This is a genomic window from Micromonospora sp. RL09-050-HVF-A (genome assembly GCF_019374995.1).
Lineage (GTDB): Bacteria > Actinomycetota > Actinomycetes > Mycobacteriales > Micromonosporaceae > Micromonospora > Micromonospora antibiotica.
In genome coordinates, this window is the sequence record NZ_JAGKQP010000002.1 from 5884664 (window position 1) to 6000006 (window position 115343).

Consider the following 115343-nt stretch of genomic DNA (forward strand, 5'->3'; position numbering starts at 1 on the left):
CGCGCCGACCTGGGCTACCAGGGTGTCCTCGACCATTTCCACGGGCAGTTGGGCAGCGAGGCAAAGACCATCGCGCGGACCCTGATCGCGATCCGCGATCGAGGCGGAGAAGTGTGATGTGGACGGTTCCGCGCCCGTCGTTCGACGCCAGGCACGTCTTCATCATGTGTGCCACATCCATCCGCGATCCGGAGATCCGCAGGCGGCTGTCCGTACTGGACACCCACGTCGATCACGCCGCCTGGACTTTCGCCAACGCCGCTTCCCGGGCCGAGCTGCACACTCTCGGCCTCTTCAAGAAGTGGCCGAAAGACGAGGACGACCAGGCCGCGCTCAAGATGGCCTATGCCACCGGGATGGTGCGGAACAAGTCTGGCCGCTACTTCTACGACCATCTGATGGATGCGGCGGTACACCAGCGCTGCCCGCTGTGCGGGCATGGCCGCGTCTCGACGCTCGACCATCAGCTGCCGAAATCGTCCTATCCACTCCTTGCGGTCGTACCCGACAATCTCATCCCCGCCTGCTCCGATTGCAATCACCGCAAGAACAGCGCCTCCCCGGTCAGCAGCGAGACGCAGACGCTGCACCCCTACTTCGACGACGCCAATCAGGCACGGTGGCTTTTCGCCCAGGTGGAACACGGGGAGGAGACCACCGTGCGGTTCTACGCCGACCCGGTCGCCGCGTTCGGCCCGACGATGCAGGCCCGCATCAGGTACCACTTCGAGCAGTTCCAGCTGGCGACGTTGTATGGCGTTCTGGCGGCCCAGGAACTCGCCGGCATACGCTCGCAGATCTCCAGACTGCGGGAGGCGGCTGGCCCGGAAGCCGTCGCCGACGAGGTGCGCGACCGGGCGGAGAGCCGGGCCGAGTATTCATTGAACTGCTGGCAGAGCGCTATGTATGAGGCACTGGCCGCCGACCCGGGATATCTCGCGAACGGCTGACCGGTCCAGCCCTTGAAACGGGGCATCGGTTCCGCGTGGTCGTCGCCGCGGCCAGATGCATTCATGTGTTCCCGGCTGCGGCGGGCATCCGTGGGGGACACGATTTCATCGAGCGGGCCACGGCATTCGGGTGTGCGCCGATGATCTAGTAGTGCTTTGCACCCTGTCAGGTCACTTGCTCGTAGAGGACCCCGTGCTTGCTCCGCATGAGGGCTTCGATCGATGCGGCGAGGTTGGTGTCGTGCACCAGCAGCCCCAGTTCGATATTGGTGTTCTCGGCGCTGTACGAGAAGTTCGCACTGGTGAGCAGTGTGATCGCGCGGTCGACGATGATGAACTTGGCGTGGCTGACCAGCGGACGGTGGCCTCTGGGTGGGGTCAGTGTCCGGAGTACGGTCGCCTTCGGCAGGTGGGCCGCGACGGCTGCCGGGGAGCCGGCACGGGCATCGAGGTACACCGTGACGCTCAGGCCGGGGCGCACTGCGGCGTTCCTGAGGGCGGTCCACATGCCCGAGTGTGGCGTGAAGTTGAAGCTGGAGCAGACGATCGACATGCGTGCGTCGTCGATGATGCGCTGAGCTTCGCTGGTGAGATGGCCGGTCGTGGCTTCGACGCCGGGCATGGTCCAGACGGGGGAGATGGCGGTCCGGACGGATCGTGCGCCGGCGATGGCCCGGAGTATGGCGACCGAGTCGTCCCGGTGCTCCGGGCCGAGTTCGGCTGCGAGGAGTAGGCGTTTCGCCTCGCTGCGGCGGGCGGCGTGTACTTCTTTCAGCGCTTGGCTGGTGGTGCCGCCGGCTTGTAGGACGGTGGCGAGTCGCTGTGCCTCGTAGGCGGTCAGGAAGGCACCGAGCGCCGTGTAGGGGTCAGTAGACATCGATGGTGCCGAAGAAGCCGGGGACCCGTTCGTCGTCGATGGTGGGAAGGGTGAGTAGGAATCTGCGGTCGAGGAATCGGTTGGCGCGTTCGCAGGAGGTTTCCGAGGCGAAGCTGCAGCAGTGGCAGGCCGCGCCGTGTAGGAAGTCCTCGCCGTGCCGTGGTGTGCGTTGCCCGCAGACGGGGTCGGAGGAGCAGCGGGCTGCTCGGCGCAGTGCGTCGAGCAGGAGCCCGTGTAGCCGTTCCGGCTGGCTGAGCGCGACGAGGCCGCCGAGGGTTCCCTCGCTGTCGGAGGCCGTGGTGCAGATGAGCAGTCCAGCGGCGGCGGGCCGGTCGGGGATGGCTGGCCAGGCGTAGAGGCGTTCGCTGAGGCTGGCGGCTCCGTAGCCGCAGGACATCGCCATCTCGCGGATGAGGATGTGGGCCAGGCTGTGGATCAGCCAGTAGCGCGGGGCGGGGAAGCGGGTGTTGGGGTCGATCTGGGCGGCGGTGGCGGAGAAGCGTCGGGAGAAGTTGTGCTTGTGGGCTTCGCGGTGGGCCCGCCACAGCGGGGTGGGCAGGATTTGCGTCTCCCAGGCGGCGACGGCGTTTTCGTCCAGTTGTATGAAGATGCCTTCGCCGCGGTCCTCGGTGGCCGGCACCCAGGTGGGTCGGCCGTCCCGGGTGAGCTTGACGAGCCGGCTTGCGAGGTCGTTGACCCGGTCCATCTCGTCGATCCGGGTGAAGCCGATCACCGCGTTGACCTTCTTCATCCGGTTTACGGCGATGACCCGGTGTACCTGCTTCGGGAGGGCCGCGGCGGTAGGCATCTCGGTGACCATCAGCCCGCTGGCGTCCTGTTGCTGCGTGAATAGGCTCGGCTTCTGCAGGTAGTCCCACTCGGGCACGAGCAGCTCGACCGGATCCCAATCGCGTAGCCTCTCCCGGCGCTCTTCCTCCGACGGTGGTGGGGCGAGCGCCTCGGCCGCCGCTGCGATCAGCTGCTCGTCGATGACTCCGGCAATATCGCAGTTGCTCCTGACGAGCAGCGAACGGAGCACCTTCGGCAGGGCCGCAAAGTCGGCCAGTTCCTCCGGGGTCAGGTACGTGCGGAGTTTCGTGGCGAGCGCGGCTTGCTTCTGCTCCTCGCTGCGGGGCATGACGATGATCGACTGGGTCGAGGCGAACCAGAGGTTGGACGCGCCCATCATCATCAGCGAGGTGTCCAGCCCGCACTTGGGGTCGAAGGCGTTCAGGTGCGGATGCCGCCCCCGGCAGGTCGGCAGTTTCCGTTTGCCGGCCTCGCCCTGAGCCTCGCCCATGCCGCGCCGCTGTTGGCAGCGTTCGCAGGTGATGACCGCGCCGGCTCCCTGACCGATGTTGCTGTCGCGCAGTTTCAGGTTCGGGTGTGGGGCGGCGGCGGGGCAGGTTCTGCCGCGGTGCACCCACAGCGCGTACGGGAACTCGTCGAGGTGGCCGTTGGCGCAGGCGAGCAGGTAACGGGCGGGCACCGCCGGACTGCGCCTGGCCTTTCCCTTCGTGGGAGCCTTGACCTTTCCCTTCGCCGCGCCCGTGAACGTACGGCCGGGGCAACTTGCGTGTTCGAAGGTCGCCAGGTCGGGCCGGAACGGGTGGGTGTTCGTGTAGCTGAACCGCGACAGCGGCCCGAGGTAGTCGCAGCCGGTGCACCGCAGCCACTGCGGGAACACCCGGGCCGGGATGCCGAGATCGGAGCCCTCCTGTGACATCGCGCGGGCCTTGGGCTGCCACGGGAAGGGCCGCAGTTGCTGCACGCGGGACCCGAGGTGAAGCTGAACCACCTTGAGTAGCCGTGGTTCCTCGATCGTCGGTACGGTGGGCCGCCGCCGCCAGATGGGCTCCCAGTCGTCGAGGCCAGCCGGCATGATCGAGAACTGCGGCAGGTCCATGATCGAGCCGACACCGTAGGTGTAGAGCAGCGACGACGGGCGGGCTGAGCCCACCTTGGCCCGGTTCTTGACGTTCGACTGCTCACTATCGGCAAGTGGGTCCAACGGCTGCGCCGACTCGAAGATCATCTGCTCGTCGTCGGTCACTCGTCATCTCCTTCGGGCAGCTCCCACGACGGCGCGTCGTCGGGTTCGACAACGAAAAGCCGCTCGGCTATCGGGCTGACCAGCAAATTGATCTCCGGCTGGACCTCCCGCATCGAGTGCGCGACGACGAAAGGCGCGCGGTCCGGCTGACCCTGGTGGGCCTTCGCGTTCTCCGGGCTGATCAACAACGGCAGGTAGCTGTCGTTGTCGCCGGTCCGCTCGTAGACCAGGGTCTTGCTGAGCTTCCCGGCGTACCTGGCCCGGGCGTTCCACTGGTCCATGCGGTTGACCAGCCGCTGGTGTGCCTGCGCCATCAGATCGTCCAGCTGGGCCGCCCTTTGAATTCGAGCCTGCAGCCGATCGACCAGGGCGGCGAGGGCCTCCTGCTCGTCCCGGACCCGCCATGCGGTCCGCTCCGGAGACAGCCCGTCGGTGCGGTGCGCCTGCAGCACCCGGGCCGCACTGACCAGCACCCCGTCGATGCCGCGATCCAGAGCCGTCGGCGAGAACGGGGTGACCGAAAGCGCCTCCACCTGCGCGTAAAACGTCTCGTGATAGTGCCGGAACTGCTCGTAGTGAGCCAGGTCGCGGGGCCGCGCCCAGTTCCCGAGCGCCACGACCAGGCCGGGCCGACCGCTGTCCTCACCAGGGCGGCCGACGTCGCGGCCTACCCGCGACGACGCCTGGATGTACTCGGCGGTGTTCTTGGGTTGTCCCACTACCAGCATCAGACCGAGCCGCTGCACGTCAACGCCGACCTGCAGCATCGAGGTCGCCAGCACCACGTCGAACGGGTCGGCCTTCGGCCGCTCCACCCGCCCACCGGCCGCCTGCTTTTCGAGCCGCTTCCGCATCGCCGCCGTCGTGGCAAGGTCGGGGTCGAACTCCAACGCCAGGTTGTCCAGGGTGCGGCCGATGTCGACTGAGGCGATCCGGGAGGTCAATTCACCGGTGACCAGTTGCCCGTACGAGCCGAGCCGTCGCGGGAAACCCGAGCCGGGGCGAGGCTGGCGCACCCGGTTCTGCACGTCGTCGGCGACGTAGCGGGCCATACCGGCCAGTTCCCGCGTCGCGTTGAAATAGCCCACCAACGTCATGTACGGATCGGCGGCCGACCCACTGCGGTCGAAGAGCAACTGCCCGGCAAGCAGCAACACCTCGGCGACCCGGATCTCGGCGCTCGACAGCCGAACTCCCTGCGCGCTCACGCCGATGTAGCGCCGGCCCGGCGTGGTCGGGCCGATCGGCAACTCCTGGGAGAAGTACGTGTCCGCCACGTCCAACACCTGCGGCGGGAAGATCTGGACGCCGCGCCCGTAGAGCCCTCGCACCTGGTCGTCGGCGCGGCGCACGGTGGCCGTCGATGCCACAATCATCGGCCGGACCGGCTTGCCCTCGGGGGTCTCCCAAGAGGCGAGGGTCTCGACGACCACCTCGAAAAGCCCCACTGCGGTGCCCAGCGCCCCGGTGATCAGGTGCAGCTCGTCCTGGATGATCAAATCCGGCGGCCGGAGCCGCCCGACCGGTCGTACGGTCGCGGCGGGCAGGTCAAGCTCGGCCCTGTGCCCGGTAGTGATGCTGCAGCCGGCGTAGTCCGGGTGCACGTAGTCGTGCCGACCGCAGTACCGGCCGACGTAGCCGAACAACGACGCCGCCTCACCCTCACGCGCCAGCCGGGCGAACTTGTCCACCGTCGCAATCACGAACGCCGGTGGCATCCGGTAGATCTCTTCGTCCACCGTCAGCATCGGCAGGCCTTCAGCCACCTGACCGCCCTTGGCGAACGGGCACCTTGCCATATCGTCGCCGCAGCGGACCAGCACACGCCGAGTTTCCTGTTTTGGCTCCACGTTCTCGGCACCGATCGGGCTGCCGCACCACGGGCACCGCTGCACCTGCAACACCGTCAACCGGTGCCCGCCGTACGCGTTGGCCTTGTTCAGCTGTAAGGCCGCCTCGTCCCACCGCTTCGGGCTCACGTCGGTGCCGACCCACAGGCCGATCCGGAACGGCTTGCTACCCCAGGTTGCCTCGTCCCGGCGGCGAACCAGCTCCGCCGCGCACACCAGCGTCGTGGCCCGCTGGAACTGCTGGGCGGTCAGCAGCCGCAACGTGTACCGCATCAATACGGCCACCCCGTCACGCCCGTCGAGAGGTCCGTCGGACGACGCCACCACCTGCTGCCGCCGTCGGATCGCGAACGTGTACGCCGCCAGACCCAGGTACGCCTCGGTCTTGCCACCACCGGTCGGGAAGAACAGCAATTCCACCCGCGACAACTCACCACTGCGCGTAGGTGCGGTGGGATCGGTCAACGCTGGCAGCTGCATGAGGATGAACGCCAGTTGGAACGGCCGCCACGCCGACGGCTTCTCCCGCTCGTCGGCCTCGATCTGATGCCGGGCGTCGTCGAACGACAGGCTCGGGTCGGAGCTACGCAACGCCCCGATCCGGGAGTGAACCCGCTGGTCCCGCATGACCTCGTTCATGAACCGGAAGCACCTGAACGCCTCCGGATCAGCCACCACGTGCGCCAGACCGTCCGCCAGCCGTCGCTGCGCGGCACGCGCCTCCTCCACGACCTCCTCCGCCAACTCCCGCAGATGCCCAGGAAGCTGCGCAGCCTTCGCGGCCTCACCATCGAGCCAGGTCCGGTACCCGTCCACCAGCGGCGCGAGCCCAACACGAACCTGCTCAGAGCTGGCCGTGGCCAGCGCATCCATGCCCAGCATTGCGTCAGTCACCGACCGCGCCTGCGTCTGCGGCGTCTCGCCGACGGGCAGCCACGTCGTCCACACCGCCGTTGCCCGCCGTGCCCCCGGCTCCGTCTGCCAGTCCACCGAGCAGGTCCGCCCGACCGCGAACTCCAGCCGGTTGCGGTACTGCAAGTGCAGCCGACGCATTTCGTCGTCGTGCTCCGGCCACTCCTGCTCCAAGACGTCGCGGACCGGCAGGAACACCGCCCCACTCTCCGCCTCGACGTGCAGCTTCGTCTGGAACAGCCACTCGTTTACCGGAATCGTCGGCGGCGTTTCCCGGTCGTTGACCAGCGCAATCTCGATCAACCGTCGACCGAAACGAGCGTCGTCGTAGGCGTCGATCCGCAGACAGACCTGCCCGGTCAACGCCCGCGTGTACGTCTGCCCCGGCGTCAGCCTGGCCACCGTGATGTCTTTGGCGATGCTGACCGGCGTCCGCCGGTACTGCCGCACCGGCTGGCCACGCTTGTCCTCCTCACCGGTCTTCACACTTTCGTAGGTGCCCCACGACGCGGTCACCGTGAACTTGGCCAGGTCGTTCGGCACCTGGAACCGCAGCCCCATCGACGACGGGATCATCAGCCCCCGCCTCGGAGCCTTGTCCTCGGCGTCGTCCTCCTCGCCCTCGACGTCGGTGCCGTCGGCCGACTCGGCTGGAATCCCGCGCTGAGCCTGAGAACCCGCCGCACCGGATGGAATGCCAGCCAAGCTGAAGACGTCTTCGGAACCGGCCGGATCAGCATCGGTCGCGGCCAGCTTCACCGGCGCGATATGCCCCACCAGGTAAAGCTGCCGTGGACTCACCGCCAACAGCTCCTCCGGGCCACCAATTGGGCCGAGCAGCTCACGCTCAAGGATGTCGCCCAGGTTCTCCCGAACGGTGTACGAGGTCCCATCCGGCTCGTGCGCGAGCTTGATGCCTGCTGCCGAGTCAGTCACAGCAGCGTCTCCTGGTCCCCATGGACCGCTGGCTTACGCTGGCGGCCAGTCGCCTTCTTCGCCGCCTTCGGCTGCTGCGCCGCCGCGCGGCGCAGATTCTCCGCGAGCAACCGGTCCAGGATCTCCACCCGCGCCGCCGGGCTCACCGTCCACCGCTCCATCTGGCGGTACGTGTGGAAGCCGTGATCCAGCGGCACATCCGACCACCCGTACGCCGCCATCACTACCTCATCGAGCTCGACGTGAATCTGCCGTAACCGGGCCACCTCCGCGTCGTCCCCGTCGGCGACCCTTGACTCGTTGACCAGGTTGTAGAGCCTCGTCAGCCCGAGCCCGCGTCGCAGCATGATCTCCCGCCGCTCGACGTCCAGCGTGCGGCCTACCTCGTCCAGTCGAGCTGTCGGCTCAATCCGCGGAAACGTCATGAACACATCCGAAGGCGAATAGTTTACGTCCGCTCGCATCGTTGAGCCGTACTTGATGGCCCACATCTGATGCAGGCTCGACGAAAGCACCGCCTGATCTGCGAAGGAGTTGGTCGCGAAAACTCCGAGCTTGTGGCTGAAGACCTGCCCGGTCGGCACCCGCGCCGGCATCACAGATTTGCTAACCAACGCGATCACCAGTACTTCGTCCAGCCCGGCGATCGCTCGTCGAAGTCCGGGGGCGATCTCTGCGAACTGCCACCACCGGTCTCGCCGCGCCGCACGGGTGTTGCGCATCCGCTCGGGTTTAACTAACTGCTCGATTCGGTCGAATGGCTGGCGGAGTCGGGCAGCGCAGGTGACGCAGTAGCCGGTGAAGTCGATTACCCAGCGTGAGGCGGAGCCGTCCGGTCGGGAGTTAAGGTCCTCGCCGTTGAGGTAAGGGAAGACGACGTCGGCGTTGCGCTTGTTCTCAGTGATCCACGCCTGGGCTTCCTCGGGTTCCAGGACGAAGCCCATGCCGAGCACAATGCAGCCCTGGAAGGCGATGTCCTCGTTCTCAGTCAGTTTGGCCGGGGTGCCGTCGACCTGGCCAGCCGGTTCGAGCAGCGTGGAGATGCGCGGCACGACCACCCCGTCCGCGACCCGGTGGGCGGCCTTGGTAACGGGGCCGATGCCGCCCCAGACCGCTGCGTACTCCAGGTTGGCGCTCGCCGACGGCCAAGGGGCGCTCTGCACAGCTCGGGTGATGGTGAAGCCGTTGGCGGCGATGCGCTCGAGGCCGACCTGGCGGGTGTCGCCCTGGGCGATGGTGTTGGTGGCGATCAGACCGAGCGTCCCGGACGGGCGGAGCAATTCGACCGCCCGCAGCAGGAAATAGGCGACCAGATCGGCGCTGCCCCGGGTGCCGTCGGCGATCTGGTGGACGAACCAGTCCCGGACGTTGGTGCCCATCGCGCCGGTGAGCTTCTGGCCACCCAGGAAGGGCGGGTTGCCGATGATGGCGTCAAAGCCGCCATGATCGATCACCACGTCCGGTACTTCGAGCACCCAGTGCAGCGGCTGCCAGCGTTCGTAGTCCGTCGCGACGGTCGGGGTCAGCCCGACCTTGATGATCATGTCGAGCATGACTGTTTCAGGTGCGTTTTCCTCTCCTGGGATCGCGGCAGCAACCGCCGCTGCCAGGTTTTGGTATGCGTTATCCAGAGTCACGCCGGGCCTACCACCAAGGCGCAGTCCACTGGCGATCACACCGTCGGCAGCGGTGCGTAACTGCGCTGTGAGCTCTCGTAGTCGGTTGAGCTGGCGACGTTTGGCGGTGGCGCTGCGCTGAGGGTCGAATTCGCGGACCTCGCTGGCCAGTTCCCGACGGATCTCCGTGGCTCGCCGAACGGTGCCGCCTATGTCCAGGCTGGCAGGTAAGGCCCGACCGTGCTCTGCCGGTTCGATGTGTAGCGTGCGCACCTGGCGGATGTCGGTGAGGCCGAGCAGGGAATTGCCGTGCAGGATCTTGTCGTCGACGAAGGAGAACGGCAGGTCGCGGTCGAGGGAGACCAGCCAGAGGGACAGCTTGCACATCTCGACGGCCATCGCGTTGATGTCCGCGCCGTACAGGCATCGGGCGACGACCTCGCGGATCGCGTGTTGCCCGAGGTCGTGCCGCCCGGCGTTGGCGGGGTCCTCGGCGAGCCACGCCTCGACCAGTCGGGCGGCGAGATAGCGCGCCGCCGCGACCAGGAACGCGCCGGAGCCAGCGGCGATGTCGGCGACTTTGAGGTTGAGGATCTCGTCCGAGCCACGCAGTCTCCACGTGTCCCGGTCCGCAGTCTGGTGTGGGCCGGGGGAGTAGCAGAGCGGTTCGAGGGCGTGTTGGACGACCTCTTCGGCGAGGGATTTCGGGGTGTAGTGGGCGCCGGCGTTGCGCCGCGAGGGGGTCTCGGTGACCACCAGGCCGCCATCCAGGATGACGGTCGGGCGGTCGCGCAGGTCGGGCCGGGTGATGGTGGCCCAGGGCAGCAGGCGCGCGCGCAGGTCTTCGTCATCAGTTACGGCGCGCAGCATGCGGTCGGCGTCGTTGCCGGGGGTGGCCGCGAGCCGCTTCGCCAACGCGTTCGCGCTCGGCGGGCTCGCAGCGGGCTGGTTCTCCTTGAGCCAGGCGATGATTGCGGCGGCAAGTGTGGCCGGAGCCGCCTTGGCGTCGGCAAGCTGCTCCAGCACGGTCAGCGGGATCTTCGGCTCGGTGCCGGTGGCACCGAAGAGGCCGACCTGAGTGTCGCCGAGGACCCGGATGCAGGAGTAGCCGAGCAGCCCTTCATAGATGTAGCCGATCTGTTCCACGCCGACGTCACGGAACGAGATCCGGCGGGCGTCACCGCCCTTGAGTTGGGCGACCTGCACCGAGCGTAGGACGTGCAACATGACCCGGTCGGAGACGGGTAGGGCGAGGGTGCCGTTGTCGCTCGACGCGGTCAGGAACGGGTACCACTTCGGGTCGAACAGCGATCCGCCGTACGCGGGCATTCGCATGTTCTCGAACGACGCGCCCCGGTAGAGGGCCTGGCTGGTGGCGAGCAAACGGTGCCAGGTCAGGTAGGTGCTGTCCAGCGATTCCTCACCCTCGCGTAGCCGGCGCTGGTCGAGGTCGTCGAGTTCACCGCTGATGCCGTACCCCTGTAGGAAGAGCTCGCTCTGCGGCAGCAGGCCGCGCTCCTCGGCGAAGAGCAGGAAGACGACGCGCATCATGACCGTGACGGCCGCGGAGTAGGTGTCGTGCGGGTCGTCCGGAAGCGGATCGCGTAGGCCGCGCCTGTGGTGGTCGGCGGCGGTCTCGGCGAACGCCTGGATCAGCAGCTCGACGGCGCGGCGGACCTGGGCGCCGAGAGCTTCGGTGATCTCCTCGGCTGCCGCGACGGACTCCTCGAACAGCTTGGGGAGCCGCTCGTTAGGGTCACCACCGATGATGTACTGCCGGGCGACGACGGTGAGGAAGGCGTTGCGGGTCAACGGTTCCTCGACCCAGGTCTGGGCGTCGACGATGCCGGAGGCGACCATCGCGTCTGGCCGGGCGCAGACCAGCGCCCACCAGCGGCCGTCGGTGACGATGCCGATCGCGACGCCGGCGCCGCGCAGCATCGCTTCCATCCGGTCGATGGCGGTGGCGGCCCAGCCGTCGGTGCCGGTGGTGTGCAAGCTGTCGCATTTGTCGACCACGCCGACCAGCGCGCCGATGCCGTCCGGCCCGAGTAGCGCGGCCTGCGGGGTGACGGTGATTCGCCGGTCGGGCGAGTGCGCCCTCACCCCTGGTGCGCAGTCGGGACCCCAGGCCAGGGAGGTATGCCAGCCGACGACGTCCCGCAGGACGGTCTGCACCCAGACGTCGCGGACCTCGGCGTACTTGGCCTGAACGGTCTCGTCGACCGGGTCGATGTCGAGGGCCTCCCAGGCGTGGTCGAACGCTGGCCTGGCCTCGCGGAGGACGTCGAGGCGTTCGGGGCCCAGGGCGGGTATGCCCTGCGGCCACACCCGCTTTAGCGGCGGGATGGCCAGGAAGGGGCCGTCTGTCTCGACCAGTTCCAGCCACGTCCGGTGCAGCTCGGTGGCCGTCTTCGGACGGAAGGTACGGGTGGTCCGCATCAGCGTGAACCTCCTCGTCGAGCGTCGGCCGGGGTGAGTGCGAACACCACCGCTGCGGCGGTTGTGTGTGGCTTGACGTCGCGGTACCGCTCGATGATCGTCGCGATCTCCCGCTGCTCCTCGTCGCCGAGCTCGTCCAGCCGGCGGCGCATCGTGTCGATGTCGCGGCGGCGCTGCCGCTGCTGATCATCGGGGAAGAGAGCCAGTTGGTCCTGCATCTCGGCGCTGGTGAGCTGGTCCAGCGACTCGTTCAGGTTGAGGCGGAACGCGGCGAAGATCTCCCGCGCCCGGGTGACGTCGGCCTCCTCGCGTTTGGCGAGCTGGTCGCTGATCCGTTGATGGCGGGACTCGGCGCGGCGCGTCATCGAGTCGAGCAGCCGGGACCGCAGCGGGGACTCCGGCTCGTTCCACTCCCTGGTCAGGTCGGCGCGGACGTCCGCAGCGGCCAGCGTCAGCCTGCCGGCGTCGAGGGCCTGGTCGAGCAGTTGCTCGGCGCGTTCCTCAGCGATGGCACGGCGGCCCCGCAGGCGTACACCGGCGAGGAAGATCTCCTCGTGCAGGCGTAGCCCGCCACGGCCGACCAGCACCATCCGGGTAACGGCCGCGACGAAGGACTCCTCCAGCCCATCCACCACGACCGCCGTGACCCGGTGCAGCGGCGCGTCCGCGCTCCACAGCGAACGCCGCAGCAACCGTTGGGCCTTCTTCACCAGCGGATGACCCAGATGGACGTAGACCAAGTCCTTCCGTCCTGCTGCGGCCTTGTCGTCGAACGTGATCGGCCGCAACACGCCCTGCTCGGAGCGGGTGTCCAGGCCCTTCAACGTCGACTGCCAAGCCGGACCGAGCGGCGGCACGGTGAACACGGCTGCGTCGGTCCGGTCGTCGCCGGCCACCACCAGGGGCGGCTGGTGGCTGATCCGCAGCGCGGTGTCGACCACCCGCCGCAGATTCTCCGGCTCCAGGTGCAGCTCCGCCCGACTGTCGGTGTAGCCCTTCTCCAACTGGGTCAACCGGCTGTTCAGGTCCAACCCGCCGGCCAACGCCTTGTTGATCACGGCGTTGCCGTCGAGCGCGGCCTTCTTTCGCCGTCCGGCGGAGGAGCGGGTGAAGTGGTCCTGGATCTCGTCGGCGATGACCTGGTTGACCGACCCGAGGTCACGCGCGACCGTCACCACCTTGCGGGCGATCCGGCCCATGAACTCCATGTCGGCGGCGTACAGGGTCGCCGAGCGGTCCGGGGAGAACTGGAACACCAGCGGGGTCTGCTGCTGCCCGTACCGGTCAATCCGGCCAATGCGCTGCTCCAACCGTGACGGGTTGAACGGGATGTCCAGGTTGATCAGTCGGTAACAATGGTCCTGCAGGTCGATTCCTTCACCGGCTGCGTCGGTGGCCAGCAGCACCCGCACGGGATTCTTCGGCGACGGCTCGGTGGTGAAGTGCTCGCGGATCAGCTCGCGCTCATCAGTCGGCGTCTGCCCCTGGATGATCTCCAGTACGTCTCCGTAGCCCTGCTGCACCAGCACCCGGTGTACCCACTCCAGCGTGTGGGCGTACTCGGTGAACACCACGACGCGCTCGTTGAGCCAGAACCCGCCCGGTCGGCAGATCGCATCCAATGCCGTGATCAGCTCATCAAGGCGGGAATCGGGCCGGTTCGCGAAGCCCAGCCCCCACTCGGCCAGCCGCTGCAACTCGCCTGGCACGGCGGCGATCAACGGATCGGTGGACTTGCTGTGCCGCAGGGCCGTCGCCTCGTCTTGCTCCCACAGGCCTTCCTCCTCGTCGGCCTGCCCCTCGCCGAGGATGTCGTCGTAGTCCCAGTCGGTCGGCGCTTGGCCCACCGACCGCGCGGTGAGGTACGACTGCAAGGTCATGCCGAACGCCCACGGGCTCGACAAGAACCGCTTCTTGAACAGCATCGCGGTGATATCACCGGACTCGCCGGTCCCGTTCGCCTTCGCACTCTCGGTGAGAATCCGATCCAGCAGAGCGAACATCTCCTGCTCGTCGGCGCGTGGTGTGAACGGAACGATCCGCAGCTCCCGAGGGCGGAAGCCCTTCTCCGGCAAGTCCGACTTCAACCGCCGAACCGTCACCTCCCGCAACGCCCGCTCGTCCAGCAGCGCACCACGGCTGAACCGGCGCGAATCGATCATCTCCAACAGCGCCGTGAAAGACTCCGGATGCCCGTTGTGCGGGGTCGCGCTGAGGAACAGGCGATGCTCACACTTGTCCGCCAGATCCCGGACCGCGATCGTGCGCTGCGTGTCTACGGCGTAGCCGCGCCCACCCCCGATCGCCGACGGGCTGGCCGGCGCCACATGGTGCGCTTCGTCCACGATCAGGATGTCGAACGCGTACCGGCGAGCGGTCTTCGTGCTCGCCGCCTGCGCGTACACGTCACGCAGCATCCTTTGGGCTCGCACCTGCGGCAGCCACGCCATGCTGACGATCACCCGGGGATAGAGCTGGAACGGGTTCGCGTGCAGGCCGTATCGGCGCCGCACCTCCCGCATCATCTCGCTGTTGATAATCGTGAAATCCAGACCGAACTTGTCCCGCATTTCGTCTTGCCACTTCAGGGACAGGCTCGGCGGGCACACCACGATCGCGGTACGCGCCCGGTGCCGCAGCAGCAGTTCCTGCACGACCAGGCCGGCCTCAATGGTCTTGCCCAAGCCGACATCGTCGGCCAGCAGGAGGTTCGTCCGGGGTGAGGACAGCGCCCGTCGCAGCGGCTCCAGTTGGTAAGCCTCCACCGTTACACCACTGTGGAACGGCGCCTGCACGCTACGGTCGTCCGCCGAGGTCACCGCGCCCCAGCGCATCGCGTCGACGAATCCGGCGAGGGTGTTCGGGTCATCGAAGGCATCCGGGTTGACCTGCGTCGGTAGTCCCTGGGCAGGTGTGACGGTGTGGCCGACCTCCAGCTCCCAGACGACCGTCAGCTCCTCACCCAGCCGGTCTTCGTCGAGCGCCTGAAGGGTGACCGCGTGGTTCAGCGCGGCCACAGCTTCGTCCGCCGGGCTGCGCGGCAGTCCTTGCGGCTTGACCTGCGCCACCGCCCAGGTCGACCCGCGAACCTCGACCACTTGTCCCGGCCCAGGAACCAGACGAATGTCAGACGCTGGCGAGAGAGCCGCATTGGCGATCGAGGGAGCCATGCGCAGACCATAGTGGACACGAGGCTGACACACATTTTTGTACCTGTCGCATATTGGATTGCGTCATGGCGTGTCACCAGCCAGTCGGGCCGCGTGACTGAACCGCCTCAGGGGTTCAGTGACCTCCGCGGGTGGCTTCGCGGCGGTGCTTGTTGACGAACGTGAAGCGGTTGGGGTCGAGGCTACGGTTGGCGAGTTCGGCGGCTTGGACGGCTTCCTCGTACAGCTCCATCTGCCTGTCGGAAGCGTGTGCTCCGGCGGGAAGCCGGCGGATGAAACCGTGCACCTGGTGGGCGCTACGTGGGGCGGGTGCTCCCATCTTGGCGAGGCTCTGCGGCTTCAGCACCTCGACGGTCGGCTGGTAGCGGATCAGGTCGACCAGGCTGTCGCCGCTGCGTGCTGGGTACCAGAGGCCGCCGTAGCTGTCCCGGCCGCCGCGGACCTTCCGGATCCGGCCAGCCTTGATCAGGTTGGTGGTGGCATCGTTTACCTGGCCGGTCATCCGGTCGGGCATGCCGAGGCTCTGGCAATTGCGGACGAGAGCGTCCTCGGCGAGTGTCGCGGTGCCCTGTGGGCAGAGATGGCCGAGGATTCGCAGCGTGCGCAGGACCCATCGTTCGACCGAGACTGGTCCGGTGGCGTGCCGGGGATCTCCGTCGGGTTCCAGTTCCCGGGTGACGACCTGCCTGTCGAACTCGTGCCGGAACTCGGTGCCGTCGATGCGCTCGGGCCGGCGCAACGGTTTCGTGACGGCGGTCATGGTGGTGCTGTCGGTACGCCAGGTGAAGTCGACGAGTAGTCCCGGTTGCAGGGACGCGGGCCAACGCACCCCCTCGAGCTGCCATCGGCCGCCGACCTGACGGAGCGTGACGTTCTGCGGCCGGGTCGCGGCGCTGAGGTGTTCGAAGTAGAGGCGCAGCCGTCTGGTTTCGTGCGACGGCAGGATGGTCCCATCGGGGATGGGACAGCGCCGCCGGTTCACGTCGTCGCGGGTGACGGCTACCTGCCAGGCGGCTCTGACCGTGCCGGTACGGATCCGGTCGCCGGTCGGCAGCCAGCGGGCGGACGCGGATTGGCCGGGGCCGGCCAGGCGCGGCACCACCGGCCTGGCCGTCGGCTTTGCGGGGGTACCGGTGGCATTCGTGCCGGGCTTCAGTTGTCCGGATATGGGAGCTCGCGGAGCGGGTGCGATCAGTATCGCGTTCAACCGGCTGATCAGCTCCGGTACGCAGGCGGCACACGAGTCCCCCCGGGCGGCTGCCACGCAGGTGGCGGTGTGCACCAGGCAGACGTCGGCGACCGGCCGGGCCAGGCGTGGTTCGTTACGGGCCACCCGGTTCGCGGCTTCGATCAGCCGGGAGATACGTGCGGCTCGCTTCTCTGACTGCTGAAGCCGCAGGTAGACTTGGCTTCGAAGATCCTCCCGGAGTCGGCTGGCGATGACCTCCATGGCGCAGCCCATGGCGTACGCGTCGTCGGCTTCAGCCAGATCCGCAACCGCCTTGTGCTGTTGGTCCGCGACCTGCTTCTCGAGGCGCCGGCGGTCCTTCCTCAAGCCGTCGGTGACACGCTTCGCCCGGTGCGCCCAGCGCTCCAGGACAGCGGGGTGCGACAGCGCTCCCAGATTCGGGTCCGCGCGCCGGGCTAGTGCCGTGACCACGAACGTTCAGGGTGTTGGGGTCAGGCTGCGTGGGTGGTGGGTTGGCCCCATCGTCGTTGTCGTTCGCTGCGGATTCGGGCGCGTTCGCGGCGTTGGGCGGCGAGAACGTCGGGGTGGCGGGCGTTGGCGTTGCGCCACCGCAGGTAGGTCTGTAGCCGACGCGCCAGGACGGTGTGGTTGGGGTGGTTCGAGCCGGCGATGACGAAGGTGCGTAGCGGCCCGAACTGGGCTTCGATCGGGTTGGCCCAGGAGGCGTAGGTCGGGGTGAAGCAGAGTTCGACCTTGCTCCGGGCGGCCCACCTGCGGATCTTGAGTCCTTTGTGCGCGGACAGGTTGTCCAGGATCACGTAGATCGGTGCCCCGTCGGGTCGAGAGGCCCGGATCGACTTGAGCGCCGCCAGGGTGTTGCCGGCGCTCTTTCGCCGCCGGACGACACCCCAGAGCTGGTCGTCACCGACTGAGTAGCAGCCGTGGAACTGCCGGACGCCGTGCAGCTTGTGGTAGTTCGCGGGCAACCGGTGCGGGTGCCCCGCCGGTGCCCAACCTGCGCCGGCCTGCGGACGGATCACCAGGGGCCCGAACTCGTCGAACGCGAACACCCGCTGCGGGAAACAGGTACTCACGTACTCGATCCGGGCCAGTTTGGCGTCCCGGTGCGGATCGGTGGACTCCTTCCACGTCTTGGTCCGTTGGAAGGTGATCCGGTGTCGGTGCAGGATCTGCCGCAGCCGTTCCCGCTCGATCCGGACCCGTCGAGCGGAGTGGACGCGCAGGTGATCGGCGAGCTTGCGGATGCTCCAACGGGTGAACGGTCGCCCCAGCTTCTCGGGGCGGGTGTTGGCCGTCTCGACGATGAACTGCTCTTCGTCAGGACTGATCTGGCGGGGACGGCCACCCGCCCACTGAGGGTCCAGGCTGGCCATCCCCATCTCGTTGAACCGGTGGACGACCTGCCGGATCGTGTCCTCATCGGCTTGCACGAGACGGGCGATCGCCGGCACCGTGTTCCCACCAGCGGACGCGAGCACGACCATCGCTCGCCGCAGTCGGATCGGTGAACCGGTGCCCCGGCGGGTGATTCTGAGCAGCTGCTGACCCTCCAGGTCACTCAGCCGCCGCACGCGTACAGGATCTGCCACCGCCACAGCCTGACCCCCACGACGCCGCCCGACCAGCAGGCCGGACGGCGTGTCAACCAACACCGTGAACGTTCGTGGTCAAGGCACTAGCTCGGCGAGGTGCTCGACGAACGACGTCTCGCTCAAGCCGCGGAGTTCCTGTGTGTCAGCCGGTATGCGATGCGCGCTGGGCGGGTCCAGCACGACCATCCAGTCCCAGAGCGTCTCGGCCGGCATGTCCCGTCGTGTTCGAGTGAGGCCTTCCTCCTCCTCCATCACCTCAGTCAGCTTCGCCACGAACGCCGACCGGCGGAACCTCGACAACAGCAGAGCCGGGAGCGGATCCTGAACGGGTAGGGCGTTACCCGTACCCCGTACGAGGCGGTCCTTCGTCTGTTGCGCCCGACGTTGGTTCGCGATCGCCTGCTGCTCCCGGTGGAGTGACCGGCGAATGCCGGCACGAGCGTCGTCGGCCAGGCTGATGCCCTCCCAGCCCCTTCGTTCCAGGAGTGCGTCGGCGAAGGCTAGTGCGGCCGGATAGGCGTCCGCCGCCGCCAGTTCGGTGAAAGCCTGATTCTGTTCAGAAGTGAGAGTGCCTGCCGCGCGAGCGATCACGACCGTGGCGAGCTGACGAAACCCCGGCTTGGGTTGCTGAAGATCGATACGTTGCGGCGGTTCCATCGACGTGGCCGCGACGGCCGACGACTTCGACGGCAGTGCCGGGCACTCCTTGGCGACAGCAAGCTGGTAACAGTCGGAGCAGGTCGGCGCTGACCAATCGCCATCGGCCACCGCGACGAAGCGCGTGGTCTTGACGATGTCACAACCCGCACAGGTATACGCGTCCGCGGCTTTGAGCCGGAACTGTTGCCACTGGCCACGGGCGGGCAGCATCATCGCGATCTGCCAACCCGTCGCCACGTTCTTAGCCGTCACCACTACAAGTTACCGACCGAACACGAGCTCGGGCGTTGTGGCAAATCGCACTCCGTATCGCCCCAGGCAATGATCGACGTCGCCCGGGAACCGGGCGCCGTCGCGGTTGCCGGCGAGATCTTTTGGCAACTGAGCCTCAGCCCGCCCTCGACCTCCTGCGGAAAGTTCGCCGGCGGTCCAAGCAGGGTCGGATGCCAGCTGCCGCGCGACCGCTCAGTCGGCTCATCAGCCTCGGCCAGCCGGGATACCAGCCGTCGGTCCGGTGCCGTGTCATCCTCACCGCTGCGAATGCCGTACTCCTGGAGAGCAATGGCGTAGATGTTCGAGGGCAGGGTGCGGACCCCGACTCCGGCGCGCCTGCCGATCATGCCCTCCGTGTCTTCTCCGCGCAGCAGCGCGGCGATCACTTTCCGCTCGTTGCGGTTGACCCGCGCGGCGAGGCGGTCACCGCGTAGCCCACGTTTCTGCGCCTCCTGGTAGCACCAGGGCACGATCAACAGGTAACGTGCCCGGTTCTGCAGGACCGACGTGCCGGGGAACAGCAGGTCGCTGAACGCGTCGCGGACCTGGCCGACGCCCAGTTCGTCCCGGCTCTCCGTGTCGCTGAAGAGCTTGAGCAACTCGCGCATGCGTTGTTGATCCTCGCGCGAGGTGTCCAGCCAACTCAGCCCCGAGGTCATGAGCGCCTCCCGCCTGCTCCGGTGACGTCGACAAGGTCGCTGAGCGGCCCCGTGGGCAGGGCGATCCAGCCCTCGGCCCCTGCGACCTGCCGCTGCTCGTCGTCGGGTCGGGTCGCCCTGCCTGTCGCGGCGGCACGTGCGTTGAGGGCCGCGACGACCGCGTCGAAGGCGTCGTGGCTGCGGCGACACAGCGCCTCAAAGGCGCCCAGTTCCAGCCAGGGTGCGGCCGCGCAGAGCGCGGTCACGAGGTCGGCATGCTGCGTCTTCTGGCCCCGTCCCTTGTAACCGCGGTACGTCAGTCCCCAGCGGCACAGGGCCGCGGCCGGGTAGACCTCGACGAGTTTGCCGTCGCCGCAACGGTCGACGTCCTGGCCGGCGGCGGCCAGCATCGCCAACAGCCCGGCACCCCGGAAAGCGGCATGAGCGATACGGTCCGCAGCGACGCTGAGCGGAATGATGCCGGTCGTCTCGCGTACCACCTCGTCGGTCAACCGGTAGGCCAGACGACGCCGCCACCGTGCGGCATCGCCGGCGACGGTGACGTGGCCGGACCGGTGGGCCGTGACGAGTGCGACGAAGGGTTCCGGCCAGCCGAGTGGGCAGTCCAGCCCGACCTTGTCCGCGTCCTGGCTGGCCTTCACGATCTGGGCGTCGCCCACGTCGAGGACCAGGTTTCGCACCACTACGCGGTCCGACAGCCATTCGATGGTCGCCATCGCCGTACGCTTGTCCGCCGCTGCGAAGTCGACGCCGAGGGTCAGCACCGCAATACTCTAGGTGCCGCTCATGTGCCGAGAAATGGATCGACCGACTGTCGTTGTAGGACGTTCAGGTACGCATGACCCCCCGGATCGGCGAGTGAGAGTGGCCCGGTCCGTGTGAGTGATTCTGCGCGAGCATGGCCAGGGCCTACCGTGAGTCCGTGGCCAGCTGGCTGTTGATGATCCATGTGGTGTCTCCGTGGGTGCTCGCGCGCTATGGGACGAGGCCGGCGCGCGATGGGCTGGGCCGGACGCCGTCCCGTGAAGCTGGGGCCTGACCGTGAACAGGAGGACTCACGTCACCCCGTTGGACCAGACGACTCAACCAAGATCAACCTCGTCCGCACCACCCGACCCCGGAGGACACCGTGACCTACGACAGCCGCCCCGACACCCTTATCCACAGCCTCCGCGTCGGCACCCTCATGGGCGCCCCGATCAAGGAACTGATCGCCCGGTCCACCCAGCACGACCTGTCCAAGCTTGAGCCGCCCGAGGTGGAGACGTACGACGAGTACGTGCCGAAGCTCCAGGCGGCCGAGTACGGCAGCGACAAGTACCGAGCCTGTCTTGCGGCGATGGGCGACGGCCTCGCTCACCACTACGCGCACAACGCGCATCACCCGGAACACCACGGCCGTGGCATTAACGGGATGACCCTCGTGGACCTGATCGAGATGCTGGCCGACTGGCGAGCCGCGGCCGAACGGCGTGGCAGCGACCTCGCCGACAGCATGCCGAAGAGCTTCGAGCGGTTCGGCATCGACGCGCAACTCGCCGAGATCCTGACCAACACGGCCCGGCATTTCGGCTGGATCGCCGGCGAAACCACCCGCACCGACCGATAGGACCGCCGCGACCCACCCGCTGCATCTGCAGGCCACCCGCACCGCCTGGGCCCTCCACACCGGCCCGCCAAGCGCTCGACGCCCACGTCGGCCGGGAGGCCCACACCGCCGTCCGTAGCGGCGTCGCGGTCGCTGACAACTTCCGCTGCGTTTCGGACCTCGTGGCGGCCGGATGCCTGGTGGGACGCCCCGCTGTGACGAAGCCCTGCGTAGCGGGCCGATGCCCGGAATTGGCAGGCCCGGCCTTGGAACCTCGTCAGTGTGACGCGACCATTCCCGTCGATCAACGCCGCGCATCAGTGGGTGCTCACCGGGTGCTCCGGTGCCGGGGACAGGCTCGCAACGGACGGACTGAGTGGGACACCGTCTTGAGGAAGCAGGGCCACGAACACGAAAAGATGGAGTTCAGCGACCGGCATGGATTAAATGATTCAACCAATACCAATCTCTTAATCCGCGGGTTCGGGGTTCGAGTCCCTGGCGGCGCACCACAAAAAGGCCCTGACCAGCATGTAGCTGGACAGGGCCTTGATGTTTGTCTATGTAGTTTTGAACCGCCCCCCGTAAACCCCTCAGTAACGCCGTGGGGCGATCACATTCGACGGGGCGGGTGGTGCTGCCGGCCGCTGCCCGTCTATGCGGTCGGCTGCGGGCCAGGGCCGGGGTTCTCCGGATCGTCTGACGTTGGCCTTCCGCCGAGCTGTTCGAGGATGGCGGAGCTGTCCGGGGCGAGGGCGGCCTTGACGATGTAGTGCTTCTTGGTGATCTCGTTGCTTCCGTGTCCGAGTTGGGCGGCGGCGCTGTCGGTGTTGGCCTCCCTGTCGATCAGGGTGGCGACGGTCTTGCGGAAGGTGTGCGGGGTGACCCATTCGAGGCCGGTGTCGGCGCGGGCTGCACGCCACTGCCGGCGGACGTTCGGTGGGGAGAGCCAGGTGCCGCGTCGGGAGGCGAAGATCGCGTCGTGGGGGTTGTCGGCGGCGTCGAGCTTGCGGGCCATCAGCATTCCGACCGCGAAGCGGGGCAGGACTACTGACCGGAATCCCGCGTCGGTCTTCGTCCACTCCTGGCGGAAGAAGCCCTGGCCTTTGACGTAGATGATGGTGCCGCAGATCGTCAGGACGGGGTGTTCGACGGCGAGATCCAGGTCTTCCCACCGCAGCGCCAGGATCTCGCCGATGCGGGCGCCGGTGGCGAGCATGAGGTCAACGATGTCGGCCAAGTCGCTGGTGGGGCGAGGGCCTGACTTGCCGGGGGTCGGCCGTTGCCACCTCCGGATCGCTGAGCGGACATCGTCGAGTTGTTCCCGTTCAAGGGCGACTACGGTCTTGCGTGGCTTGCGTAGGCGGCTGGTGTCGCGAATGGGGTTGGTCGTGAGCGCGCCGCGACGTACGGCCAGGGCCAACATCTGGCCGAGGACGACCTTCGCGCTCTTGGCGGCCGACGGGCGGTCCTCGGCGATCTTGCGCAGGAACTTGTCGATGCGGCCCGCGCTGGCCTCTCGGATCCGTAGGTCACCCAGGGCGGGCACGATGGAGACCCGAACGCTGATCTCATATCTGCTGATGCTCTGCGGCGAGACGCGTTCCTCTGCGGTGATCTCTTCCAGCCACAGAGCAGCGAGCGTGCTGACGTGCGTCTCCCGGGTGATCTCGTCGTCGTTGGGGGCCACGCGGTCGCGCAGTTTGATCTTCAGCGCTCGGATGGCGGCGGGGCCGGTGGTGTCGGTGGCCTCGACGTCGCGGGTCCGGCCGTCATGATCGCGGTATCGGGTTCGGGCGCAGTACCGGTTGGGGCCGAGCTTCTCGGTGCGGATGTTGCCCCAGGTTCCGATGGGTAGTGGGGGTCGGGCCATGGCTCAGCGCTCCGGGTCGGTGTGGGCGTCGAGCCAGCGTTCGATCTCGCTGCGTCGGTAGCGCAGGGTGTTGCCGACGCGGATGGCGCGTGGTCCCTTGCCTCGGCTGTGCCAGGCGTAGAGGGTGTTCTTCGGCTTGCCCAGCCAGGCCGCGACGTCGTCGATGGTCAGGAGGGGGTCGGGTCGCCACTCGGCGGCCGGGGTGTTCACTGCGGGCCCGTCGTGGTGGGTGAGCCGGGCTGGGGGTGTGGCCTGGGGGGATCGTCGGACCACCGGCGGTCGATGGGGGCGCGTCGTACGTCCCCTGGCGTGGGGTGCAGATGGGGCGGGCACGGATCGGGTGTCCTTTCATCGTCCCGGTCCGGGCGGGACCGGGGATCGATGGCGCTGCCGCCGGGACTGGCGTTTCCGGCGGGCACCGCCTGTGCACGTCGATCCACGCGTTGCTGGGTGAAGTCATCAAGCTGGTTAGCGTGCGCCGTGTTGCGCACAAACCAGCTCGCGGCATCGTGTGGGGCGGAGTTCAGCGGCGCGCGAAGGACTGCCACGTCTTCGTGTTGCAGGAGCCATTGCGGGTCGCCGGTGGCGATGGCGTCGCGGATGTTCTTCTGCTGGAAGAACGAGGCGCGGGGGATGATCCGGCCGTCGCGGACGCCGCAGATGAGGGCGATGCACTCCTCGACGAGTTCGAGTCCGGCGTTGGTGCCGGCGGCGGCGACCATGCCGGGGATGTCGATGAGTTCGCCGTGGCGGCGGTAGGGGCGGGCGGTGACGATGACGTGTCCGCCGGGACGCAGGAGTTGGTGGCAGCCGGTGAGGATCGCGGTGAACCCGTCGGCGAGTTGGCCGGGGGTGCGGTAGGCGAGGTTGTCGCTGCTGCCGTACCGGTGGTTGATCTTGCGGACTTGTCCGCGTCTCGGGCCTGGTGTGCGGACGTGGCCGTGGGTGGACGGCCCGTAGGGCGGTGAGGTGATCACCAGGGAGACTTGTCCGTGCAGGCTGGCCGGCAGCAGGGCCGGTAGGGCGGTGGAGTCTCCGTGGTAGATCTCGCCCCGACCTCGCGCACCAGCTTTGAGGGCGTGATGGATGTTGTCGGCTGCTTTGGCGACCCATTCGGCTTCGTACTCGACGCCGACGCCGTGGCGGCCGAGGTGCATGGCTTCGATGACGGTGGTGCCGATGCCGGCCATGGGGTCGAGGACCACGTCGCCGGGGTTGGTGTAGGTGCGGATGGCGTACCGGGCGATGGTGGGCAGCATTTTGCCGGGGTGGGTCAGTGACTCGGGGGTGTACCGGCCGCGTCGTAGGTCGCGGGACGGGTGTTGGCCGGTGAGCCAGACCGTGCCGAGGTAGCCCTCGGCGAGCAGGGCCACCAGATCGGGCCCGTCAGGGTACGGCGGTTCGGAGTTGTGCAGGCCGGTGGCCCGTTGCGACGGACGAGGCTCAGGCATGGGCGTTCTCCTCACCGGTGGCGGTAGTCCCGAACACGACCAGGTCCCGGAACGTCGGAAGGTGCCGGCCAGCGAGCAGCCGCCGTCGGTCGTCGCCTTCGTCGGGGCGCTGCGGGGTGGTGCGCGGTTCGTGCTCGGGGAGCGGGACGAGGAGGGCGGGTATGTGCTGGTGGTAGAAGAGGCCGGCGGCGCGGGCTGCGGCGATGACCGTCGCGCGGTAGCTGAACCTGCCGGGCGGGGGTGGTGTGGTGGTGAGTCCGGCGATCAGGAACCCACCGGGGCGCAGCAGTAGCCGCCAGGTGCTCATCGCGGTCGTCGGGTCATCGGGGGAGTCCCCCTCGGTCGTCCGGGGTAGCACCGCCAGGATCAGGTCGACACCCCGATCGGCCGGGTGAGGAACGCCAGAGTTCGGACCTGCGGAAGGTGAAGGCCACAAGCGCAGACCGTGGGGGTCGGTGAGTAGTTGGGCTGGTATCCGGTGCAGGTAGGTGGTCGCGGCCAGGGCGGCGGGGTGCGCGTCGAGGTCGAGGACTACATCTCCGGCGTCGGTATACCGGCGGATGAGGTAGGCGAGATGGTTCGGGGATAGTCCGTGCCAGTCCGGCACTTCCGGGCTGTGCGTTCGCCCTGTGCGGGTGTGGGGGAGGAGCAACCCGACCGGGACCGGCTGAGGCTGGTCGTCGGGAGTGGTGGAGCTGGGTTTCGGCATGGCGTGTGGGCCACATCCGCCGACGAGCGCTGACACCAAGGGATTACAAATCCGGACCTCGGATTGGAAGTCAGACCCCACGCTGACGAGGAGGCGTTAGCCGATGTTGGCCTGAACCTCGTCCGATGCACGACCAAGGGTCTGCTGGACCGATAGGTGACAGTTTCAGTCACGCGGGCCTGACTGGCGGGTCCGCTGACAGCGATCTGACCACGGGCGTCGCACCGTCGGAGGACACGAACCGTACGACAACCGAGGCACCGATGCGGCCTGCAGCCTCGACTTCAGCTCGATTCTCCACAACGACGCGGGGGAAGCGGACCTCGACAGGACCGAGGTCTAGCTGCATGCCGGCGCCGCCGACGACGAGACTAGGCTGTGTCAGCACGAGCTCGCCGGGCTCGGCAGACCAGAGCGGGTGTTCCATGAAGGCGATGACGCCGTCGGCGGTCACAGTTCGTTCGAGGACCGCATTCGGCCAGCTTCCTTGACCTGTCGACAGAACCGACCAGGCCATCGCGAGCGTCAGAGCATCTACTTCTGTCAGATCATCTGGTATCGGCTCTGTCAGCCCTAAGTGCTCCTGGAGGTCGTCGAGCAGCAGGACGAGGTCAGCAACATTGGCCAAGTCGGCCATCATCGGAGTTGGTAGATGAACCAACCGCTGCCTGCCGGACCAGACGTGCAGCGATGCCCCGTCAACAACGCATGCCTTGACTATCTCGGCCATCGGGCGCAGCGTCGACGGTAATTGTCCGGCCGGACTCGCCCATCCAAGCTTCAACTGCCCAACCAGAGCCTGCCAGCCATCGTCTACCCTCTCGGCTGGTGGCATCTGGTAGCTCATCTGCAGGTGAGCGGTCACCGTGCGGGACACGTCGGTGCCGACGATTGTCGCGCCCATGGAGCCGGCGAGGTGAGTGGTAAAGCTGATTGGAAGGCGACTCACCTGGTTGCCGTTGCTGTCCTCGGCGACCAGGTGGAGCAGTACTGGGGTCGCCAGCTCGGCCTGCGGCGAGCTGAACTGAACCGTTCCCGGCCCGGAGTCGGGAGGAAATAAGGCCTGCAGGTCCTCCGGGAGCACCACCGTCACGTCTTCGACGAAACGCTCCTCAACGGTCACCGAGCCTCCGAATGCAACCGCGTCCAGCCAGCTTTGCTGGACGGCGGCAGCTGCGGTGTCGTCGGCTGTGAACGCGAACTTGCCGCGCACGGTGAAGGTTGCGTCGTTGCCGGGTCGGGGCGTGACCTCGACCCGTTCGTAGTTCTCACCAACTGAGATCTTCCAATCCCACCGTCGAGGTGCCAGCTCGGAGGCCCGCGTGTGAAGGATTCGCTGTCGGCGGAACAAGTCAGGTATGCCGTTGACCATCCCAGCCTGCTCCATACTGAGCTCAGCGAGACGCTGGCTGACTTGGTACTCCTCGCCTTCGAGGAAGCGGCGCAGGCCCTCGTCCTGGTTGAACTGATCGTCGAGCCAGTCGATGCACCGCCGGTCCAGTCTGACGTCCGGGTATTGGGCTTCCAGACTCTCCCACCAGACAATCTCCGCTGGCGAGAACTCAAGTGGGACGATGAGGACCCACTCCGATGGCGAGTGCCTCCTGACGGCATTGGCTAGCGACTTCTTGGTCTGCGACCGCCGTGACCCGGTCATTCGGCCCGTGAAGGACTTCACCTCGTAGACCCGCATGCCATCCCCGGAGAGATAGCGTGTGTGGGTGTAGCTGTCGCGGCCACCGTCGCCCCCGGTGCCATCGACGCCTTGCGCTTGAGGGTCGACCTTCTTGATGAGCATCTTCATCGCGCGCTCGAACCGTGCCGGGTCGCGCGTAGCCGACGGCCAGTGGATCATGAAAGCCCCTCATACCTCAGTCGGCGAATCATCGTAGCCCAGCGCTGATGTGCAGCCGCAACGACACTTGCCCCTGCGACGTAACAGCCATGGAAGCGAGCGTGGATGGCATCGGAGCGCGGCGATCAATAGCGGTAGCCACCCGGAAAGCCTGACGGATTCCGTTTGGCAACTTCGCCCCGTCCGGCCGCGATCGGTCGACGGTGAGACGTCACGTGGTGGAAGACCACTGGGAGGATCGGGGCTGTCGTCCTGGTCCTGGTCGTCTCCGGGACTCGTCGCCGGTTCCCTTCATGGAACCAGGGGATGACGCGCGGGGCGGGCGTGGGCTTCGGGCTGGCTGTCCGCGGTGAGGTAGGCGACCCTACGTGAGGCCAGGATTCTTCGGCGTTTTCGGGCCCCTGCTCAGTCCGGTCGGTGACGGGGATCGCTCAGGCTGCGAGGACATCACGAAAGTCCTTCAGCAAGTTCTCCAACTCGTCTACCTTGGCGGCGAGCTCGTCGAGCTTGGTCTCGTTCTTCCGGTCAACCTGGATGGTGTCCGAAGTGTTGACCTTCCGCAGCGCCCGTTCGGCCGCCTCGCTGCTAGACCCGTTTCGCACCGCATTGATGATCGCAGCTGCCTCGCTCGTCGCCCTATACACGACGACGTACTCGTTCTGATTGCGTGGCAGGTCAATGGGCAGGTGTGCAAGCCCCACATCGGTGAGCGCCTCACTGATGCGAGCCACGACGTGGACCTTGAGTCGGGTCAAGCCGGTTATCTCACGAAGGCTCCACATGCTCACGCGCAGCACGCCGCCATTGGCGTCCACGTCATCCCGAAGCTCCTGCCAGGAGCTGTAAGTCGTTTCGTATTCCTCGTACTCGTCATCCGCGACAGCCACTTGACCTCCCCGCCACTCGAACTCTCTACTAACCATGTTAGTTTAAAAACCTAGTCTTTGCAAGCTAAATTTTTAAACCTGGGGGCGCCTGGGTAGTGACTCGCTGCCTGGCCGAATAGCGTCGATGCGGCGGTCCAAGAGGACGCCCAGGTCGCGGTCGTGGGGCACCGCGATCCGCAGGCCGACCTCGGTCAACACCGTCTTGCCCCGCACCCCGTTGCGGGAGTTCCCACCGTTGTTCCCGGCCGGGTCGCCCTTGCCGTAGCAGGTGGTCGGTGATCTCACCGGTGAGAGCAGCTCCAGGACCCGCTTGGTCAGCTGCTACAGCAGCCCGCCCTTCGTCAGTGAGCTGCAGACCCGCCACCAGGGCAAGCCATCTCAGATGCCACCTATCGGTGCAGCAGGCCCGAGCGCGGATTGCCACCACTCGGCCGAAGACAAGGCGCGCCTGCGCGGCGTCTGCGTCGGCCTTCTCCTCTCGGCGAGTCCGAACCTCGTGTAGGTAGAGCAGAGCAGTGAACCACAGCGCCGGAACGGACACCACTAGCCTCGGTCTTTCATCTGGGCGGCATTTCATAGCTGTTGGTCGATGACCTTGGTTCGGGGCTGGTCGGCCGGTTCGGTGGCATGGTGATGGCCCGGCGCTGGGCCGGGTTCCTCCGTGCTGCGGGTCGGGGCGTGAGGCTTCCGGGTCAGCCGGCGGGTCGTGGCAGTGCGGCGAGGTGGTTGAATGCGCTGGTCAGAGCGTCGGTCCACGGCCAGTCGGCGGTGATGGCGAGGCGGGTCCGGCGGGCGGTGCGGGTGAGGCGGGCCGCGACGTGCAGGAGCCGGTAGCGCAGTTTCTTGGGTTCTGCGCGGGCGAGGTCACCGTGCAGGAGCAGGGTTTGGGTCCAGGCGATCAGGTCGATGCCGGTCAGCGCGAGGTGCAGCCAGGCCTGGTTGATCGCGAAGACCCGGGACGGGAATCGGCCGAAGCCGGTGTCCTTGCCGCAGCGGATGCGGTCCTCGACGCGGGCGTGAGCGCGGTGCCGGGCCTCGAGGTGCTGGATGCTGCCGTTGCCGGGTGGGGTGTCGGTGGCGATGACCTGGTGTCGCCATCCCTCGGCGGTGTCGAACAAGGTCAGTTGGGCACCGGGGTGCGGGCGTTCGCGACGGACCAGGAATCGGGTGTCCTCGGGCCAGCCGGCGGCGTCGAACAGGCCGGTGATCTCGCAGACCTCGGCCTGTTGGCGCAGGTCACCGTCGGTGTCGACGGCGGGGACCCAGCCGGTGGCGGCCTGGATCGAGGCCCGGACCGACTCGGTGATCGCGGCGCCGACGGAGAACCGGATGTCCAGGTGCTGCTCGCGTAGGGACCGGATGTGGGCGAGGAAGCCGTGACTGGAGCCGGCCGAATCGCTACGGAGCAGGATCGGGGTGCCGTGCCGAACGGCGTCGGGGATCTGTGCGAGGGCCTGGTCCAGGACGGTGATGTGGTCGACGGTGGTGTTCGACCCGGCTCGGCCTTCCCGCAGCAGGCCGGCGAGGGCTTCGCCGGTGTTGTCCAGGAAGCACAGCAGCGGGTGGTAGCCGAAGGTCTTCTTCCAGGTGCGGGTCGCTGCTTCCTTCTCGGAATGGCAGATCACGATCGTCGCGTCGATGTCCAGGATCAGACCTTCGACCTGCTGGCCGGCCACCATCGGCTGCGGCAGGTCACCGCGGACCTCGGCATGTTGGGCCCAGGCGACCTCGCGGGCTCGGGCCCGGGCGGCACGCAGCCCGGCCAGCATCGGCTCGTCCAACTGCGACAACAACCGCCACGCAGTCGGGTCAGAGGCGACCGGCCCGAACAAGCCGGGCTGGTCCCGCAGCACCGCCAGATCAGCGATGGCCTCGCAGCCGTCGGCGAGCATCACCGCTAGATCCACGGCGATCCGGCCAGGGGCGTGTCCGCCCTGCCTCTTCCGCAGCCCCGCCAATGCCTCACTGAACACGCCGGTCAGCCCGGTGGCGTCGGCCAGATCAGCGAGCAGACGGGCACCGACGTGCCCCACCACGCCTCGCCCGCCCCCGGTCACCATGATCTTCGGACGTGTTGCGGTAGCCTTCACCCAGCAAGTGCCTTCCGTGACAGGAACATGGGACTCTCGACAAGCCCTATTTTCCCAGATCAGAAGGCACTTCTTCGTTCTCAGCCCAGTCCGTGGACAGCCCTAACCGAAGGGCCGAGGCTAGGACCGCCACGCTTCCGAGGCCCTGCATCCAATCGGTGACCTTCGGCACTTCCTCAGCCAGCACCCCAACAGATTACTGTCGTCCGGTCATCGCCGCGACTCGCTGAGTCTATTCGAATCGATCCGCCGGGTGCGCCTCGCTTCTCTCCTTCAGCCGCCTACCCGTTGTGCTGCCCTGACCCGAGGCCCTCGTCCATGCCGAGCGGCTCCTCCACGCGTCGGCGTAGGTGCAGTTCGAGGTGCCGCTTGTGGCTGCTCTTGCCCTCGCGCCTTGTGGACCGTCCGAACGTCCCAACAGCGGTCACCAGTGCCCTCGTTTACCCCCCGAAAACCCACATCGGCCGGTGGCAAGCAGTGGCAGGAAGCGATCATTGCGTGGGCATGTCTGGGCAGCTCAGTGCTAATTCTCGACAGGCGGCGACAATGTTGGGATCGCTACTTTCGGTAACCGTTCAGTCGCGCGTGTGGTTGACGATGTATGCCGCGACCTGGGGCGGGCTGTCCGGGCGATCCTTGAGCTTCGACGCCCGCCCTCCGGGCTGACGGTGGTCGTGCACCAGAAAGGCCTCGGCGATGGCGAGCCGTACGCCTAACGTCGTGGTGTTCTCGCCGTACAGTCGCTCCATCCAGTCCAGCGCCTGCGCGTCGCGACCCTGGATTCCGACGAGCATCGAGGCGACGCTGCGGACGGTTCTGTTCGCAGCGTCCGCGGGGTCGAATCCGGCTAACAGGGTGCCGATGTGCTCACGTACTTCGTCCGCTGGCAGGCGCCTCGCCATCAGGGTGCCGCACAGCTTTGCGATGTTGTTGACCACCGCGGGCACGTTTTCGGCGCCAGCCGCTGCCAGCTCCACCTTAACCCGGTCGGCGAGCTGCGCGTACAAGTGGCGAACCAGTTCGGGTGCGACTGGACTTAGCTGGTCAGCTCGGATCAAGCAGTCGAGCAATGCCCGGACGAACTGCGGGGGGTCGCGGCGTATGACAGTTTCGTCGATGCGGCCGGCCACAGCGGGTACGACTTGCGGAGCAATCGCCGCGTACGTCGTGTTGTCGACCAAGCCTCGGTCTCCAATCAGGTTCAACACGCGCATGGCAGCGTCGATGTGCGGGGTAGCGATCAGGCCGGTGAGCCATCCGGCCAACTCACCGTCGACCGGGTGGCCCAGGGTTTTGACTGTGTCGGAGACCGTCTTGACGGCGGTCCCGGCGACACGTGAGCTGGCATGGTTCACCACGTGCGTGTTGATCCAGCCGCGGGCCTGTGGATCGGAGAGAACGAGACGACCTTCCAGGCGCGCCCGGTTCTGCAGGGTGTCAGGGTCAGCGGCTGCGAGCAGCAGCCGCAGGTCATCACGGAGCTCATCGATGACCTGCGGTGCGGACCGGAAGAGCCAGGCGTCGATTGCGCTGTCGAGCACTGGCTGCGATTCGCCAGCGGCGACGAGCTCATCGAAGATCTGACGATGGATGTTGACCGAGCGGCCTGCCAATACGATTTCGGCCGGCCAGACCTGCCGCGGATCGATAAGCCGTCGAGCGGACACCCATCGCATCAGCTCCAGCGCGGTCGACTGCGGAAGCGCCCGCACTAGAGCGTCCGCCACGCTGGTGACGGCGCCCAGCGAACGCGGTCGCGTGGGGGCGGGGCGGGATAGCAGGATCCTGGTTAACCAGGCGGGACTCCGGTCGGCGATCTGCTCGAAAGTGTTGATATGCGCAATCTCGCCGGTAAGCCGATCATCCAGTAGGTCCTGCACGATCTCCAAGCGTACCTCTTCGTTGGTGTCGGCCAGCTCGACCATGAATTTCACCTTGGCGTTATGCCAGCCGACGGCAGGGAGGTCTGCGGCCATCAGGTCCCGCCAGTCGTCCCAGGCTCGTTCCGTACGGACACTATCGGCGCTCCAGAAGAGACGTAGCAGCGAGGCGCTCTCCTCGTCGGATAGCGGCGGGCACTTAGACAGCAGAGCTTTTCCGGCGAACGCGGAGATCTGCTCCTCCGTCAGCTGCGATGCGACCCCGAGGTACACACGGGCGACGGCTTGCCGGCCGAGCGCGCCGAGCTCAACGTAGGAACTCGACAGCACAGCTAGCGTCGCAGGCGTGACGGACTGGCCGAGCTGAGTCCGCACTAGCTTCGCGACATGCTGGTCCAGCTCGGAGTTCTTGATCAGGGTCCGGACCTCGCTCAGCGCCCGGAGCGCCGAGGCCAGCGCCTGTGCGGTGTTGCCGTGATTGCGTGACAGCCAGGTGGCCAGCGCCACAGTTACTGGACCGACCAGAACGACTGGGCTCTGCCGCAGCGCGGCGATCATCGTCTCGGGAACCGTGTCGGCGTGTCGAGGGGCGCTGCCCAGCTCGGGCAGCACGGCCTTCCACAGGTGGGCGTTCCCAGCGATCTTCTCGACGACGTGCTTTAACGCCTCAGACGTGGACTGTCGCAGGGCAGCGACTGCGTGCCACTTCGCGCCCTCAGGACCGCGCAGGTCCAGCCGCTCGGCTAGATCAACGTAGTCGGAATATCGGTCCGCCTGCAGTAGCACCGAGCCAGCGACCGGCCAAAGATTGGTGTGACCGGCTCGCAGGTGCTCGGCAAGCTGGGACACCGGCGGACCGTCAGTGCCGAAGGTCAGCATCCAGCGGGCGACCGTGTACTCCGCGAAGGTCTGGTGGAAGAACTCCCATCCCGAGGCTAGCTCGGTAAGCACTCCCTCACTTGCGAGTAGACCCAGCCCTCGGACCGAGCTGGCCTCGAGTCTCGCGGTGGGCACCCGCAGACGCAACTGGCCGGTCTCGGTGACCGCCTCGGCGGCCACAGCCAGCGCGGCGTGCTCTTTCGCGTCACCCAACGGCGACCGCTGTCCGGCGTGCCGGGCGACCCGCGCCTGCCAGTACTGGTTGTACAAAGTGGTCACGGTGAGGTCCTCGGGCAGATCGCCCTCCTCCGCGAACACTTCGCAGACCAGAGCTAGGCGCACCGGGACGCTGCACACCTCCCAGATCGAACCCCGCCGCGAGACACCGGCCGCTAGCTTGCCCAGGAACGCGGAGTCCTCAGGGCGGCTCACCCGCCCACTCGCGCCGAGGTAACCGTTCGCCCATTGAAGAATCTCGTCCGGGTCGAGGGCTGGGACCATCGCAGTGACGATTCGGGCTGCCAGGCGCGGTGCGCTCTGGTCTGGCTGCCCCAGGTAGGCGCCGAACTCCTGCTTCCGGCAGGTGATCAGCACGTCGCCGATGTCCAGGGCGTCGGCGACGACGTCTGCCAACGCGGGCAGCGTCTCCGAGCCCAGCAGCAGATCCAGCGTGTCCACCAGAAGGGTTACCCGGCCGTGCTCGGCCTTCAAATTTGACAGGGTCGCCAGTAGCCCAGCGAACTTTCGTCCGAGCGCGCCAACGGCTCGGCCGATCGCCTGGTCCACGTCGTCACGGCCGGGCTTGCCATCGGGCAGAATCACCCCCGCGCAGGACACCAGGACGACGGCCCCGTCAAAGAACGGGTCGGGTCGATCGTCGAACGCAGTCAGCAGCTGACCAAGCAGGACGCTCTTTCCAACACCGCCATCCCCGATGACGACGATCGCCTGACGTGCCCCAGCATTCGCCTCACGCTGCGCCTTCTTCTTGAAGGCCGCGTCCAACAGCCTCAGCCGGGGCACCGGCGGGAGGGTGTGAGGACGCATTGCCTGACGGGCATCCGCGACCACACGGGCAAGCATGTCCGTCACTCTGCCGGCCCCCTCGTCAAGATCGCCCGTAGCTCGGCCGATCGGGCTGTCAGCTCGGCCCGGATCCGGTCGACGCCGGCGCTGCTAGGTGGCGCGCCAGCCGATACCAGCTCGTCCAGCGCGGGTGACGTGACGCCGGAGATGACCATCGATCGACGGACGAACGCACGAGCACGCTCGACGGCCGCCGGATCACGCGATAGGTCCACTCGGAGAGCTTCGATCAACCCGAACACATCGTCATGCAGCGCGGCGATGGCGTTGAGCTCCACACGTGCGTTGTCGAGCTGGCGCTGTTCCCGAGTCTCCCTCAACGCAACAACGCTGGCCTGGGCCGACTTTCGCGAGTTGACCGCGCTCACCGCTGCGATTGTCGCGGAGACCGCAGCGATCACCGCGGATGTCGATCCTGCGATCGCGCTCAGCGTGCTTGCCTCCACGGCTCCTCCACCCAGCTTTCGTCGAGCACTCCATCATGACGTACGGACGACGTGGCAGAGCAGCGGCCGGACACACGTTGTATTTCGTCCGTGTCGTCTTCAGCGCGGTTTGGCTACTGATATCGACGCCGCCTGGTGGGATGACATCCCGCCAGCCACCGACCCAGGTAGAGCCGAGCAGGTCAGGGCCAGGGTGACCCGATGCGATCCACGGCACGCACTAATTGGCCCAAGTCGGGTCAGGGCCCGACATGGATCGTCGCCGCCCAGGCCAGGGGTCGGTCGGGATGGCGGTCGCGCATCGCTCGGAGCGCGAGGTGCAGCGCACGGGCGGGGCTGTTAGGTCCACTGGTTAGGGCCGTGTAGAAGGCGTCGGCGATCTGCGGTGCGGTGTTGTCCAGGATCGGCCAGAGGCTGCCCAGCACGTTGCGGTAGCCGGCGATGAGGAAGGCTGCGGCGAGGTTTACCGATTCATCGGGCAGCGCTTCGCCGACCGCGGTCTTGCAGGCCGAGAGGAAGACGAACTGACCGGACACGTGCAGATCGACGAGGTCCCGGATGGTGAGCATGCGATCGCTTAGCAGCAGACCGCTTGTGGATGGCTCAGCGGTGTCGACCTGTCCGTGGCAGGCGAAGTGCAGCCAGTCGCTGACGGGCAGCGCCTTTAGGACGGCATCTGCGGTCGCCTGCGAGTCCGTCAGTACCGTGCTGTTGTCAGGAAAACGCTGTGCCAAGTTCCGAGCCTCGCTGGTGGCCTCGGGTAGCCGTGGAGCGCCCACCACCTCGGTGAGGCCGACTGCCAGCACCCGAGAATCGGCGAGTGGCCGAGGGCTTCGGCGGCGTGCGTCAATGAGCGCGCGGACCGTCGGGGTGTATGAGGACACCACCCGGTCGAGTACGGTCTGCTGCCGGTCGTGGTAGCCGGCCATGTGTAACGGCAGGAACGCCAACGGGCCGGACGGGCACCACCACAGACGCGGCCACTCCTGGTCGGCGCGGGGGCGGGTGTGAAGCCCGAGGCCTTCCAACACCGGCCCGGCGATCGTGTCCCAGAGCCAGCTGAGATGGTCTCCGGCCTCCCAGTCGGCATGCCGACTGACGGCGTGGTTGAGGGCGTAATGGCGCATGCGCACGTTGTCTGGATCGATTCCCGGTAGAGGGATGATCTTGATGTCGTTGGCGGTAAGGGCGATCGCGTCCGATCGGTACGCGCTAACGTTCACTAGGACGATCGGGCCCTCTGCGGCCGCTGCCGTCAGCTCGCGGGCCGATACGGGGCGCAGGAAATTCTCGAAGCCCGGAAGCATACGAATCTGGGCGACGAGCTCGGTCCACTCCTGGTAACGCGCGCTCAAGCGGGCTTCGGCATTCGGTTGGCGTAGTTCCGCGAGCCGTTGGGCCAGGGCCGGAGCGGCGGCGGCGAGAGCTGCCTCCACCTCGCTCCGCTGGTCGAGGGCATGCCGGATCAAGACGCCATGGCCGTACTCCCACAGCTCGGCAGCACGCTGAGGATCGCCGGCCTGGAGCGCGCTTGCAGTCGCGTCCGAGGCCAAGCCCGCAAATCGGGCCAGATGGAATTCGCTGTCGCTGCGGTGGCCGTGGCGGACGATCAGGTCAATCGCGCTGATTGCAGTTTCGAAGGAGTTGGACGCTAGATGCCAGTCGCGCCGGATTGCGGCTGCCCGGCCAAGGTGAGTGGCGGCCAGTGCGCGCAGCGTGGGAATGACCGCGGCGTGTCGCACGGCCTCCTGCAGCACCTCGACGGCTTCGATTAGCCGCAGGTCGTCTGCCCGGCTTTTGGCAGCGGCGAGCAGCGAGCCGCCGAGGTTGAGCATCACTCCGGCGCGGTCCGGATGCTCGTCCGGCAGGAGGACCACGGCCGCCCGGCCGGAGCGGATCGCCTCGTCCAGATCCTCGGGGGCCCCCTGGGATTCGTAGCGCTCCCGCAGAGCCACACCCAGGTTGGTGAGATAGCGGTACGAGTCAGGATCACCGGGTGGCGAGGACTCGATCGCTTGGCGCGTAACGGCGACTGCCTCACTGAGATCGGTAGGTTCTCCTCTGTGCTCGAACCGGAGGCGTAACGCGAGGCCGAGATTGGAGAGGTAGCGACTGCGCTCGGGGTCCGTCGCCGGTGTCAGTGCGACCGCCCGGCGGTGGACCGCGATGGACTCGTCCAGGTCGGCGGCCCGACCGGTGCGCTCGAAACGCGCCCGCAGCGCCAGACCGAGGTTGGAGAGCCGGCCCGTTAGGTTGACGCTCGTCCCGCCGCGTGACACCTTCCGGCCGTGGGCGATGACGATGTCCAGATCGGCAAGTCGGCCATGGATCTGGTACCGGACGAGGAGCAGGCCGGTGAGCACATCGACCGCGGCGGAACGCAACACGTCGCTCGTCTCCGGGTTCGACACGACCACGGATACCAGGGCGATGGACTCGTCCACGGCTTCCGGCTGCCCAGAGCCTATATACCGCGCGAAGCGAGTGACGACGTCACCCAACAGAGTCACCGAGGGCTCGGCCATACCCGCGGGCTCCAGTACCCGCAGTACCGCAGCTATCTGCTCCAGCCGCTGCGGATCGTCGGCCAACGATGGCTCCCGGTCCACCCGCAGTTCGTCCTCGATGGGATCATCTAGGGTTGGGCCCTCGCCGTCCGGATGTTCATCGGAGCCCATGAAGCCGAGGACCTCTGGCGGCACCAGGTCGGGTCGGGACGACGCCAGCTTGGTGAAGACCGCGAGCGCGGCCCGCAGGTCGTCGCGGTCGTCCGGCTCGGGCAGCAGCAGAGATCGCTGCCAGTGCACTGTGCCGAGGGCAGCCGCTGCTCCGGGGTCTTCAAGGAAACGGTCTTGCAGTGCGGCGCTGAGGGCGAGAAGGTCAGCGAGCGCGGCTGGATGCAGCAGGACGTCCGGGTCACGGTCCGTCGCATACCGCTCCAACCGCGCTCGCAGCGCGTTGAGCTCGTCGTTAGCCGGCAACCGGGTTCACCCGGAAGTTGTTGCCACGGTCGATGGGCTGCCGCCGGTCCAGCTCGGCCAGCACCTCATCACCAAGGGCGTCGATGTCATCAATGCCGGCCGGGTTGACCTTCTCGTGGAGCAGCGCGTCGAGCTTCAGCTCGGTGAGCCGTCGCTTCGCGGCGAGGATCCGCTCGACAACCGGGTCGTAGCACTCCGCCATCACGAATCCTCCTGTCCCGGCTCGAGGTACGGTCGAATTAGGTCGAGCGACTTCCTGATCTCGTAGTTGATCGTGCGTTTCGACAGGTTCATCCTCTCGGCAATCGACTGCAGCGGTTGGTCCTCCAGGTACCGATAGATGATGATCCGCCGCTGGCGGTCCGTGAGCACCCGGGTCAGCAGGTCGTTTAGGGCAGTGTCGAAGCCCGGCCACGGGTTTCCGGAGACACCAGCCGCCATCGTGCGGATCAGGTTCTCCTCTGCCTGCCGTCGCCTGAAGTACTTCGTCGCCGTGTTCCTAGCCACGGCATGCAGCCACGCCTCGTGGTTGGCCACCTCGGACAGCCGGTCACGCCGGCGGTAGGCGATGAGGAACGTCTGCTGCGTGATGTCCTCCGCCAGATCCCGGTCGTACCGGCAGCACCGGATCATCGCGCGGAGTAGACCCGGCCAGTGCCGCATGTAGAAGGAGTCGAAGTCGGCAGCGTCCGGTGCGGTACCCGGAGGCACCTGCCCAATCGTCGCGCCCTCAGCGTTCCACGTCGCCCGCAACGGCGCGGAAGCCGGTGGACTGAGGGTGATCTGCTCGACGACCCCCAAGTCGCGCAGCACGCCGCGCGTCTCAGCATCGGCGCCTGCCGGTGGCCCGATCTTGTCCGAGTCGTCGTGTTCCCTGTCGGTCACCGCGTCACCTCACGGATCGGGTCGGGGTCGGATCCGCAAGCCGCTGACCCCGTCTTGGCGGATGCCTGCCATAGTTGCAGGTCCTCGTCTGTACTCGGTCCTCTCAACTGTTCGAGGGCTGGAGGGGGGAGAATGCGCAACGGGTGCCCGACCTAGTTTGGCCGGGCATCCAGTCGCGGTTACCCGGTGGTCCGGCCCGGCAAGCCGGGCCTTGTTTCACGCGTTGCGGCTCCGGCTCGCCAGATAGAGACCACAGACGGCGACTTCGAGCGTCAGGCACGTGCCGAGGGTCGCGCCGGCCGCCGTGAAGACCTGCATCGCGTCGCCGCGCAGCACCACCGCGATCAAGGCTGCGAGTCCGGCGAGTAGCGCGGCTACGGCTATGCCACAGAGCACCGCGATGAGCCACCACACCAGCACCCGGACCTGCTCCGGCTGTTCCTCCCGTCGATGCGCAGTGGAGGTGTCCGTCATCGTGTCCCCTTCCCGAACCCGCGTGACCCGCGCTGTCATCCAGAGAGAGGTCGCAGGGAAGGGGGAAAGCGAAATCAGCGGGCAGACAGGGCAACGTGACGGCCACGGTGTCAGCGGATGCCTGCTTCGGTGAAGCTTGCGGGCGCGGGGGTGGTGGGGGCGCCGATGTCCCGGCGTCCCCCCGTTTACCCCAAAAACCCTGCTAAGGGTTGACTATCAGTGACGAGAGTCGACAGGCACATGGTTGCTTCTATGCAGCTCAGTGACGGGTTCTGATGGTTAACGACAAGCCCATGACCGTGACTTTCGGTAAGCGTAGGTTGACGGCTCGATTCCGTCAGGCGGCTCAGGGGGAGGCCCTGGCCAGCAGGTTGGCTGGTCAGGGCCTCATTTCATCGATGCGGTTTTGAATCGCCCCGACAACCTCTCGCATGGGAGCAGGGCGGGGCGGGGTCGCTGGGCTCGATGTGGAGTTCGCACTGGGCGCGGTGATCTCGACGGTCATCTCGTCCGGGGTCGGCTTGATCCCGCCGCACGCACGGGGGATCCGGTGCCGGCATGGCCGCAGCACTGCCTGTGTCGTTGCCGGCAACCCTGGCTGGCTGGCGAGCGTCCTCCGTCGATCAGCGCGGGTGCCAGGCAGGCCGCTCCCGTGATTCGGTTCTTGGCGCGCTCCGCGCTGTTGGTCGGCGCTGTGGCGGCGGCGCGGCGGCTTGCTCGGTCGCTGTAGGTATCTACAGTGCGGTTGTCGCCGATGTTCGTCTCATCCCCAGTGCTCCTCCTGGTACTTGATGAGGTCGTCGCCGTGGAGTTGCTTGGTCGCGTTGCCGACACGGACCCAGAAATCCGATGCGCCGGGGCCGCCCTTTGCCGTTTTGGCGAAGATTGGCCGTCCGGCTGCCGCGACGCTGACATGGCAGATCGTCTTGCCCGCGACGTCCGGGAACCGGATGCGGACGGTCTGCGCGGTCGAAGCTGACAGGTTGTCGTCGAGTAGCTGCCGGAGGAACAACTCGTAACCGTCGGTGTTCTGCTTCGTGCCGAGGGTGGTGAAGTCGTCCTCGATGCCTAGGACCTGGCCGTCGTCCTCGACGCCGATGAGTAGTATCCCGCCCTCCGCGTTGAGGAAGCCGCACACGGTCTTGACAAGGATCTGCCCAAGTTTCGGATCGTACTGGCTGGTGTGGGGGTTCCATCGGCCGCTGGACTTGAACTCCGTGGTCTGCGATTCACCCGCGGTGATTAGGTCCTCGGCGGTCGCCGGCACGTATCTCTTGCGCTCGCCGGCGAGGGTGTTGAAGGCGTCCCGGACCACCTGGGCGATGAGCTGGCGGCGTCGCTCGAGGAAGGTGGGGTAGTCCAGTTGCTCCCACCCGACTGGGAGTGCGTGCCAGCGGGACTGTCGGGTCAGGGTATCCGGATCGATCACCTCCGCGATGCGGGGTAGGTAGTCGCGCGGGGCGTCAGAGTTGTTGCGTTCAGCTGGCGGCCATTCGACGTAGGCCATGTTCGCGATCGCGTTGATCTGCCGCGTCCCCGAGATGCCCAGTGACTCAAGGTGCTTGCGGTGGAACAGGCGGTCGCGCTCGATGGAGCGGGGCGCCGCGCCTGAGGGATCTAGTAGATCTTTGACGCGTAGGTCACTGAAGAGCACTTCGGCGTCGAGGATGTTCAGCGCGGCGAGATAGGCGAAGAGAACCGGAGAGCGGGACGACGAGGTGTCCAGCCGGTTCGGAAGTGAAATGTCCCAGTAGTCCCCGGTAAAGTTCGCGGCGACGATGCGGTCCAGTTCTGCGACAAAGGCGGCGCCTTCGCTGGTTGAGAGGCCAGCGATTCGTCCCAGGTCGGATTCGAGCTGCGACTCCGGTGAGCTGGTGTAGCGGCCGGTGGTGTGCGCCATGAAGAACCACCGTGCGATGACCGGACGCAGGGCCGACACATCGAGGCCAAAGTCATGTCGGCCGATCAGCCAGAGCGTGTAGCTGAACAGAAGGGCGTTGTCCGACGTGATCATCTTGCGGCTGCGGAAGCCAGCATTAGCCATGCACTTGAGGAACTCGTGCCAGCTGGCCAGGTCGAGCGCCTTCTCCTGCGCTGCGGCCAGACGCTCGAACTGCTGCTGACGGCGTTCAGGGCTGACGCGGCCGGTCTCAAGATCTTTGCCCCGCAGGATGTTGTAGACGTGCTGTAGCCGGGCGCGGCGGAACGCGACCGCGACCGCAACCCGCAACAGCTGGTCTGGACTGGGGTCGAGGAACGGGTTGCGCGGGCTGGGGCCGCTCACGGTGGGATCGACGGCAGCCCGGCTGAAGTCCTCAAGCTGGCGGCGGCCCTTCTCCCAGTGCACTGACATCAAAGTAAGGATGAAGTCGGACTGGTTGAGCTTGACGCCCTCGGAGTTGATCCTGACAAAGATCTCAGCGACCTGCTCCTCGTCGGCCGACGCGCCCAGCTCGACAACCTGGAACCGGAACTCGCGCAGGTCACGCACGCGGTCGATGCGTTCCTCAAGATCGTCCTTGAACGCGTCTGACAGATCCTGGTCCGTCGCTTGGTCCAGCCGGTCGAAGAACTGACGCACGGTGGTCTTGTAACCGCTCGACCAGAGCGTCGTGATGTCCGGGATGAAGTGAGCGTCGCGCTCGATGGCCGCATCGGTCACCTCGAAGGTTTGATCTTCAGGGCGGAAGGCGATGCGGATGCGGCGCTGCTCGAACGACTTGGTGAGCACAGGGCGGCCGGTCAGCACGGCAAAGAGCGAGGTCAGCCGCTGCTGACCGTCAACGATGAGTAGCTGGGGCGCCCGATCGGCGGACTCCAGGCCGATCTGGCGGGTGCCGACCTCCGCACCGGTCTCCCAAAACATGAGCGTGCCAATGGGGTAGCCGCGGTACATCGAGTCAAACAGATCCCGCGTCTTGGCGGCCGACCAGACGAAGGGGCGCTGAATGTCGGGCAGGCCGATTCGTCCGACTTTGATGTCTTCGATCAGGTGGTTCAACGAGTAACCGGTGTCGCGGTACAGGGTGGGCGGCACAGCCGGTGCTCCTCGGGAAGACGGGCGGCGTGGACGAGCGGCGCTAGGCGTAGGTCACTACTTCTACCACGCTGTGCCGCTCTCGAAGCACCTCGAACTGTCAACACCGCAGGAGTCCTCGTAGGCGTGCTTACCATGCTCGTGAACGTGCCGATGGTGCCCGACCCTGAGCGGGGTCGGTGGATCATGGAAACGCGCTGTCGGCACCCCTCGTTTACCCCCCGAAAACCCACATCGGCGGGTGACAAGCAGTGACAGGAGGCGATCATTGCGCGGGCATGTCTGGGCAGCTCAGCGCCAATTTTCGACAGGCGGCGACAGTGTTGGGATCGCTACTATCGGTAACCGCGGGTTCGGGGTTCGAGTCCCTGGCGGCGCACCACCAAAAAGGCTCTGACCTGGGGTTTAATCCTGGGTCGGAGCTTTTTGGCGTTTCTGTTCATGGCACGGTGTCTCGGTGGGTGCTCGGGAGCCGTTGGACCGTTCCGTGCCCGCGTGGACCGGGGCCTACGTCGGTGCACCTGGCGTTCCGGCCGGGCGGGCGTTTTCGATTGCTGGCTTCGCACCAGGTGGGGCGGTCACCGGGGATGCTCGGCCAGCCGGTCGCGGAGCCGGGGGTGCCGGAACTGGTACGTGGCACCGACCCGCCGCAGCACGCCCCGGTCGACCGCGTCGTCGAGGAAGGCCATGGTCCGCCACGGCAGGTGCCCCCGGGTCGCGAGGACGGCCCGGGCGACCGTGTATCTGGCCCAGGCGCCAGCGCCGATCCAACCGATGATGAACGCGGTCGCGGCCAGCATCGGGCGGACGGTGCCGAGCAGGATCGCCGGCGTCGCGCCGAGCAGGATCGCCGGCGGCACGACCATCAGCCCCGCCGCCCGGTCGCCGCGCAACGTCGAGGTCGGACTGACGGCGCGGGACGGGTCGGCAGGTACCACGAGTTCCCGGGTCAGGTCGCGTTCTCTGCGCCGCCGGGTCTGCCGGACGAGTAGGGCGGCTGCCGTCAGCAGCAGGAGCACGCCCGCCGTGATGACCAGCGGACCGGCCCCCGGCACGGTCAGCAGGACCAGCCCCGCCAGCAGCGGCACGGCCAGCTTCGTGGTGGAGACGAGGACGTACCAGAGGGTGGCCCGGAGCCGGCGGAAGCTCATCTTCGTGCGGTACGGGGTCTCGCTGGCGACCCAGCCCAGCCTGGTGCGGGCCCGCCGGCTCGCCCCGATCAGGCCCAGGAGCGTCCCCATCGCCAGGCCGGCGGTCAGGCTGTGTCCGAGCCCGAAGAACAGTCCGTAGAGCGCGATGAGCAGCGGGGTCCACAGGGTTCGTTGGTGCTGGATCGCCCGGTCGAGTCGCCACCAGGCGATCTCGTGGGTGCCGTTCTGGCGCAGATGCCGGGCCAGGAAGACCAGCGCCCGTTCCACCTCCTGACGGTGCCACCGTTCGTCGGAGTCCCGGCGGCTGGTCGGGGTCGGCTCGGCCGGATAGACCGCCGGCAGCAGACCGTCGATGAGATGGTCGGCGATGGTGTCCCGGCCCGGAAAACGGGCCCGGTCGCCCAGCTCGTGCGGATCGGCGACGGTGGTGGCCGGGTCGGCGGTGACGGTCGTGGGTGTCGCTGTCGGGTAGCTGGTGCGGGCCAGCCAGGCCATCAGCGGCGTCCGCAGGGCCTGGGCGAGCGGGGCGTCCGGTTCGTTGGCCAACTCGGCGAAGGCCCGGTGCCACCGCCCGGTTCCGCCTGCGGGGGCGAGGTAGTCCCGGACCTCGGTCAGCCTGAGGGGCAGCACCTCCACCACCGCAGCCCCGGACAACCCGCAGCCGGCGATCCGGACCGCGCCCTCGTACGGCTCGATGCGGCTGGTCACCACCAGCGGTTCTCCCGTGCCGAGGCTGTTCAGCTCGCTGAGCGCTGTGCCGAGCAGCCCGTCGCCGATCATGTCCAACCCGTCAAGGACCGGCAGCACCAGCCGACTCTCGATCAGGTGGGTGGCCATCGTCCGACGGGTGCGCGAGCGGCCCGGGGCCGGTGTCCCCAGGTGGGGATGGTCCTGGGTCAGCCGCTGCGCCATCCACTCCCGCAGGTGCTGCTCGCCCGGGTGCCAGGTGTCGGCGGGCAGCAGCACCGGGACCGGCTGGCCGGCCAGGCGTTCCCGGAGCAGACCGCGCACGAGCCGGGTGGCCAGCACGGTCTTGCCCGCCCCGGCCGTACCCAGGATCACCAGCCGGCGGTGCGGTAGCCGCCGGGCGAGAAGACCGGCGAGGTCGTCCAACCCGCCAGCCGGGAGCTGGTCGTCGGTGACCCCGATGGACGACCAGTCGACGTCGGCCATCGCCGAGCCGGCGGCGGCGGTCACCGCCCAGCGGACGGGCAGCGGGCGTCGCAGCACCTGGCTGCGCTCCTCGTCCCGCCGTCGCTCGGTCTCCACCTGTCCCGCCAGGGCCTCCAGGGCCTTCGACACCAGCACGTCGTCGGCGTGCGTGGGCGGGGCGCTCCGGTAGCTGACCTGGTTGACGATGTTGTGGTCACCGAAGGCGGCCGGCCCGTGGGTGGTGATCCCGGAGTAGCTGGCCTGGTGGATGCCGGTGCCCGGCCCGGGTGACGGTGCCACCTGGTCGGTGCGGGGACGGTCCTGCGCCATCACCAGGGCCGGTGCGGGGTCGCGCTGCCGGTGGAACCGTACGTGGTGATCACGTTGCCGTTGCCGAACGCCGTCGGCCCGTGCGCCGTGATGTGCTGGAAGGTCTGACCGCCGGCGGAGGGCTGGACCGGGGTGGTGGCGGGGGAGGGCTGTTCTGCGGCGGCGTTCTCGCCAGGCAGGTGGATCCAGGCGACGGCGCCGAAGCTCTTTTCCGGCAGGCTGGCGGTCACCCGCAGGAAGTGCTCTGGCCGCAGGTCACCGTAGTGCCGGACGACATCCTGGTAGAGCCGGTCCGACACGATCAGTGCGACCTGCGCCTCGGGAAACCGTCGCAGGGTGGCCTTGAGCTGTGGAGAGTCGACCAGTCGGCAGGCCGTGACGACGGCCTCGCCGGGAAAGCCGTTGTCGCCGTCGAGGTGGACCAGGCCCTCGTGGACGCCGATCCGTAGTCGGATGCGGGCCTCGGGGGCCAGTCCATGGTTGTGCTCGCGGAGCAGCCGGTCCACGGTCGGTGCCAGTCGGGTCACGATCGTCCGCTCACTGGTGCCCTGCGGCAGGATCGCGAGCTGCCCGTCGCCGCTCGGCTGGACCAGCCAGCCATCCGGGCGTAGGCCCAGCTCCTCCCGGGCCCGCTGCATGATCCTCGGCAGGGCCTGCTGGACACGCCACTGGAGCACGTTGTCCCGCCCGCTGTACCGCTCCACGTCCACGGTGAGGACGAGATGCCGGCTCGGGTCCGCGATGTCAGACACCCATTCACCCTCCGCTGGCACACCGGTCGGTCGGTTCGTTTCTACCATCCCGAGGCGAAAGCGAATCCCCCAACAACGAGGCTTTCATCGTGCCGGGCCCGGTCACGATGGGCGCGGAGGAAAACTGGTGTCCACACAGGACTCGGGACTTGACGACAAGGACGGAGTCGACCGAGATCCGGTGCCCCCGTACGAGCCTCATCGGGTGCCCGTCGGCGTTCTGCGAACGATACGATCCTCCGCCCGGGCACGATCTGATCGACGATCGGAGTGGTGTTGCGACGGAGCGCGCAGGCCGCACAGGCAGAGGTTGTCAGGTTCTGGCGAACCGTGGAGATGTTCAGTCCGCAGAGCGTCGAGCGGGTCAGCCGGGACCGGTTGGTCTTCGCGGTCCAGCCGGGACAGCCGTTGCCGTGGGAGGCGGGTCACGAGCTCTCGCGGTGGAAGCTGCGCCCGAACCAGACGTGGCGACACGTCGTGTATCTGGGCATCCACCGTCTCGACGAACTGTTCGGGGTGCTGTCCCGGATATTCGAACCGGACCCGGACAGCTACGACGAAAGGCCGGCGGGGGAGAGCGCCGTCGTCGCTCTGACGGTCGACGAGCAGGGGCACGTGTTGCTCGACTCGCTGGTGCTGTCGAGCTGCGCCTGGGCGACCGGCCGGTTGGTGCGGGACAGGCGTGCCAGAGGCGACTGGCTCGCGCGGTTCGAGTCCGCCACCGCGGATCTCCACGAGTCGCTTCAGGAGTTGGTGACCGTGACCACCGACGGTACGGAGGACTGTGCGCCGCAGATGGTCCCGCGGGTGGTGGACCACGGCCTGCTCGCCGACTGCCTGCGTCTGGCCCTGGGGGTGGCCGGGATCGGCGCAGCCCTACCCTGTACCGACATCCGGATCAAGAGCCAGATCGTGGCCCGTCGCAACCCGGACAGCGCCGCGGGCCACGCGTTTCTCAACAGCTTCATCATGTACGACCTGGAGCGGGTCGCAGGAAAGATCGCCAAGGGTGAGGTCGGCGTCGCACTGCGCGACTATCTGCAGCCCGAGGCCGATCTCGCCACCGCCGGCCGGGTGGACGTGTGCGACCGTGTCGACGCCGTGTTGGCGGCGACGGCACCAGCGGTGGTGCCGGCGGGGCGGTGGCCCAGCCATCCCGAGCACGCGCTCGCGCTCAACCAGCAGGTGGCCGTCTGCACCGCGCTGGGCATGACCGCCGGGATTCTCGGCGTCAACGGCCCGCCGGGCACCGGCAAGACCACGATGCTGCGCGACCTCGTCGCGGCGCTCGTCGTCGAGCGGGCCCGGCGGCTGGCCGCGCTGACCGATCCGGCCCGGGCGTTCACCGGACGGCAGCTCCGCTGGAGCACAGGACAACGTACGCGGGTCGTCGACGTGTGGCAGCCCGACCTCACGGGCTTCGAGATGGTTGTCGCCTCGGCCAACAACGGTGCCGTGCAGAACGTCACCGACGAGATTCCCGCCGCTGACGCGATCGATGACTCGTGGCGGGAACGGGCGGCGGCGGCCGACTATTTTCCCGACATCGCCACGGCACTGTTGGCCGGTCAGCCGGATGCCGAGCAACCGCAGGTCGGCGAGCGGGCATGGGCCCTGGTCGCGGCGCGGCTGGGGAACAAGGCCAACCGGAGCCGGTTCGTCAACACGTTCTGGTACCACACCCCGGACGAGCCCCGGAAGGGCGCCAGCGACGAGGGCCACATCTGGTCCGGCCTGCTGTCGGTGCTGAAAGGGTACGAGCAGACGGGCCCGGAGGTCCCGTGGTCGACTGCGGTGTCGCGGTTCCGTGCCGCGCAGGCACGGGTCGAGGCGGTGCGTACGAAGCGGGCCGAGGTGTACCGCGACGTCGAGCGCCGGGAGCATCCCGAGCTCCACCTTGCCGAGCTGCGGCACGCCGTGAAGGTGGCGGCGGGTTCGGTCGAGTCGGCACGGCGTCGCCACGGGGTGGCGTTGGACACCGAGCGCGAGCGGGTGGCCGAGGCCGACCGGATCGCGTCGGCCCTCCAGGCCGAGGCCGAACGGGACGCCCGCCGTCGCGCGGCGGCTGCCGACCAGACCCTCGCGACGGCCGAGCGTCAGGTCGAGCACCTGAGCACCGGCCGCAGGGCCACCGCCGAGCGGGCCCTGTGGTCGAGTGAGGCGGAGCTGAGCCGGTGGTTGACCGCGCAGGCGGCGCACCAACGGGTGCGGCCCGGCCCGTGGGAGTGGTTGCGTACCCTCGGCGAGGCACGACGGCGCTGGTCGTACCACGACGGTCAGCTCCTGGCCGGGGTCCGGCAGGCCCAGGTCGCGCTGGACGCGGCCCGGGCGGAGCGGGCTGCCGTGCAGGTGGAGATCGACGTGGTGCAGCGGGCGGTGGACACCGCCCGGCGGCAGGCGGACGAGATCCGACGCATGCTGGCGGCGGGCATACCCAAGCCACGGGTCGATCACGCGCCGCTGACCGCGGCCAGGCGGACGGTGGCGTCGGCGGAACAGGAACTCTCCACGGCCGTCCAGGCCCACCGCGCGGCCGAGGACGCGATCCGGGCGGCCGAGGCCGACCTCTCCACCCTCCAGGCGCGGCTGAGGCGGGCTGCGGGCGCGCTCGGCCGGCACTTTCCCGACCCCGAATGGCACGCCGACCGCCAGCGCCGGGAGTTGGCGGCGCTCTGGACCGACCGGGAGTGGAACGAGGCGCGTAGCGACCTGTTCCTGGCGGCCCTGGCGCTGCACAAAGCGTTCCTGCGACACAACGCCACCCGGCTGCGACGCAACCTGCAGGCCGCGATGGATCTCGTAGGCGGCGACGCCCCCACCGATCTGGCCCCCGATGCGGCGCTGGCGGCCTGGCAGAGCCTCTTCTTCGTGGTGCCGGTGGTGTCCACCACCTTCGCCTCGTACGCCCGGGTGTTCGGTCACCTCGGCAGGGAAGCGCTCGGTTGGTTGCTCATCGACGAGGCCGGGCAGGCGACACCACAGAACGCGGTCGGGGCGCTCTGGCGCACCAGGCGTGCGGTGGTCGTCGGCGACCCGTTGCAACTGGAGCCGATCACCACCCTGCCGTTCCGCACCGAACAGGCGATCCGGACCGAGCAGGCGGTGGACGAGCAGTGGCTGACCAGCCGTACCTCCGTCCAGCGTCTCGCCGACCGGCTCACGCCGTTGGGCACCTGGCTGGACGGTGACGACGACCCGACCTGGGTGGGTGTGCCGCTGACCGTGCACCGGCGCTGCGACCAGCCGATGTTCAACATCGTCAACCAGGTCGCCTACGGCGGTCTGATGATCGATGGCACCGGCACCGGGGCAGCGGACCGCTTCCAGCTCGTCTACCCGACGCTGCCCCCGTCGAAGTGGATCGACGTCGCGGGTACCGGCGCGCAGGGCCACTGGATTCCCGACCAGGGCCGGCAGCTCGACCGTATCCTCGCCACCCTCGCCGAGCTGGACTTCGACATGTCCGAGGTCATGGTGATCGGGCCGTTCCGGGACGTCGCCCGCGAGGTCGGCAGGCGGGCCCGGCGCTATCCCGGTCTGGTCGCCGGCACCGTCCACACGGCACAGGGCAAGCAGGCCGACATCGTCGTGTTGGTGCTCGGCGGTGCGCCGGACCGGGTGGGTGCCCGCCGGTGGGCGTCGAGCAGGCCCAACCTGCTCAACGTCGCGGTGAGCCGGGCCAAGCGCCGGCTCTATGTCATCGGCGACCGGCAGGCATGGTCGCCGTTGCGCTACTTCAAGGTCCTGTCAGCCGAGCTGCCGCGCCAGGACCCGGTTCGGCCCTAGCTGCCCACAGCCGGCACCCGGACGGCCGAAATGCCGTTGCCCGGTGACCGGGGACGGAGCCGGGCACGGTAGCCGTCGGCCTTTTCCGCCTCCCTGATTGCCGTCCGCATGGCGATGGCGGCAGCAATTAAGATCGTCGCATGTCAATTGAATGAATCGATTGACTTGATCTGGACGACACGTAATGTGGGTGACGGTTCGGCCACTCTGGGCCGATCGGCGGCAGGAGACTCTGATGGGTGTGCGACGACGGCGCAGGCCACGACCGGCCACGGTGATCGGGGTGGCCGGCTCTCTCGTGGTGGGGTTGTTGACCACCCAGGCGGGCGTCGGCCCGGCGGCCGCCGCCGCTGATCTCACCCTGACCGTGGACGTGTCCGCCGCCCGGCACCGGATCAGCCCCGACATCTACGGCATGAACGGCGGAGACCCCGCCCTCGTCGCCGAGCTCGACACGCCGGTGGCCCGCTGGGGCGGTAACGCGAGCAGCCGCTACAACTTCAAGAACCACACCTACAACACGGGTAGCGACTGGTACTTCGAGAACATCGTCGCCGGGCCCGACAACACGGTCGAGGCGTTCGTCCAGCGCAACCGGGACCACGGGACGAAACAGGTGGTCGCCGTGCCGTTGATCGGCTGGGTGGCGAAGGACTCGCCCTCGTCGCACCCGTTCGCCTGCGGCTTCCCTGCCACCCGCTTCCCGGAGCAGGACTCGTTCGACCAGTGGGACCCCAACTGCGGCAACGGTCGGCGTGCCGACGCGAACCTGACCGGCGCGGTTCCCACGGACACCTCCATCCCGGCCGGCGCGTCGTTCGCCGGGGAGATGGTGTCCCATCTCGTGAGCCAGTTCGGCCCGGCGGCACGCGGGGGCGTGAAGATCTACGAACTCGACAACGAGCCGGTCCTGTGGAATTCCACCCACCGTGACGTGCATCCCGAGCCGGTGAGCTACGACGAGTTGGGTGGCAAGGGCACCGCGACCGCCGCTGCCATCAAGGCCGCCGACCCGCATGCGGCGGTGCTCGGCCCGTCCGGCTGGGGATACTGCGAGTGGGTGGCGTCCGGTGTGGACGGCTGCGCGCCGGGTGCGGACGCGGCGGCGCACGGCGGGCTCAACCTCTCCCAGTGGTACCTGAAGAACATGAAGGACTTCAGCGACGCCCATGGCGGGAAGCGCTTCCTCGACTACTTCGACCAGCACTACTACCCGCAGATCAGCGGCGGTAAGGACCCGGATGCCAACGCGCTGCGGCTGCGGTCCACCCGGTCGCTGTGGGACCCGACGTACGTCGACGAGTCGTGGATCGGGCCGGGCGGGGTCAACGCGCCGCCGTTGCAGTTCATCCGGCAGATGAAGGCGTGGGTCGCCCAGCACTACCCGGGCACGAAGGTCGCCATCACCGAATACAACTGGGGTGCGCTGGACGACATCAACGGCGCGCTCGCCCAGGCCGACGTCCTCGGCATCTTCGGCCGCGAGGGGCTGGACCTGGCCACGATCTGGGGCGAGCCGAAACCGACCGACCCCGGCGCGTACGCCTTCCGGATGTACCGGAACTACGACGGCGTCGGCAGCAGGTTCGGCGACGTGAGTGTCTCGGCGGTCAGCAGCGACCAGGGGCAGCTCGCGGTCTATGCCGCGCAGCGCTCGTCCGACCGGGCACTGACCGTGATGGTGGTCAACAAGACGGGCGGTGACCTGACGTCCCGGTTGGCGCTCCCCGGCCTCCGCGGCGGGGACCGGGCGCAGCGGTTCACCTACGGCCCGGCCGACCTCACCTCGATCGTCCGGGGTGCGGATCTCCGGGTGACCCGGGGCGGCGTCAGCGCGACATACCCGGCGAACTCCGTGACGCTGCTCGTCCTGCCGCAGCGCCGGCACTGAGCGCCCGCCGCCCTGCGCGGGCCGGCGGCTGACCGCCAGCACAGGACCACCGGGCCAGGCATGCCTATGATCAAGGCCGCAGGCATGTCTGCCCTGGTCCACCGCCCGGTGGAGCTGTCACCCGCGAACGAAGGACGCGCATGGCCCGCCCTTACGAGCCCGGACCGAAGCGGTTCGTCTTCACCGCCGGGGACGGCAGTGACGAACACGTCTCGGTGGGTGACCCGCAGGAGGCGTACCTGGCGTTCTCGGCATTCTTCCGGGGGCGGGACTGCGACACCTACACCATCGAGGACGAGGCGGCGGGGCAGCGCGTGGTGCTCATGCCCCGGGCGGGGGTGATCTCCCGGATCAGGCGCGGGGACCAGCCCCGGTCGGAACACCTTCGGACCGACCGGGCCAACCGCTACCTGCCGGGCGCGATGCTGTTCTTCGAGAACGGGTACGGCGGCCTCGACCGCTTCGGCCAGTGGTTCCCCGACCGCGCCGACCTCGACGCGTCACCGGAGGCCCGGGGCGTGGCCCGCGCCGCCACGTTCGCGACGGAAGCGGCGGCGATCGTGGAGGTCGCCCGGATCTGGGCGGACTCGGGCTGCGTCGACCCGAGCGGCGAGTACCACGTCTTCTTCGAATCGCACGGTGTCGACGACGACCGGGCCGAGCGGGCCGAACTGCTCCAGCTGATCGGGTTCCTCGGTCTCGAACGGGTCGACGCCCCGGCCGGGGCCGCCGGGGGCGAGGTCTGGGTGCGGACCGAACCACGCCTCGACGCCGAGTGCGCCAGGTGGTCGTGAGCACCGGGTGCCGGGTGGGTCGCCAGACGCTGGGGACCTCACCCGGTCGGGTCCAGCCGGTACGGTTCCGAGGGGGTGCGAGCGGTGCGTGAGGTCGTCTTCGCGCGCCGTGGCAGCGGCTGGCTTCCGCAGGTGATCCGTGCGAACGGTGCGCTGGAGCTGACGCTCGCCGCCGGGGCCGACGCCAACCACGAGCCGCGGACGTTCACGGTCCCGATCGGCGAGGCCCATCTCGCGGTGATCCGGGAGGACCTGGCCAGACACCTGCTGCTGTGGAGTGCGCTCCTTCCGCTGTGCGACGCCGCCGGAATCGGGGGCGGGCTCGACGAGGAGGCTGCCGTCGCGCTGCTCGACCCGGTCCTGCTGTCCGCGCCCACGGACGTCGACGCGCTCTTCCGGCGCATCCGGTGGGACCGGAGCCGACTCGTCGCCCATGGTGCCGACATCGACCTCCTGGAGCGCGGTCAGGTCTGCGCGGCGATGCGCGGGGCGTCGGAGCAGCCGGACGAGAGACGCGCCCAGGAGCATCAGGCGGCCCGCCGTCGCGCCGAGCGGGCGGTGGTCCTCGGGCCTCTCGATGCGGGGATCCTGCGGTTCACCGGCCAGTACCTGCACGGCGCGACGTTGCCCCGGCGGCTGCCAGATGCCGTCGACCCCGCCCTGCTGCCCCAGGTCATGGGCGTGATCGCCACTGCGGAGCAGGCGTGCGCCGGGATGCGGATCGGCCTCGATCCGCGTCGGGGGAACCGGGCGACGGACAAGCGCGACTGGGAGCGGATGACGGCGACGGTCGACGCGGCCGTACGCCGGGCGTACCCCGAACTCGTCGCTGACGCGGTGCGGTCGGTGAGTTTCCTGATGTGCTCGGAGGCTGCGGACCGCTCCCGGACCGCGCCGGCTGCCGACGACGAGGCTGCCGACGACCACCCCGGGGGCGACGACAGCGCGCGGAAGACCGCCCTGTCGTTCACCGACGACAAGGGCGGCGAGCAGACGTGGCTGCGGGGCGGCCCCGCACCGCCTCCGCCGCGTTCTGGGACTTCGTCGCCGATCGGTCCGCCGGGGACAACGAGGTGTTCACCATCGAGGACGAGGAGCGGGGCGAGGGGATCCAGCTGCTCTTCTATGCGGACTCCATCGCCCGGATCACGACGGTGCGGCCCGGGGAGGCGGGGTCGGCGCCGCAGTACCGGGTCGAGTACCGCCTGGTCGACGGGATCGGCGGGTACCGGACCCTGGTGGGTGCCTTCGTCCGTGGCGGCTGCGCCGCACTCGACCAGCACGGCCCGTGGACGTCGGATGTCGCCGAGTTCGAACGGTCGCGTCGTGGGCGCGACGACCGGTAGTTCCCGGGGACGTCCACTCCCGCGTCGACAGGGCCGCGACGCCTGGCCCGGCCAGCGGACCTGACGCGGTCGCGACCCGGCTGCCAGGTGGGCCACCGCTGGCGGGCCGACCCGCCGCCCGGTCTCTCGGCTGATCATTGCGGTCACGATTACGCATAGGTGGTTGACAATTGATGGTTGCGGCCTATGGGTCGGACGCATACGCTTCAGGGCAGAATTCCGTGACCACGGGCAAGAGCGGTCGGGTGGTCGGCGGGAGTTCCCTGTGGCGGGGGACTGTCGCCGGTTGATGCCGGTCGCTCACACGTGCACCTTGCCACTGCCGGTCACGGTGTCTCCCAGTAACCCGCCAACGGCCGAGCCCGCCCGGAGCGCCCCCGTCTCCCGGCGCGGCGGCCCATGTTCGCATGGCGGGTTCACTGTCGCACCCCCAGGACGACTGTCCAGCGGACATGTCTGTCGGTGGCCTGCGAAAGGAACGGTACGTGAAACCAGCCCTCTCCACCGCCCGAAGGTCGCTGCTGGCGGGCGTGTTGCTCGTCGCCGCCGCGTTCCCGGCCGTGATCGCGAATCAACTGCCGGCGTCGGCGGCAGTCCAGGAGACCTACTACGTCGCGCCGGACGGCAGCGATGCCAATCCCGGCACGATGCAGTCGCCGTTCCGGACGATGCAACGCGCCCGGGACGTCGTGCGGACAGTGAACGCGAACATGACCGGCGACATCCAGGTCTACCTGCGGGGTGGCCGGTATCCGGTGACCAGCACCATCGAGTTCGGCGCGGCCGACTCCGGCAGCAACGGCTACCGGGTCAGCTATTCCGCCTACCCCGGCGAGACCCCGGTGCTCGACGGCGGTGTGCCGGTGACCGGGTGGACCCAGCACAGCGGGAACATCTGGAAGGCCCCGCTGGACCGGGCCAACAAGCTGCGCGCGCTCTACGTCAACGACAAGCGGGCGTTCATGGCGTCGAAGACGGTCGGCTCGGCGGGCTGCTACGGGACTTACAACATCACGGCCGGGCAGGCGGCGTGGGCCTGGGAGTCGGGCTCGCAGTGCGACGGCGCGAAGTACAACCTCAACGACTTTCCGGCCGTCGCCCGCAACGCCGACGACATCGAGATCGAGACGGCGACCACCTGGACCACCGCCATCGTCGGGGTACGCCAGGTCACCTCCGACGGGGCGAACCGGGTGGCGCTGTTCCAGCAGCCGGGTGCCGCCATCGCCCAGGGCGCGTTCAACGGCAACGCCCAGGCCGGCGGCAGCCACAAACTGATGAACGCCTACGAGTTCCTGGACGCGCCGGGTGAGTTCTTCTTCGACAAGGGCAGCAGGACCCTCTACTACTACAAGAGCAGCGCCGAGAACATGACGACCGCGTCGGTGTTCGCGCCGAACAATGTGACCACCCTGCTGCGGGTCGCCGGCACGTCGACGAGCAACCACGCCCGCAACCTCACGTTCGCCGGGCTCACCGTGCAGCACTCCGACTGGAACCTGTTCACCGTCGCCGGCTCGTCGTACAAGCAGGCGCAGCAGGGCAACCTCGGCGCGCAGGCGTACGCGAAGCGGAACTTCCACGACTACTACTACCGCAACGTCGACGTCACCCCGGGCATGATCCAGGTGGAGAACGCCGACGGCATCCTGCTCAACCGTAACCGCATCCAGCACAGCGGCGCGGACGGCGTCAACATGGTCAACGACGTGCAGGGCACCCAGTTGACCGGGAACTTCACCAACGACATCGCGGGTTCCGCGATCACCGTCGGACATCCCCAGCACGTCTACATCGGCGACGGGACGTCGACCAACCGGGAGAAGTGGCTGCCGCAGGTCGAGGGGCTGCCGAAGAACATCGACATCAAGAACAACTACCTGTACGACAGCGCGGTGCTGTTCAACGGGCACAGCCCCATCTCGGCGTACTTCGTGGACACCCTGACGATCCAGCGCAACCGGATCGAGAAGTCGCCGTGGTCGGGTATCACGCTCGGCTGGGGCTGGTGGAACTTCGACGGGTCATCGGGCTCGATCGCGCCGAACCGGCCCACCACGACGGCCCGGAACAACACCATCAGCTACAACCACATCATCGACACGGTGCAGCGGCTCAGCGACACCGCACCCATCTACACGTTGGGCGCGCAGCCGGGGACGACGATCACCAACAACTATCTCCAGGGTGTGCCGTCCGGGCACAAGTACGGCCTGCACCCGGACGAGGGTTCGGCGTACATCACCTTCCGCGACAACGTGCTGAGCGTGGACAAGAACATCACCTGGATGATCAACTCAGACGACTTCGGGCGCAAGCACGACCTGAGCATCACCCAGATCTACGGCCCGATCAACAAGGTGTCCAACAAGAACCTGCCCAACAGCACGGTCAGCGACATCCTGGTCTCCTCCGACTATGTCTGGCCGGCGCAGGCGTACGGCATCGCCGCCGCCTCGGGGCTGGAGGACGCGTACCGTGACATCGTCCCGGCGGGCAACCTCTCCCTGCCGAACCACGTCCTGCCGGCCAGCACCTTCGTCACCAGCTCGACGGCGTCGATCCCGATCCGCAGCACCGGTGACGCCGCCAGGACGGTCTGGCTCGCCCCTGCCGGCACGACCACCTTCACCGCCGGTCCGACGATGACCCGGGCGACGGGCACCGCCACGTCCATCGCGGTGCCCGCCAACCAGGGTGAGTACCGGCTGTTCGTGGTGGACGCGCAGGGCAACCGGTCGGCCGAGTCCAGCTCGCTGGTCCGGCAGCAGGGCACCGGCAGTGGCCAGCAGGGTGGGCGTCTGGTGGGCGGCCAGTCCGGCCGCTGCGTGGACGTACCCAACGCCAGCACCACCAACGGCACGCAGGTGCAGTTGTGGGACTGCGCGGGTGGCGTCGGCCAGCAGTGGACCTACTCCGCCGGCAGGCAGCTGACCGTGTACGGCAACAAGTGCCTGGACGCGAGCGGTGCGGGCACGTCCAACGGCACCGCCGTCATCATCTGGGACTGCCACGGCGGGGCCAACCAGCAGTGGAACCTCAACGCCAACGGCACCCTGACCAACGGCCAGTCGGGGTTGTGCCTCGACGCGAACGGCGCGGCCACCGCCAACGGCACGAAGATCATCCTCTGGTCGTGCAACGGCGGCACCAACCAGCAGTGGAGCCTGCGCAACTGACCGGGCGTTCCCCGGGGCCGGGTGACGCCGGCCCCGGGGGCACCGGACCCGTCGTGGGCGTCGGGGAACTGTGCGTGTGGCCTGCGGTTCGTCGCCGTCGGGTGGACGTTCCCGGGTGGCAACCCGCTCGACACAGCATTGACATATTTCACTTTCCGACCTAGGGTCTTGCCGAATCGATTCGACGTCGAGCCCGGTGCTCCGGCACCGGCGGTCGACCGGGTGGCGTCCGGGCGGGCGCGATGTGGCCACCGATCGGTTCGACGACCAGTCGGTCCTGCCTGGGCAGCGGAACCAGCGGCTGGCAGCCGCGGCGATGAGCCAGCCGGCGCGGTGAGCGCATCGAGTGTCTTCCGGTGTTCCGTCCTTGGCGGGTGCGGTCAGCGGGATCGGTCGGGCGCGACACGTCGGGATCGCCGTCGACTACATACCTGAAGCAGTGCAGGCTGAGTGGCAGGAGCCCCATCATGACCAGGCGCAGACCCATCCTTGGTTCCCTAGCGGCGGCGGCGGCCCTCGTCGTGACCGTCGGCGCGACGGCACTCGCCGGTGGCCTCACCACCACGGCCGCCGCCGCCGACGTCTCGGCGGCGGCGGCGACCGCCGGGTGCGGCAAGGCCCCCACCCTGACCAGCGGCCAACGGTCGATCCAGAGCAGCGGCCAGAACCGCAGCTTCATCCTCCGGATCCCCGACAACTACGACCGCAACCACCAGTACCGGTTGATCTTCGGCTTCCACTGGAACGGCGGCACCGCCAACGACGTCGACGGGGGCGGGTCGGACGGGGCCGCCTGGTCCTACTACGGGCTGCGCCAGCAGGCGAACAACAGCACCATCTTCGTGGCCCCCCAGGGCAACGGCAACGGCTGGGCCAACCCCGGCGGCCAGGACGTCACCTTCGTCGACGACATGGTCCGGCTGATCGAGAACGACCTGTGCGTCGACACGACGCAGTTGTTCGCGCTGGGCTTCAGCTACGGCGGCGGGATGAGCTACTCGCTGGCCTGCTCCCGGGCGAACGTCTTCCGGGCCGTCGCGGTCTACTCCGGCGGGCAGCTCAGCGGGTGCAGCGGCGGCGGCCAGCCGATCGCCTACATGGGCATCCACGGCATCGGGGACCCGGTGCTCAACGTCTCGGCCGGCCGGTCCCTGCGGGACACCTTCGTGCGCAACAACGGGTGTACGGCGCAGAGCCCGCCCGAGCCGCGCGCCGGGAGCCTGACCCACATCACCACCACCTACTCGGGCTGCCGCTCCGGCTACCCGGTGGTGTGGGCGGCGTTCGACGGCGGGCACACCCCCGGCCCGGTCGACGGTGGCGGCGACAGCGGTGCCCGGACCTGGACCAAGGGTGAGGTGTGGCGGTTCTTCACCCAGTTCGACAGCACCACCCCGACGCCGACCCCGACGGTGACGCCGACCGGCAACCCGACCACCCCGCCGCCGTCCGGCACGGGCGCGGTGCGCAACTCGTCCTCCGGGCGCTGCCTGGACGTCAACGGTGGTACGCAGACCAACGGCGCGGCGGCGATCATCTGGGACTGCCACGGGCAGGCCAACCAGAGCTGGACCTCGACGGCCGCCCAGGAGCTGCGGGTCTTCGGCGGCAAGTGCCTGGACGTCAACGGCGCGGCCACCGCCAACGGCAGCTCGGTGATCATCTGGGACTGCAACGGCCAGGCCAACCAGCGCTGGCGGTTCAACGCCGACGGCACGATCACCGCCGTCGGCTCGGGCCGCTGCCTGGACGTGGTCGGCAACGGTACGGCCAACGGCACGCGTACCCAGATCTGGGACTGCAACGGCGCCGCCGGCCAGCGGTGGAGCCGGAGCTGAGCCCGGCGGACGTCGACGGAGGGCGGCGGTAGACCGAGCGTAACCCCGGTGGGATCTCGCATTGATCGCATTCAATGCATAGGGTCACTGCTGTACGCGGTGGGCCGATGGAGGCCCGCCGGGGCGACGCTGCCCTCATCGTGCACGAATCGACGTTTTTCTGGGGAGAACAGAGCATGGAGCAACGACAGAACAGTCGTCTGTGGGCCCGATGGCGGCGAGCGGCCCGCAGCACGGTCACCGCGGCGGCGGTGTCCCTCGGGGTGGCCGCGCTCGCGGTGGGATTCTCGGCGGGTGCCGCCGTCGCGGGCGTCGGGGGGTCGCGACGAACGCGGCGTTCGCCGCCGCGCCGGTCGCCCAGGTCACTGCGGGTGACCTGCACACCTGTGCGATCCGTACCGACGGGACGCTCTGGTGCTGGGGTGACAACTACGGTGGCAAGCTCGGTGACGGGACCACCACCAACCGGACCGGCCCGGTGCAGGTCGGCACCGCCACCACCTGGTCGCGGGTCGACGCGGGCACCAGCCACAACTGCGCGATCCGCACCGACGGCACGCTGTGGTGCTGGGGCGGCAACTACAGCGGGCAGCTCGGTGACGGGACCACCACGAGCCGGAGCACCCCGGTGCAGGTCGGCACCGCCACCACCTGGGCCGGCGTCAGCGCCGGTGCCAACCACACCTGTGCCGTCCAGACCACCGGCACCCTGTGGTGCTGGGGCCTGAACCGCAACGCGCAGCTGGGCGTCGGCACCTCCCCGTCGCGGGCCACCAGCCCGGTGCAGGTGGGTACGGGGACCACCTGGGCCAGCGTCACCACCGGCTACGCGCACAGCTGTGCCGTGCAGACCGGCGGCACGCTGTGGTGCTGGGGTGACAGCACGGACGGGCAGCTCGGTGTCGGCATCCTGGGTTACCGGGCGACCCCGGCGCAGGTGGGCACCGCGAGCACGTGGACCGGCGTGACGGCCGGCCACGCGCACACCTGCGCGGTGCAGTCCGGTGGCACGCTGTGGTGCTGGGGCGAGAACGGGTACGGCCAGGTGGGTGGCGGCACCGGTGTCCAGACCAGTCCGATCCAGGTCGGCACCGCCACCACCTGGACCGGGGTCGTGGCGAGCGTCGACTCGTCGTGCGCGCTGCGTACCGACGGTGGCCTGTGGTGCTGGGGCAACAACGGGTTCGGGCAGTTGGGTGACGGCACCACCACCCACCGGTCCGCCCCGGTCCGGGTCGGCACCGCGACCACCTGGACGCAGAACCTGGGCGTCAGCTACCACAGCTGCGGCGTCCGCACCGACGGTGGCCTGTGGTGCTGGGGCAACAACATGTCCGGGCAGTTGGGTGACGGCACCACCACCCACCGGTCGACCCCGGCGCAGCTGGTCCTGTAGGACCGGCTGAACCGGAAGCGCCGATGCCGCGCCGCCGACCCGTACCGCCGTCGATCCGGTGGCGTCCGGGTCGGCGGCGTGTCCCGTTTTCCCACCCGTCACAGCAGAGTCCATACATCTGATCTATTCGGGATTCCCAGGTGGGTGCGGTGCGGGTGAGTATGGACTATTTCCCTCCGAACAGGACGTTGACCGGTAAGCGCTGCGGTGCCTAACATACGACGTCTTTATCATTGATGTTCGCCGATTTCCGTGCTGCGCGGGGTGCGACAGTTCGACGTGTGCCGTACCGCTTCGAGGTCGGAGACCGGCTGGGGAGGCGAGTCACATGTTCAGTGCACGCAGCCGTCGACACGACGGCGAGCCACGCCGCAGACCGGGGCGCAGCGCGTGGCGTCCGCGTCGGTTGACCGCATCGGTGCTGGGAGTGGTGGTGACGGCGGCGGCGGTGCTGACCGGCTTCGCCGCACCCGCACAGGCGGCGACCGCCATCACGATCAACGGCGGGTCCGGCGGGCGGGCGCTGGACGGCATCGGCGCGGTCAGCGGCGGCGGTGGCAACAGCCGGCTGCTGGTCGACTACCCCGAGCCGCAGCGCAGCGACATCCTGGACTACCTGTTCAAGCCGGGCTACGGCGCGGCGATGCAGCTGATGAAGGTGGAGATCGGCGGCGACACCAACTCCACCTCCGGCGCCGAGCCCAGCCACGAGCACACCCGGGGCAGCATCAACTGCAACCGGGGCTACGAGTGGTGGCTGATGGAGCAGGCTCGTACCCGTAACCCCAACATCGCCCTGGTCGGCCTGGCCTGGGGTGCGCCGGGCTGGATCGGCAACGGCAACTTCTGGTCCACCGACTCCATCGACTACCTGGTGGCCTGGCTGGACTGCGCGGGCACCCACGGGCTGACCATCAACTACCTGGGCGGGTGGAACGAGAAGGGCTACAACACCACCTGGTACAAGAACCTGCGCTCCACCCTCAACGCCCGTGGCTACAGCAGCGTCAAGATCGTCGCCTCGGACGACTTCGGCTGGGGCGCGGCCGACGACTCGCTGCGCGACCCGGCCTTCGGCAACGCCGTGCAGGTCTTCGGCAGCCACTACGTCTGCGGCTACCGCAGCGCCCAGACCAACTGCCCCAGCTCCAACAACGCCGTGTCCACCGGCAAGTCCCTGTGGGCCAGCGAGAACGGCTCCGACGACTACAACGCGGGTGCGCAGGCGCTCGCCCGCGGCATCAACCGGGGCTACCTCGACGGCAAGATGACCGGCTACATCAACTGGCCGGTCATCGCCGCCATCACCCCCAACATCCCGTGGGCGACCACGGGCGTGGCGGTGGCCCAGCAGCCCTGGTCCGGCGCCTACTCGATCGGCAAGAACGCCTGGGTGATGGCGCAGACCACCCAGTTCACCGCACCGGGCTGGCGCTACCTCGACGCGTCGAGCGGGTACATCGGCGGCAACCGCAACAACGGCAGCTACGTCTCGCTGAAGTCCACCAACAACAGCGACTACAGCACCATCGTCGAGACGATGGACGCCGGTGGCGCGCAGACCCTCGACTTCACCGTCGCCGGCGGCCTGTCCACCGGCACGGTACGGGTCTGGTCGACGAACGTGCGCTCCAACAACACCGCCGACCACTTCGTGCGGGGCAGCGACATCACCCCGAACGGCGGGCGCTTCTCGCTCACCGTCCAGCCCGGCTACGTCTACAGCATCACCACCACCAACGGGCAGGGCAAGGGCACCGCGACCAGCCCGGCGCAGGGCAACCTGAAGCTGCCGTACGCCGACACCTTCGACTCGTACGCCACCGGCCGCGAGGCGCGGTACCTGATGGACCAGCAGGGCTCGTTCGAGGTCGTCGGGTGTGCCGCCGGCCGCACCGGGCAGTGCGTGCGCCAGATGTCCGAGCAGGCCCCGATCTACTGGACCTCCGGGCAGGCCGAGCCGTACACCCTGCTGGGCGACCTGACCTGGCGCAACTACACGGTCTCCTCCGACGTGCTGCTGGAGAAGTCCGGCTACGCGCAGCTCATCGGGCGCGGCAACACCTACAACCACCAGGGCCCGCAGAACATGAACGGGTACTACTTCCGGGTCACCGACGGCGGGGCCTGGTCGATCCGCAGCAACAACACCAGCGGCAACTGGCGCACCCTGGCCAGCGGAAACACCTCGGCGCTGGGCACCGGGCGGTGGCACAACCTGTCGTTCACGCTCAACGGCAGCACCCTGACCGCCGCCATCGACGGCACCACCGTCGGCACGGCCACCGACTCCACCTGGGTCGCCGGCCAGATCGGGTACGGCACCGGCCAGGGCGTCACCGCCCAGTTCGACAACCTCTCGGTGACCGCCGTCGGCAGCCCCGGAACCCCGACGGGTGAGATCCGGGGCGCGGGTTCGAACCGGTGCCTGGACGTCAACGGGGCCAGCCAGACCGACGGCGCGGTGGTGCAGATCTGGGACTGCAACGGCGGCGCCAACCAGCGCTGGTCGCTCAGCTCCACCAACCAGCTCACCATCTACGGCAACAAGTGCCTCGACGTGCCGAGCGCCGCATCCGGGACCCGGGCCCGGATCTGGAGCTGCACCGGTGGCACCAACCAGCAGTGGCGGCTCAACGCCGACGGCACCATCGTCGGGGTCGCCTCGGGGCTGTGCCTGGACATCAACGGCGGGGCCACCGCCAACGGCTCCGCCGTCCAGCTCTGGACCTGCAACGGCGGCACCAACCAGCAGTGGATACGCGGCTGACCAGCCACACCTGACGCACCAGGCGGGCGGCCCCGGTGGCACCGGGGCCGCCCGCCGTCGCGTGCGCTCAGGAACTGGTCGGGGTCAGGCCGTTCGACAGCTGACCGTGGGCCAGGTCCAGTTGCCGTTCGCCATGATGGTGATGCCGAAGTTGTTGCCGTTGCCGTTCGGCCTGGCGGTGACGGTGCCGGTGGTGCCGCTGACCGAGGCGTTCCAACTGTTCTGGATGCTCTGGCCGCCGTTCAGCCCGAGGCTGACCACCCAGTTGCTGGTGCCGCTGACCGCGACGTTGAGGTTGAACCGGTCACCCCACTGCTCGGCGGCCGAGAGCACCGCGGTGCAGTTGCCGCCGGCGGGCGGGGTGGTCGGGTTGCCGGTCGGCCCGCTGGTGGGGGTGGGGTTGCTGCCGCCACCCTCGCGGACGGTGATGTCGGAGCTGCCCTGGCTCTGGTAACCCTCGGTCGCCATGATCTGGTAGCTGTGGTTGGTGCCGAGGTTCAGGCCGGCGCGGGCCCAGGCGTCGAAGTGGTTGGCGGTGGTGATGGTGCCGCTGCTGCGCTTCTGCTGCCGGACGCTCCAGTACTGGTAGAACGTCTGGTTGCCGTCGATCGACGGGGCGTTGACCCGCAGGCTGCGCAGGATGTCGTAGGTGCCGCCGTCGGTGGTCACCGTGCCCATCCGGGTGGCGCCGCTGCTCGGGTTGTAGCTGCCGAAGTTCTCCACCACGTAGTACTCGATGAGCGGGTTGCGGGTCCAGCCGTACAGGGCCAGGTAGGTGTTGTTGTTGCCCGGGTTGTAGCTGCCCGAGTAGCTGACCGTCCGCCGGGTGCCGGTGGCCCAGCCCTTACCGCCGACCCAGTTGTTGGTGCTGCGGTCCCAACTGCTGCTGTAGCGGCCGTCGGCGCGCAGCGTCATGCTGGCGTTGCCGCTGTCCTTCCAGAACGAGAAGAAGTAGCCGTTGTGCGTGCCGGTGAGGTTGGAGGTGAGGGTCCGGTCGTTCTCCGCGTACGCGTTGGGCGAGGCGATGAACGTGCCGGTGACGGCGAGCGCCGCGGCGCACGCGGCGCTGAGCAGCAGCCGCAGGCGACCGCTCCTTCGCGGTCGGGTCGAGGTGTCGCTCATGTACGTGTTCCTCCTCGTGACAGCTGGCGGACGCCAGCGACGCGGTACGACCCGGTGGACTGTCCGTGGCCAGGTACGGCAGCCGGCCATGCGGTGGGTGTCACCACGCGGTGGTGGGCCGGTCGTCCAGCAGAACCGGGGGGACGGGTCGCGGTGGGTGGTGTCGACAGCATCGAGTGCCGTCGATGGCGACGGTAGGGTGTCGATGCTCCACCTGTCAACAAGTTTCGGAAATCTTCCCGAAACATCGTCCCGAGCGGCGGCCGGACGCGGGGCGGATTTCGACGGGTTGACGTCGGCTGTCACCGAGATGGGCCCGCGGAGGGCAGGTATTAATTCGACCTCAACGGGGCCACCTCCCCTGTATACCCGAAACTTTCGGGAACCACCAGCCGGGGCGAACGCGAGACCGCCCGCCCACCCGGCCCGGGGTCGCGGGCGGGTGGACGGGCGGTCGGTGACGCGGCCGGCGCCGGGCGGTCAGATCACCATCGACGGCAGGGGCCAGCGGCGCAGCCGGTGCGGCAGCCACACCAGCAGCTCGCCGATCTTCGTGACCAGGCCCTCCCCGCCGAAGTCCCGGGCGATGGAGAGGTCGACCCCGGTGACGGCGGCACCGTCCAGCAACTGGTCGAGCACCGTCAGGTAGGCCGGATCGTCGATGGTCAGCAGGTTCAACCGACCGGAGCGGCGGTCCCGCACCTGGACGAACCCCGGGCCCCGACGGTAGGTGCACTTGTCGAAGTAGAAACCCTTTACCCAGGCGTCGAGCTGTGCGACCGGGTCGCCCTCGCCCCCCGGCGCGGGGAGCAGCTCGACCGGCGCCCGCAGGTGGCTGTACGGGAGCCACTCGTCGGCCTCGACGCCGGGCAGCCGCAGCCGCCAGTCCACGGCGATACCGTGGCTGGTCAGCTCCCGGACCAGCACCAGCCGGCGGACCGTGTCGACGGCCGTCGCGTCGTCCCCGGTGACCGTCAGGTCCACCGCGTCGGGAAGGTCGACCCGACGGACCCCCGCAGAACGCCAGCGGGCGACCGCGTCGGCGGCCGGCTCACGCAGCTCGGCCGGACCGATGGTCATGCCGGGGATGGACAGGACGGCCGGGTCGTGGTCCCGGGCGAGACCGACCAGGATGGGCCGCAGACCGGCGTCGGTGGTGGACACGTTCCCTCCCCTCAGACCGCGCTGAGCGCGGCCGGCTCGCCCGCCTCGGCGGCGGCCCTGGTCTCGGCGGCTTCGCGTTCCAGGTGCAGGTGGTCGATGCGCAGCAGATCCTGGTTCATGGCCTGCGGGGCGATCTGGATGAACTGCCCGGCGTCCTCGTAGACCAGGCCGAGACCGCGCCAGCGCCACAGCAACGCCGAAAGGACCGGCTCGTCGACCGACAGCCGCCGGGCCAGCGCGCTGACGCTGTGCGGCTGGTCGAGCTGCCGGAACACGGCCACCTCCACCGGGTCGGTCAGCCGCAGGACGTGCCAGTCGAAGTGCCTGCGTCGGCTGACCAGCACGATCTCGTCGCCGAGGTCGTGGTGGGTGAGCCGGCTGCGGGCGTACTCGTGCTGCCACTGCGTGACCGCCCGGTCCAGCCGGTCGGCCGTCTCGCCGCCGATGCCCTGCGGCGGTACGTCGAACAGGTACGCCAGGTCCATCAGCTCCGACTCGGGCAGGTCGTAGATCAGCCGGTACTGCGCCGCCGGCCGCAGGTCGGTGAAGCCGAGTTCGGGGCGGACGAAGAAGGGGCTGAACCGCTCGATGGCGATGCGGGTGCTCCCGTCGGCCGGGCACAGGTGGTGCAGCGCCGGCATCTGCGCGATCACCGGCAGGTAGTCGTCCTCGGTCTCGCCGGGGAACCCGTACAGGTAGTTCCAGGCGATGGTGATCCCGCTGGTCTCGGCGTCACGCAGCATCCGGATGTTGAGGCAGCCGCTGACCCCCTTGTCCATCAGCTTGAGCACCCGGCTGTTGAGGCTCTCGATGCCGGGCTGCACGCTGACCAGACCGGCGTCGGCCAGCGCCTGCACCTGCGGGCCCTTCATGTTCGACTTGATCTCGTACTGCAACCGCAGGTCGTAGTCGGATTCGGTGAGCCGGGGCAGCAGCGAGGTCACGTAACTCATGTCGAGGATGTTGTCCACGACGAACATGTCCAGGACCTGGTGCCGCTCGACCAGTTCGATGATCTCGTCGTAGAACCTGCCCGGGTGCTTGCTGCGGAACTGCATGAACGATCCGTTGAGGCCGCAGAACGTGCAGTGGTGCTTCTCGCCCCACCAGCAGCCCCGGGCGCCCTCGACGACCAGCCGGGGCTCGACCCAGTGCTGCGCCCGGGACGCGGCCAACCGCTCGAAGTAGCCCGCGTAGTCCGGGGCGACGATCTCGGCCGGGGGCAGGGGTGTGGTGCTCATCGGATTCGCCACGGACCGGCCGTCCGGGCCGCCCCAGCACAGCCCTTCGATGTCGGCGAGCCCGCCCGCCGGCTCCGCCCCGCCGGCCGCCGGCCGGGCCGGGTCGAGCGCGGCGAGCAGCCGGGGGAACGCGGTCTCGCCCTCACCCCGGACCACGAAGTCGACGAACGAGAAGTTGCGGTGGATCGCGGCACCCTGCTCACCGTCGCAGTTCGCGCCGCCCATGACCGTACGGATGCCGGGTGACCGCTTCTTGATCGCCCGGGCGGTGGCGAGGGCGGCGGCGTTCTGCTGGAACGTGGAGGTGAAGCCGACGACGTCCGGTGCCTGGGCGACGATCCGGTCGGCCAGTTCCGCGACGAACTCCGGGGCCAGCCGGTGCAGCTCCAGGTTGAGCGCGAGTTCCCGCTCGGTCATCTGGGTCCGGACCCGGTCGGTGAACTCCTGCACCCGCCATTGGGGATCGTCGTACAGGGCCGAGGAGAAGACCCAGTCACCACAGCCCGCGAAATAGGTGAACAGCGAATAGTAGTAGTAGTCGCTCAATCCGAACTCGGTCCGGTCGACCACCCAGTCGACGAAGTCGAGATTCGCGTGGACGGCCTCCACTTCGGCGTCCGGCATTTTCTGCCGGACGCTGTTGGTGAGGATTCCAATCGCCAACGAAGGGACGTCGATGGAAGTCCATGGCATATTGACCAGCATGACCCGCACGTAACCTCTCCTCTCTCGTGAGCTGTTCGGACCGGATGACGGATACGGGGTGGGGCCACCTGCCCGGGCGGGTGGCCCCACCCCGTACGGCCGCTAGAAGCTGACCTTGACCGTGACCGTGACCGTGACGTTCGAGGCCCGGAGCTGGTCGCGGTTGCCGTTGATCGGGTCGTTCTCGACAACGTTCTTGCGCATGTCGTTCACCTCCTTTCCGTTATCGAGGGGATCGGGTCACGTGCCGGGGTCAGCCCGCCGGTCGCGCCATCGCGAGCGCCACCGGTGTGCCTTCGTCCCGCACGCCGTCGAAGTGCCGCTGCATGAACAGCAGCACGGTCTGCATCAGAGCCAGGTGGCTCTGCGCGTCGAAGTCCTCGTGACCGGCCCGCCGCCGGACCACCTGGTGGGGAATGCGGCGCTCGGCCAACAGCCGCGCGTAGCGCTCCACCGGTGCCGGCGGGCAGCGCACGTCACCCGTGGAGACGGCCAGCAGCACCGGGGCCCGGACTTGGTCGACGTAGGTGATCGGGGAGGACCGGGCGTACCGCTGCGGCACCTCGTCGGGGGTGCCGCCGAACAGCAGCACGTCCAGCGCCCGTACCGCCGGAGTGGCCGCCTCGAAGGCGGCGACGTAGTCGGCGACGGGGCTGATCGCGATCCCGAGCCGCCACAGCTCCGGTTGCCGGCCGAGCGCGAGCAGGGTCAGGTAGCCGCCCCACGACGTTCCCCACAGGGCGGTGCGCCGGTCCTCGACGACACCCTCGGCGACCAGGTGGGCCCGGACCGCGGCGAGATCCGCCAACTGGGTGAGGCCGACCCCGGCGGAGAAGTCGTTGCGCCAGGCCGCGCCGTACCCGCTGGAGCCCCGGTAGTTGACCCGGACCACCGCGCAGCCGGTGCTGACCAGGATCTCGACCAGCGGGTCGTAGGCGTCGCGGGCGTGCTGGAAGGGCCCGCCGTGGACCAGGAAGACGGCCGGTCTCGGTCCCTCCCGGTCGGCCGGCAGGGCGACCAGCGCGGGGATCGGCCCACCGGGGCCCGGCACCCGGATCTCCTCGCGGCGGTGCTCCACCGGCGTCGCGACGGGGTCCGGCCCGCCCACGTCGGGCTGACCGCCGGGGTGCTCCGGCAGCTGCACCCCACGCACGGAACGCAGCTGGGGTGGGGTCACCGAGTCGGTCCACACGTAGGCGACGTCCCCGTCGGGCCACACCGCGGCGTCCAGGATGCTGCCGGTGGGGGTGTCGACGACCGACCGGGTCCGCCCGGCGAGGTCCACCTCGTGCAGCAGGCTGCGGGCGTGCCGGTCCTGCCGGACGAGCAGCCGCCGCCCGTCCGGGAACCAGCCGGCGGTGACCTCGGTGTCGAAGCGGCACCAGTCGTGCCGGACCAGACCTTCCTCCTCGGTCCAGGTCGCCGGGAGGTAGCCGCCCTCGTCCTCGATCACCAGCAGCAGCCGGGCCGGGCCGGAGCCGGGGGCGAAACCGAGGGCCCACACCCGCCCGTCGGCGCAACCGGCGATGCCGGCCACCCGGACGCCGTCGGTGGTGACCACCGTGACCGCCGCGTCGGTGGCGGCATCGGCGCCGATCACGGCGAGCCGCCCGGCCGGATCGAGATCGACCAGGTAGGCGTAGCCGGTGACGTGGGTCCGTTCGCTCACCCGGCCGTCGCCGGTGCGCAGGAACAGGGTCATCCCGCCGTCGTCGGACAGGCCGATCGCGGTGGTGCCGTCGGTGGCCATGGCGATGCCGGCGTGGCGGGCCGGCGGCACCGACGGCAGCGCCGCGACGGACCGGTCGGGCTGGTCGAAGTCGCACGTCCGCCAGGTGCCGACGCCGCCGAGATCGTCGTCGAACCACCAGATGGTGGACCCGGTCGGGTCGAGCGCCGCCCGGATCGTGCCGGCCGCCCGGTCGGTCACCTGCCGGGCGGTGCCGGCGAGCCGGTCCCAGGCGAGGATCTCGCAGCGCCCCCCGGCGTCACCGACGTAGACCGCCCGGTGCGGTGCGTGCTCGGCGACGACCGGCAGCGCCGGATAGAACAGCCGGTGACCACGACTCATCGACGGGCCTCCTCGGGGTCGGGGGCGGCCCCGGCACCGACGGCCGGGCCGGGGTCGGTGTCGTCGGTCGGGCCGGGGTCGGTGCCGGCCGTCGCACCGGCGCCGGCGCGGAGCTGGCGCAGGCTGACGGTGGTGTACGTGGCCAGCAGCGCCAGCGCGGCGGCGAAGACCAGGGCGACGGTGCCCGGGCTGTACCAGGCCACCAGCACCCCGGCGAGCAGCGGCGCGGGCGTCTGGAGCGCCTCGCCGACGGTGCCCATCACGGTCGCCACCCGACCCTGGAGCTCGTCGGGCGTCAACGCGATCACCCGGGACTGGAAGATGACCCCGAGCAGCGGGCTGAGCAGGAAGACCAACCCGAACAACAGCCCGTAGCTCCAGGTCTGCCGGGCCTGGGACATCGCGACGACGAGGCCGACCATGGCCCACGAGGCGAACACGATGACGGTCGTCGGCCGTACCCGGCTGAAGATCATCGGAGCGGCCAGTGCGCCGCTCAGGCCACCGACGCTGGCGATGGTGAGGATCAGGCCGATCGACGCCGCGGGGGCACCCTGCCGACCGGCGGTCAGGATGGCGTAGTAGACGAGGGCGCCGAAGGTGAAGTTGATGCCGGCCGCCCAGATCGTGACGAACCGCAGGAACGGCTGCCGCCACACGAAGCGCAGCCCGACGCGCAGGTCGGTGCGGAACGAGGTGCGCTCGGCGCGTTCGGGTGTCAGGTCGGTCCGGATGGTGGCGACGAGAGCTGCCGCGAGCAGGTAGGACAGCGTGTCCGCCAGGAACGGCAGCCAGCGGGCGAGCTGGTAGAGCACCCCGCCCAACAACGGGCCGGTGAGCCGGGCGGCGTGGTTGCGGGCCTCCAACCGCGACAGTGCCTTCTGGTCGTCGGCCGGCAGCAGGCGGCGGATGGCACCGGAGCCGGCCGCCTCGTAGCCGCTCTGCGCGATCCCCTCGACGAACGCGGCGGCGGCCAGCAGGCCGAGGGTCGCCACGTCGGCCACCAGTACGACGAAGATCGTCGACATCGCGGCGGCGGCGACCAGCAGCGAGCTGACCATCATGCGTTTACGCGGCAGCCGGTCGGCCAGCACCCCCGCCACCGGAGCGGCGACGAGCCGCCCGGCGAGGGCGAGGGCGCCGACCAGTCCGGCCGCCGCCGGTGAGCCGGTCACGGCCAGGGTGACCAGTGGAAGAACGATCCCGGACGCCTGCGACCCGAGTTGGTCGATTGCGCCGGCGATCCAGTAGAGGCGGAAATCGCGGCCCCGGTGGGGGCTATTTGCGGGTTTTGTTTCCTGGCTGGGGGCAGCCGTCATTGCCCTGGCCGCATTGTGCTCATGATTTTCCCAAATATCGGTGCGAGGTCTGTTCGGTACGAGTTCGCGCGATCCGGGGCTGAATTCCTTTACCCCAATGTGGAGTGGGGTGCGTATGAGGCTAACAATGCCGTGTGCCGAACGCAAGGATTCAAATACGTCTAGTTGTTCGGTGGTTATTGTGTTGTGGGGATGATGAGAGACTTGTACGTCTCTGTTCGGATAATCCGCGCTACGCGCCGAACCTCCGAACAGTGCCCGGAGTCGATCGTTTCATTGACGACAATCTCCGCTGAATTCGTGATTTTCGACGGCGTCGCCGCAGTGGCGTCGACCGCCCGCGGTCCGGCCCCCGACGCCCGAACGCCTGACGCGCCACCGCGCCCGCCTGCCGGGTGGACGACGAGCGGCCGGGCCGGTGGACGACGAGCGGCCGGGCCGGTGGACGACGAACGGCGGGCCCGATGGACGACGAACGGCCGGGCCGGCGTGCTGGACGCACGCCGACCCGGCCGCCGGGTCGATCGACGGTTGCGGAGCCTGCCCCGCCGACCGACCCTCCTCCGCCAGCCCTCGTCGACCGAGGAGCAGGTCCGTCAGCCGAGGATCACACCCGAGGCGCCGACGCCCGCCATCCCGGAGATGATGTCCTCGTAGTACATCCGCCAGGCGCACTTGCGGTTGGCGGGAACGTAGCCGGTGCACGGCGTCAGCGTGTTGAGGTCGTCGATGGCGGTGTTGGTGCCGGTGGCCCAGACCTGGAGGGTGTTCGCCCCGTTGACGATCTGCACCGGGCCGCCGCTGTCGCCCTGGCCGACCGCGTTGGTACGGGTGGTGCTCTCCGCCTGCACCTGGCCGCAGACCGTGGCGAAGTCACGCACGTTGATGCACAGGTCCCGGGCCTTGACCTGGATCGAGCAGCGGGTCCCGGAGTACGCCCCGGAGGTGCAGACGAAGTTGCCGACCTGGCTGGCCAGCGCGCCGATCACCTGGTTGTTGAACTCGCTGACCACCGCGCCGTTGGCGTCGGTGCTGTTGTTGAAGACCCGGCCGCCCGCGCTGGCGGTCAACAGCAGGGTGTCGGTGCCGGTGTTGCGGATGCCGACCGCGCCGATGGTCTGACCGGTCGGGTCGGCCGCGACGACGTTGATGTTGGCGCAGTGCGCCGCGGTGAGCACCCGCGCGTTGCCGGTGCGGAACACGCCGAAGCCGGTCGAGCAGCCGCCACCGGTGGCGGTGTTGCGCCACGCGGCACCACCCCACCACGGCGCGGTGTCGTCCCACCGGGTGGCGGGCGCGGCGGAGACCCCGGTCTGCACGGTCACCGGGACGCCGGCCATGCTGGCCGCGCCGAGCAGGCCGCTCTGCGTACCGACGAGGAGGCCGGCGCCGTCGGCGCGCGGCCCGACCGTGGTGATCTTGTTGCCGGCCGAGCGGCGCAGCTTGGCCGCCGCGACGTCCAGCTCCCGTCGGGTGTACGCGGCGGGCAGCACCTCGGTCGGCACGGTGGCCCGGCTGGTCGCCACCAGGCTGGCCGGTGCCTCGCCCTTCCAGAAGACCTGCAGCTTGCGGGCGGTGGGGTCGGCGATCACACCGGCGAAACCGGACTTGGCGTCACGCTGTGCGATCTTCGTGATCCGGGCGGCAGCGGTGTTCATCCGCTGCTGCAACGTGAGCAGCTCCTTCCAGGAGGCGAAGCCCCCGGGCACCGGCGTGCTGTCGACGAACGATCCGGTGGTGGCCGCCTTGCCGCCCGGCGCGGCGGGAGCGGGTGCGGCGGTGGCCGGCGCGGTGGCCACCCCCGCGACGAGCATCGTGACGCCGAATGCGGCGACGGCGACGCGACGCAGCATCCCTGCCGACCGCAGCACGGTCGGGTGTGGACGAGTCATGAAGTGTTCCTTCCCCAGAGTGGTGCGGGCGCCAGCCCGCCCTGGGGACATTGGCAGGTATCGAGGGTGTCCGGCGGTCCATCCTGGACACCGTCGGACACCCCCGGACAGCGTCGGACGGGAAGCCGCCCGGACCGGTCGCACGCCGATGGTCGGCGGGGCACATCCCATCAGGCGAAACCAGCGCGACATGGAACTGTCATACATCGGCGGTGACCTACCGGCATCGGGTGACCGGTTCTACCCTGCCGGTGTCGGCATTCCGGGGCGACGGGATGACGGGGGTGGAGGGCGCATGTCCGACCAACGGGTACCTTCGGGCGCGCGACAGGGGGGCACCGGGACGAACCGTCCCGCAGCGGCGGTGACCCACCTGGACGCGGGGGCGCAGACCGTGCAGGAGCTGGCCGGGCTGCTGCGCCAGCTGCGCCGCCGGGAGGCCCGGCAGCAGGGTGAGACCCCACTGACCTACCGCCAACTGGCGGCGAAGACCGGCTGGTCGAGGGGAGTGATCGGGGAGTACTTCGCCGGCAACATCCTGCCCCCACCGGAGCGCTTCGACACGCTGATCCGGTTGCTCGGGGCCAGCCCCGCCGAGCAGGGGGCGCTGGCCACCGCACGGGACCGAGTCGAGGAACGCCGGCGGAACACCAACCCGGAACACCCACCCGCCGGCCGGGCCGGCCGCGCGACCGTCCGGGCCAGAGCCGGCGGCACCCGGGTCGGCACACCGGCGGCGCGGCTTCCGGTGCCCCGGCAACTGCCCCCGGCGCTGCCCGGTTTCGTCGGGCGGGCCGCGCAGCTCGCCCAGCTCGACGCCGGTTGCGCCGGCCACGGCACGCCCGGCTGCGCCGAGTCGACCACCACGATGACCCTGTCGGGCACGGCCGGGGTCGGCAAGACGACGTTGGCGCTGCACTGGGCCCACCGGGTCGCCGACCGCTTCCCGGACGGCCAGCTCTACGTCGACCTGCGTGGCTTCGACGCCACCGGGGCGGTGGTGACGGCCGCCGAGGCGGTCCGGGGATTCCTGGAAGCCCTCGAGGTGCCGCCCGAGCGCATCCCCACCCACCTGCCCGCGCAGGTGGGCCTCTACCGCAGTCTGCTCGCCGGCCGGCGGATGCTGGTGCTGCTGGACAACGCCCGCGACGTCGAGCAGGTCCGGCCGCTGCTGGCCGGCGGCCCGAGCTGCCTGTTCCTGGTCACCAGTCGCAACCGGCTGGCCGGGCTGATCGCCACCGAGGGGGCCCGGCAGATCGCCGTCGACCTGCTCAGCACCGCCGAGGCCTGGCAACTGCTGGCCCGCCGGCTCGGCGCGGCCCGGTTGACGGGCGAACCGCAGGCGGTGGAGGAAATGATCGAGCGGTGCGTACGGCTGCCGTTGGCGCTGGCCGTGCTCGCCGCGCGCGGGGCGGCGCACCCCACGTTCCCCCTGTCCACCATCGTCGCCGAGCTGCGGGAGGCGCCCCGCCTGCTGGACTCCTTCGACGGCGGGGACACCGGCACCGACGTGCAGTCGGTCTTCTCCTGGTCCTACCGGAACCTGACCCCACCGGCGGCGCGACTGTTCCGGCTGCTCGGCTCGCACCCGGGGCCGGACGTCGGGATCGCCGCGGCGGCCAGCCTGGCCGGACTGCCCCGCAGCCAGGTGTCCCGGCTGCTGGCCGAACTGGCCCACGCCCACCTGGTCACCGAACACGCGCCCAGCCGGTTCACCGCGCACGACCTGCTGCGGGCGTACGCGGGCGAGTTGGCCGAGAGCCTCGACCCCGCCGAGGAGCGGCAGGCCGCGGTCCGGCGAGGACTGGACCACTACCTGCACACCGCGCACACGGCGGCGCTGCTGCTGCAACCCGGTCGGGACCCGGTGGTGCTGGCGACCGCCCTGCCCGGGGTGACGCCCGAGGAGTTGACCGACCACGCTGCGGCCCTGGCCTGGTTCACCACCGAGTACCCGGTGCTGTTGGCGGCGGTCTCGCACGCGAGGCGTACCGGGTTCGACGGCCATGCCTGGCAACTGGCCTGGACCCTGGTGGATTTCCTCCAGCGCCGGGGGAACTGGCTGGACCTGGCCGCCGCCCAGCAGGCCGCCCTGGCCGGGGCGCAACGGGTGGGGGACCGGGCGGGGCAGGCGAACGCCCACCGTGACCTGGCCCGGGTGCTCTGCCGGTTGGGTCGGCTGGACGAGGCGGTCGCGCACTACCGGGAGGCGCTGATCCTGTTCGCCGCGTTGGGCGACCACACCGGGCAGGCGCGCACCCACCGGGCGTTCGGCGCGATGTTCGACGGGCTCGGCCGGTACGCCGAGGCGTTGGAGCACGGGCAGCGGGCGCTGGCGCTCTACCGGGCCGCCGGGCACCTGGCCGGGGAGGCCAGCGCCCGCAACGGGGTCGGCTGGGCGCACGCCCAACTCGGCCAGTACGGGCCGGCGCTGGAGCACTGTTCCCAGGCGTTGGCCCTGCTGCGCCCGACCGGCGACCGGCACGGCGAGGCGAACACCTGGGACAGCCTGGGCTTCATCCACGACCGGCTGGGCCAGCACCGGCGGGCGATCCGTTGCTACGGCCTGGCGCTGGCGCTCTACCGACGCATCGGTGACCGGTACGACGAGGCCGACACCCTGACCCGGCTCGGTGCGACCCGGCAGGCGGCGGGGGACGTACCCGGTGCCCTACGGACCTGGCGGCGGGCGCTGGACATCTTCGACGACCTCGGCCACCCGGACGCCGCCCGGGTCCGTGACCTGCTGACCCGGGTCACCGTCGGGACAGGTGCGGGCGGGACTCCTGGCCCGGGCGTGGAGGGGAGTGGTTGATCGGTGCTGTGCCCGACAGGCTGGCCGGGGTCAGGCTCACGAAACTCCTGATCCCCACCCCGGTGGGGCGGCCTGCCCGGCGCGACGCCCGGTGCGACGCCCGGTGCGACGCCCGACGGGGTGCGGGCGGCCTGATGCCCCGACGGCAGGTCGTACGGGTGTCAGAACAGGGTGAGCGGTCCGGTCGGGATCGGCTCGGGCAGCGCCGCCAGCGCGGGCACCCGGGCCCGTACCTCGTCGTGGAACCGGCGGGCGAGCAGGGGTGCGTCGGCATTGTCCGGGGTGTGCACGAACATGGTCGGTGACCGGCCCTCCCGCAACCAGCCGGCGGCGATCTCGACCCAGCGCTGCCAGCCCTGCACCGTCTCCGACTCGGCGTCGCGGCCGAGGTACCTGACGATCGGCCGGTCGGTCAGCGCCGCCGTCCGCAACGGCAGGCGGGGTTTCTTCGTCCACGCCTCCCGCTCCGCGTCACTGGTCGGCGGAGTACGGAAGAACGCGGTGGTGTCGAAGGGGACCCACTCGGCCGAGGCGTCGGCGAGCACCCCTTCCAGCAGTCGCGTCGCGCCGGGCTCCCGGAAGAAGGCGGGGTGCCGGACCTCCACGGCGTACCGGTGTTCGGTAGGCAGCCGACGGAGGAAGTCGGCGAGCACGGGGACGTCCGTCGGTGCGAACGACCCCGGCAGCTGGATCCACAGGGCGTGCGCCCGGCTGCCGAGCGGCGCGATCGCGTCGAAGTAGGCCCGCAGCGGCGCGTCGGCGTCGACGAGCCGGTGTTCGTGGGTGACGGCCTTCGGCAGTTTGAGGACGAACCGGAAGTCGGGCCCGGTCTGCCGGGCCCAGGACTCCACGGTCTCCCGGGTCGGGGTGGCGTAGAACGTGGTGTTCCCCTCGACCGCGTCGCACCAGCCGGCGTAGTGCCGCAGCCGTTCCTGGGCCGCAAGCGGGTGGGCGATCAGCCGCCCCTGCCACGACCGGTGGGTCCACATCGCGCAGCCGACGTGCAACCGCATGATCCCGATCCCCTCCCGCAGCGCCGTCCGATCCGGTCCGTGGGCGCACGGTATCGGAGCGCTGGCGACCCGCGTCGGGCGGACCGGTACCGGAACGGGTGCTGCCGGAAGGTGGACTGCGGGAGTGGTCGGGCACGGGCGTCTCCACCCTGCCGCCTGCTGGAAGTCGGGATGCCCTGCCGGCCGACGGGTGCCCTGCTGGAAGTCGGGTGCCCTGCTGGAAGAGACGGGTGCCCTGCTGGAATACGGGTGCGGCGGCCCACCCGGGTCGGGTGGGCCGCCGCACCGGTGGATCAGGCGATCGAGGCGAGGAGGAAAGTTGCGGAGCAGCTGACCGCGCCGTTGTTGGTGTAGTAGGCGAGGTACTGCCGCTGGACGGTGCCGTCGGAGTTCACCACCTGCTGGTAGTAGCTGCTGGTGACGCCGAACTGGCAGGTGCTGGTGGACACGGCGGGGTTGAGTCCGGGCAGGTAGACCAGCGTCGTCGGGTTGGCGTTGTACCACACCGATCCGCTGCTGGCCGACGGAGCGAGCGTGCCGGTGGACCAGGTGGTCGAGGTCGACGTGTTGCCCAGCAGCGCGGTGCCGGCGCAGGTGATGGAGCCGACGTTCTTGACGGTGAAGTAGAACTTGCGCTCACCGTTGGTCTGCCGGGCGTACCAGGAGCTGGTCACCTCCAACTGGCAGGGGGTCGCGCTGGTGGCGCCGCTGGGCGCCACCCCGGGCAGGAACGCCATGTTGGCCGGGTTGTTGTTCCAGACCGAGGTGACCGAGCCGCCGGGGGAGATGCCGCCGAGAGCCCAGCTGGCCCCGGAGTTCAGCGAGCTGAGCATGACCTGGGTGCCGCAGGCGATCGCGCCGGTGTTGCGGATGGTCCAGTTGAACCGGCGCTCACCACTGTAGAGCTGGGTGTACCAGCTCCGGGTCACCTGGAACTGGCACGGCTGGGTGGTGCTGGCCCCGGTGGGGGAGAGCCCGACCTGGTAGACGGCGCCGGCCGGGTTGTTGTTCCACTGCCAGTTCTGGGTGGCGCCCGCGGCGAGGGTGCCCGAGTACCAGGAGGCGACGAGGGTGGTCTTGGCGGCGCGGTCGGGGCGGACCGGGCGGCGTCGGGGGCGGCCGACGCGGCGGTCGCGCCGAGGGCGGTGGTGAGGAGCAGCGCTGTGGTGGTGAGGGCGGCGAGGCGTTTCATCGTTCCGAGCATGAGGGGACGGAACCTCCTCCGGTCTACAGAGACCGATATCGATTAGTGGCCCCACTGATGTTGCGGTACGAGACCACCGGATCACCGTGAGTGTCGGGATTTACTCACCGCGAAGTTCATCGTCAACCCATGGTTGACGATGAGGGGGCGTCAACCTATGGTTGACGCATGACGGAACCCACTCAACTCCCGCGCCCTGTCCGCCTCGACGAGCTGATCCAGGCCATCAAGAAGGCCCGTCCCGCAGCCCTCGACCAGCTCAGCGACGCGGTGCTCGTCGCCGACCACCTCGGCGACCTCGCCGACCACCTGATCGGCCACTTCGTCGACCAGGCCCGCCGCTCCGGTGCCTCCTGGACCGAGATCGGCAACAGCATGGGGGTGAGCAAGCAGGCTGCCCAGAAGCGTTCCGCCACGAAGGCCGACGCGGCGGCGGCCCTGGACCCCAACGCGGGTTTCAGCCGGTTCACCCCACGCGCCCGCAACGTGGTGATCGCCTCGCAGGAGGAGGCCCGGGGCGCCGGCAACGCCGAGATCCGACCGGAACACCTGGTGCTCGGCCTGCTCGCCGAACCGGACGGCCTCGCCGCCAAAGCCATGGTCGCCGAGGGGTTGAGCCCGGCGGCCGTCCGGGAGGCGGTCGCGGCGACACTGCCCGCCCCGACCGACCAGGTCCCCGACCTGATCCCGTACGACGGGCAGGGCAAGAAAGCCCTCGAACTCACCTTCCGGGAGGCGTTGCGGCTCGGGCACAACTACATCGGCACCGAGCACGTCCTGCTGGCCCTGTTGGAGCTGGAGGACGGTGCGGGCGTGCTGTCCGGCCTGGGCCTGACCAAGAACGGGGTCGAGGCACGGGTGGCCGCCGCGCTCTCCGGGCGGTAGCGCACCCCCGTCGGCGGCCGGGACGACGCACACCGGCCCGGCGGGACCGGGCGGTCCCACCGACGGCCGGGCGCGGGACCGGGATGCCCGGCCACCGGTGAGTCAGTCGGTGGCCGGGAAGCCGTAACGCAGGGCGTGCTCCGGGTCGGCCGGGTCGATCTGCCGGACCCCGGCGTCGGCGAGGCGCTTGTTGACCTCGTCGAGCTGCTCGCGCACCAGCCGGGCCTCCTCCTCGGTGACCCGGCCCCGGTGCGGCCTCCCGGCGTGGTCGAGGGTGCCGTAGTCGATCTTCTCGGTGCTCTTGCGGGCCTTCGGCGGACGGACCCGCTCCGCCGTCCGCAACAGCTGCGCCATCGGCGTGTCCGTCGCCATCGCGTCGAACTCGCTCGCGGTCAGCACCACCCGGCGCGGCTCCCCGCCCGCGTGCAGGTCGTGGATCTCGACCACCGCCACGTCGAGCGCGGCGTCGTCGATGCCCTCCACCTCGGTCACGGTGGCGTCCAACTGCACGGGCCCGGCCACCAGGTCGGGGTGCTCCAGCACGACGACCCGGACCACCTCGTCGTCGGGACGCAGCACGGTGCCGCTGAAGTCGGAGACGTGGATCGTCTTCTTGCCCATGCGCTGAGCTTCTCCTGTCGCTGGCCGGAATCGACCACAAGACGCTACCCGACAGGTGTGCGAACGCCCCGGCCGGACACCCCGGTAGGGGCGCCGGTCCGCATCTCAGTGGGCGGTGAGACCGCGTCGGGCGGAGGAGCCGGCGGGGAGGGTGTCGAGTTCGCTCCAGGAGAGTCGTCCCTCGACGCCGCGACCGCACCGGATCTCCCGGTACCGCGGTTGGGCGGGGAAGAGGCCGGTGGCCTCCGCCGTACCCCAGAAACACACGCCGTGCTGCTGGTATCGGTCATTCGGCTGCATGGGCATGACCATTACCGTCCCAAAGAAAGGTGTACATGTATGGAAATAGATATGACGCATCGTCGATGGACCGGGTTCCGGTGAGGCAGGTCACGGTCCATTCCTCTGCTACCCGCGCACCGCCATCGGTAACCGGACCGCCGCCGGTGGCGGTGCGGCGTACCGTGGATCATGGGATGGCCACCGGGTGAGAGGGGCGGGCGGTGCTGGAGCGGCGGTTGTACCTGCACCTGGCGACCTGGCTCGGGCAGTGGCCGGCCGGCCCCGGTCTGCACGTGGTCGGCTCCTGGCGGCGCACCCGCCCGGCCTGGGACGGCCGTCTCCGCCCGGCGATCGCCGTCCGGGTCGCCGGCAGCACGGTGCTCTCCGTGCCGCCACGACGGGTCGAAGCCGTCCGGGCGCTCGCCGCGAGGTCACGCTCCGCGCTGCACGAGGCCCTGCCGGCCATGGTCGGGCAGCCCGGCTGGGTGGTCCACGACGACGTGTTCCGGTGGTGTCTCACCCCGCCGGCACTGCCCGACGTCGGCGGGTGGACCGCTCCCACCGATCCGGCCCTGCCGCCCTGGCTGCACCTGTTCGACTCCGACGTGCTCGTGGTCCGCGACGACGACGGCGGCTATCTGGCCGGTGTCGGGATCAAACGCCACGACGCGTACGGGCATGAACTGGCGGTCGGCACGGTCCCGGCGGCGCGCGGCCGGGGGCTGGCCCGCAGACTCGTCGCGCAGGCCGCCCGGCGGGTGCTCGACGAGGGTGCGGTGCCGACCTACCGCCACGACCCCGCGAACCTCGGTTCCGCCCGGGTCGCCGAGGCGGCCGGTTTCCCCGACCGGGGCTGGTCGTCGTGCGGCGTCTACCCGCCCTGACCGGCGTCCGGGGGCGGTACGGGTGGCGTCCAGCCCGAGATGGGCACCCGGTCGCTCGCCGGCCACGTCGGTCGGATGGCGCGCGGACCGTGGATCCCGGGCCGGATCCACGGTCCGCAAACCGCCCCAGGCCCCGCCGTGACCGGCACCGCCGGCCGACCTACGGCGCTGGTTACGCTATGTGCTTGTCGGCGTGCCGGGCAAGGGGCGCCCGGCGCGTTGACATTGTCCGGTAGTGGACTTGAGCTGCCCAGACAGGTGGCCGGCACCCCGGCGCGCTCCGATGACGCACCGTGCTGTGCAGGCGGCCGGAGATGCTCCGGCGGCTGCCCGCCCAAACGATGTCAGGGGCCACCGGTATGGTCGGCCGTCGCGGCGAGGGTCGGCGCGCGGTCAGCGGTGGCCGGCGAAGCGGAAATGGGCGGGTATGCAGCTGCCGACGCCGGGCGAGGAGTCCGGCCGGGTGGTGCTGGCACCGGTGGGTGACCTGGACATCGCCACCGTTCCCGGGCTGGAACACGCTCTCGACGAGGCGCTCGGCCGGGCCGGCCTGTTGGAGATCGTCGTCGACCTCGCCGGCGTCACCTTCCTCGACTCCACGGCGGTGGCCGCACTGCTGCGCGGGGCGGCCGAGGCGGTCGGCCGGGGAGCCACCCTGCGGCTGGTCGACCCGCAACCGGTGGTGTCCCGGGTGCTACGGATCACCGCGGTCGGGCGGCTGCTCGGCCTCCCCGACGACCACGGCGACCGGCCCCCGGGCATCGCCGACCCGGCCCCCTGGCGTCGCTGACCGACCTCCCCGGGCGCCCACGGCAACTGTCCCTGCCGGGCCCCCGGGTGTCGTCGGCCGGCTGCCGGTGGGGGACCGGCGGGTGAGCGCCGGTCCGTGAAGTGCCGCGAGGCGGACTGCGGGCGCGTGACCCGGCGTCGTCGGTCGGGCCGGGCCCGGCAGGCAGGTCCTGACTCAGTCGGTCAGGCCGAGCACCTCCGCCGCCGCGCGACCGTTGGCATGACTCGCGCCGTAGGTGGTGACGAAGGCCCCCACCCCGCTCGGTCGCCACCGCCCCGGCCAGCCCATCTCGAGCACCGTCAGCGCGTGTGTCGCGGCCAGCGACCCGACGAGGGCCGGCCCGCCGGGCAGCCGGTGCAGGTGCCGGCCGACCAGTACGATCGGCCGCCCGGCGGCGAGACGCCGCAACGCTGCGGGGTCCGCCTCGGCGGCAACCACCCGGACCTGCTCGACCCGGGACAGGTGAGGGCCCAGTCCCCAGGGCACCCGCCCCTCGGCGATGGTGGCGGCGGCGTACACCTGCACCACGAGCGGCCGTTCCCCCCGGGGCAGCTCGCCCTCCACCCGGACGGCCCGGCGGGCAGCCCGGTAACCGATGCCGGGCGGGCCGGACCCGGGCGTGCGGTCAGCGCCGGCGGGGAGGGGGCGGGGTGGGCCGGCGGCCCGGGTCCAGGCGGCGAGCGCGGCGACCCGGCCGGCGGCCTGTTCCACCTGGGCCCGGTCCAGCCGGCCGTCGCCGATCGCTCCGACGATCTCGGCCACGACCCGCTCGACCAGCGCGGCGTCCACCCGTGCGCCCACGCAGAGCAGGTCCGCCCCGGCGGCCAGCGCCCGTACGGCGGCGGGGCCGACCCCACCGGCGGCGAGGGCCGCGCCCTTCATCTCCAACGCGTCGGTGATGACCGTGCCGGTGAAGCCGAGTTCGCCGCGCAGCAGGTCGACCAGGACAGCCCGGCTGAAGGTGGCCGGCCCGTCCCCGGTCAGCGCCGGCACCCGGATGTGCGCCGTCATGACCGCCTGTACGCCCGCGTCGACCGCCGCGGCGAAGGGCGGCAGGTCCCGGGCCCGCAGCAGCGCCGTGTCGGCGTCCACAGTGGGCAACTCGTGGTGCGAATCGGCGACGGTCGCGCCGTGGCCGGGGAAGTGCTTGGCGCAGGCCGCCACCCCGACCGACTGGAGACCCGCCACGGCGGCTGCCGTGTGGGCGGCGACCCGCCCCGGGTCGGCCCCGAACGAACGGGTGCCGATCACCGGGTTCTCGTCGGCGGTGTTCACGTCCACCGTGGGGGCCAGGTCGACGGTGACGCCGACGGCGGCGAGTTCGCCGCCGATGGCCGCATAGATCCGCCGGGTGAGTGCGGTGTCGTCGACCACGCCGAGCGCCGCGTTGCCCGGGTACGGGCTGCCGGTGGCGTGGGCGAGCCGCGTCACGTCGCCACCCTCCTCGTCGATGGCGACCAGCACGTCGGGCCGGGCGGTACGCAGCGCGGCGGTGCTCGCCGCCAGCTGGGCCGGGTCGTGCACGTTGGTGCCGAAGAGGGTGTGTCCGGCCAGTCCCTCGGCGACCAGGTCGACCGCCCAGTCCGGTGGCACCGGCCCCGGGTAGGCGGCCAGCAGTGTGCCCAGCGCCAGCCGGCGCAGCCCCGGATCCCCCACCTGAGTCTCCTTTCCGCCGGTGTGTCCCGTACGGCTGCCCGGATGTCCCGGGTCGCGGCCCTGTGCCGCCGGATGGCACGAGTGTCGGCGCGGCCGGCCGGGTCGTCCGAGTTTCCCGGCGTGGGTCGGCCGATACGCTACGGACATCCCTGACCAGCGCGATTCGTTAGCAGAGTTTACGAAAAACAGAGGACGTGGCATGAGTGCGACCCGGCTGCCCGGCACCCCCCGACTGTTGCGGGCGCTCAACGACCGTGCGGCGCTGGAACTCCTGCTCGAACGCGGCCCGCTCACCCGGGCCCGCCTCGGTGAGCTGACCGGCCTGTCCAAGGTCACCGCCTCGCAGCTGGTCGAGCGGTTGGAGGAGCGGGGGCTGGTCGCCCGGGTCGGCGAGCAGGCCGGTGGGCGGGGGCCGAACGCGCAGCTCTACGCCGTCCGACCGGGCAGCGCGTACGTGGTCGGGGTGGACGTGGGAGCGGAACGGGTGGTGGCCGCCTGCGCGGACATCACCGGTGCGGTGGTCAGTCAGGTCGAACAGTCCACCCGGGACACCGACGACCCGGTCGGCGTGGTGCACACCGCTGTGGTGCAGGCGGCCAGTCGGGCCGGCGCGCACCTGGACAGCGTGCGGCGGGTGGTGCTCGGCACCCCGGGTCTGGTCGACCCGACCAGCGGCGACATCACCTTCGCCTTCAACCTGCCCCGCTGGCACCGGGGGCTGCTCGCCGCGCTGCGGGAGGACCTGCACACCCCGGTCGTCTTCGAGAACGACGTCAACCTGGCCGCCGTGGCGGAGGCGCAGTCCGGGGCGGCGCAGGGGATGACGGATTTCGTGCTGGTCTGGGTGGGTGCCGGCGTCGGCCTGGCGATCATGCTGGGTGGCCGGCTGCACCACGGCAGCAGCGGTGCGGCCGGCGAGATCGGTTACCTGCCGGTGCCGGGGGTGCCGATCCCCCGGGACGTCTCGCGCCGGGCCAAGCCGGCGTTCCAGCAGCTCGCCGGGGCGGACGCGGTCCGGGCGGTGGCCCGTGAGCACGGCGTCGACGCGCCCGACGCGGCCGACGCGGTGCGCGCCGCCATCGCCGCCGGCACCGCCGGTGGCCCGCTCCTCGACGAACTCGCCCGCCGGCTCGCTCTCGGCGTGGCCAGCACCTGCGTGGTGCTGGACCCGCCGCTGGTGGTGTTGGCCGGTGAGGTCGGGCAGGCCGGTGGCGCGGCGCTGGCCGAGCGGGTGCAGCACGAGGTGGCCGCGATCACCCTGGTCCGGCCCCGGGTGGTGCCGACCGGGCTGACCGAGGAGCCGATCCTGCGGGGGGCGCTGCGCACCGCGCTGGACGCCGTCCGGGACGAGGTGTTCGGGTCGACCGTCGGTTAGTCGTTCACCCCGCCCATCCGCCGCCATGAAGGAATACTTCACCATTATCGCCGATCCTGGCAATATCCTGCCAGGATCGGGGGCGGTCAGTTCGGTCGGCAGGATGGGGCTGAACGGGATCAGGGCAAGCGCGGCAGCAGTCGTCTCAGGAGTTCCCCCGATGCCGGTGTGACGGGGGTGGGAGCGCCGCCGACGGCGAGGCGTGGTCCCGGCACCCCGGGGTCTGTGGTCAGTACAGCTAGAGCAGGTCGCGGCGGCGGAAGGCGGCGAACGCGGACCCGGTGACCGCCCCGGTCAGCGCCAACAGCACCAGCAGCGCCGGCCCCCAGGTGATCACGTAGGTGCCGCCGTCGCAGACGCCGCTGCCCGGCGGACAACCCCGGTCGTCCCAGAACTCCAACCGACCGGACAACCACGCGCCCAGGTAGTTGGAGAGCATCAGCAGGTCCGCCCGGGCCACGTCGAGGATCTGCAGCACCAGCCGGGCGCCCAGCTCCCAGACCACGGCGTACGCGGCGACCGCGCCGAGCGCCGCCGAGGTGTGCCGGCCCAACGTGGCGATCCCGAAGCCGAGCACCGTCGTCAGCAGCACCAGCACCAGACCCCGCCCGTAGATGGCGCCGAGCTGCCCCCAGAACTCCCCGCCCAGCGGGCCCGGCACACCGGCCGTCTGCCCGATCGTCCAGAAGGTGCCCAGGTAGAGCGCCGACGCCAGCACCGACAGCGCGGCCACCACCCCGACCAGGGTGCCCAGCTTCGTACCGAGCACGGTGAGCCGACCCGGCCGCCACAGCAGCAGGTTGACCACCCCGCCGGAGTTCAGGTCGGCCCCGATGTACGACGCGCCCACCAGGAAGCCGAACAGCACCAGGAACGCGATCAGGAAGTAGAGCAGCCCCCGCGCCTCCTGGGAGAAGACGAAGACCGAGGTGAGGTAGTCGGTGGCCAGCGGCAGCCGCTCCATCCGCGCCGGGTCCAGCTCCCCGCAGTCGGCCGGCACGTACCCGGCGTCCTCCATGATCGGGATCTCGCCCGCCCTGATCCGCAGGCAACGGGTGTGGTCCGCCTCCATCGCGGCCACCGCCTGCGCGGCCTGCGTCTGCGCGGCGTACATCTCCTGCGTCGTCGGCCGGTGCGAGCCGAGCAGGGTGGTCGCGGTGGTCACCGTGAAGGCCACCGCGAGCAGCAGGACCATCAGTTGGACGAAGCGTCGGGCGGCCAACCGCTCCACCTCGGCACGGACCAGGTTCACGCGTCCACCCTCCGACCTTCGGTCCGGTCAAGTTCGATCAGCGGCTCAGCGGCGGCACCGGTGTCGTCGGGCGGGGCGTCGTCCGGATCGGCACCGTCCGACTGCCGGGGTGGGGCCGCCCCGGCGGTGAGTTCGAGGAAGACGCTCTCCAGGTCCGGCCGGATCGGGGTCAGTTCGCGGACCCACAGGCCCTGGCCGCCGAGGGTGCTGCTGATCAGTTCCGACTCCGGTGCGCCCGCGACCACCAGCACGTCGTCGGGGTGGACGGTGACCGTCAGGCCGACTGTCCGCAGCAGCTCCGCGCCCCGCTCCGACTCGGCCACCCGGACCCGCCACTCGTGCGGGTCGTGCCCGGCCAGCACGTCGTCCACCCGGCCGGCGGCCACCCGACGACCCCGCGCGATGATCGTGACGTGGTCGCAGATCAGCTGGATCTCGGCCAGCAGGTGGCTCGACACCAGCACGGTCACCCCGGCCTCGGCGAGGGTGCGCATCAGCTCGCGCATCTCCCGCATACCGGCCGGGTCCAGCCCGTTCGCCGGCTCGTCCAGGATCAGCAGCTCCGGGTTCTTCAGCAACGCCGACGCGACGGCGAGACGCTGCTTCATGCCCAGCGAATAGCCCTTCACCCGGTCCTCGCCCCGGTCCCGCAGACCCACCTGGTCGAGCACCTCGTCCACCCGCGACGTCGGCACACCCCCGGCGACCGCCAGCAACCGCAACGTACGGTGCCCGGTGAAGTTGCCGAAGAACTGCGGGCTCTCCACGATCGCGCCGACCCGGCCGGCGACCCGACCCAGCTGCTCCGGGGCCGACGCGCCCAGAACCCGCAGCTCACCGGCGTCGGCGTTGACCAGCCCCAGCAGGGCGCGCAGCGTGGTGGTCTTGCCGGAGCCGTTGGGGCCGAGGAAGCCGTGCACCTGGCCCGCCTCGACGACCATGTCGAAACCGTCCACCGCCACCCGGCTGCCCCGGCGCAGGGTACGGAACGTCTTGCGCAGACCGGCTATCTCGATGACCGCGCTCATCCGCACCGCTCCTCGTCGCTCACGGGCATGGGCCGTCCTCCGGGTGTGGTGACCAACGACACGGTGCCCCACCCTATGGCCGGGCCACCGCCCGTGGGGGGCGGCCTCAGGCTGCGTGGTTGGATGGAGCGGTGACTGCTGACCCGTTCCCCGCCGCAGCCGCCCCCTCACCCGTGGACGCGGATGTGGTGGTCAGCCTGGACGGCGTCGCCGTCCGGCGATCCGGCACCGCCCTGCTGCACGACGTCGACTGGCAGGTCGAGCTGGACGAACGCTGGGTGGTGCTCGGCCCCAACGGCGCCGGCAAGACCACCCTGCTCAACCTCGCCTGCGGTCGGCTGCACCCGAGCGCGGGTGTGGCGCACGTGCTCGGCGAGCGGATCGGTCGGACCGACCTCACCGAGCTGCGGACCCGGATCGGGTTGACCACCGCCGCGGTGGCCGAGCGGATTCCCACCGAGGAACGGGTCAGCGACGTCGTGGTCACCGCCGCCTGGTCGGTGGTCGGCCGCTGGCGGGAGAACTACGACCCGGCCGACGAGGCCCGCGCCCGTGCCCTGCTCGGGCAGCTCGGCGTCGGGCACCTGGCGGACCGGACGTACGGCACCCTCTCCGAGGGCGAGCGCAAGCGGGTGCAGATCGCCCGCGCCCTGATGACCGATCCGGAGCTGCTGCTGCTCGACGAGCCGACCGCCGGGCTCGACCTGGGTGGGCGCGAGGACCTGGTCGGCCGGCTCGCCGAGCTGGCGTACGACCCGGACGCCCCGGCGATGGTGCTGGTCACCCACCACGTCGAGGAGATCCCGCCCGGCTTCACCCACGCGTTGCTGCTGCGGGACGGCGCGGTGGTCGCCCAGGGACTGCTCGCCGACACGCTGACCGGCGACAACCTCAGCAAGACCTTCGGTCTGCCCCTGCTGGTCGAACGCCACGGCCCCCGCTGGACCGCCCGCGCCGCCTAACCCCCCACCCCCCACCCCCCACCCCAACGTCGATCATGGAGTTGTGGTGGGAGAAACGCCCTCCCATGTCCCTTTTGCTACCACCGTAAGTCCATGATCGACGGGATGGGTGGGCGGGGGTGGGGATTTAGACTCGTCGTGGTCGTGTCCGGCGGGGCGGTGGGGAGGGTGTGGTGTCGGTGGGAGGTGGGGTGCGGCAGAGCCGGATCGTCGTGGTGGGCAGCGCGAACATGGACGTGGTCGGGGCCGGTCCGAGGCTGCCCCGGCCCGGCGAGACCGTGCTCGGCGACGACTTCGTGATGGTGCCCGGTGGTAAGGGCGCCAACCAGGCCGTCGGCGCCGTCCGGGCCGGGGCCGCCTGCACCTTCCTCGGCGCGCTCGGCTCCGACTCGTTCGGGGTCACCCTGCGGGCCCGGATCACCGCCGCGCAGGTGGACACCAGCCATCTGCGGGTGGTGTACGGGGCGTCCGGGGTGGCGCTGGTCATGGTCAACGCCGCCGGGGAGAACGCCATCCTGGTCACCCCCGGCGCGAACGCCGCCTTCACCGCGCTCACCGACGCCGAGCTGGACGTCGTACGCGGGGCGGACGTGCTGGTCGCCCAGTTGGAGATCCCGGTCGAGACGGTGACCGAGGCGGCGGTGGCCGCCCGTGCCGCCGGTACCCGGGTGATCCTCAACGCCGCGCCGGCCCGGCAGGTGCCCGCCGAGCTGCTCGCCGCAGTGGACCTGCTGGTGGTCAACGAGACCGAGGCGCAGCTGCTCACCGGCCGGGGGCGCGAGGAGCCGGCGGCGCTGCTGGCCCTGGTGCCGAGGGCGGTGCTCACCCTCGGCGGCGAGGGCGCCTGGTACGTCGAGCGGGACGGTCGGGCCGTGCACGTGCCACCCGTCGCCGTGGACGTGGTCGACACGACCGCTGCCGGAGACGCGTTCACCGCCGCCCTGGCCGTGGCCTGGGGTGAGGGTCGCGAGGTGGTCGACGCGGTGCGCTGGGCGGCGGCGGCCGGTGCGGCCTGCGTCCGCCGGCTCGGCGCGTCCGTGGCCCTGCCCCGCCGTGCCGAGATCGACGCCCTGTACGCCCCGTGACGAGCGGGGCGGGATCGGCCGGCACGGGAACGTCGGCGTACCGACCGCCGGCCCGCGAGCCCGGTCCACCACCCGCCCCGACGGTCGCGTCCCGGCCCGCCCTGTCGCGGACGCCGCGATCGCCCCGACGGTCGCCTCCCGTCGCGTCCCGGCCCGCCCTGTCGCCGACGTGGCGATCGCCCCGGCCGTCGGACCGACCGGGCGGCCCGGCCCGGCGTCATCCTGCTGACCGGTGGCTCAGCCGGCCGGGTCGTCGCTGAGCCGTTCGCCCCGGCGGCGCAACATGCCGAGGCCGGGGATGCCGGCGACGGCGAGCTTCAGGTCGCGGGTCACGTCGAGCAGGTCGTGCAGGTCCGGGCCGACCCGGTCAAGGGTGGCCAGGATCGGCAGCACGTCCGAGGTCAGGTGCTCCTTGAGCTTGGGCAGCTCGTCGACCAGCCGGATCGCCGCGACCACCTCCTCGTGGCTTAGCTCGGCGACGAACCGGTTCGCCATCGGCGCACCCCGACGCAAGGCCGGCTCGTATGCGGTCAGCAGCTCCGACGCGACGGCGGCGGCGCCCTCCGCGGTGGCCACCGTGCCGGCGGCCCGACCCGCCACCGCCCCGGCCTCGGCGACCACGGTGCCGGCGGCCCGGGACACCTGTCCGGCCTCGGCCACCAGGCCGGCTGCCGCCCCGGAGACCCGTTCGGCCTCGGCGACCACCACGGCCGCCGCCCCGGAGACCCGTTCGGCCTCGGCGACCACCACGGCCGCCGCCCCGGCGACCTCGGTGGCCTGCACGATGGCCGTGGTGGCCGCCGTGCTGATCACCGCCACCTCACGCACCGCCGTCTCGGCGTCGGTGAGCACCCGGTCGGTCCGGTCCAGGGTCTCCTCGATCCGGTCCACCACCCCGTTGATCCGGGTCAGGAGCGCCTCCACCCCGTCGAGCACGGCGAAGGCACGGGCCGGCACGGCGGCGAACGAGGCGGCCGACCCGACCGCCTGGTCGAGGGCGGCACGGGTGAGGCCGACGACGGCGGTCGGTCGGGGCAGGGAGAGGGCCATGTCACCCAGTGTGCGTCGGCTCGGCCAGTGCTGCCCGTCGGCACGGTCGGGCCCGGGCCGGCCCGGGGACGGGAGCAGATCCGGACCAAGGGCGGGACCAGATCCGGACCAGGGGTGGGGCCACGTCCGGACCGGGGGTGGGATCCCAGCCAGGGCCAGGTCCGGACCAGGGGTGGGGCCAGGTCTGGACCGGGGGTGGGATCCCAGCCAGGGCCAGGTCCGGACCAGGGGTGGGGCCAGGTCTGGACCGGGGGTGGGATCCCAGCCAGGGCCAGGTCCGGACCAGGGGTGGGGCCAGGTCTGGACCGGGGGTGGGATCCCAGCCAGGGCCAGGTCCGGACCAGGGGTGGGGCCAGGTCTGGACCGGGGGTGGGATCCCAGCCAGGGCCAGGTCCGGACCAGCGGCGGGGCCAGATCCGGACCAGGGGCCGAGACGGCGGGACCACGGTGGGACGGGAACGGGGGCGGGGCCAGGGGTGCGGTCAGGGCCGGGGCGCGGGTGTGGGCCGGCCGGAAAGCGGCCGTCGCGCCGGGCGGTAGGGTGCCGGCATGTCGGTCCGCCCCCGCGGCGTGACGCCGGCCGGTCGTGGTCTGGCGGGCCTCGCGATCCTCGCCGTGCTCGCCGTGTTCGCCGGCGGCTACGGGCTGTCCCGGGCGGACGCCGGGCTGACCACCCGGCAGGTGACCGTCGACGGGGTGCCGTTGACCGAGGTGCGGGCCGAAACACCGGGCGGGACGGAGGCCGGGCCGGCGCAGGGACGTCGGCCGGGGGTGGTGATCGCCCACGGTTTCGCCGGTTCGGCCCGGCTGATGCGTCCGTTCGCCGACACGCTCGCCCGGCAGGGGGTGGTCGCGTTGCTGGTCGACTTCGCCGGGCACGGCGGTAATCCGGCACCGCTGGTCGGGGCGGGGCGCGACGACGTCGACTCCCGTGCCGTCCTCGAACACGACCTGGCCGTCGCCGTCGCCCACCTGCGCGGCCGGCCCGGCGTCGACCCGGCGCGGATAGTGCTGCTCGGCGACTCGATGGGCGCGGGCGCGGTGACCCGGTACGCCGCCGGTCACCCCGACATCGCCCGGACCGTGGCGATCTCACTGCCCGACGGCAGCGAGCTGCCCGACGGCCGGCCGGAGGGGCTGCTGCTGATCGTCGGCGGTCTCGAATTCCCCGACTTCCGCGCCACCGCCGAGGCGACCGCCCGCCGGGGTGCCGGCCGACGACTGGTGGTGGTGCCGGGGACGGAACACGTCTCGGTGCTCTTCGCCGGCCGTACCCACGCGGAGGTCGCCGCCTGGGTCGGCGGTGGCGGCACCACGGCACCGCGGCCGGTCGCCCGGCTGGTCCCGGCTGGGCTGCTGTTGCTCGGGTTCGTGCTGGGCTTCGCCCCGTTGGCGGCGCTGCTGCTGGGCCCGCGGCGGGTGCCGCCGGCCGCCCGCCGCCGGCTCGGCCGACCGGTCACGGTCGCCCCGGTCGTGGTGGCGGTGGCGGCGTGCGCCATCGGCGTGGGCGTGCTGTCGGGTGCGGTGACGCCCACCGACCGGCTCCCCCTTGCGATGGGTGGTTACCTCACCGGTTTCCTGCTGGTCACCGGCGTCCTGCTGGCCGCCGCACGCTGGTGGCCGCTGCACACGTGGCCCCCCGCCCCGGATGCGGCCACCGCCCCGGCTGCAACCCCGGCCACCGCCCCGGCTCCGGCTGCAACCCCTGCCACCGCCCCGGCTGCAACCCCGGCCACCGTCCCGGCTCGGGCTGCAACCCTGGCCGCCGTCCCGGCTCCGGCTGCAACCCAGGTCGGCGCGGCCACGTCGGTCCCCGCCGCCCCGGCTCCTGCCGGCGGGCCCGTCCCGGCCGCCGTGCCACCCGGGGGCCGCACGCCGGTGCGGTCCGTGGTCGCCGTTCTGCTGCTGACCGGGTACGCCGCGATCGCCGTCGCCGTGCCGATCCACCTGGGCCTCACCTGGGCCGTGCCGGTGGGCCCCCGGTGGTGGCTGCTGCCCGTGGTGGCGGTCGCCTGTCTGGTCTTCCTGGCCGGTGCCGAGCTGGTGACGGACGGCCGGAGCTGGCGGTACGCGGCGGTCGGCGCGTTGGTCGTGCCGGCGCTGACCGGGGCGGCCGTGGTGGGGCTGGCCCCCGGGTTCGTACTGCTGGTGGTGCCGCTGCTCGCGGTGCTCCTCGGCTGGCAGGCCGCCTGGGCGGCGGTGCTGCGGCGGGCCGGTGCGCCCCGGTGGTCACCGGCGGTGGTGGGCGCGGTCCTGTTGGCCTGGCCGGTCGCCACCGCGTTGCCCCTGAGTTGACCCGCAGCCGGCGCAGCGGGGGGTCACGGCCGGGCGCGGGCCACCCGCAGCGCCCACCAGATCAGCGGCGCCTGTAGGGGCACCCGCCCGTAGGCGACCGCCCGGCGCAGCGGGGGTTGCCGTCGCCAGTCCACCGCCATCTGCACGTTGGCCGGGAACACCGCGGTGAACAGCGCCGCTGCGGCCAGACCGCCCCGGCGTCGGGTGGCCGGGTGCGCCAGCGCCGCCGCCACCAGCAGCTCGACCACCCCACTGGCGTACGTCCAGCGGCGGGCGGGTCCGGGCAGTGCCCGGGGCACGATCCGGTCGTACGGGCGGGGCTTCGCGAAGTGGGTGACGCCGGCCAGGGCGAGCAGACCGGCCAGGGCGACGGCCTCGCCGCGACGGGTGCTCATCGGTGTTCCCCCTGCTGTTCGACCGCGCGTTGGACGGCGCGGTAGATCTGTCCGAACCGTAGCGCGTCGGGGGTGCGCAGCAGCATCACTTCCTGACCGAGGTGCTGCACCCACAGCTCGTTGACCCGGTTGCCGCGTTCGTAGGAGCGGTCCAGCCAGCCCAGCGGCAGCTCCAGGAAGGGCAGCAGGGCGAGCACCCCGACGGCGCAGGCGGCCAGCACGAGCAGGGCCGGCTTCCATTCGCCGCGGTCCTGTGCCGACCAGAGCAGTGAGACCACGCAGACCAGGGCGACCAAGGGGGGCAGCGAGAGCAGCAGCACCAGTACGCCGCGTCCGAGGATGCGGGACCGGACGGCCATCGTGGTGGCCCCCCGGGCGTGCCAGACGTACGCCACGTCGGCGATCCGGACGATCTGCCCGCCGGCCGTGATCGACTCGGAGGTCACCTGCACCGTGTCGTCCCGGTAATAGAGGGTCATCACTAACCCTAACCGTTCGCAGCCGGCCGGTGCCGGGCCGTGTTCGGTCGATCGGGCCTTCCTGAGGGCCGGCTGCCGGTCGGCCGGTGCTTCGCGGGCCCGGTGACCTGGTGGTCCGTACCCGGGACGACGGGTGGTGCGGACGGCTACGAACTGCGGCGGGGCCCGGGGCCCTCGCCGGTCGAGCCGGTCGCGTGCTGCCGCCCGGGGCCGGCCGTCGACCCGCCGTGGCGCTCCGTGCGCACCGGCGGCCCGGGGTCGTGGCCGGCCCGGGGTGGTGGCGCGGTGTTCTCCATCGCCCGTTGCACCGCCCGGTAGATCCGGCCGAAGCGCAGCGCGTCGCCGGTGCGCAGCAGCAGCACCGGCCGCCCATGCCAGCGGACCCACAGCTCACGCTGCCGGCTGCCCTGGTCGTAGGAGCGGTCCAGGCGGTCGAAGAGGAAGTCGGCGACCGGCCCGACGGCCAGCCCGACCAGCACCGACGCGCCGACGATGGCGAGCGTGACGGTGGGGGAGCGGTGTAGCCAGACCGCCACCGCGATGCCGATCACCGCAGCCACCAGCGGGCCGGCCAGGGCGGCGCCGATCGCCCCCCGTCCGGCGAGCACCCGCCAGGAGCGGTCGCCCCGGCGGTGCCAGACCAGGCCGATCTCGGCCAGCGGAAAGGCGCGACCGTCGACCCGGATGGCGGTGGAGGTGACCTGCACCGACCGGTCGTCGTAATACGTGATCATGGCGGGACTCCCGGGCGCGGGTGGCGAACACCAGACTACGTACCCCAACGATCCGGGTCGTAAGGTTGGCACGACTTCGACGAGGAAGTAGGGGTGGCGTGAGCGAGTTCGTGCGGTTGGAGACCAGGGACGGCATCGGCACCATCCGGCTGGAGCGGCCGCCGATGAACGCGCTCAACAAGCAGGTCCAGGAGGAGTTGCGGGCCGCCGCGACGGCCGCCTCCGCCGACCCGGGCGTCCGCGCCGTCATCGTGTACGGCGGGGAGAAGGTCTTCGCCGCCGGCGCCGACATCAAGGAGATGGCCGACATGTCCTACGTGGACATGGCGGAGCGGGCCGCCGACCTGTCCAGCGCCGTCGGCGCGCTCGCCCGGATCCCCAAGCCGGTGGTCGCCGCGATCACCGGCTACGCCCTCGGTGGCGGCTGTGAGCTGGCGCTGGCCTGTGACTGGCGGGTGGTGGCCGAGGACGCCAAGCTCGGCCAGCCGGAGATCAAACTCGGCGTCATCCCCGGTGCGGGCGGCACCCAGCGGCTGGCCCGGCTGGTCGGCCCGGCCCGCGCCAAGGATCTGATCATGTCGGGCCGGATGGTGGACGCGGCGGAGGCGCTGCGGATCGGGCTGGCGGACCGGGTCGCCCCGGCCGCCGAGGTCTACGACACCGCCGTCGCGCTGGTGCGGCCGTACCTGACCGGGCCGGTGCAGGCGTTGCGGGCGGCGAAGCTGGCGGTCGACGCCGGCCTGGACATGGACCTGACCTCCGGGCTGGCGTGGGAGAGCCAGCTCTTCGCCGCGCTCTTCGCCACCGACGACCGGCGCGAGGGGATGGCCGCGTTCGTCGAGAAGCGCAAGCCGGACTTCACCGGCCGCTGACCCGTCCCGCCCCGGGCCGCGCTCCTGCTGGTCCGGGGCGGACGCCCGGCGCGATGGTGGTGCCGCCGACGCCGTGCCGGGAGGTGTTCACATCCCGCCTACCGGCCAGTAGCGTGTGACTCCGGTCAGCGGACGAGGGAGCGGCGATGACGGAACGGGTCGAGGGCCACGGCGGAGCGCTGGCGTTGGCGGCACTGCGGGCGCACGGCGTACGGGAGATGTTCACCCTCTCCGGCGGGCACGTCTTCCCGCTCTACGACGCCGCGCACACCACCGGCTTCCCGATCTACGACGTCCGGCACGAGCAGTCCGCCGTCTTCGCCGCCGAGGCGGTGGCCAAGCTTCAGCGCCGCCCCGGCCTCGCCGTACTCACCGCCGGCCCCGGCGTCACCAACGGCATCTCGGGCCTGACCAGCGCCTTCTTCAACGCCTCACCGGTGCTGGTGCTGGGCGGCCGGGCCCCGCAGTTCCGCTGGGGTTCCGGCAGCCTCCAGGAGATGGACCACCTGCCGCTGGTCGCCCCCGTCACCAAGCACGCCGAGACGGTGTTCACCGCCGACGACATCCCCCGCGCGGTCTCCGCCGCGTTGACCACCGCGCTCACCCCGCACCGGGGCCCGGTCTTCCTCGACTTCCCGCTGGAGGCGATCTTCTCCGTCGGCGACACCGAACTGGCCGCCCCGACCGCCGTCGCCCCGGTCGAACCCGACCCGGACGAGGTGACGAAGGCGGCCCGGTTGATCGCCGCCGCCGACCGTCCGGTGATCATCGCCGGTTCCGACGTGTACGCCGGGGACGCCGTCGCCGCGCTCCGCGAGGCCGCCGAGGCGTTGCAGGTGCCGGTCTTCACCAACGGCATGGGCCGCGGCGCGCTCCCGCCGCAGCACCCGCTCGCCTTCGCCAAGGCCCGCCGGGTCGCCCTCGGCGACGCGGACGTGGTGGTCGTCGTCGGCACCCCGCTGGACTTCCGGCTCAGTTTCGGCGACTTCGGCGACGCGGCGGTGGTGCACGTCGTCGACGCCCCCACCCAGCGGGCCGGGCACGTCCAGCCCGCCGCCAGCCCCGCCGGTGACCTGCGGCTGATCCTGTCCGCCTTCGCCGACCACACCGGCGACCGGGCCGACCACGCCGACTGGATCGCCCGGCTGCGCACCGCCGAGGACGCGGCACGGGCCCGTGACGCCGCCGAGATGGCCGCCGACACCGACCCGATCCGCCCGGCCCGGGTCTACGGCGAGCTGCGCCGGGCCCTCGCCCCGGACGCGATCACCATCGGCGACGGCGGCGACTTCGTCTCGTACGCCGGGCGCTACCTGGAGCCGTCGCAGCCCGGCACCTGGCTCGACCCCGGCCCGTACGGCTGCCTGGGCACCGGGATGGGCTACGCGATGGGGGCCCGGGTCAGCCACCCCGACCGGCAGGTCTGCGTGCTGATGGGCGACGGCGCGGCCGGTTTCTCGCTGATGGACGTCGAGTCGCTGGTCCGGCAGCGGCTGCCGGTGGTGATCGTGGTCGGCAACAACGGCATCTGGGGGCTGGAGAAGCACCCGATGCGGGCCATGTACGGCTACGACGTCGCCGCCGACCTGCAGCCCGAGCTGCGCTACGACAGGGTGGTCGAGGCGCTCGGCGGGGCCGGGGAGACGGTGGCGAAGGCCGCCGACCTCGGCCCGGCGCTGGGGCGGGCGTTCGACGCCGGGGTGCCGTACCTGGTCAACGTGCTCACCGACCCGGCCGACGCGTACCCGCGCTCGTCCAACCTGGCCTGACCACCCGGCGCGCGACCGTCGTCGGACCCGGCGGCGGTCGCGTTCTGCCGAGCGGATAAATCGGCGGAATGTCAGCGGCGACACACGTAACGTCAGACCCCTCGCTCATCGTTGGACGATCCAGCGATAACGACGGGAGTTCTGATGACATTCGCCATCCGCGCCGAGGGGCTGGTGCGCCGGTTCGGTGCCACCACCGCCCTGGCCGGGGTCGACCTTGAGGTGCCCACCGGGACGGTCTTCGGGCTGCTCGGCCCCAACGGCGCCGGCAAGACCACCGCGGTACGGGTGCTCGCCACCCTGCTCACCGCCGACGCGGGCCACGCCACGGTCGGCGGGTACGACGTCCGCCGCGACGCCCACCAGGTCCGCCAGCTGATCGGCCTCACCGGCCAGTACGCCTCGGTCGACGAGAACCTGACCGGCACCGAGAACATGCTGCTCATCGGCCGGCTGCTGGGCCTGTCCCGGCGCGACGCCCGGGACCGGGCCGCCGAGCTGCTGGCCGGGTTCCAGCTCACCGACGCCGCCGGCCGGGCCGCGAAGACCTACTCCGGCGGGATGCGCCGGCGGCTCGACCTGGCGGCCAGCCTGGTCGGTCGGCCGCAGGTGCTCTTCCTCGACGAGCCGACCACCGGTCTCGACCCGCGCAGCCGCAACGACCTGTGGGACATCGTCCGGGGCCTGGTCGCCGATGGGGTGACCGTGCTGCTGACCACGCAGTACCTGGAGGAGGCCGACCAGTTGGCCGACGAGATCGCCGTGGTCGACCACGGTCGGGTGATCGCCCAGGGCACCCCGGAGGAGCTGAAGGCCAAGACCGGCGGCCAGGTGCTGACGGTCCGGCCGGTCGAGGCCACCGACCTGGCCACCGTGCTCGCCGTCGTCGGCGAGGTGACCGGGGTCGACCCGGAGGTCGTCCAGACCACGGTCAGCGCGCCGGTCAACGGTCCGGGCGCGTTGCCCGCCGTGGTGCGCCGGCTCGACGACGCCGAGGTGCAGGTCGCCGAGCTGGCCCTGCGCGGGTCCAGCCTCGACGAGGTGTTCCTCTCCCTCACCGGCCACCGCGCCGAGGACACCGCCGACACCGCCGACCTCGCCGACACCGCTGACGCCCTGGAAGGGAGCCCGGCATGACCGCCGTGACCGTCGCCGCCCCGTCGGCCCGACCCGTACCGGCCCGCCGGCTCAGCCCGGCCGCCGGTCTGCGGCACACCGGCACGCTGGCCTGGCGCAGCCTGGTGCAGATCAAACACAACCCGATGGAGCTGCTCGACCTGAGCATCCAACCGGTGATGTTCGTGTTGCTCTTCACGTACGTCTTCGGTGGGGCGATCTCGGGCAGCCCGGGGGAATATCTCACCTTCGCGCTGCCCGGCATCATCGTGCAGAACGCCTTCTTCGCCACCATGACCACCGGTTTCGGGCTGAACCAGGATCTCACCAAGGGCGTCTTCGACCGGCTGCGGTCGCTGCCGGTGGCCCGGTGGTCCCCGCTCGCCGGCCGGATCGTCGCCGACACGGTCAAGCAGGCGTGGTCGTTGTCGCTGCTGCTCGGCGTCGGGATGATCCTCGGCTTCCGGCTCGGCAACGGCCTGCTCGGCCTGCTCGCCGCGTTCGCCCTGCTGCTGGTCTTCTCGCTGGCCGCCGCCTGGATGTCGGTGCTGGTCGGGGTGCTGGTCAGTGAGCCGGACAAGGTGCAGATCTTCGGCTTCACGGTGATCTTCCCGCTGAGCTTCACCAGCAACGCCTTCGTGCCGACCGAGACGATGCCGTCCTGGCTCCAGCACTGGGTCGAGGTGAACCCGGTGACCATCCTGGCGAACGCGCTGCGCGGCCTGCTGGTCGGCGGGCCGGTCGCCGGGCCGGTGCTCCAGTCGCTGCTCTGGGCGGTCGTCATCGCCGCCGTCTTCGCCCCGCTCGCGGTCAGGGGTCTACGCCGTCGGTTGTGACCGGGGTGGCGACGTTGGGGGTCACCCGGTGTGTTCGGGTGACCCCGGCGGGGGTCAGATCTCGGGCCGGTCGCCCTCGCGGGGTCGTTCGCCGTCGTGCGGTGCGGCGTCCTGTCGGGTCGGCGGGTGGTCGGCGGGCGGGGTGTCCTCCCGTGGCGGCGCACCGTCGCGGGGGCGCTTCCCGTCGTGCCGGCGCAGGTCGTCCTCCCGGCGGCGGAGGTCCTCCTCCCAGCGCTGGAAGAGGGCGTTGTCGTCCCGGCGGGCGCGTTCGTCGATCGACTTCAGGAACTCGGGGTCGTCGTCAGGCGCGACGGGTCGTCGGGAGCCGGTGCCGGACGGCCATCCGCCGCGTCGGTCACCCGTGGGGGCGGGTCGACCGGCGAGGAACCAGGCGATCGAGCCGACCAACGGGAAGACCAGGATGACCAGGACCCAGGCGAACCGGGGCAGCCCCCGGATCCCCTCGTCCTCCGCGGAGAGGCAACTGATCAGCGCACCGGCGGCGAGCACCACCTGGAGCAGGAACAACACCACATAGAGCCGGGCCATGCCCCCATCATGGCGCAGCCGTGCGCGTCACCACACCCCACGCAGCACCAGCGCCACGCACAGCAGTGCCAGACCGGTCGTGCCGAGGGCCATCAGCGGTACGGCGTGGGTGTCGATCCGGGCCTGCCGGCGGCCGGTGGCCCGCCCCCAGCCCACCACCAGCGTCGCCCACCAGGTCGCCACGGTGACCCCGGCCAGCAGGGCACCGGCGGTGTCGCCGGTCAGCGCCAACCGGACCGCCAGCACGGTCACCACCGTGTACGCCAGCCCCATGCGCCGCCAGGCCAGCCGGGTGCGCTCCGGTTGCAGGCCGGGATCGCGGGTGCCGTCCCCGCCCGCCGGCACCCCGGTCACCCGCTCACCCCGCGCGCCAGGACCGCCACCACCAGCAGCAGCGCGCCCACCGCCACGATCAGGGCGAGGACGGCCGGGAAGCGGGAGGCCGGCAGGCGTTCGCCGAGCCGGATGGCCCGTTCGGTGCGGGACCAGTGGTCCACCGCCCGGACGGCGACGGTCGCGCCGAGCAGCAGCAGCGCCACGGCGATCGCCTCCCGCAGGTGGCGCAGTGGCAGCGGCGGGAGGAACTGGGCGGCGGCCAGCCCGCCCGCGATCAGCGCCAGCCCGGTGCGCAGCCAGGCCAGGAAGGTCCGTTCGTTGGCCAGCGAGAAGCGGTAGTCGGGGGTGCTGCCCACGGAGTTGAGGTCCGACGGGTCGAACCACCGTCTGATCGCCTGCCACACGACGCCGATTATCCGCTTTACCGTCGACATAGCCTGGAGCGATGACCGATCTTGATGCCTCCACCCTGCGCGACACCTACGACCGGCAGCTCCGGCCGGAGATCCCCGACCCGGTCCCGGCCGGCGTGACCGTCGAACACGACGGCCCGCTGGTGCGCGTCCTGGGTCTGGACCATGGCGGTTTCCTCACCTACCGCACCCTGGACGGGCTGGTCGGGGAGGACCTGGATGCGCTGATCGCCCGGCAGGTCGAGCTGTTCCGGCAGCGCGGCGAGTCGGTGGAGTGGAAGCACAACACCCACGACGAGCCCGCCGACCTGCCGGACCGGCTGCGCGCCGCCGGCTTCGTGCCGGAGGATCGGGAGACCGTGCTGATCGGGCCGGTCGCGCCGCTGGCGGGTGCCGTGCCGGTGCTCCCCGAGGGGGTACGGCTGCGCGAGGTCACCGGTCTGGTCGACCTGGAGCGGATCGCCGCGATGGAGGAGGAGGTCTGGCGCAGCGACCGTTCCCACCTGGTCACCGGGCTGGCCCGGGAGATCGAGGCGGACCCGCAGTCGATCACGGTGGTGGTGGCCGAGGCGGGGGAGACGGTGGTCAGCGCCGGTTGGGTGCGCTACCTCAACGGCACCGGCTTCGCCAGCCTGTGGGGCGGTTCGACGCTCGAACAGTGGCGGCGGCGGGGCATCTACCGGGCGCTGGTGGCCTACCGGGCCCGGCTGGCCGACCAGCGGGGCAAGACGTTGTTGCAGGTGGACGCCTCGGAGGACAGCAGGCCGATCCTGGAGCGACTCGGCTTCGTACCGGTCACCACGACCACCCCCTACGTCTACACTCCGTGATGATGGAGCAGCGGCTGACGGACGACGAGCAGCAGGTTCTCAAGACGGGCGCCTTCGGGGCGGTCTTCCTGGTGTCGAACGCCGATCCGGGCGTGTTCGCGATGATCCGGGAGAGCTTCGCCGCGTCCGGGGCGTTCGCCGGGGCCAGTGGCCTGGTGAAGGAGGCGCTGACCGCGGGCGGGCTGCCCCGGCTGCCCCGGGACTCGGCGCTGGAGATCGAGTCGGTGGTGCTGCCGGCGTTGGGGCGTGCGGTGGACATCCTGCGGGAGAAGTCGCCGGCCGACCTGTCGGCGTACCGCGAGCTGGTGGTGACGGCGGCGGAGCAGGTGGCCAGTGCGCACCGGGGGGTGACGCCGGCCGAGGCGGACGCCATCGAGCGGATCAGGACCGCCCTGGCCGGGCCCGTCGAGCCGGCCTGATCGGGTCGCGTGTGCCCGGTCGCGCCGGGCTGGCCCGGGGCCGGGTCGGCGGCCCTGATCGACCCCGAGGTCGCCGGTCCGGGGTGGTCGGTCGTGCTGGTGCCGACCGGTTCCTGCGGTTCACCGCTGTCGACGTCCGCCGCCGCCCCGACGAGGTCGTGGCCCAACTCTCGGTGGGTGGTCAGGTTCGAGGGGTGGGCTGTCGGCTCTGCGTCAGGGTGCGCCTGTCGCGGTGAGCTGTGTCACCGCGGGTGACCCGGAGGGTTAACCTACTGGCAGGTAACATTGCGTTCGTGGGCAACTGCACAGCAGCCCGCGGTTGACCGGGTGTCAACGACGCGCAAAGCTCCGCCCTTAACCGGGCGAGCAGATCGCACACCACCAACAGGAGGGTTGTCGAATCGCGATGAACATCGTCGTACTCGTCAAGCAGGTGCCTGATTCGGGCGCGGACCGCAACCTGCGTGCTGACGACAACACCGTCGACCGCGGTTCGGCGAACAACGTCATCAACGAGATGGACGAGTACGCCATCGAGGAGGCGCTGAAGATCAAGGAGGCGCACGGTGGCGAGGTCACCATCCTGACCATGGGGCCCGACCGGGCCACCGAATCGATCCGCAAGGCGCTCTCCATGGGCCCCGACGCCGCCGTGCACGTCCTCGACGACGCCCTGCACGGGTCCTGCGCGGTGGCCACCTCGAAGGTGCTCGCCGCCGCCCTCGGGCAGCTGGGCGCCGACCTGGTGATCTGCGGCGCCGAGTCGACCGACGGCCGGGTCCAGGTCATGCCGCACATGCTCGCCGAGCGGTTGGGGGTCGCCGCGCTGACCGGTGCCCGCAAGCTCACCGTCGACGGCGGCACGCTGACCGTGGAGCGGCAGACCGAGGAGGGCTACGAGGTGGTCACCGCCTCGACCCCGGCCGTGGTCTCCGTCTGGGACACCATCAACGAGCCGCGCTACCCCTCCTTCAAGGGCATCATGGCCGCCAAGAAGAAGCCGGTGAAGACGCTGTCCCTGGCCGACCTGGGCGTCGCGCCGACCGAGGTGGGTTTCGAGGGCGCGACCAGCGCCGTCGTCGAGCACACCAGGCGTCCGCCGCGCTCCGGCGGCGCCAAGATCACCGACGAGGGCGAGGGCGGCGTCAAGCTGGTCGAGTTCCTCGCCACCGAGAAGTTCGTCTGAGGGGTCTGAACATGGCTGAGGTACTCGTCGTCGTCGAAGCCACCAGGGAGTTCGGCGTCAAGAAGGTCACCCTGGAAATGCTGACCCTCGCCCGCGGGCTGGGCACCCCGAGCGCCGTGGTGCTCGGCGGCGCCGGTGCCGCCGACGCGCTGAGCGCCAAGCTCGGCGAGTACGGCGCGGAGAAGATCTACGCCGCCGAGAGCGAGGAGATCGACGGTCACCTGGTCGCCCCCAAGGCGACCGTGCTGGCCGAACTGGTCAACCGGGTGCAGCCGGCCGCCGTCCTGCTGGCCTCGGCCCAGGAGGGCAAGGAGATCGCCGCCCGGCTGGCCGTCAAGCTGGACAACGGCATTCTGACCGACGTGGTCGGCCTCGACGCCGACGGCACCGCCACCCAGGTCGCCTTCGCCGGCTCCACCATCGTCAAGTCCAAGGTCACCAAGGGCCTGCCGCTGGTCACCGTACGGCCGAACTCGGTCACCCCGACGCCGGCGGCGGCCACCCCGGCCGTCGAGCAGCTCACCGTCGCGGTCACCGACACCGACAAGCTGGCGAAGGTCGTCGAGCGGGTCGCCGAGCAGAAGGGCTCCCGCCCCGAGCTGACCGAGGCCGGCATCGTCGTCTCCGGCGGTCGCGGCGTCGGCAACGCCGACAACTTCAAGCTGGTCGAGGAGCTGGCCGACCTGCTCGGCGGTGCCGTCGGGGCGTCCCGCGCGGCGGTCGACTCCGGTTACTACCCGCACCAGTTCCAGGTCGGGCAGACCGGCAAGACCGTCTCCCCGCAGCTCTACGTCGCGCTGGGCATCTCCGGTGCGATCCAGCACCGGGCCGGCATGCAGACCTCGAAGACGATCGTCGCCGTGAACAAGGACGGCGAGGCCCCGATCTTCGAGCTGGCCGACTACGGCGTGGTGGGCGACCTGTTCAAGATCGTGCCGCAGGCCGCCGAGGAGATCCGCAAGCGTAAGTGACCCGACCCGGGTCCGCACTGGAGCCGCCGTCCGGTCCGCCCGGGCGGCGGCTCCGTCGTGGTGCCGGGTCTGGCGTGGTGCCCGGTCCCGGCGTGGTGACGGGCGGGCGGCGGCGCTGCCCGGCGATCCGGCCGGCGCCGAATTGCGCAACGACCCGGAAGACGGGGGCACGACCCCGGTTCCGGCCGTGGTGAGGGGAGCTGATCGGCGGGCCGGGGAGCTGAACCGGCCCACCGATCAGCCCGTCAGGGTGCCCCTCAGCAGGCTGTCGCCGGAGTGGGCGGGCTTGTTGTCGTACTGCTCGGCGGAGACGTCGACCACCGAGTACGCCTGGAGATCCACATTCGGGGGCAGGGGCAGCAGCGCATCACCCGAGCTGCCCCGCAGCACACCCACCGAGAACATCTCCATGCTCGTCGGATTGATCAGCCAGACCTCGTAGTACCCCGCAACGTCCGGGAGATTCGCGACGTGCAGATGCAGTCGGCCGTCGGCGAAGACCCGGGCGTCACCGTTGGCGTCCTTCGGCGTGCTGCCGTACGCGGCCAGTGGTGCGCTGGCCAGCACCTCCTGCCGGGGTGTGGAGTCCCGGTCACCGAGGACGGCGACGGTGCCGAGCACCGCGATCGCCGCGGCGGCGGTCGCCGAGACGACCGTGGTCGCCCAGCGGGGCCACCGTCGGGACCGGCCCGCCGGTCGTGCGGCGGCCCGCCCGCTGCCCGGGGACGACTGCCGCCGCCGGGAACCCGGCCGGTCGCCGGTCACCGCCGACAGCTGCCGGTACGCCGGGTCGACGTCGTCACCGGTCGCCGGCTGTGCCGGCACGGGACGTACCCCCGTCGGGTCGGGCCCGAGATCCTGACGGTGGGCCTGCGCCGACGACGGCGCCTGCGCCACGGCGTCGAGTTCGGCCAGGATGCCCGCCCAGAGGTGGGCCGGCGGGTCGGGCAGGTCGTGCAGGCCCTGGGTCTGCGCGCCCAGCCCGGCGACGTGCCGGAGGGTGTCCAGCTCGCCCCGGCAGGTCACGCAGCCGCCGAGGTGGTCGGTCTCACCGTGGTCCGCTTCGCTCTCACCGAGCGCCAGAAAGACCAGCCGGTCGTGGTCCAGGTGCTGCACCGTCCACCTCCCATCTGCGTTTCAAGCTCGCCATGCCCCGTCTGATGTGGCTCTTGACCGTGCCCAACGGCACTCCGGTCACCGTCGCGATCTGCTGGTGGGTCAGGTCGTCGTAGAAGGCCAGCTCCAACATCCGCCGTTGGTCGTCCGGGAGCCGGGCCAGCTCGTCGGCGACCACCAGCCGGTCGACCACTGTGTCCGGGTCCCCGCCGGTGGCGACCGGCTCGGGCAGTTGCCGGACCGTCTCCACCACCCGCATCTCCCGGGCCGAGGCGCGCAGCCGGTCGATCACCTTGCGCCGGCCGATGCCGAGCAGCCAACCGATCAGTGAACCCTTGGCCGGGTCGAAGGTGTCCCGCCCCAACCAGGCGGCGACGAACGTCGCCTGGGTCACGTCCTCCGCGTCGCTGCGGTTGGCCAGCGTGCTGGTGGCCAGGTGGTGCACGGCCCGGCCGTACCGGTCGTACGCCTCCCGCAGCGCGCTCTCGTCACCCGCCCGGAAGCGCGCGGCCAACTCGTCGGGGGGTGGGGGTTCGGGTTCCTGGCCTGCTGTTCCCACCGCTGTCACCGGGCGGGTCGCCTTCCCTGGGGCATGCCCGACTGTAACGCCCACAGCCTCCGCCCCACTCTCCCGGTCCGTGTTCGCCTCCACTCGTCTCACCTGCTCTTCGTCGCCGGGGGCGGCCCCGGATGCACCCCGGACGAAGAAAAAGAAAGTGGTGTCCGGCTGCATCCGGCGGTGCGACGGGTGGCGTAACCCGTTCTGCAAGCCAGACCTGACGAACCAGCACCAATCACCAGGAGGCAGACATGCAGCTCGCTATCTTCCGTCGGGTCGCCGCAGGCGGCGCGGTGGCCGCCCTGGCCTTCGCGGGCGTCGGCGCCGCGACCACGACCCCGGCGTACGCCGCCTCGTCCAAGGTCTCCGTCGTGCACGGCATCCCGGACACCCCGGTCGACGTCTACGTCAACGGCGAGAAGACCCTCGACAACTTCAAGCCCGGTGACGTGGCCGGCCCGCTGACCCTGCCCGAGGGCGAGTACGACATCGCGCTGACCAAGCCGGGTGAGCCGGTCGGCAGCGCGATCCTCAAGGTCGACGACGCCAAGGTGCCCGGTGGCGCCAACATCAGCCTCGCCGCGCACCTCAGCGCGGACGGCAAGCCGCAGATCACCCCCTTCGTCAACGACACCGCCAAGCTGGCCGCCGGCAAGGCCCGACTGATCGTCCGGCACACCGCCGCCGCCCCGGCGGTCGACGTCCGGGCCGGTGGCAAGCCGGTCTTCGAGGACCTCACCAACCCGAAGGAGGCCAAGGCGGACGTCGACGCGGGCACGGTCAAGGCCGACGTGGTACTGGCCGGCACCGACACCGTGGCGATCGGCCCGGCGGACCTCAACCTCAAGGAGGGCACCGCCACCATCGTCTACGCGATCGGCTCGGCCGAGGCCAAGAACCTCGACGTGGTCGCCCAGACCATCACCGGTCTGCACTCCGCCCCGGGCGGGGTGCCCAGCGGCACCGGCGGGCAGGCCGGCACCGGCGTCGACACCTGGTGGTACGTGCTGGCGGGCGCCGGCGTGCTGCTGCTGGTCGGCGGTGGGGCGCGGGTGGCCACCACCCGGACCGGTCGCCGGTGACGGTGCGACACCGCGGGGCGCTGGCGGCGATGGCCGCCGGCGTCGCCGCGCTCACCATCGCCACCGTCGTGGCCTGCGGATCGCAACCGGCCGACGACGTCGGCACCGACGAGGCCGCGGCCCTGGCCAGCAGCAACCCGCCGAGTCCGACGACCGGCACCGGCGGCGGCCCCTCGGTGCCGGTGACCGCCGGGGGCCTGCCGACCGACGAGCGGACCGTGCCGCCGGTGAAGCTGCGCATCCCGGCGATCGACGTCACCGCCACGGTCAACCCGGTGGGCGTCGACACCCGGACCGACGAGTTCGACGTCCCGCCGAGCGTGGACCAGATCGGCTGGTACCGGTACGGCCCCGGGCTGGAGACCGACGCCGGCTCGGTGGTGATCGCCGGCCACGTCGACAGCTCCGAGCAGGGCAAGGGGGCGTTCTTCCGGCTCCGCGAACTCGACCGGGGCGACACCCTCACCGCCACCGGCGCGGACGGGAAACAGCGGGCCTACCGGGTCGTCGCCCGCGAGGAGTACGCCAAGACGAAGATCCCACTGGACCGGTACTTCGCCCGGGACGGCAAGCCGCGCCTCACGTTGATCACCTGCGGTGGCCCGTTCGACCCGAAGACCCGGCACTACCGGGACAACATCGTCGTCACGGCCGTACCGGCCTGAGGCGCTGCCGTGCCTGGGGCGCTGCCGTGTCGGCCTGATGCGCTGCCGTGTCGGCCTCCGGACGGCCGCCGCGCCGGCGTACCCGCGTGCCGCCGTCCGGACGGCCGGTGATGCGCCGGTGGGTCGGCCCGGCTTCCAGTCGGACCGGGACCGAACCGGTCCTGGTCCGACCGGGTCGGGCCGGGCCACGCTTCGGCCTGGTCCGACCGGGTCGGGCCGGGCCACGCTTCGGCCTGGTCCGACCGGGTCGGGCCGGGCCACACTTCGGTACGGGGCGATCCGGCATCCGACGGTCCGTGCCCCGGCCGTTACGCTGAACAGTGATGGCATACCTGGATCACGCGGCGACCACCCCGATGCTCGACGAGGCGTTGGCGGCGTACGTCGCCACCGCCCGCGAGGTCGGCAACGCGTCGTCGTTGCACGCGACGGGCCGGCGTGCCCGGCGGCGGGTGGAGGAGTCCCGCGAGCGGGTGGCCGCGGTGCTGGGCGCCCGCCCCTCCGAGGTCATCTTCACCGGCGGCGGCACGGAGAGCGACAACCTCGCCGTGAAGGGCATCTTCTGGGCCAGGCGGGCAGCCCGGCCCGACCGGGTCCGGGTGGTCTCCAGCGCCGTCGAGCACCACGCCGTCCTCGACGCGGTCGACTGGCTCGCCGACCACGAAGCCGCCGAGGTCGCCTGGCTGCCCACGGACGCCGCCGGCAAGCTCGACCCGGAACGACTGCGCACCGAGCTGGCCGAGCACGCCGAGCGGGTCGCCGTGGTGACCGCGATGTGGGCCAACAACGAGGTCGGCACCGTGCAGCCGGTGGCCGCGCTGGCCGCCGTGGCCGCCGAACACGGGGTGCCGTTGCACACCGACGCCGTGCAGGCGGTCGGCCAGGTCCCCGTCGACTTCGCGGCCAGCGGGGTCGCCGCGCTCACCGTGACCGGGCACAAGCTAGGCGGCCCGACCGGGGTCGGCGCGCTGCTGCTCGCCCGGGACGTCGCCGCCACCCCGCTGCTGCACGGCGGCGGGCAGGAACGCGACGTCCGCTCCGGCACCCTGGACACCGCCGGCATCGTCGCCTTCGCGGTCGCCGTCGAAACGGCGGTCAAGGGCCAGCAGGAGTACGCCGCCCGGGTAGCCGCGCTCCGCGACGACCTGGTCCGACGGGTCCGGGAGGCGGTGCCCGAAGTGGTGTTCAACGGCGACCCCGTCGACCGGCTGCCCGGCAACGCGCACTTCTCCTTCCCCGGTTGCGAGGGGGACGCCCTGCTGCTCCTGCTCGACGCCCAGGGCATCGCCTGCTCCACCGGCTCGGCCTGTTCGGCGGGGGTGGCCCAGCCCAGCCACGTACTCCTGGCGATGGGTGCCGACCACGACCGGGCCCGCTCCTCGTTGCGCTTCACCCTCGGCCACACCAGCACCTCCGCCGACGTCGACGCCCTCATCGCCGCCCTACCCGCCGCCGTCGACCGCGCCCGCCGAGCCGCCGCCCTCCGCACCCCCCGCTAACAGCGCTCGCTCCCGCTCCCGCCCCGCCCGCTCCCGCCCCGGCCCGCCCGCTCCCGCCCCGGCCCGCCCCGGTGATCAAGAGGTTTACGTCACCCGTCGGCCGGATTCTGACGCAAACCTCTTGATCACCCGCCCCTGCCGGCCCGGCCCCCTGCCGGCCCGGCCCCCTGCCGGCCCGGCCCCCTGCCGGCCCGGCCCCTGCCGGCCTCCACCCTCACCTGCCCGTGCAGGCCTTCCAGCCCGCCCCGTCGCGCGTGGGCGGTGGTGGTGTTCGGTGATCAAGAGGTTTAGGTCAGGAACGGGCGCTGGGATGACGCGAACCTCTTGATCACCGGGGCGAGGGCGAGGGCGGGGTGGGGCGAGGGTGGGGAGGGGAGGGCGGGACGGGGCGAGGGTGGGGGTGGGGTGGGTGGGTAGGGTTGGTGGGGGAGAAGGGGTGTGGCTGGTGAGGGTTCTGGCGGCGATGTCGGGCGGGGTGGACTCCGCTGTGGCGGCGGCGCGGGCGGTGGACGCCGGGCACGACGTGACCGGGGTGCACCTGGCGTTGTCCCGTAACCCGCAGACCTTCCGGACCGGGGCCCGGGGGTGCTGCACGCTGGAGGACTCCCGGGACGCGCGGCGGGCTGCCGACGTGATCGGCATCCCCTTCTACGTGTGGGACATGGCCGAGCGGTTCCACGCCGACGTGGTGGACGACTTCGTCGCGGAGTACGCGGCCGGGCGTACCCCGAATCCGTGTCTGCGCTGCAACGAGAAGATCAAGTTCGCGGCGGTGCTGGACCGGGCGGTGGCGCTGGGCTTCGACGCGGTGGTCACCGGTCACCATGCCCGGCTCGGCCCGGACGGGCTGCTGCGCCGCAGTGTCGACCTCGCCAAGGACCAGTCGTACGTGCTGGCGGTGTTGACCCGCGCGCAGCTCGACCGGTCGGTGTTCCCGCTCGGTGACGCCACCAAGGCGGAGGTCCGCGCCGAGGCGGCCCGGCGTGACCTGGCGGTCGCCGAGAAGCCCGACTCGCACGACATCTGCTTCATCGCCGACGGCGACACCCGGGGTTTCCTCGCCGGGCGGCTCGGCGAGGCGCCCGGCGAGGTGGTCGACGCGTCCACCGGCGAGGTGGTCGGCAGTCACACCGGCGCGTACGCCTACACGGTGGGCCAGCGGCGCGGCCTGCACCTGGACCGGCCCGCCCCGGACGGGCGGCCGCGTTACGTGCTCTCCATCACCCCCAAGACCAACACGGTCACCGTCGGACCCGCCGAGGCGCTGGAGGTTTCCGTGGTCCGCGCCAGCCGTCCGGTCTGGACCGGTGGTGCGCGGCCGACCGCGCCGATCGAGTGTGAGGTGCAGTTGCGGGCGCACGGCGACGTCGTACCGGCCACGGTGAGCGTTGACGGCGACACGCTCGTCGCCGAGCTGCGCCGTCCCGTGCGCGGGGTGGCCGCCGGGCAGGCCGTCGTGGCGTACCGGCCGGATCCGGCCGGTGACGTGGTGCTCGGCTCCGCCACCATCACCGGCTGATCCGCCCACGACGGGGTGCCGTCGGGCTGACCGTCGGTCGGGTGGGTCGCTGCTGAACTGACCGTCGGTCGGGTGGGTCGGCGGGGGCCGGTTACCCTTCGGCGGTGACTCGACAGCAGCTCTGGCCCTGGCCGGCGGGCGCGGCGACCGGCATCGGTTCGCTGCCCGGCACCGACATCGCCGAGGCGCAACGGATCGTCATCGGTGAACTGCCCGCCCTACCGCACCTGCCCGAGTTGCCCGCCCGGGGGCCGGGCGCCGACCTGATCGGGCGTACCGGCGGGTTGCTCGTGGAATTGCCGGTGGAGCTGTACGCCGCCCGTTGGCGGATCGCCCCCCGCCCCGGTCGGGACCTGCGCCGATCCCGGGACCTGCTGGAACGTGACCTCGACCAGCTCGCCGAGCAGGCCGAGGCGTACGCCGGGCCGGTGAAGGTGCAGGCGGCGGGACCGTTCACCCTGGCCACGGCGGTGGAGTTGCCGATCGGCGGGCGGCTGCTGCGCGACCCGGGTGCGGTGCGGGAGCTGACCGCGTCCCTGGCGGAGGGGCTGCGGCTGCACGTCGAGGCGGTGGCCCGCCGGCTGCCCCGGGCCTCGGTGCTGCTCCAACTCGACGAGCCGTCGCTGCCGGCGGCGCTCGCCGGCCGGGTCCGCACCGAGAGCGGTCTGGGCACCTACCGGCCGGTCGACACCACCGTCGCCCGTTCCCTGCTGAGCGAGGTGATCAAGGCGGCCGGGGTGCCGACGGTGGTGCACTGCTGCGCCCCGGACGTGCCGTTGGAGCTGCTGCGCACCGCCGGGGCGGTCGGGGTGGCGCTGGACCTCGCCCTGCTCACCGACCTGGACCCGTTGGGCGAGGCGATCGACGCCGGTCTCGGCCTGCTGGCCGGGGTGGCGCCGACGCAGCCGCCGTCGGCCGGCCGCGCGCCGACGTCGGCCCAGCTCGCCGATCGGGTACGCGGACTCTGGGACCGCCTCGGCTTTCCGCGCCGTCAGCTCGCCGAGCAGGTGGTGGTCACCCCGGCCTGCGGTCTCGCCGGAGCCGGCCCGGAGTACGCCCGCGCGGTGCTCACCGCCTGCCGGGACGCCGCCCGCCGGCTGCACGAGGAGTGAGGGTTTTCCGTCGTACCGGGTGGGCAGGATGACGGTCATGATTGGAAAACTGCGTACCGTCGCCATCGACTGTCCCGATCCGCGGGCCCTGGCCGGTTTCTACGCCGAGCTGCTCGGTCTGCCCCTGGTCGAGGCGGACTCCGACGGCAACGAGTGGGTCGTGCTGGGCGGTCCGCTCGGGCAGCAGCCCCGGCTCGCCTTCCAACAGGCAACCGACCTGATTCCCCCGGCCTGGCCTGATCCGGCGCGTCCGCAGCAGGTCCACCTCGACGTCACGGTCGACGACATCGAGGTGGCCGAGAAGGCGGCGCTCGCCCTGGGCGCCCGGCGGCTGCCCGGCGAGGGGGAGGGTTTCCGGGTGTACGCCGACCCGGTGGGCCACCCGTTCTGCCTCTGCTGGGACTGATGCCTTCCGCCGCCGGACGGGCAGCGGCGGGTGCCGCCGTGGCGCTGCCCGGCCGGCGGCGTCCGGGGTGCCGGGGTGGCCTGGGCGGGGCATGATCGGGTCGTGATCGACTCCTCGCTCCGTCGCGCCTCCGGTTCGCTGTTCGGGCTCGCCTACGGCGATGCGCTCGGCAAGCCGACCGAGTTCCTGTCCGTGCCCGAGATCCACCGCCGGTACGGCCCGGCGGGGCCACGGGAACTGGTCGGCGATCCGGTGCTGGTCACCGACGACACCCAGATGGCGCTCGCGGTGGCGTGGGCCCTGCACGACGCACCCGGGTACACCCCGGAGGCCGTCGAACCGTTGCTGCGTCGGCGCTTCCTGGACTGGGCCGCCAGCCCGGAGAACAACCGGGCACCGGGGATGACCTGCCTGCGGGCCTGCGGCGAGCTGGGTCGGGGGCTGCCCTGGCAGCAGGCGACGGTGGTCGACTCCAAGGGGTGCGGCGCGAACATGCGGGTCACCCCGGTCGGCCTGCTCGACATCGACCTGGACACCCTCGCCGGGCTGTCCCAGCTCCAGGCCGGCCTCACCCACGGCCACCCCACCGGCCTGGCCGCCAGTGAGCTGACCGCGTACGCGGTGCGGGTGCTGTGCGACGGCGCGGCGCTGACGGAGCTGCCCGGCCTGCTGACCGACCGGGCCCGCGACCAGCGCCACACGTACCGCGACGACTGGTTGGGTGACCTGTGGCGGCGGTGCGGGGCGGACTCCCCGGCGGAGTTCATCGCCACCGGCTGGGACGAGTGCCGGTCGGCGCTGGAGCGGCTCGACGCCGCGCTGCGCCGACCGGACGACGGGGGAGACCCGTGCCGGTACACGGGCGAGGGCTGGATCGCCGAGGAGGCGCTCGCCACCGCGCTGCTCTGCGTCCGGTGGCACCCCGACGACCCGGTGGCCGCGCTCGGCCGGGGCGCGACCACTGCGGGTGACTCGGATTCGATCGCCGCGTTGGCCGGCGCGTTCCTCGGCGCGGCCTACGGGCTGTCCGGCTGGCCGCCTGCCTGGTCCACCCGCATCGAGTACGCCGACCAGCTCGCCACCCTCGGCGCGGCCTGGGACTGACCCGCCCGCCCGGCCAGATGCCGCCAACCCGCCCGCCCGACCGCCGGGCCGGATGCCCGCCCGACCGCCGGGCCGGGATGCCGACCGCCGGGCCGGATGCCCGCCCGACCGCCGGGCCGGATGCCCGACCGCCCACCTGCCCGGCCGACCGCCCACCTGCCCGGCCGGCTGGATGCCGCCCGGCCGGCTGGATGCCGCGCCGTCGCGGTGTCGGTCACCACGACGGGAGCGCCGGGGGTGGTGCGGTGCTCAGGCCGGGCTGCGTCGCCCGTGCAGTCGCTTCACCCGCCGCCACAGGGCCGGGTCGCAGCTACCGGCCCGGCGGGAGAAGGCGTCGGCGGGGATACGCATCGGCTCGGCCAGATCCAGCCAGCTGTCGTGTTCGGCGTCCGGGTCCCAGTCCCGGGTCGGGATCGATACGTGGTCGTCCCGGTCGCTCTTGTCCTGGCTGGTGATCTTGAGGACCTCGATGCCCCGGTCGTCGGCGCGTACCACCAGGCAGGGGCGTACCTTCGAGCCGGTGCCGTCGTGGAACGGTACGTCCGCCCACCAGATGTCACCCGGGCGGGGCGTGCCGGTGGGGGTGCGGGGACGCGGTGGCGCGGTCGGTCGGGCCCGGTCCCGGGGCGGGGTGCCCCGCTCCGGTCGGGTGCGCCCGTCGCCACTCGACGGTCGCCCGCCCCGGCGTCGCCACTCGTTCCAGGCCCAGCCGGCGGCGACCGCCAGGACGATCAGCAGCCCCCACAGCAACCACTCCGGCATCGGTACCCCGCCTTCCTCCGGGCGGCCACCGCGCCGCCGACGTGCGGCGATCGTCGCACGCCCCGGGGCCGGCCGCCCGTCGGGCGGGGTGGGGCAGGCAGGGGGAATGTCCCACCGGCCGGTTACCGTGCTCCAGTAGCGTGATCACGGGGGAGGTTCGCACGGTGTCCGGAGGCGACAGGGTGTCGGAAGAAGAGATTCCCCAGCAGGTCAGCGCGGCCCAGGAGGCGGCGGCCGGCGGTGAGCCCACCCCCGAGGCCCGGGAGCGGCACGCCACGTTGGGTCAGGAGCTGACCGAACACCAGTACCGCTACTACGTCCTCGATGCGCCGACCATCACCGACGCCGAGTTCGACAGGCAGTTGCGCGAGCTGGAGGCGTTGGAGGCGGAGTACCCGGCACTGCGTACCCCCGACTCGCCGACACAGCGGGTCGGCGGCACCTTCTCCACCGATTTCACCCCGGTCACCCACGCCGAGCGGATGCTGTCGCTGGACAACGCCTTCGCCGACGAGGAGCTGGCCGCCTGGGCCGAGCGGGTCGAGCGGGACGCCGGTGGCCCGGTGCCCTACCTGTGCGAGCTGAAGGTCGACGGCCTGGCCATCAACCTGACCTACGAGAAGGGTCGGCTGGTCCGCGCCGCCACCCGGGGCGACGGGCGCACCGGTGAGGACGTCACCGCCAACGTGCGCAGCATCCGCAGCGTGCCGGCCCGGCTCACCCCGTCCGACGAGTTCCCCGACGTTCCGGAGCTGCTGGAGGTGCGGGGCGAGATCTACTTCCCGGTCGCCGGGTTCGCCGACCTCAACGCCAGCCTGGTCGAGCAGGGCAAGGCGCCGTTCGCCAACCCGCGAAACGCCGCCGCCGGCAGCCTGCGCCAGAAGGATCCCCGGATCACCGCGTCCCGGCCGCTGCGGCTGGTGGTGCACGGCACCGGCGCCCGCACCGGCTTCCGGCCGGCCACCCAGTCCGAGTCGTATGCGGCGCTGAAGGCGTGGGGGCTGCCGACCAGTGACCGCTGGCGGGTGGTGCCCGACCTGGCCGGCGTGGCCGAATACATCGCCCACTACGCCGAGCACCGGCACGACGTCGAGCACGAGATCGACGGGGTGGTCGTCAAGGTCGACCCGGTGCCCATCCAGGGTCGGCTCGGCTCGACCAGCCGGGCGCCCCGGTGGGCGATCGCCTTCAAGTATCCGCCGGAGGAGGTCAACACCACGCTGCTCGACATCGAGGTCGGCGTCGGGCGGACCGGCCGGATCACCCCGTACGCGGTGCTGGAGCCGGTGCACGTGGCCGGTTCGACGGTCGCCCAGGCCACCCTGCACAACGCCCGCGAGGTCGAACGCAAGGGGGTGCTGATCGGCGACACGGTGGTGCTGCGCAAGGCCGGCGACGTGATTCCCGAGGTGCTCGGCCCGGTCATCGAGCTGCGACCCGCCGACGCCCGCCCGTTCGTCATGCCCACCCACTGTCCGTCCTGTAACACGCCGCTCGCCCCGGCCAAGGAGAGCGACGTCGACATCCGCTGCCCCAACACCCGCAGCTGCCCGGCGCAGCTGCGGGAACGGGTCTTCCACCTCGCCGGGCGGGGCGGCTTCGACATCGAGGTGCTCGGCTACAAGGGCGCCGCCGCGCTGCTCGACGCCGAGATCATCGGCGACGAGGGTGACCTGTTCGCCCTCGACGCCGCGCAGCTCGCCCGCTCGCCGTTCTTCGTCAACAAGGACGGCAGCCTCGGCACCAACGCGACCAAGCTGCTCGACAACCTCGCCGTGGCCCGGGAACGCGACCTGTGGCGGGTGCTGGTGGCGCTCTCCATCCGGCACGTCGGGCCCACCGCCGCGCAGGCCCTGGCCCGGCACTTCCGTTCGGTGGCGGCGATCGAGGCGGCTGCCGAGGAGGAACTGTCCTCGGTCGACGGGGTCGGTCCGACCATCGCCGCCAGCATCAAGGAGTGGTTCGCCGTCGACTGGCACCGCGACGTGGTCCGCAAGTGGGCCGAGGCCGGGGTCCGGATGGCCGAGGAGGCGGTCGACGAGGGGCCGCGCCCGCTGGAGGGGATCACCGTGGTGGTGACCGGCACGCTCGCCGGGTTCAGCCGGGACCAGGCGGCCGAGGCGATCCAGAGCCGGGGCGGCAAGGTCACCGGTTCGGTCTCCAAGAAGACCGGCTTCGTGGTGGTCGGCGACAACCCCGGGTCCAAGGCCGACAAGGCGGCCGGGTTGAAGGTGCCGGTGCTCGACGAGGACGGCTTCCGGGTGCTGCTCGACGCCGGCCCGGAGGCGGCCCGCGAGGTGGCCCGGGTCGAGGAGAGCTGAGCGTCCGGCCGCTGACCTGACCGTCCGCCCGTCCTGCTCCGCCCATAGGTGAATCTTGGGGTCGTATACCAACTTAGTCACGACTACGACCGATTCGTGGCTGTCGTACGGGTCCACCGGCACCCAGGGCGTTTCATGGTGGCAGGTGTGCGACCGGCGTACACCCTGATGGGGCGTGCCCGGGAGGTGCGATGGAGACCGCCGACCCCCGCAACTCGTTCCCGGGCGGGCAGGAGGGGCCGTTCCTGGGCCTCGTCGTCGGGGTGATCGGCCTGGCCGTGCTGGCCTGCGTCGGGCCGCTGATCGACCTCGTCGGCCGGCTGGACCAGCTCCCGGTGGCGTTCTGGACGATGGCGGTGCTCGCGGTCGGCTGCGACGCCCGACCCTTCATCCCCTCGGGACGCCGGCAGACCTCAGCGGTCTTCCCGTCCACCTGTTTCACCTTCGCCATCCTGCTCGGCTGGGGGCTCGGGCCGGCGGTGCTGGTGCAGGCCGTCGCGGTCGCCGTCTCCGGCGTACGGCTGGGCCACGCCCCCTGGCGGACCACCTTCAACGCCGCCCAGTACGCCTGCGCGCTCACCGCCGCCCACCTGGTGCTCCGGCTCGGACCGGGCGGGCTGTTCGACGACGACCGGGTGGGCTGGACCGACGTCCTCACCGCCGGGGGTGCGACCGTCACCTGGTTCGTCGTCAACTACGGGCTGGTCAGCACCGCGTTGCGGCTGCGCTTCGGTGGCCGGTGGTGGCCGGCCGCCCGGCAGGGGCTGCCCTTCGAACTGCTCTCCACCGGTTCGCTGCTGCTGCTCGCCCCGGTCCTGGTCACCGCAGCGCGGGCCAACGCCGCGCTGATCCCGCTGGTGCTGGTGCCCCTGTTCGCGGTCTACCGGATGGCGCACCTCTCCGACGAACAGGTCCAGCTCGCCGCCCTCGACCCGCTCACCGGCCTGCCCAACCGCAAGGCGCTGCTCGCCGAGGTGGCCGAGCAGGTGCACCGGCATGCCGAGCGGGTCGCCCGGGGGGACCGCGGCGCACAGGTGGCGCTCCTGCTCATCGACCTGGACCGGTTCAAGAACGTCAACGACGCGCTCGGCCACGCGGTCGGTGACCGGCTGCTGGTCGAGGTGGGTGCCCGGCTCGCCGAGGTGATCGGGGAGCGCGACCTGCTGGCCCGGCTGGGCGGGGACGAGTTCGCGATCGTGGCCGGTGGGCTCGACGGGGTGGCCGAGGCCCGGGAGTTGGCGGACCGGGTGGTCGCCGCGTTGGCCGAACCGGTGTCGCTGGACGGGCTGCCACTGGACGTCGGCGGTTCGATCGGCATCGCGCTCTTCCCCGACCACGGCGAGGACTACGCCACCCTGATGCGCCACGCCGACGTCGCCATGTACGACGCGAAGCACCGCAACGACACCGTCGCCATGTACGCGGCCGAGTCCGACCACAACTCCGCCGAGCGGTTGGCGCTCCTGGCCGACCTGCGGCGCGTACTGGAGGCGGGGCCGACGGGCGGGCGGGCCGTGCGCGGCGGTGACGGCGCGACACTGCCGTCCCGGCTGGCCCCCGTCGACGGACCCGCCGGTGGCCCGGCCCCCCGCGTCGGCGGACCGGGCCGGTGGTGGCTGCCGCGCCGACGGCAGCGGCCCACACCGGTGCACCCCGACGAGTTGTTGAACCGGATCCTCACCGGTGCCGACCCGGTCCGCCGTCACGGTGGGGTCCCGGAGCACCGGCCGGCCGTGCCGACCCCGGCGGCGCAGGACGTCGCGCCCCCGGCCGGCCCGGCGGAGGTCGGCGAGATCACCATGTACTACCAACCGCAGGTCGCCATCGCCACCGGCGAGGTGGTCGGGGTGGAGGCGTTGCTGCGTTGGCGGCACCC

Annotated in this window: 83 protein-coding genes and 2 pseudogenes (2 of these 85 running past the window's edge); 36 read left to right on the forward strand and 49 right to left on the reverse strand. The window is 70.6% G+C overall.

The annotated features are described in order from the left end of the window. Positions 1-117, forward strand: partial view of an AAA family ATPase gene (locus J7462_RS33445; RefSeq protein WP_219467845.1) — the 3' portion only. It extends 1437 nt beyond the left edge of the window; the window shows 117 of its 1554 coding nt (coding positions 1438-1554); its start codon lies off the left edge, out of view; it ends in the stop codon at positions 115-117. Next, positions 117-950, forward strand: a complete 834-nt coding sequence (locus J7462_RS26210) for an HNH endonuclease (protein WP_219467849.1) — start codon at positions 117-119, stop codon at positions 948-950. Before J7462_RS33445 ends, J7462_RS26210 begins: the two co-directional genes overlap by 1 nt. A gap of 166 nt (positions 951-1116) precedes the next feature. Here J7462_RS26210 and drmC read toward each other — a convergent pair whose 3' ends face one another. From drmC to J7462_RS26260, 10 genes are all read right to left on the reverse strand, one after another. Further along, a complete protein-coding gene (drmC, locus tag J7462_RS26215; protein ID WP_219467851.1) occupies positions 1117-1827 on the reverse strand; it encodes a DISARM system phospholipase D-like protein DrmC in 711 nt (236 codons plus the stop codon). After that, positions 1817-3880, reverse strand: a complete 2064-nt coding sequence (locus J7462_RS26220) for a DUF1998 domain-containing protein (RefSeq protein WP_308291038.1) — start codon at positions 3878-3880, stop codon at positions 1817-1819. The genes drmC and J7462_RS26220 overlap by 11 nt, the downstream gene beginning before the upstream one ends. Next, positions 3877-7578, reverse strand: a complete 3702-nt coding sequence (gene drmA, locus J7462_RS26225; protein WP_219467854.1) for a DISARM system helicase DrmA — start codon at positions 7576-7578, stop codon at positions 3877-3879. The genes J7462_RS26220 and drmA overlap by 4 nt, the downstream gene beginning before the upstream one ends. Further along, positions 7575-11636, reverse strand: coding sequence for an Eco57I restriction-modification methylase domain-containing protein (locus J7462_RS26230; RefSeq protein WP_219467857.1), 4062 nt, complete (start codon positions 11634-11636; stop codon positions 7575-7577). Before J7462_RS26230 ends, drmA begins: the two co-directional genes overlap by 4 nt. Further along, positions 11636-14806, reverse strand: coding sequence for a DISARM system SNF2-like helicase DrmD (gene drmD, locus J7462_RS26235; RefSeq protein ID WP_219467860.1), 3171 nt, complete (start codon positions 14804-14806; stop codon positions 11636-11638). The genes J7462_RS26230 and drmD overlap by 1 nt, the downstream gene beginning before the upstream one ends. A 115-nt stretch (positions 14807-14921) precedes the next feature. After that, a complete protein-coding gene (locus tag J7462_RS26240) occupies positions 14922-16466 on the reverse strand; it encodes a hypothetical protein (RefSeq protein WP_219467863.1) in 1545 nt (514 codons plus the stop codon). A gap of 20 nt (positions 16467-16486) precedes the next feature. Continuing rightward, the gene (locus tag J7462_RS26245) at positions 16487-17605 is read right to left on the reverse strand and encodes an IS630 family transposase (protein ID WP_308290842.1); all 1119 of its coding nucleotides are present in this window, start codon (positions 17603-17605) and stop codon (positions 16487-16489) included. A gap of 78 nt (positions 17606-17683) precedes the next feature. Further along, positions 17684-18520 carry a hypothetical protein gene (locus J7462_RS26250; protein WP_219467867.1) on the reverse strand — a complete coding sequence of 279 codons (837 nt, stop codon included), beginning with the start codon at positions 18518-18520 and terminating at the stop codon, positions 17684-17686. 2 nt (positions 18521-18522) lie between these two features. Continuing rightward, positions 18523-19200, reverse strand: a complete 678-nt coding sequence (locus J7462_RS26255; protein ID WP_219467869.1) for a DUF6361 family protein — start codon at positions 19198-19200, stop codon at positions 18523-18525. Beyond that, entirely contained in the window at positions 19197-19964 is a 768-nt protein-coding gene (locus J7462_RS26260; RefSeq protein WP_219467871.1) for a DUF429 domain-containing protein, read from the reverse strand. The genes J7462_RS26255 and J7462_RS26260 overlap by 4 nt, the downstream gene beginning before the upstream one ends. 365 nt (positions 19965-20329) lie before the next feature. Here J7462_RS26260 and J7462_RS26265 point away from each other — a divergent pair, with 365 nt between their 5' ends. After that, complete coding sequence (locus J7462_RS26265; RefSeq protein ID WP_219467873.1) at positions 20330-20809, forward strand: DUF5662 family protein; 480 nt, start codon at positions 20330-20332, stop codon at positions 20807-20809. A gap of 634 nt (positions 20810-21443) precedes the next feature. On the opposite strand, the gene J7462_RS26270 is transcribed toward J7462_RS26265, so the two are convergent. The 16 genes from J7462_RS26270 to J7462_RS26345 all read right to left on the reverse strand — a co-directional run bounded on the left by J7462_RS26270 (position 21444) and on the right by J7462_RS26345 (position 44697). Next, positions 21444-22661 (reverse strand): site-specific integrase, encoded by a 1218-nt coding sequence (locus J7462_RS26270; RefSeq protein WP_219467875.1) that lies wholly within the window; start codon positions 22659-22661, stop codon positions 21444-21446. A 3-nt stretch (positions 22662-22664) separates the two neighbouring features. After that, complete coding sequence (locus J7462_RS26275) at positions 22665-22871, reverse strand: AlpA family transcriptional regulator (protein ID WP_219467878.1); 207 nt, start codon at positions 22869-22871, stop codon at positions 22665-22667. Then, a complete protein-coding gene (locus J7462_RS26280) occupies positions 22868-24112 on the reverse strand; it encodes a TRM11 family methyltransferase (RefSeq protein WP_219467881.1) in 1245 nt (414 codons plus the stop codon). Before J7462_RS26280 ends, J7462_RS26275 begins: the two co-directional genes overlap by 4 nt. Next, entirely contained in the window at positions 24105-24821 is a 717-nt protein-coding gene (locus tag J7462_RS26285; protein WP_219467884.1) for a hypothetical protein, read from the reverse strand. The genes J7462_RS26280 and J7462_RS26285 overlap by 8 nt, the downstream gene beginning before the upstream one ends. 169 nt (positions 24822-24990) lie before the next feature. Further along, positions 24991-26625: a hypothetical protein gene (locus tag J7462_RS26290; RefSeq protein WP_219467886.1), complete on the reverse strand. Its 1635-nt coding sequence runs from the start codon at positions 26623-26625 to the stop codon at positions 24991-24993. A 482-nt stretch (positions 26626-27107) separates the two neighbouring features. Next, entirely contained in the window at positions 27108-27563 is a 456-nt protein-coding gene (locus J7462_RS26295) for a hypothetical protein (protein ID WP_219467889.1), read from the reverse strand. Positions 27564-28255: 692 nt separating this feature from the next. Further along, positions 28256-29713 (reverse strand): IS1380 family transposase, encoded by a 1458-nt coding sequence (locus J7462_RS26300; protein ID WP_374197591.1) that lies wholly within the window; start codon positions 29711-29713, stop codon positions 28256-28258. A 515-nt stretch (positions 29714-30228) separates the two neighbouring features. Next, on the reverse strand, positions 30229-33495 hold the full coding sequence (locus J7462_RS26305) for a hypothetical protein (RefSeq protein WP_219467895.1): 3267 nt from the start codon (positions 33493-33495) through the stop codon (positions 30229-30231). Between the two features lie 5 nt (positions 33496-33500). After that, complete coding sequence (locus J7462_RS26310; protein ID WP_219467898.1) at positions 33501-33944, reverse strand: hypothetical protein; 444 nt, start codon at positions 33942-33944, stop codon at positions 33501-33503. Between the two features lie 239 nt (positions 33945-34183). Continuing rightward, complete coding sequence (locus J7462_RS26315; RefSeq protein WP_219467902.1) at positions 34184-36925, reverse strand: CHAT domain-containing protein; 2742 nt, start codon at positions 36923-36925, stop codon at positions 34184-34186. Further along, entirely contained in the window at positions 36915-37127 is a 213-nt protein-coding gene (locus tag J7462_RS26320) for a hypothetical protein (protein WP_219467905.1), read from the reverse strand. Before J7462_RS26320 ends, J7462_RS26315 begins: the two co-directional genes overlap by 11 nt. Then, positions 37127-37810 (reverse strand): RNA polymerase sigma factor, encoded by a 684-nt coding sequence (locus tag J7462_RS26325; RefSeq protein WP_219467907.1) that lies wholly within the window; start codon positions 37808-37810, stop codon positions 37127-37129. Before J7462_RS26325 ends, J7462_RS26320 begins: the two co-directional genes overlap by 1 nt. Before the next feature lie 216 nt (positions 37811-38026). Then, positions 38027-38284: a hypothetical protein gene (locus J7462_RS26330; RefSeq protein ID WP_219467910.1), complete on the reverse strand. Its 258-nt coding sequence runs from the start codon at positions 38282-38284 to the stop codon at positions 38027-38029. Between the two features lie 763 nt (positions 38285-39047). Further along, positions 39048-41321, reverse strand: coding sequence for a DUF262 domain-containing protein (locus J7462_RS26335; protein WP_219467912.1), 2274 nt, complete (start codon positions 41319-41321; stop codon positions 39048-39050). 578 nt (positions 41322-41899) lie between these two features. Beyond that, on the reverse strand, positions 41900-43954 hold the full coding sequence (locus J7462_RS26340) for an NACHT domain-containing protein (protein ID WP_219467914.1): 2055 nt from the start codon (positions 43952-43954) through the stop codon (positions 41900-41902). Continuing rightward, entirely contained in the window at positions 43954-44697 is a 744-nt protein-coding gene (locus J7462_RS26345; protein ID WP_219470734.1) for a hypothetical protein, read from the reverse strand. The genes J7462_RS26340 and J7462_RS26345 overlap by 1 nt, the downstream gene beginning before the upstream one ends. 345 nt (positions 44698-45042) lie before the next feature. Between J7462_RS26345 and J7462_RS26350 the strand changes: the two genes are divergently transcribed. The 8 genes and pseudogenes from J7462_RS26350 (at position 45043) to J7462_RS26385 (ending at position 61706) form a co-directional block, all read left to right on the forward strand. Continuing rightward, entirely contained in the window at positions 45043-48492 is a 3450-nt protein-coding gene (locus J7462_RS26350) for an ATP-binding protein (RefSeq protein ID WP_255599066.1), read from the forward strand. A gap of 283 nt (positions 48493-48775) precedes the next feature. After that, the gene (locus J7462_RS26355; RefSeq protein ID WP_308291039.1) at positions 48776-50383 is read left to right on the forward strand and encodes a glycoside hydrolase family 44 protein; all 1608 of its coding nucleotides are present in this window, start codon (positions 48776-48778) and stop codon (positions 50381-50383) included. A gap of 140 nt (positions 50384-50523) precedes the next feature. Further along, positions 50524-51177, forward strand: a complete 654-nt coding sequence (locus J7462_RS26360) for a hypothetical protein (RefSeq protein ID WP_219467923.1) — start codon at positions 50524-50526, stop codon at positions 51175-51177. Between the two features lie 132 nt (positions 51178-51309). Further along, positions 51310-52523 (forward strand): annotated as a pseudogene (locus J7462_RS26365) (DUF6357 family protein). A gap of 575 nt (positions 52524-53098) precedes the next feature. Beyond that, complete coding sequence (locus J7462_RS26370; RefSeq protein ID WP_374197592.1) at positions 53099-55702, forward strand: RICIN domain-containing protein; 2604 nt, start codon at positions 53099-53101, stop codon at positions 55700-55702. 467 nt (positions 55703-56169) lie between these two features. Continuing rightward, positions 56170-57540: a ricin-type beta-trefoil lectin domain protein gene (locus tag J7462_RS26375; protein ID WP_219467931.1), complete on the forward strand. Its 1371-nt coding sequence runs from the start codon at positions 56170-56172 to the stop codon at positions 57538-57540. Positions 57541-57751: 211 nt separating this feature from the next. Then, positions 57752-58936: an RCC1 domain-containing protein gene (locus J7462_RS26380; RefSeq protein ID WP_255597911.1), complete on the forward strand. Its 1185-nt coding sequence runs from the start codon at positions 57752-57754 to the stop codon at positions 58934-58936. A 328-nt stretch (positions 58937-59264) separates the two neighbouring features. Continuing rightward, complete coding sequence (locus J7462_RS26385; protein ID WP_219467934.1) at positions 59265-61706, forward strand: ricin-type beta-trefoil lectin domain protein; 2442 nt, start codon at positions 59265-59267, stop codon at positions 61704-61706. Between the two features lie 84 nt (positions 61707-61790). Here J7462_RS26385 and J7462_RS26390 read toward each other — a convergent pair whose 3' ends face one another. The 6 genes from J7462_RS26390 to J7462_RS26415 form a co-directional block, all read right to left on the reverse strand. Next, on the reverse strand, positions 61791-62828 hold the full coding sequence (locus tag J7462_RS26390) for a glycoside hydrolase family 11 protein (protein ID WP_219467937.1): 1038 nt from the start codon (positions 62826-62828) through the stop codon (positions 61791-61793). 480 nt (positions 62829-63308) lie between these two features. Then, positions 63309-63992: a DUF5825 family protein gene (locus J7462_RS26395; protein WP_219467941.1), complete on the reverse strand. Its 684-nt coding sequence runs from the start codon at positions 63990-63992 to the stop codon at positions 63309-63311. Between the two features lie 11 nt (positions 63993-64003). Continuing rightward, a complete protein-coding gene (locus J7462_RS26400) occupies positions 64004-65938 on the reverse strand; it encodes a RiPP maturation radical SAM C-methyltransferase (RefSeq protein WP_255599068.1) in 1935 nt (644 codons plus the stop codon). A gap of 253 nt (positions 65939-66191) precedes the next feature. Further along, the gene (locus J7462_RS26405; protein ID WP_219467947.1) at positions 66192-68009 is read right to left on the reverse strand and encodes a S9 family peptidase; all 1818 of its coding nucleotides are present in this window, start codon (positions 68007-68009) and stop codon (positions 66192-66194) included. Then, a complete protein-coding gene (locus J7462_RS26410) occupies positions 68006-69328 on the reverse strand; it encodes an MFS transporter (RefSeq protein ID WP_219467950.1) in 1323 nt (440 codons plus the stop codon). Before J7462_RS26410 ends, J7462_RS26405 begins: the two co-directional genes overlap by 4 nt. Positions 69329-69924: 596 nt before the next feature. After that, complete coding sequence (locus tag J7462_RS26415; RefSeq protein WP_219467953.1) at positions 69925-71220, reverse strand: S1 family peptidase; 1296 nt, start codon at positions 71218-71220, stop codon at positions 69925-69927. Positions 71221-71584: 364 nt separating this feature from the next. Between J7462_RS26415 and J7462_RS26420 the strand changes: the two genes are divergently transcribed. Next, positions 71585-74035, forward strand: coding sequence for a tetratricopeptide repeat protein (locus tag J7462_RS26420; RefSeq protein ID WP_308291040.1), 2451 nt, complete (start codon positions 71585-71587; stop codon positions 74033-74035). Between the two features lie 161 nt (positions 74036-74196). Here J7462_RS26420 and J7462_RS26425 read toward each other — a convergent pair whose 3' ends face one another. Next, the gene (locus tag J7462_RS26425; RefSeq protein WP_219470736.1) at positions 74197-75024 is read right to left on the reverse strand and encodes a DUF72 domain-containing protein; all 828 of its coding nucleotides are present in this window, start codon (positions 75022-75024) and stop codon (positions 74197-74199) included. Between the two features lie 317 nt (positions 75025-75341). Next, positions 75342-75977 (reverse strand): hypothetical protein, encoded by a 636-nt coding sequence (locus tag J7462_RS26430; protein WP_219467959.1) that lies wholly within the window; start codon positions 75975-75977, stop codon positions 75342-75344. A gap of 443 nt (positions 75978-76420) precedes the next feature. On the opposite strand from J7462_RS26430, the gene J7462_RS26435 reads away from it, so the two are divergent. After that, the gene (locus tag J7462_RS26435) at positions 76421-77137 is read left to right on the forward strand and encodes a Clp protease N-terminal domain-containing protein (protein WP_219467962.1); all 717 of its coding nucleotides are present in this window, start codon (positions 76421-76423) and stop codon (positions 77135-77137) included. A 102-nt stretch (positions 77138-77239) separates the two neighbouring features. On the opposite strand, the gene J7462_RS26440 is transcribed toward J7462_RS26435, so the two are convergent. Further along, on the reverse strand, positions 77240-77758 hold the full coding sequence (locus tag J7462_RS26440) for a hypothetical protein (RefSeq protein ID WP_208567340.1): 519 nt from the start codon (positions 77756-77758) through the stop codon (positions 77240-77242). 105 nt (positions 77759-77863) lie between these two features. Continuing rightward, on the reverse strand, positions 77864-78058 hold the full coding sequence (locus J7462_RS26445; RefSeq protein ID WP_244252307.1) for a DNA repair protein: 195 nt from the start codon (positions 78056-78058) through the stop codon (positions 77864-77866). A 203-nt stretch (positions 78059-78261) separates the two neighbouring features. Here J7462_RS26445 and J7462_RS26450 point away from each other — a divergent pair, with 203 nt between their 5' ends. After that, positions 78262-78924 (forward strand): GNAT family N-acetyltransferase, encoded by a 663-nt coding sequence (locus tag J7462_RS26450; RefSeq protein ID WP_208567338.1) that lies wholly within the window; start codon positions 78262-78264, stop codon positions 78922-78924. 427 nt (positions 78925-79351) lie between these two features. Beyond that, the gene (locus tag J7462_RS26455) at positions 79352-79714 is read left to right on the forward strand and encodes an STAS domain-containing protein (protein ID WP_219467964.1); all 363 of its coding nucleotides are present in this window, start codon (positions 79352-79354) and stop codon (positions 79712-79714) included. Positions 79715-79888: 174 nt separating this feature from the next. On the opposite strand, the gene J7462_RS26460 is transcribed toward J7462_RS26455, so the two are convergent. Beyond that, positions 79889-81370, reverse strand: a complete 1482-nt coding sequence (locus tag J7462_RS26460; protein ID WP_219467967.1) for a glycoside hydrolase family 3 N-terminal domain-containing protein — start codon at positions 81368-81370, stop codon at positions 79889-79891. 199 nt (positions 81371-81569) lie between these two features. Here J7462_RS26460 and J7462_RS26465 point away from each other — a divergent pair, with 199 nt between their 5' ends. Continuing rightward, positions 81570-82745: an ROK family transcriptional regulator gene (locus J7462_RS26465; protein WP_219467970.1), complete on the forward strand. Its 1176-nt coding sequence runs from the start codon at positions 81570-81572 to the stop codon at positions 82743-82745. A gap of 238 nt (positions 82746-82983) precedes the next feature. Here the strand turns inward: J7462_RS26465 and J7462_RS26470 are convergent, their stop codons facing one another. Both J7462_RS26470 and J7462_RS26475 read right to left on the reverse strand, forming a co-directional pair. After that, positions 82984-83997 (reverse strand): ABC transporter permease, encoded by a 1014-nt coding sequence (locus J7462_RS26470; protein ID WP_219467973.1) that lies wholly within the window; start codon positions 83995-83997, stop codon positions 82984-82986. After that, on the reverse strand, positions 83994-85025 hold the full coding sequence (locus J7462_RS26475) for an ABC transporter ATP-binding protein (protein ID WP_219467976.1): 1032 nt from the start codon (positions 85023-85025) through the stop codon (positions 83994-83996). The genes J7462_RS26470 and J7462_RS26475 overlap by 4 nt, the downstream gene beginning before the upstream one ends. A 131-nt stretch (positions 85026-85156) precedes the next feature. Between J7462_RS26475 and J7462_RS26480 the strand changes: the two genes are divergently transcribed. Then, complete coding sequence (locus J7462_RS26480) at positions 85157-85987, forward strand: ABC transporter ATP-binding protein (protein ID WP_308291041.1); 831 nt, start codon at positions 85157-85159, stop codon at positions 85985-85987. A gap of 191 nt (positions 85988-86178) precedes the next feature. Beyond that, positions 86179-87072, forward strand: a complete 894-nt coding sequence (locus tag J7462_RS26485; RefSeq protein ID WP_219470737.1) for a ribokinase — start codon at positions 86179-86181, stop codon at positions 87070-87072. A 237-nt stretch (positions 87073-87309) separates the two neighbouring features. Here J7462_RS26485 and J7462_RS26490 read toward each other — a convergent pair whose 3' ends face one another. Next, complete coding sequence (locus J7462_RS26490; RefSeq protein WP_219467980.1) at positions 87310-88122, reverse strand: hypothetical protein; 813 nt, start codon at positions 88120-88122, stop codon at positions 87310-87312. A gap of 549 nt (positions 88123-88671) precedes the next feature. Between J7462_RS26490 and J7462_RS26495 the strand changes: the two genes are divergently transcribed. Further along, positions 88672-90417, forward strand: coding sequence for an alpha/beta hydrolase (locus tag J7462_RS26495; RefSeq protein WP_219467982.1), 1746 nt, complete (start codon positions 88672-88674; stop codon positions 90415-90417). Positions 90418-90440: 23 nt separating this feature from the next. Here J7462_RS26495 and J7462_RS26500 read toward each other — a convergent pair whose 3' ends face one another. The 3 genes from J7462_RS26500 to J7462_RS26510 all read right to left on the reverse strand — a co-directional run bounded on the left by J7462_RS26500 (position 90441) and on the right by J7462_RS26510 (position 92025). After that, positions 90441-90812, reverse strand: a complete 372-nt coding sequence (locus J7462_RS26500; RefSeq protein WP_208567329.1) for a hypothetical protein — start codon at positions 90810-90812, stop codon at positions 90441-90443. After that, on the reverse strand, positions 90809-91291 hold the full coding sequence (locus tag J7462_RS26505; RefSeq protein WP_208567328.1) for a DUF6232 family protein: 483 nt from the start codon (positions 91289-91291) through the stop codon (positions 90809-90811). Before J7462_RS26505 ends, J7462_RS26500 begins: the two co-directional genes overlap by 4 nt. Positions 91292-91437: 146 nt before the next feature. After that, positions 91438-92025, reverse strand: a complete 588-nt coding sequence (locus J7462_RS26510; protein WP_219467985.1) for a DUF6232 family protein — start codon at positions 92023-92025, stop codon at positions 91438-91440. A gap of 98 nt (positions 92026-92123) precedes the next feature. Between J7462_RS26510 and J7462_RS26515 the strand changes: the two genes are divergently transcribed. The 4 genes from J7462_RS26515 to J7462_RS26530 all read left to right on the forward strand — a co-directional run bounded on the left by J7462_RS26515 (position 92124) and on the right by J7462_RS26530 (position 96618). After that, positions 92124-92897 carry an enoyl-CoA hydratase-related protein gene (locus tag J7462_RS26515; protein ID WP_219467988.1) on the forward strand — a complete coding sequence of 258 codons (774 nt, stop codon included), beginning with the start codon at positions 92124-92126 and terminating at the stop codon, positions 92895-92897. A gap of 146 nt (positions 92898-93043) precedes the next feature. Further along, complete coding sequence (locus J7462_RS26520) at positions 93044-94666, forward strand: acetolactate synthase (RefSeq protein WP_219467990.1); 1623 nt, start codon at positions 93044-93046, stop codon at positions 94664-94666. 144 nt (positions 94667-94810) lie between these two features. After that, the gene (locus tag J7462_RS26525) at positions 94811-95803 is read left to right on the forward strand and encodes an ATP-binding cassette domain-containing protein (protein ID WP_219467993.1); all 993 of its coding nucleotides are present in this window, start codon (positions 94811-94813) and stop codon (positions 95801-95803) included. Continuing rightward, entirely contained in the window at positions 95800-96618 is an 819-nt protein-coding gene (locus tag J7462_RS26530; protein ID WP_208567323.1) for an ABC transporter permease, read from the forward strand. Before J7462_RS26525 ends, J7462_RS26530 begins: the two co-directional genes overlap by 4 nt. Positions 96619-96777: 159 nt before the next feature. Here the strand turns inward: J7462_RS26530 and J7462_RS26535 are convergent. The 3 genes and pseudogenes from J7462_RS26535 to J7462_RS26545 form a co-directional block, all read right to left on the reverse strand. Continuing rightward, positions 96778-97167 (reverse strand): annotated as a pseudogene (locus tag J7462_RS26535) (PLD nuclease N-terminal domain-containing protein); the annotation flags it as partial. 27 nt (positions 97168-97194) lie between these two features. Then, positions 97195-97521, reverse strand: coding sequence for a DUF202 domain-containing protein (locus J7462_RS26540; RefSeq protein WP_307799210.1), 327 nt, complete (start codon positions 97519-97521; stop codon positions 97195-97197). Next, complete coding sequence (locus tag J7462_RS26545) at positions 97518-97937, reverse strand: DUF202 domain-containing protein (RefSeq protein WP_244252306.1); 420 nt, start codon at positions 97935-97937, stop codon at positions 97518-97520. The genes J7462_RS26540 and J7462_RS26545 overlap by 4 nt, the downstream gene beginning before the upstream one ends. Before the next feature lie 11 nt (positions 97938-97948). On the opposite strand from J7462_RS26545, the gene J7462_RS26550 reads away from it, so the two are divergent. From J7462_RS26550 to J7462_RS26565, 4 genes are all read left to right on the forward strand, one after another. Further along, positions 97949-98746 (forward strand): GNAT family N-acetyltransferase, encoded by a 798-nt coding sequence (locus J7462_RS26550; protein ID WP_219467998.1) that lies wholly within the window; start codon positions 97949-97951, stop codon positions 98744-98746. Between the two features lie 2 nt (positions 98747-98748). Next, a complete protein-coding gene (locus J7462_RS26555) occupies positions 98749-99165 on the forward strand; it encodes a hypothetical protein (RefSeq protein ID WP_219468001.1) in 417 nt (138 codons plus the stop codon). Positions 99166-99571: 406 nt separating this feature from the next. Continuing rightward, positions 99572-100351 (forward strand): electron transfer flavoprotein subunit beta/FixA family protein, encoded by a 780-nt coding sequence (locus J7462_RS26560; RefSeq protein ID WP_208567318.1) that lies wholly within the window; start codon positions 99572-99574, stop codon positions 100349-100351. Between the two features lie 11 nt (positions 100352-100362). Next, positions 100363-101322: an electron transfer flavoprotein subunit alpha/FixB family protein gene (locus tag J7462_RS26565; RefSeq protein WP_208567317.1), complete on the forward strand. Its 960-nt coding sequence runs from the start codon at positions 100363-100365 to the stop codon at positions 101320-101322. A 237-nt stretch (positions 101323-101559) separates the two neighbouring features. Here J7462_RS26565 and J7462_RS26570 read toward each other — a convergent pair whose 3' ends face one another. Together J7462_RS26570 and J7462_RS26575 are read right to left on the reverse strand one after the other, a co-directional pair. Continuing rightward, entirely contained in the window at positions 101560-102438 is an 879-nt protein-coding gene (locus J7462_RS26570) for an anti-sigma factor (RefSeq protein WP_219468004.1), read from the reverse strand. Beyond that, positions 102392-102997: an RNA polymerase sigma factor gene (locus J7462_RS26575; RefSeq protein ID WP_208567315.1), complete on the reverse strand. Its 606-nt coding sequence runs from the start codon at positions 102995-102997 to the stop codon at positions 102392-102394. Before J7462_RS26575 ends, J7462_RS26570 begins: the two co-directional genes overlap by 47 nt. Before the next feature lie 251 nt (positions 102998-103248). Between J7462_RS26575 and J7462_RS26580 the strand changes: the two genes are divergently transcribed. From J7462_RS26580 to J7462_RS26610, 7 genes are all read left to right on the forward strand, one after another. Continuing rightward, positions 103249-104079: a DUF4397 domain-containing protein gene (locus J7462_RS26580; RefSeq protein ID WP_208567314.1), complete on the forward strand. Its 831-nt coding sequence runs from the start codon at positions 103249-103251 to the stop codon at positions 104077-104079. Then, positions 104076-104744, forward strand: a complete 669-nt coding sequence (locus J7462_RS26585) for a class F sortase (RefSeq protein WP_208567313.1) — start codon at positions 104076-104078, stop codon at positions 104742-104744. The genes J7462_RS26580 and J7462_RS26585 overlap by 4 nt, the downstream gene beginning before the upstream one ends. Positions 104745-105067: 323 nt before the next feature. Continuing rightward, complete coding sequence (locus tag J7462_RS26590) at positions 105068-106243, forward strand: cysteine desulfurase family protein (protein WP_208567312.1); 1176 nt, start codon at positions 105068-105070, stop codon at positions 106241-106243. 445 nt (positions 106244-106688) lie between these two features. After that, entirely contained in the window at positions 106689-107762 is a 1074-nt protein-coding gene (gene mnmA, locus J7462_RS26595) for a tRNA 2-thiouridine(34) synthase MnmA (RefSeq protein ID WP_219468006.1), read from the forward strand. Positions 107763-107866: 104 nt separating this feature from the next. After that, positions 107867-108874, forward strand: coding sequence for a methionine synthase (locus tag J7462_RS26600; protein ID WP_219468009.1), 1008 nt, complete (start codon positions 107867-107869; stop codon positions 108872-108874). Positions 108875-108911: 37 nt separating this feature from the next. Beyond that, positions 108912-109280, forward strand: coding sequence for a VOC family protein (locus tag J7462_RS26605; RefSeq protein WP_208567309.1), 369 nt, complete (start codon positions 108912-108914; stop codon positions 109278-109280). A gap of 102 nt (positions 109281-109382) precedes the next feature. Beyond that, on the forward strand, positions 109383-110384 hold the full coding sequence (locus J7462_RS26610) for an ADP-ribosylglycohydrolase family protein (RefSeq protein WP_219468013.1): 1002 nt from the start codon (positions 109383-109385) through the stop codon (positions 110382-110384). Between the two features lie 249 nt (positions 110385-110633). Here J7462_RS26610 and J7462_RS26615 read toward each other — a convergent pair whose 3' ends face one another. Beyond that, positions 110634-111146, reverse strand: a complete 513-nt coding sequence (locus tag J7462_RS26615; protein ID WP_219468016.1) for a type II toxin-antitoxin system PemK/MazF family toxin — start codon at positions 111144-111146, stop codon at positions 110634-110636. 182 nt (positions 111147-111328) lie between these two features. Between J7462_RS26615 and ligA the strand changes: the two genes are divergently transcribed. Both ligA and J7462_RS26625 read left to right on the forward strand, forming a co-directional pair. Next, positions 111329-113467, forward strand: coding sequence for an NAD-dependent DNA ligase LigA (gene ligA, locus J7462_RS26620; RefSeq protein WP_219468020.1), 2139 nt, complete (start codon positions 111329-111331; stop codon positions 113465-113467). A 191-nt stretch (positions 113468-113658) separates the two neighbouring features. Beyond that, positions 113659-115343, forward strand: partial view of a bifunctional diguanylate cyclase/phosphodiesterase gene (locus tag J7462_RS26625; protein ID WP_219468024.1) — the 5' portion only. The gene runs 688 nt beyond the window's last position; 1685 of the gene's 2373 nt are visible here — the first part of the coding sequence; the start codon lies at positions 113659-113661; its stop codon lies off the right edge, out of view.

Excerpts from the sequence above, each read along its gene's own strand:
- J7462_RS26210 (WP_219467849.1), top strand. The coding sequence starts at position 117 with ATGTGGACGGTTCCGCGCCCGTCGTTCGACGCCAGGCACGTCTTCATC.
- drmC (WP_219467851.1), bottom strand. The coding sequence starts at position 1,827 with ATGTCTACTGACCCCTACACGGCGCTCGGTGCCTTCCTGACCGCCTAC.
- J7462_RS26230 (WP_219467857.1), bottom strand. The coding sequence starts at position 11,636 with ATGCGGACCACCCGTACCTTCCGTCCGAAGACGGCCACCGAGCTGCAC.
- drmD (WP_219467860.1), bottom strand. The coding sequence starts at position 14,806 with ATGGCTCCCTCGATCGCCAATGCGGCTCTCTCGCCAGCGTCTGACATT.
- J7462_RS26255 (WP_219467869.1), bottom strand. The coding sequence starts at position 19,200 with ATGACCTCGGGGCTGAGTTGGCTGGACACCTCGCGCGAGGATCAACAA.
- J7462_RS26270 (WP_219467875.1), bottom strand. The coding sequence starts at position 22,661 with ATGGCCCGACCCCCACTACCCATCGGAACCTGGGGCAACATCCGCACC.
- J7462_RS26280 (WP_219467881.1), bottom strand. The coding sequence starts at position 24,112 with ATGCCTGAGCCTCGTCCGTCGCAACGGGCCACCGGCCTGCACAACTCC.
- J7462_RS26285 (WP_219467884.1), bottom strand. The coding sequence starts at position 24,821 with ATGCCGAAACCCAGCTCCACCACTCCCGACGACCAGCCTCAGCCGGTC.
- J7462_RS26290 (WP_219467886.1), bottom strand. The coding sequence starts at position 26,625 with ATGAAGATGCTCATCAAGAAGGTCGACCCTCAAGCGCAAGGCGTCGAT.
- J7462_RS26305 (WP_219467895.1), bottom strand. The coding sequence starts at position 33,495 with ATGCTTGCCCGTGTGGTCGCGGATGCCCGTCAGGCAATGCGTCCTCAC.
- J7462_RS26320 (WP_219467905.1), bottom strand. The coding sequence starts at position 37,127 with ATGGCGGAGTGCTACGACCCGGTTGTCGAGCGGATCCTCGCCGCGAAG.
- J7462_RS26330 (WP_219467910.1), bottom strand. The coding sequence starts at position 38,284 with ATGACGGACACCTCCACTGCGCATCGACGGGAGGAACAGCCGGAGCAG.
- J7462_RS26340 (WP_219467914.1), bottom strand. The coding sequence starts at position 43,954 with ATGGCGCAGGACCGTCCCCGCACCGACCAGGTGGCACCGTCACCCGGG.
- J7462_RS26350 (WP_255599066.1), top strand. The coding sequence starts at position 45,043 with ATGTTCAGTCCGCAGAGCGTCGAGCGGGTCAGCCGGGACCGGTTGGTC.
- J7462_RS26360 (WP_219467923.1), top strand. The coding sequence starts at position 50,524 with ATGGCCCGCCCTTACGAGCCCGGACCGAAGCGGTTCGTCTTCACCGCC.
- J7462_RS26375 (WP_219467931.1), top strand. The coding sequence starts at position 56,170 with ATGACCAGGCGCAGACCCATCCTTGGTTCCCTAGCGGCGGCGGCGGCC.
- J7462_RS26380 (WP_255597911.1), top strand. The coding sequence starts at position 57,752 with ATGGCGGCGAGCGGCCCGCAGCACGGTCACCGCGGCGGCGGTGTCCCT.
- J7462_RS26385 (WP_219467934.1), top strand. The coding sequence starts at position 59,265 with ATGTTCAGTGCACGCAGCCGTCGACACGACGGCGAGCCACGCCGCAGA.
- J7462_RS26390 (WP_219467937.1), bottom strand. The coding sequence starts at position 62,828 with ATGAGCGACACCTCGACCCGACCGCGAAGGAGCGGTCGCCTGCGGCTG.
- J7462_RS26400 (WP_255599068.1), bottom strand. The coding sequence starts at position 65,938 with ATGCTGGTCAATATGCCATGGACTTCCATCGACGTCCCTTCGTTGGCG.
- J7462_RS26405 (WP_219467947.1), bottom strand. The coding sequence starts at position 68,009 with ATGAGTCGTGGTCACCGGCTGTTCTATCCGGCGCTGCCGGTCGTCGCC.
- J7462_RS26410 (WP_219467950.1), bottom strand. The coding sequence starts at position 69,328 with ATGACGGCTGCCCCCAGCCAGGAAACAAAACCCGCAAATAGCCCCCAC.
- J7462_RS26415 (WP_219467953.1), bottom strand. The coding sequence starts at position 71,220 with ATGACTCGTCCACACCCGACCGTGCTGCGGTCGGCAGGGATGCTGCGT.
- J7462_RS26425 (WP_219470736.1), bottom strand. The coding sequence starts at position 75,024 with ATGTGGACCCACCGGTCGTGGCAGGGGCGGCTGATCGCCCACCCGCTT.
- J7462_RS26435 (WP_219467962.1), top strand. The coding sequence starts at position 76,421 with ATGACGGAACCCACTCAACTCCCGCGCCCTGTCCGCCTCGACGAGCTG.
- J7462_RS26440 (WP_208567340.1), bottom strand. The coding sequence starts at position 77,758 with ATGGGCAAGAAGACGATCCACGTCTCCGACTTCAGCGGCACCGTGCTG.
- J7462_RS26445 (WP_244252307.1), bottom strand. The coding sequence starts at position 78,058 with ATGCAGCCGAATGACCGATACCAGCAGCACGGCGTGTGTTTCTGGGGT.
- J7462_RS26455 (WP_219467964.1), top strand. The coding sequence starts at position 79,352 with ATGCAGCTGCCGACGCCGGGCGAGGAGTCCGGCCGGGTGGTGCTGGCA.
- J7462_RS26465 (WP_219467970.1), top strand. The coding sequence starts at position 81,570 with ATGAGTGCGACCCGGCTGCCCGGCACCCCCCGACTGTTGCGGGCGCTC.
- J7462_RS26475 (WP_219467976.1), bottom strand. The coding sequence starts at position 85,025 with ATGAGCGCGGTCATCGAGATAGCCGGTCTGCGCAAGACGTTCCGTACC.
- J7462_RS26490 (WP_219467980.1), bottom strand. The coding sequence starts at position 88,122 with ATGGCCCTCTCCCTGCCCCGACCGACCGCCGTCGTCGGCCTCACCCGT.
- J7462_RS26495 (WP_219467982.1), top strand. The coding sequence starts at position 88,672 with ATGTCGGTCCGCCCCCGCGGCGTGACGCCGGCCGGTCGTGGTCTGGCG.
- J7462_RS26500 (WP_208567329.1), bottom strand. The coding sequence starts at position 90,812 with ATGAGCACCCGTCGCGGCGAGGCCGTCGCCCTGGCCGGTCTGCTCGCC.
- J7462_RS26505 (WP_208567328.1), bottom strand. The coding sequence starts at position 91,291 with ATGACCCTCTATTACCGGGACGACACGGTGCAGGTGACCTCCGAGTCG.
- J7462_RS26510 (WP_219467985.1), bottom strand. The coding sequence starts at position 92,025 with ATGATCACGTATTACGACGACCGGTCGGTGCAGGTCACCTCCACCGCC.
- J7462_RS26520 (WP_219467990.1), top strand. The coding sequence starts at position 93,044 with ATGACGGAACGGGTCGAGGGCCACGGCGGAGCGCTGGCGTTGGCGGCA.
- J7462_RS26525 (WP_219467993.1), top strand. The coding sequence starts at position 94,811 with ATGACATTCGCCATCCGCGCCGAGGGGCTGGTGCGCCGGTTCGGTGCC.
- J7462_RS26530 (WP_208567323.1), top strand. The coding sequence starts at position 95,800 with ATGACCGCCGTGACCGTCGCCGCCCCGTCGGCCCGACCCGTACCGGCC.
- J7462_RS26545 (WP_244252306.1), bottom strand. The coding sequence starts at position 97,937 with ATGTCGACGGTAAAGCGGATAATCGGCGTCGTGTGGCAGGCGATCAGA.
- J7462_RS26550 (WP_219467998.1), top strand. The coding sequence starts at position 97,949 with ATGACCGATCTTGATGCCTCCACCCTGCGCGACACCTACGACCGGCAG.
- J7462_RS26555 (WP_219468001.1), top strand. The coding sequence starts at position 98,749 with ATGGAGCAGCGGCTGACGGACGACGAGCAGCAGGTTCTCAAGACGGGC.
- J7462_RS26560 (WP_208567318.1), top strand. The coding sequence starts at position 99,572 with ATGAACATCGTCGTACTCGTCAAGCAGGTGCCTGATTCGGGCGCGGAC.
- J7462_RS26565 (WP_208567317.1), top strand. The coding sequence starts at position 100,363 with ATGGCTGAGGTACTCGTCGTCGTCGAAGCCACCAGGGAGTTCGGCGTC.
- J7462_RS26580 (WP_208567314.1), top strand. The coding sequence starts at position 103,249 with ATGCAGCTCGCTATCTTCCGTCGGGTCGCCGCAGGCGGCGCGGTGGCC.
- J7462_RS26590 (WP_208567312.1), top strand. The coding sequence starts at position 105,068 with ATGGCATACCTGGATCACGCGGCGACCACCCCGATGCTCGACGAGGCG.
- J7462_RS26605 (WP_208567309.1), top strand. The coding sequence starts at position 108,912 with ATGATTGGAAAACTGCGTACCGTCGCCATCGACTGTCCCGATCCGCGG.
- J7462_RS26615 (WP_219468016.1), bottom strand. The coding sequence starts at position 111,146 with ATGCCGGAGTGGTTGCTGTGGGGGCTGCTGATCGTCCTGGCGGTCGCC.